This window comes from Brevibacillus laterosporus (assembly GCF_030489605.1).
GTDB classification, from domain to species: Bacteria; Bacillota; Bacilli; order Brevibacillales; family Brevibacillaceae; genus Brevibacillus_B; species Brevibacillus_B laterosporus_E.
The window spans coordinates 57672-173014 of record NZ_JAUKFY010000001.1; the positions used below are offsets into that span (position 1 = coordinate 57672).

Here is a 115343-nt window from a genome sequence, read left to right on the forward strand (position 1 = left end):
TCTGCTTCCAATACGGAAGTCAGCCGTTTTTTTATATTTTTATTGCCTAATACGGCAAAAACAGCAGCGGCATCTGTAGAACCAACAATTGCTCCAAATAATAAGCCTTCATTCCAAGACAAGCCCAAAATAAATTTGGCACATGCACCAATTAGAAAAGTGGTAAGAACAACACCAATGGTTGCTAAGGAGAGAGAGGGTTTGGCCACAGCGCGAATGTCAGTCCATTTTGTCTGCATGCCACCATCGAACAAAATAATGATAAGGGCGAGAATACCGAAGAGTTGTGTTAACGAGGCATTATCATAATAAATGAATTTGCTCAGGATCATTCCAACCCCCACGAAAAAAACAAGGGAAGGAAGACCGATGCGTGATGAAAATTTGGCTGTAACAACGCCAGTAACCAAGAGAACAGCGAGGAGCAAAATGATATTATCCGTTGTGAAAATCAACCATACACCAACTCCTTTAAGTAAAATAAAAGGTAAGAAATTAACTCTGTGATATTTGTTACCCGGTAGCTCTTTCTTTTAAATGTACACGAAACTGAGGGAGATGCAATATTCTAGGTGCATTTTTATGCTTTTTTGGGATAAATCTCACAAAAAAGTACGTTTATACTTTTAAATTTAATGTTTTGTTCTATGTAAACGTAACATATGGACCTGTTTTCAATAAAAACATAATATTTATGAAAAAATATTTCATTATTATAAAGATAATGGAGCGAGCATAGAAAAATACCCTTCCTATCAGGAAGGGCTGAATAAAAGTCAGGCTCTTTCACTTGCTCATGTGTTGTGAATAAAAAATAATGTTGCGCAGTGAAGCACGGCGGATATCTGGTTCATCGAATTTTTCCGGTTTAGAATTTGCTTCAAAAAACCAGATATCACCATCAGTCGTTATTCCTAAGTCCATAGACATTTCAGCAAGATCTTTCATATTCTGCTGAAGGGCTTTAGCTATTACAAGTACAGTTTTCCTGATGTTCTGCAGAATGAAAATGGACCACTCTTCTCCAAAAACTTTGGGAAGGACTTTATCAGGTGAAAGAATAGAACCCCCGCGTGGGACATGAGTGGTAATGCTTCGGGCCCCTGCTTGTCGAATTCCTATCCCCGTTATATCCCACTGTCCTTTACCATTTTTTTGTGTAAGGACACGCACATCAAATGGGCGATCATTATAGGTAGCAAGCATAATGCCCTGCTGAACGATGTAGGGCTTCTGATGAAGGATCGGCCAAAGATATGTCCAGAGTTCATCGAGAGTACAAAATGATCTAGATAACGATTTTTGTTGATGAACACGGCGTAAAATCCAGATACTATCGTGTTTTTCAAGACGCATGATTCCTCGCCCAGCTTTTCCACGTATAGGCTTTAGATAAAGAACATCATGTTTTCTAGCAAAGGACTTCAGTCGCTCAAAAGAATCTAATTTGTAAGTATCGGGCAAGAAAGGAGCGACTTCCTTTTTGGCTTGTAGGGTGGCAAATAGGCTTTCCTTATCGAAAAATTGACGGTTGAACAATGTCACGTTCTTCAGTTTTGAGATGCGCTTGAGAGTTTCTTGCATATGCTCTTTTTCCTCTACTGTGCGTGTTGGAATCCGATTATATATTACATGAGGAAAGGGAGTTTCGAACCTTTGCCAGTATCCATTACGTTTATCGTATAGATAACCTCGTATTTTATAAGTTTCCCAGTCTATGCCGTCTGGTGTAAATACGAATACGAGTGCTCCTAGCTTTTGTCCTGTTTTGCTTATCTCTTGAAAGTTTTCCCTATTTCCTTTAAATGATTCGCCTTTGCCAGAAGTAAGAATGCCAATAAGAGGAGCAATTTGCAGCATATTGTTATACATGCTCCATCTGATGCGGGTACGATAGCGACCTGTTACAGTAGGAGCCAATCCTAGGTTTAATGTTTGTTCAACATGGAGGGGACCCAATGGCACGGTGATATGATGTGCGGAAGTAAGCGGGATGGGAAAGTGGATACCCTCTACATACCATTGTCCTGAGGGGAGTATGGTCAGCCAACCGGATTGCCAGTGGGACATTAGAAACTCCTCCTTCCTTCAGCCCGTGTTAAAAATTAGCTAAATAGCGACCGTAGTCGACGAGTAAACTACGCGACATTTCATCAGCTTGTTTTAGGCGTGCATGTTTAAAAATGGAGCGTCCTGGTTTGGAGTTAGCCTCAAACATCCAAATATTACCTTTTTTATCGATGCCTATATCTAGACCGAGTTCACCTAGATGTGTACCGTAGGCAAACTCAATTGCATTTGCTAAACGAATAGAAGCTTCACGAACACGCTTTTCTACAGTGTGATGCTGTTCTGGGAATAGAGTTTCCAGTAGTTCTTTACCTGGAATAACCATTCCTCCAGTTCGAACATGTGTAGTAACACTTCCAGCACCGGCTATTTTGGCAGCTAGACAGGATACGACCCAGCTATTTTCCACGTTTTTGTGCAAGTGAACACGGAAATCGAGTGGACGACCTGAATAAGTGCATAAATCAATGCCCTGCTGAATCAGGTAATTACTTGCACGGCGCGTTTGAAACACATGCTGATATAACTTAGACAATTTCTGAAAGCGTCGGGTGACATTACCTGCTCCGCTATGGTATGAGAGCTGATATCCTTTTGCAAGCTGCTTTATTTTTAGAATTCCATAGCCAAGACTGCCATCTTTTGGTTTTAAATAAACCATAGAGTATCTGTCAAGCATGCTTTTTAGCATGGAGAGTGTAGGAGCTACCTGGGTTTCTGGAATGAACTCATTTATTTCCGGCATGGGATACAAGCGTTGGTGAACACCCCATTTATCAAAAAATCCAATATTAAACATGGGTACATACTGTTCATTGGCTATACGAAATTTAAAGTCCTTGACAGACTCTTGGCGCTCCGCTGCACGAGAGGGAACGCGATCATACAACACGTCTGGCATGGCAGTCCAAAATCTTTTCCATACGTACTGCCCCTTATTGGTAGAGCGCAAGAACCAGCCGTATACTCGATTAGATGACCAATCTACATCATTTGGTGAAAAGATAAAGTAATAAACCCCTTTTCCTTTCTGAGCTGACAATAATTTTTGAAAAAAGCCTGATCTAGGGCCAATCGGGGCTCTACCTCCATCGCGTAGTCCTGTGGTGACTATACCAATGGAGGGACCAACCCGAATTGTTCCATCTTCGTTTTTTAAATGGATCGTACCGGGATGAGGGATGGCTAAGGCTTCTTTTAGTGGTGATGTTACTTTTACTAGATTACCGGTTTTTTGTTTTTTTTCTTCAATAATGATTCCATGTACCGTTATTTGCCCGTGCGAGATAGCAACTCGTTGTCGATTCTTAAATCCCCAGTCCCGGCATAGATGGGAAGGGAGCACGATGCCTTTGATACGGGAGTAGGTAAGAAATCGTAACCGTACTGAGATGGTTTCCATGTACTCCTAACCTCCTATACGCTTATTCAAGAGATATTCAGCGTATTTTACTGGCTGTGCGACCGAATGTAATCTGGCATTCCCATCTTGAATTTGGCGGAATACCGTCCGGCCTGGTCGTGAATTTACTTCAATAATCCATACATGCCCTTGCGTATCGACCCCTACATCTATTCCCAGCTCTACCAAACGACCATGATGTTTTTCTAAAAAAGGGGGAAGGAGTTGAGCAAGCATACCCACTTCTTCTATGATTTGATGACATAAGTCATGTGGATAATGTTTAATTAGGAAATCTTCTAATGGTACGGCGATTCCCCCTCCGTGCAGATTAGAGGTAATGCTTTCTTTCTTCCCTACTCGTACGGCCTTCCCGGTTGTTGTCCATTTGCCTCTCCCGTTTTTCTGGACTAAAATACGTATGTCAAAGGGATATCCATCTGAGGTGTGCAGCTTCAAATAAGGTTGCAAGATGTACTTACGCCCCTTTGTTAGCTTTTGAATACAGGAGAAAAGATTTTTTTTAGTTGTTAAGGTACGTGTAAAGGGTTTATTCTCCCTTGTTCTACCTGTAAGTTCATACCCTTTTTTTACAGAGGAGATACGAATTACTCCGCTTCCATGGGTTCCGGCCATGGGTTTTATAATGACAGCCCCTTGTTCAGCCAGATTTGTTTCAAGAAGAGTAGGGCTAAAGAGTTTGGTCTGCGGCAACCACTTTTGTAAATCCTTTGATTTCATAAGGATGTTATACACTTGCCATTTTCCCGATAATCCACGGCCTAAGAAGGTGATTTTGGGATCTTTTTGCAGTCGTTCGATAATCGGTCTATATTTAGCGATATGAGGTCCCATAAAATACCTATCATAGATTAATGGTGGAAAGGGAGCTTCTATGCGCACCCAAGTATGTTTAATAAATTCAAAGCCCACTATGGTACGTGAGATAAAATCAACCTGACGAGGAGAAAAGACGACTATGCGTATACCTAGCTTGCTTCCAATACGTGTTAAAGTGGTATAATAAGACTTTTCCCGGAAGGTTGGCTGGTTTGGCGATCCTTTGAAAATGGCCATAATTCCTAATGTTTTTTCTTGTTTTCTCATTTTGATCACCTACGCTGTCTTATCTATTCTTCTTTTTCTGAGGGGTTTGATAGATTGGTTGGATAAAGCCATTTAAAAAAGCGGTGTAGCTTACTAATTGTCGAACGGAAGGCCTTGCTTGTCGGGGAGCAATTTCATCTTCGCGTAAGCGCAAGCTGGTAATGCTTTTGGAGGGTTTGCTGTTAACCTCTAACAGCCAGACCCTTCCGTTAGTATCGATACCTAGATCAATACCAAACTCTGCGAATTCTCCTTGTAAAGCGTATTCTAACCGTTCAGCGATGAGCAGAGCGACCCTCTTGAGCTTGCGAATAGATGGCTTTTTATTACGTTTCCATGGACCGCATCTTCGTAGGGCCTGTTTAGCAGTCATAATCCTGCCACCACGTGCTACATTTGATACAATAGAATTTTGACCTGTTCGAGCAACGATGGAGGTGGTTGCCCAAATGCCTCGATTGTTCTTTTGTACCAACACACGAAAATCGGTTGGATTGGAGTCGATGCCAATAAGGTTCAAGCCTTGTTGCAGAACATAAGATTTTCCTTTACAACGCTTGCGCAGGAATTTTTGCAAAGAGTACAGACTTTTTGGCTTTAATGAGATGACCTTGTCTTTTGATACAAATTGAACACCATATTCACCATTTGCTTTTATCAGGCGAAAAATACCCTTTCCCAAACTGCCATTCGCGGGTTTGGCGTACACGAGGCGGTGGGTTTGTAGCATGGTTGATAGCTCACCGTTTGGGCCAAATAGCATGGTTTTGGGCAAATAAGTGGAGACAGCTACATCATTGCGAAGAGCTTTATGAACCTGCCATTTGTTTAAGAAACGCTCATTAAAAAAGGGGATCTTCAATAATTTACAGCGCTCCACAAAATCCACTACCTTTTCACTCTGCTCTCGTTGTCGAGAAGATAGTCGATTATAGATTGAATGGGGGAGAGGGAGCGTGGTTTTTTTCCAAATATTTTTCAGCCTAACGAATGCGGAAACCGTTTTATTCTCCCAATCAACGTCATCTATGGAAAAGATACAAGCGAAGCCACCTTTCTGTTTGAACGTATCAACCACTTCATTAATAAACGAAGAGAGGGAACCAAAAGGCTCTTGCTTATGACCCTGTTGATAGCTGGTGAGCAAAATCCCCACATAGGGGCCGAAATAAAGTGTTTGCTGTTGTGAATCATAGCGCATGAGAAATTTGGTCCCGGTAGGAATATGGAGAGCACGAACAAGGGAAGGACACATAGTGACATAGGAATCCTGATCTACTCCTGAAATCTTTGCTCGTGCTTTTGATGCACCAAAGCAAACGGTGATAAAGATATCTGAGGGAATGTCTAAACTCTTCATGATATGAAGGGGAAGCTGTAGATCAGACCGCTCTTCTATGGGTATAGATGCCTGAATGATAGTGCGAACATATGACATGATGATCCCCTTTCCATAGGCGTTAGGTTAGTCTATCTTATGAGTTCTAAAAATAATTGGTTCCAGATAGGAGTAGAAACATGAATGCTTGGATAACATTACTTCTCAATGTAGGGATTGGCTCAGCTATTGGTGGCATTACGAATGATCTGGCTATCCGTATGCTGTTTCGCCCCCATCGTGAGATAAAAATAGGCGGATTTCGAGTTCCTTTTACCCCAGGTCTTATCCCAAGACGACATAAGCAAATCTCAATTGAAATGGGGAGATTGGTGGAGAATCACCTGCTGACAAAGGAAGGGGTTAGACAGGGATTACAAGCAGCAGGAGTAGAACAAAAGCTTATACACATAGCAAAGGGGCTCCTGCAAAAATGGGTAGCCAGCGATGTAACCTTTCGCGAGCTAATCGAAAAAGCTATGCCAAATGCATTAGTAGATGGAGACAGGCTAGCTCCGCAAATAAGAAAAAACGTTTATTCGCTCTACGATGAGCGTGTGACGAATTGGCTAAAAGGTGTAGAGGATAAGACGGTAGAGTCATTGCTTTCGCCAGAAATCCTGAGCAAAGTGGAGATACTTGTAGATCAATTTGGGGAAATGCTCATTAGCCGATTAAAGGACTATCTGCATGGGCCAGAAGGTCAAGCTCAGGTTCAAGCCCTGATCCGTCAACTTGTAGGGGGAAGCAAAGGCATGCTTGGCGGTTTGGTAGGTATGTTCTTAGGGGATGAAAAGCTGGTTGCCAAGATTATGCCCCACTTAAAATCAATCCTAAGCAACCCACAGCTTATCGATAAACTGAAATCGACACTTCACGTAGAAATGAATAAGCAATTGGAGCGCCCAATAAGTGATTTTCTGGGGATGATAAGCCAAGAAGAATGGAGCAGATGGAAAGAGAAGCTGTTCGCTAAAGGCGAAGAAGTAGGAATTGGGTTATTGGACAAGCGTGTGGGAGAGGTCCTTCTTACATTTGAGGAACAACTATCTACATCCTGGTTACCAAGAGTTGCCCAGTGGTTTACAGCAAGATTAGAGGAAAATGTAGATAGACTGTTCGATTCTCTTCAGATTAAGGAAATTGTTACGAAACAAGTAGAGGGATTTCCATTAGAGCGATTGGAGGAAATGATCATCGGCATTTCGGGAAGGGAATTCCGCATGATTACAGTACTTGGCTTTGTACTGGGAGCAATTATAGGACTTGTGCAAGGCTTACTTAACTTTTTAACATAAAACAATTAAAAATGGAAAGTTGTAAAAAGGGACAAGTTGATGAAGAGAGAGCCTGCCAATGGAAGGAAGAAAACATTGGTTGGGCCTCTCCATCTGGCCCCTTCTTCCTCTATTATTGTGATGTGTCGTGAATTTGCCTCTGATAAATGGAACACTGTTACATCTTGTGAATTTAGACTAAATGTTGCTAGAGAAAGTAACCTTCCCTGCTCATGTTAAAACAAAAGCGATTTGCCACATGAATGACAAACCGCATTTCCTTTGATATTATATTCCACTATTTACATTTCCGATTGTTCTTTTGTCTTGGGTACAGATACTTCATTTGGAACTCCAATTCCCGTAAAGCCCAAAAAGACAGTAATAACTGGACACAGTAGACAGAAGAAGGCATAAGGCAGATATTCCAGAGTTCCTACTCCCAGCACCCCAGTTAAGAATACACCGCATACGCTCCAAGGAACCAGTGGATTAACAACTGTCCCCGCATCCTCTAGCACACGCGACAAATTTTTACGGGCTAGCCCTAGCTTTTCAAAGCTTGGTAGAAAGGCTCTCCCTGGCAAAATAATGGACAGATATTGCTCCCCAACCAGCACATTAATACTAAGGCTTGACATGGCGGTAGAAAAAATCAGTCGTCCACGAGTTTTTACAAACCGCTGAATACAGGAAACCAGATTAGAAATCACACCGATTTCATATAAGATTCCTCCTAAACCTAACGCTAATAGAATCAGTGCGACGGATGAGAGCATACTTTGAAGACCCCCGCGTGATAGAAGAGAATCCACTTCAGCTTGCCCAGTTGTTGAAACAAAGCCATTTTGCATGATGGTTAATAAAGAAACCAATGATTGATTCGGTTGAGTAATTAAAATCAACAGTAAGGAGGAGACAATTCCTACAAATAGAGCAGGAATGGCTGGAATACGTTTGTAAGCCATAAAGAATAAAAGCAATGGTGGCAGGAATGTACTCCAGTGAATAAACGAGCTCATTTCCAAGCCCTTACGGATGGTTTCAAAATTTAGCGGAACCTGATCAGTAACAGAGTTCCCCAAGTAAAAGTAGAGCACTAAAGAAATGATAAAAGCAGGAATAGTGGTCCACATCAAATGACGAATGTGTTCGAATAAATCTACTTTTGCAACCCCGGGAGCCAGATTGGTTGTATCTGATAACGGCGACATTTTATCTCCGAAGAATGCTCCAGAAATAATCGCCCCTGAAATCAATGCCAAATCAATTCCCAGCATTTTACCCATACCAAGAAAGGCAACACCGATAGTAGCTACTGTTGTAAAGGCACTTCCAATACTAGTTCCAACGAGCGCGCACATCACAAAAACGGTAACCAGAAAGTAGTCAGCGGAAATAAGAGAGAATCCGTATAAAATCATGGTTGGAATCGTACCGCAGGCAATCCAAACCGCAATTAATACCCCGATCAGCAAAAAAATTACTATAGAAGGAATGCCAGAAATAATTCCTTCTCGAATTCCTTTATCCATTACCTTCCATGGTATTCTTTTACAAAATCCAAAGGCAACGGAGATCATGATGCACAATAAGATAGCGATTTGCGGAGGGGCCTGCAGATTGAGCACTAGATAACCAATCACCACCAATAAAATGAGAATAAGAGCTAGTGAATCTGAAATTTTTGTCCAATTAGATGATGGTTGCTGCTGCATCTGAGTGACCTCCTTTTTCTGTTATTGGTAAAATTTGTTTAGTATTACTTTAACGCTTATACGCTTTCAAGTACTAAAGCTAACTTTTTATAATATTAGTGTACATGAAAAACAGAAAGTTTACAATTAGGCTAAAAAAATTTTGTTTTCTGTAATCAAAAAGGAGTGTAACCTTTTCTTCATTTTGTACGACTACTGGGGCGAAAAAGCTATAAGTAATTAGGAGTAATGAATGGTAAAAATAAAAATTGCCTTCCTAACCACGGTCGATAGAAACAGGCTCTTGGGTCCAATTAATGCCATACTGTTAATCTGTTTTTAAACTGCGTAAAGAGATTTGATGAATTACAATTTTGTTATCAGAAACAAAAAACATCGGTTAAAAAGAAGACTCCCTAACATTTCCTGTATGGTTGAATTAAGAGTTTTTTTTGAGTCGTTCTGTTGTATATAATGAAAGTAATGGAGGAAATCGAGAGTTTGACAGTTGTCTCATCGTTTGGTTTTGGTCATAATACTACAATGTATAATACAGAGGAAAGGTGATGAATATGTGGAAAGAATTTCGTGAATTCGCGATGAAGGGCAACGTCGTAGATTTGGCGATCGGTGTTGTGATAGGAGGAGCATTTGGTAAAATTGTTACTTCTCTCGTTAATGATTTAATTATGCCATTGGTTGGTTTACTCTTGGGGCGTATTGATTTTTCTAATCTCTTTATAAATTTGTCCGGAACTCATTATAATACGATAGCAGAGGCAAAAAAAGCAGGTGCAGCAACACTAAACTACGGTCTGTTCCTGAATTCTGTGTTGGATTTTCTTATTGTAGCCTTTAGTATCTTTATCGTGATTAGACAGTTAAATAAACTACGCAAGAAAAAGGAAGAGATCAAGCAAGAAGAAGCAGTTACAAACAAGGAGTGCCCATATTGTATTTCCAGCATTCCGATACAGGCAAAGCGTTGCCCAGCATGTACCTCTCAATTAGTGGATGGACAGCCTTCAGCCTAATAGCTAAAGGAGAAGATAAGTAACCAAAGATTGTCAGTTTAAAAGCAAATCTGTTACACTACTTACAATACATCCTATTATAAAAGTGAGGGAATACTGTGAATTACGATAAAGCGCATGAATTGGCACGTGCCATTAAAGATAGCGACGAGTACAAAGCATTTCTTGCAGCTCAACAAAACGTGAGTGCAGACCCAGATGCTAGCCGCATGCTAGCTGATTTTCGTCAAAAACAATTTGAATTGCAGATGAAGCAAATGAGCGGACAAGAAGTAGGCCAAGCTGATATTGAGCAAATCCAAAAATTGTATGAAACAGTTCAGCTTCATCAAGAAATCCGTAAGGTGCTGGAAGCAGAGCGTGTTCTTGGGCAGATTATGGAGGATGTTAATCGCATCATAGCTGAGCCTCTGCAGGTTCTGTACGGTATTGAAAAGTAATTTTTGGTTGTAAACGAAGAACGAATAAAATGAAATGCATTTGTAATTCGTTTGTAACATTCCTGTAATATTAAGGGGATAAGATAAAAACATGATGAAAACCCCCTTAAATTATATACGTGATTTGGTGTAACGGGCGCCGTTACACCCTTTTTTTTTGTCTAGGCATGGGGTAAAATTGTTGCAAGGAGCCTTTTTAAGTAAATGAAGCACATACATGATTCGTATGATAACTATATAATATCCTTCATTTGTAAAAACGGTAAAAAAAGGGCAGGTGGCTAACTTGGCAACAAAGCACGAACAAATCATACAACATATTGATCGCCTTCCCATCGGAACCAAGATTTCTGTCCGGCAGATCGCCAAGGATCTCGAAGTAAGCGAAGGAACGGCTTACCGCGCGATCAAAGAGGCGGAAGTACAAGGGTATGTTAGTACCATTGAACGGGTAGGAACTGTCCGGATCGAGAAAAAGCATAAGGAAAACTTTGATCGTTTAACTTTTGCCGAGGTAGTAAATATTGTGGATGGCAGTGTGTTGGGTGGTAAAGAGGGTTTACATAAGACTTTACATAAATTTTTGATAGGTGCCATGAAGCTAGAAAACATGGTCAAATATATCCAGCCAGGCAGCTTGTTAATTGTTGGAAACCGGGAGCAGGCCCATCGTCTTTCTTTACAGAATGGTGCCGCTGTATTAATTACCGGTGGATTTGACACAAGTGAGGAAGTTAAAGCGCTGGCAGATGAGCTGGAATTACCGATTATTTCTACGACGTACGATACATTCAGTGTGGCTTCTTTATTAAATCGTGCCATTTATGACCGTCTTATCAAAAAAGAGATTGTCATGGTAGAGGATATAGTAAAACCATTAGATGAGGTTCCCGTTTTATTGCCTACAGATCAAGTGAAGAAATGGCATTTGTACACAGAAAAATATAAAGAGACACGCTTTGCTGTAGTCGATGAATTTCGCCGGCTAGTCGGTATTCTGACATCCAAGGATATCATAGGCAATGAAGATGATGTCACTGTTGATAAAGTGATGACACGCAGCCCGATTACGACGTCACCAAGGGTCTCTGTCGCTTCTGCGGCTCATTTGATGGCATGGGAAGGAATCGAATTGTTACCGGTTGTGGATAATTTCAAAAAGCTACTGGGAGTCATTACACGTCAGGAAGTTCTGAAAGCGTTGCAATACATGCAGAAACAACCGCAATTAAGCGAAACCTTTCCAAATATGATCATGAGTCAGTTCCGAGAAGAAAAGGAACGGGATGAAGTCGCCTACATTGGTGATGTAACTCCTCAGATGACCAATCATTTGGGAACGATTGCAAGTGGCGTATTGACGACCGTCATGACAGAAGTAGCCTGTAATGAATTACGCCGACACCGACGCGGTGATATGGTGCCGGAGAACATTACCGTCTATTTCTTAAAGCCAGTTCAGATTGAAAGCCAATTAAAGATAAAACCGCGCTTGTTAGATGTTAGCCGCCGCTTCGGCAAAGTGGAGGTAGAAGTGTTCCACCGCGATCAAATGGTAGGAAAAGCAATGGTTACAGCGCAGGTTTTGGAAAGATAATGCAGACGATAAAACCGGGGCAAGGAATGGATTTCCTGCTCCGGTTTTTGCGTTGTGGAAATGTGAAATTTTTGAGTTGTGAGTAGCAAGAAATATCGTACTTTGCAAATCATAATATCAACAACTTCTTACATACGAAAACCCATATAGGTTACACCTGCTATGAATAACATAAAGATTACGACAAGGAATTGACAAAAACCTGTGCCGGAAAAGAAAAAACTACCTAGTTTCCATTTCCGCTGATGCGTAATATAGTTGGGCGGAGCGGAAGGCTCCGGCTTTGGTAGCTGGTCCATATAAGCTGAGACATCCAGTTTTAAAACGCTAGCGTAACTTTTTACAAATCCCTGGACATACACCTGATGAGGAATTTTAGAAAATTCCTCTTGTTCGATTGCCTCCAAATAAGACAACGGGATATTTGTTTTTTGATGAATATCTGTTAGGCTAATCCCTTTTGAAATCCGTGCTTCTTTCATAACGAACCCAATTCTCTCCATACAAATTGCTCCTAAACAAAATTCTTGCATGCTTGCTTACATACTAATGAACAGACCTGAATTTATTACTCATTATATGACGAGTAAATCAAACCTCCTGTTACATTTGTCCAAAAAATTTTCAAACATTCTCCATTATATTGTGTTTTGAGAAAAAGAGATAGCTGGTCTTTATATTTATGATAAGTATATTACTTGTAAAGATCAATATACGAAAACCCATTTATTTTCGTTACCACAATAGTAAAAAACCCGTCATCCTTCTTCCGTTCTGGAAGGATGGCAGGTTTTCGTTACTTTATAGATCATTTTATTTTAGTGTTTCCGCTGTTCGTAACCATTCTCGTTTGTTGCGGATATAGTGTTTTGTACCAAGCACGAGATTAATAACACCCACCAACAGCATTACAAAAGCAACCCCAATCCGAATTCCATCTAAGTCCTGAAAGGAAAATTGATTGAGACCAAATAAGATAAGCAGGCAGCCTAAGGAGATATTCATTTTTCCAAGTGTCATACGGGACTGCAATGGATGAAGACCACGACGACGAGCGTTAATGCTATAGTAGACTCCCATGATCAGGGAGGCAATCATGCCGGTAAAATAAATAGCAAACCACATCATGCAACACCTAGCCTTCCTTTTTAAAGTAACATATCATGACATTTGTATTATAGCATACTTGTTGACGGAAAAATTCGTATGTTCTTACAAGTTCTATCTTTCTGTTACACGAATAAAGGTTCGCCTCAATTGCTCCTTCGGGTATAATAGGGTTATACGAAGATTTAGTAGGGAAGGAGCAAGATGATGACAGCATCCTTCGTTCATTTACATGTGCATAGCGAATTTAGTTTATTAGATGGGGCCGCACGGATTGAGCAATTGGTGCAAAAGGCCGCTGAGCTTAAGATGCCGGCCTTAGCAATTACGGACCATGCGAATCTATACGGAGTCATTCCTTTTTATAAAGCATGTCTTGAGAAAGGAATTAAGCCTATTATAGGCATGGAAATTTACCTAATTGATGGAGATTTGCGTGATCGGGTGACACGGCATACCAAGGCCCCTTATCATTTGACATTACTTGCAGAGAATGAGCAAGGCTATAAAAATTTAATTCAGTTATCTACAATTGCTCATACAGAGGGCTATCAAGTGTTGCCGCGAATCAATCGGGAAAGGCTGAAGCGATATGCAAACGGCCTGATTGCGCTGAGTGGTTGTACAGAAGGAGAGATTAACCAGCTTTTATTAGAAGGCGATACAGATGCCGCAAAACAAGCGGTTAGCTGGTATGCTGATATTTTTGGCCCGCAGCGTTTTTATCTGGAGCTTCAGGATCATGGGAAAGAAAAAGAGCGTCGCCTGAATCAACGTATATTGAGATTGCATGAAGCGACACATATTCCGCTAGTAGTCACCAATAACGTGCATTACGTGGAAAAACAGGAAGCAGAGCTACATGACGTTCTTCTGGCCATTGGCCAAGGTGTAACCATTACAGATGCTAACCGATCTCGCTACGAGACGGAAGAATATTATCTTAAATCGGCAGAAGAGATGGCTAGTCTGTTTGTTTACGCCAAAGAGGGACTACAAAACACCCTGCGTATAGCAGAACGCTGTCAGGTGGAAATTCAGTTAGACCAGCACATTTTGCCACGGTTTCCGTTACCTGAGGGGGTAGAGGCGGAGCAATATTTGCGACAAATATGTGAAGAAGGCTGCATCAAACGTTACGGTTCTCTGCATGCCGAGGTGCGGGAACGCTTAGATTATGAACTATCTGTCATAACAGGAACAGGCTTTACAGATTACTTTTTAATCGTTTGGGATTTTATGAAATATGCTCATGAGCAAAAAATAGCAACTGGTCCGGGGCGAGGATCAGCGGCAGGCAGCTTGGTCGCCTACGCGCTCTCCATTACCAATGTAGATCCGCTTGCTCATGATCTGCTGTTTGAGCGCTTTCTGAATCCAGAGCGCATTACTATGCCTGATATCGATATTGACTTTGCAGTGGAGCGTCGTGACGAGGTTATTCATTATGTAGCTGACAGATACGGTCATGATCGGGTGGCGCAGATTATTACCTTTGGTACACTTGCTGCACGGGCGGCTGTGCGTGATGTTGGGCGGGCCCTGGGCTTATCACTAGCTTTGGTAGATCGCGTAGCGAAAATGATTCCACAATCTCCATCTATGACTTTTGATAAGGCCTTCAAGCTTAATCCTGACTTAGAGCGTTTAACGGAGGAGAATCGAGACGTAGCCAAGCTGATCCGGTTAGGCCGGGGATTGGAAGGATTGCCGCGCCATGCTTCTACGCATGCAGCCGGGGTAGTTATTTCACGTGAACCCTTAACAGAATACGTACCCCTGCAAGAGGGCAGCGAGGGGCTATTACTTACTCAATTCCCAATGGATATTTTAGAACAGGTCGGTTTGCTAAAGATGGATTTTTTAGGTCTGCGCAATCTGACTATTATTCAGGAAACATTAAAGGAAATTAACCGTCAGGGCATCCCTTTGTCATTAGACTCATTGCCAATGGAGGATGCAAAAAGCTTTGCGATGCTAACACGCGGTGAAACAACAGGTGTGTTTCAGCTAGAATCAGCGGGAATCCGTAATGTGCTTCGAGATTTAAAGCCGACCTGTCTTGGGGATATCGTGGCAGTTCTTGCTTTATATCGTCCAGGGCCTATGGAGATTATCCCAGATTATATCAAAGCCAAGCATGGGAAAACTCCCGTGCACTACGCTCATCCCGATTTAGAAGCAATATTGCAAGAGACGCACGGTTTTATTATTTATCAGGAGCAAATCATGCAAATTTCTTCTAAAATGGCGGGCTTTACTCTAGGTGAGGCTGATATTTTACGGCGGGCCGTAGGGAAGAAGAAACGTGAGCTATTGATGGAACAACGTGAGAAATTTGTGGCAGGCAGCATTGCCCAAGGATATGAGGAGCAGCTTGCCAACGAGGTTTATGATTTGATTGTTAAATTTGCTGATTACGGTTTTAATAAAGCGCATTCTGTAGCGTATGCGATTATTGCCTATCAAATGGCGTATTTAAAAGCGAATTATTCACTAGCTTTTATGGCCTCATTACTATCGATGTCGATTGGCAGCCAAGGGAGAATTGCAGAATATGTAGAAGAAGCAAAGCGCTTGCGTCTAACCGTGCTTCCTCCTTGCGTAAATGCAAGTGAAGCATTTTTTAGCGTTGAGCCAGATAAGCAGGCAATTCGCTTTGGACTGGCTGCTGTCAAGAATGTAGGATATGGTGCTATCGAGTCAATTGTTAAAGAACGGATAAAGGCTCCGTTTTCAGATCTGGTTGATTTTTGTTCAAGAGTAGACAGTCGATTGGTCAACCGCCGTGTGATTGAGTCTTTGATTATTTGCGGCGCACTGGATTCATTGCCAGGTCATAGAGCTCAGCTTTTATTGATGCTTGACGAAGCCATGGAGAAGGGTGGTACACGTCGAAAAGAAAAAGAAGCTGCTCAGTTAAATTTGTTTGCATTTACAAGTGAAGCCGGCTCTGATGATAAAGGGAGTCAACCGGAACCAGAAAAGATAGAATATCCAGAGGTTCCTCCCTTCTCGCATATACAGAGCTTAAAAGAGGAAAAAGAGCTGTTAGGTGTCTATCTGTCCGGTCATCCACTCGATCCCTATTCTTATTTAACACAGCATAAAGAAGTAACCATGATCCCCAGTATGGATGACTTACCGCATCAGCACGTAGTAAAAATTGTAGGGATGGTAACAGAGGCTAAGCGGATTCAAACAAAAAAAGGCGATCCGATGGCATTTCTACAGGTAGAAGATAAAATGGCTCAAGTAGAGGTGGTTGTTTTTCCGAAAATATTTCAAACGGCCCAAACCTTTTTATATAAGGAGGCGATCGTTGTGATCGAAGGACGCATAGATCGTCAGGGAGATACGCCTAAATTGATCGCTAACAGGATCTGGGACGGAAAAGCATTGCCTAAGCCACAGATGGAAAGCGTATTATTTATTAAAATCTCTCCAGAGCATGAAAGAGGCGACACACTGGTCCGGTTAAAAGAATTGTTTACCAAGCACAGTGGAATGACCCCTGTTCTGCTTTATTACGAGCAGAAAAAACAAATTTTACGCCTGCCAAACGAATATCGAGTAGAAGCAAATAGCGAAATACTGGAGAAAATGAAAGAAATAGTGGGAGATGAGTGTGTAATTCAGAAAGAATTGCCCATAAACGGGGGAGGATGAACGAAGTCCTCCCTTTTTTGCACTTTATAGCAGGTTTACAGTTGGAAATGATTTGATATAATGAACAGTAACGGCGTTTGAGTGGTCTGACCACTTCGACATACAACAATATGGGTAATTTACTCAGGCGAGAATGGAGTGATTTAGGTGTCGAATTTAAGAGAAGAAGCTCTTGAACTTCACAGAGTACATCAAGGAAAGCTAGAAGCAGTTACGAAGGTGCCAGTGCGCGGTGCACATGATTTAAGCCTAGCATACTCGCCTGGTGTAGCCGAACCTTGCAAAGAGATTTTTAATGATCCTAGCAAAGTGTACGAATATACCATGAAAGGTAATTTGGTAGCTGTAGTTAGTGACGGAACGGCCGTGCTAGGACTTGGCAATATCGGTCCAGAAGCTGCAATGCCTGTTATGGAAGGAAAAGCCGTATTATTTAAATCGTTTGCTGGAGTAGATGCATTCCCGATCTGCTTAAATACAACGGACAAAGAGAAGATTATTGAAACAGTAAAGCTTCTGGAGCCGACTTTTGGAGGCGTAAACCTAGAAGATATCGCAGCACCTGCATGCTTTGAAATCGAGGAACGTCTCAAAAAAGAAACCAACATTCCAATTTTCCACGATGACCAGCACGGAACAGCCATTGTAACTGCTGCGGGTCTCATCAATGCTTTAAAATTAGTGAATAAAAAAATAGAAGATATCCGTGTAGTTGCCAACGGTGCTGGTGCCGCTGGTATTGCAATTATTAAACTTTTACTTAGCATGGGTGTAAAAGAAGTAATTATGTGCGATACAAAAGGAATTGTGTATGAAGGTCGCCAATTTGGCATGAATCCAGTAAAAGAAGAAATCGCTTTGCTAACGAACCGTGAAAAAATCGAAGGCGAGTTAGCAGATGCAATGGTTGGAGCTGACGTATTCATTGGTGTTTCCGCAGCAGGGGCTGTTACCCCTGAGATGGTTAAATCTATGAATCGCGATGCGATTATTTTTGCAATGGCTAATCCTACACCTGAGATTATGCCGGATGAGGCTAAAAAGGCAGGAGCGGCAGTAGTAGGAACAGGACGCTCCGATTTCCCGAATCAGGTTAATAATGTACTAGCATTCCCAGGCATTTTCCGCGGTGCGTTGGATACAAGAGCGACTCAAATCAATGAGGAAATGAAATTAGCGGCGGTGCATGCAATCGCTGATCTGATTGAGAAAGATCAGCTGCATGCTGATTTTGTTATCCCAGCCCCGTTTGATCCTCGTGTTGCTGCGAATGTAGCGGCCGCGGTTGCTAAAGCCGCGATGGATAGCGGTGTAGCTCGTATTAATGTCGATTTAGAAGAAATAAAAGCTAAAACCGTAAAACTTTCTGCTTTCTCAGATCAATAATAGGAAGTAGCCGTATAAGAGAAGGCGATTAGCAATCGCCTTCTCCTGATTTTTAGCCGAAGGAGTGGAGTACGATGACAGACTCCTCCACCAATCGGAAAGTGTATGAAGGAATTCTCATGCAATTGAACGAAATCATTGCAGAAGAGAATTTACGTCCTGGGGATAAGCTCCCCTCAGAGCGAGAGCTTTCCGAGCGATTAAGTGTTGGGCGTTCCTCTGTGCGTGAGGCGCTACGAGCTTTAGAGCTGTTGGGTCTAATAGAGACAAGACGCGGGGAAGGCACTTTTTTAAAGCATTATCGACACAACCGGTTGATCGATTTATTAGGTTCTTACATTCTACGTGATGCAAAAACCAAAAAAGATCTCGTAGAAATGCGTAAGATTCTAGAACTGGATGCCGTACGTCTTGCGTGCACCCGGGCAGGGACTAGGCACTTTGAGGAAATGGAGCGCATTTTGGATTCTGCTTGGGATAAGTTGGAGCGAGGAGAGATTCCTTGGGAGGAAGATTACTTATTTCATCGGGTCATATGCAGATCGAGCCGCAATTCTGTCTTACACCGGATATGGGCTCCGCTCGTGGAATATAGTGGTGGGATTCGCAAAGACTCATTAGCACGTGAGGGAAGAGCGCGTATTGCTCATCAGGAACATGTGCAAGTTATGGAGGCAATTCGCGAAGGTAACGCTGCAAAGGCGATGGAATATATGAAGGTACATCTTGACAACAGCATGTTATAAATTGCAGGTGCTGTGGGGGCTGTGATATGATGAGGCACAGATTGTCAGATTTACAGCAGTAAGGAGGATTATCATGTGGACCGTCATCTACATCGCTCCTAGCGCCAAGATTGCCGAACGTATTCAACACCGTTTAACAAGTGAAGGATTTCTGGTGAAGGTTCGTGAGGCTAAAGTATCCAAGCAATTTGAGATACTGGTGCCAGAAGGCGAACTGTCCGAAGTGCAAGAGGTTCTCGGCACGGTTCTTCACTGAAACAAATGTGAGGTGATAGTGTGCTCAAAGATCTTTTTGGGAAAAAGCGCAAATTTGCGACTGTACCAAGCGTGTCAATGACGCAAGAAGTCCCGACTGTTGAACCTAAAGAGGTTCCAGAAGGTCTTATGCATAAATGTTCCCATTGCGGAACAATTCATTACTCCAAGGATTTGGAGAAGAATCTAAGAGTCTGCAAAGGCTGTCAGCATCATTTTCCATTATCTTCTCCAGAACGTGTACAATCGTTGCTGGATAATGGGAGCTTTACAGAAGAATTTGATGCTAATTTAATTTCAGATAACCCTCTTAATTTTCCGGGTTATGAAGATAAATTAGAACAAGATCGTACCAAAACAAATTTGAACGAAGCGGTAATTACTGGCGAGGGTCTGCTTCAGGGGATGCCTGTTGTGTTAGGTGTCATGGACTCGCGCTTTCGGATGGGCAGCATGGGCGCAGTTGTTGGTGAAAAAATTACACGGGCAATTGAACGCGCTATTGAACGCAAGCTGCCGTTTATCCTGTTCTCTGCTTCTGGTGGAGCACGTATGCAGGAAGGAATGATCAGCTTGATGCAGATGGCAAAAACCAGCGCTGCATTGGCTCAAATGGCAAATGAACGCTTGTTGTTTATCTCCGTGTTAACTCATCCGACTACCGGCGGTGTATCTGCCAGCTTTGCCTCGCTTGGTGATATTAATATTGCCGAACCAGGCGCTCAGATTGGGTTTGCTGGCCGTCGTATCATTGAACAAACGATTCGTCAGGAGCTTCCTAAGGATTTCCAAACTGCGGAGTTTCTATTAAAGCATGGGCAGCTTGATATGGTAGTGCATCGCAAAGATATGCGAGATACTTTAGGTACATTGGTCGCTTTGCACACACATAGGGAGGGAGAATAATGGCAACAGATCTCTCATTTGAAAAACCATTAGTAGAGCTGCACGATAAAATTAAAGAACTACGTAAGTTTACAGAAGAAAAAGGGATTGATTTTACAGATGAAGTAAAGCGTCTGGAGGAAAAAGCGAAAGATTTGGCCGAGCAAATCTACGGGAATTTAACTCCGTGGCAACGCGTGCAGATTTCTCGTCATCCAGAGCGTCCCACTACGTTTGATTACATCAAGCATATCTTTACTGATTTTATGGAATTACATGGGGATCGTTCCTATGGAGATGATTTGGCGATTGTTGGTGGGATTGCGCGCCTAGAAGGCCGACCTGTCACTGTTATCGGTCATCAAAAAGGGAAGGATACCAAGGAGAATATTAGCCGCAATTTTGGTATGGCTCATCCAGAGGGGTATCGTAAAGCGTTGCGGTTAATGAAGCAGGCTGAGAAATTTGGTCGACCGATCATTACGTTTATTAATACGCAAGGGGCTTATCCAGGTAAAGCAGCAGAGGAGCGCGGACAGAGCGAAGCGATTGCTCGAAATTTGCTTGAGATGGCCAATTTCACGGTGCCCATTATTTGCGTGGTCATCGGGGAAGGTGGTAGTGGAGGAGCTTTAGGCATTAGTGTCGGTAACCATATCTATATGCTTGAGAACTCCGTTTATTCGGTTATCTCTCCAGAGGGAGCTGCGGCTCTTTTATGGAAAGATTCTAGTCTCGCTATGCGGGCAGCCGAAACCATGAAAATTTCTGCCCCAGATTTATTAGAATTAGGTATCATCGATCAAATCATTCCAGAACCATTTGGTGGGGCACATCGTGATTTAATCCAACAAGCAGGTTTTATTAAACAGTCGTTGCTTAATGGTTTGGCTGAGCTGGAAAAACTGTCCCCTAAAGAATTAGTACAGCATCGTTATAACAAATTTAAACAAATTGGCACATTTACTTCCCTTTCATAAAAAAGGGGAGTTTTTTGCTTTTTTAGACGCTAAAAATCTGTTAGAATCAGTATTCGGAAGACGATCTTGGCAAAAAAAGAAAAAGTAACAAAAAGTATGTCACAAATTCCAGAATGGAGTGGCTAAAACCGGAAGTTTGTTGTATAACAGCCTATCAATATACGCCATTTATACATACTGCGTGACTAATTTACCGAATTGGTATAACACCATCTTGTTTTCCTAATTATTGGGTAAATATTTGTGGTTTCGATTGTATGAATTTGGTGTGTGTTGACTGTTGGCAAGCATTTTGTTAACAAAATTTTCCCCAGGTTTCTCATTTTCGTTACCAATAGAAAATGATGCAGAGAGCCATCCTAAGGAAAGGAGAAAATGAAGAGGTGAGTACGATGAAAAAAATTGCTGTTTTAACTAGTGGTGGCGATGCTCCAGGTATGAACGCGGCTGTCCGTGCTGCGGTACGTCGAGCTATTTACAAGGGCGTTCAGATTTTTGGAGTTTACAATGGATATAATGGTCTTATTAGCGGTAACATCAAGGAATTAACCCTTGGTTCTGTAGGTGACATTATTCATCGTGGCGGAACTATGCTTTTCACAGCTCGCAGCGACGAGTTCAGAACGGAAGAAGGACGAGCAAAAGCGGTTGAGCAATTAAAGAAACACGGAATTGAAGGTCTAATTGTTGTCGGCGGTGACGGTTCGTTCCGCGGTGCGCAAAAACTAACGCAGCTTGGCTTCCCAACAATTGGCGTTCCGGGTACTATTGATAATGACATTCCATGCACTGACTTTACAATTGGCTTTGACACAGCATTAAACACTGTAGTAGAATGCATTGACAAAATCCGCGATACAGCTACTTCGCATGAGCGTACGTACATTGTTGAGGTTATGGGGCGCGATGCAGGCGACTTGGCTCTGTGGGCTGGCTTAGCTGCTGGAGCAGAATCCATCATCATCCCTGAGGCAGACACGGATATGAAGGATATTCTGGAGCGACTACGTTCAGGTCATCGCCGCGGTAAAAAGCATTCCATCATTATTGTTGCAGAAGGGGTAGGCCAAGCTTCTCAGTTCGCAGATGTCATCAAGGCAGAAACAGGCTGGGAGACTCGTGTCACTGTTCTGGGACATATTCAACGTGGTGGTTCTCCAACTGCTTTCGACCGTATGTTAGCAAGTCGTTTAGGCGCAGCTGCTGTAGATTTGCTGCTTGAGGGCAAGGCGGATCGCATGGTTGGAATTAAGAACAATAACATCGTAGACGTTGACATTGATGAAGCGCTTGATCAAAAACATCAACTAGACTTGTCAATTTACCAATTAGCGCGCTCTCTATCCATTTAATTGGTAACTTTTCAAGAAGCATAACAATTTCAGTGGCGTTCTCATGCATATAGTTTAGTTAATGAACGTCCTGTTCTTTTGTAAAACAAGAATTACTAAGCAATTTTTGGAGGGATTATTTTGTTACGCAAGGCAAAAATCGTATGTACTATTGGACCGGCATCCGAATCGGTGGAAACACTAAAAAAACTAATTAACGCGGGAATGAATGTAGCCCGTTTAAACTTTTCCCACGGTGATTTTGAAGAGCATGGCGCTCGTATTAGAAATATTCGTCAGGCAGCAAAAGAAACAGGTAAATTGGTAGCTATCCTACTGGATACGAAAGGACCTGAAATCCGTACAGGAAACATGTCTGTAGACGCTGTAGAGCTAGTAGAGGGCAACACCTTCACTTTAACAACTCAAGAGATAGCTGGAACAGCTGAGCGTGTATCAATCACATATCCTGACCTTCCTAACGATGTAAAAGTAGGTAGCCAAATTCTGATCGATGATGGTCTAATCGGCTTGGAAGTTACAAAAATTGAAGGTACTGAAATCGTTTGTGTTATCAAAAACGGCGGTACACTAAAAAGTAAAAAAGGTGTAAATGTTCCTGGAGTTTCTATCAACCTGCCGGGTATCACTGAGAAGGATGCTGCAGATATCAAGTTTGGTATCGAGCAAGGTGTTGACTTTATCGCGGCTTCCTTTGTGCGCAAGGGTTCAGACGTATTGGAAATCCGTGAAATCCTAGATAAGCATGGAGCAAAAATTGACATCATCTCCAAGATTGAAAACCAAGAGGGCGTTGACAACATCGATGAAATTTTGGCAGTATCCGACGGTTTAATGGTAGCTCGTGGAGACCTTGGTGTAGAAATTCCTGTTGAGGAAGTTCCTGTTTGCCAAAAAATGATGATCCAAAAATGTAACCTGCTGGGCAAACCAGTTATTACAGCAACACAAATGTTGGATTCTATGCAACGCAACCCACGTCCAACTCGTGCAGAAGCAAGTGACGTAGCGAACGCGATTTATGATGGCACTGACGCTATCATGCTTTCCGGTGAAACAGCAGCAGGTAAATACCCGGTAGAATCTGTTCAAACCATGAACAGCATCGCTCTACGTGCAGAGCAAAGCTTGAACTATCGTGAAGTAATGAAAGCTCATGCAACTTGCAACCGTGTAACAGTAACAGACGCAATTTCTCAAGCAGTAGTAAAATCCGCTCTTGATCTAAATGCAGCAGCAGTTATCTCCTCTACAGAAAGTGGACATACAGCTCGTCTTGTTTCTAAATACCGTCCAAAAGCACCAATTATCGCAGTAACTCCACATCAAGGTGTTGCTCGCCGTCTTTCCTTAATGTATGGAGTGTACCCAGTTGTAACGAAGCAAGCAGAAACAACAGATGAAATGTTTGACATCGCTGTACGTGAGGCTTTGACAACAGGTATGGTTAAATATGGTGATTTGGTTGTAATTACAGCAGGCGTTCCTGTTCGTGAAACAGGTACAACCAACCTATTGAAAATCCATGTAATTGGCGATGTGCTTGCTAAAGGACAAGGGATCGGGCAAGCAGTAGTGACTGGTAATGTTGTTGTTGCTCGCACAGCGGAAGAGGCAATGAATAAAGTACAAGAAGGCTCCATCTTGGTATGTCTAGGTACTGATTCTGATATGATTCCTGCATTTGAACGTGCGGCAGCAGTTATCACTGAAGAAGGCGGACTTACTTCTCATGCAGCTATTGTCGGCTTGAACCTAAATACACCTGTTGTAATCGGTGTAAACAATGCTACAGCTATCTTTAAGGATGGCATGGAAGTAACTGTTGATTCAGAACGTGGTAAAATCTTTACTGGTATGGCTCCTGTGCTATAAGAGACATTCGTTTCTAGAAAGAAAAGGACTATCGAGATTATTCGATGGTCCTTTTTGTGCTACTATATGAGAGAAGGCTTTACGAAGTTAGGAGGCTATAATGAAATGAATCCAGCTTTTTATCATACCTATCGGCTTCGGGTTCGCTACAGCGAAACAGATCAAATGCAAATTGTATATCATGCAAACTATCTAACATGGTTTGAACTTGGACGAACTGAATATATTAGAGAAGTAGCTGGAATATCATATAAAGGGATAGAGGAGAAAGGCGTACTATTGCCAGTAACCAATGCAACCTTATCTTTTCATTCACCAGCACGCTATGATGATGAGATTGAAATTCGCACGTTTATTGAGCATGTAACGCCCATCCGTATGAACTTTGGTTATGAGATATACCGAGTCAATGACAATCAATTATTAGTGTCAGGGAAGACAGAGCATGTTTTCACGAATCCACAAATAAAACCAATCCGTCTTCCTAAAGTGATTCCAGAGCTGTATTCCTGTTTACAAGCTGAGTATGAAAAATATCTCGGGTAAAGAATTGGTTTGATTAACCGGCAGAGGAAGTGATATGCCCATGTGGTTACGAATATTGTTTGTGTTTTTTTTAATCATACCGATTTTGGAAATTTGGGGAGTTATTGCAGTAGGAAAAGTGATTGGAGGACCTTGGACGATCCTGTTGGTCATTTTAACATCAGTGGTAGGGGCATATCTTGCTAAAAATCAAGGAACTCAGACCTTAAAATTATTACAGCTACAGCTATCTAGAGGGCAAATGCCGACTAATGCATTATTGGATGGATTGTTTATCCTATTTGGCGGTTTTTTACTTGTGTTTCCTGGATTTTTCACTGATATCATTGGTATTATCTTTTTAATACCATATACGAGAATGATCTTGCGTTATTTCTTAAAAGCATGGATTATGTCGATGATTGCTTCTGGGAAAATGATCAAGTTTATTCATTTTAGAAGATAATAAAAGAGGGGCTAGCGACCTGTGAGAGCTGGCCTCTTTTTTGTTGAACAGGAGATATTGCGTGGGATAACCAGGATTATCTGAAAAGCTAGGAGGCTGCTTATTGTATCGTTGAACATATGAAAAAGGCGCCAAGTCCAAATACTATGGCGCCTTCAACTAAGGGAAGCTGGAATACAATCGGATTACGAATTACGCTAGTTACAATTTCCCCTTTACAATATACATCCATAAATCTTCAAAGATTTTCGCCTTAACTAAAGCGTTGACAATCACTAAACTGACTGGTCCAATAATCAAACCCAGCACACCAAACAATTCTAATCCCGCAAATAGGGCTACTAATGTGAGCAAGGGGTCTAGTCCTACATTTTCAGCAACAATCTTTGGCTCGATAATCTGACGGAAGATCACAACGATGCCATACAGGACGGAAAGACCTACTACAAGCGCGTATTGCCCCTTAAAGAACAAGAAAATGATCCATGGTACAAAGACTGTACCTGTGCCCAAATATGGCAGTAAATCGACCAGACCGGTTAATAACCCTATCGTAATCGCATACTCCACTCGTAAAAGCAAAAGACCGATAATGACAATGGCTGCGGTAATTGAAATAAGAGTAAGCTGCGCTTTTAAAAACCCTACCAATGCGGAACGCAAGTCTAAAACGATTTGATCCATTCGATGATTAACACCAGTGGGTAAAATCTTGTGCATGCGTGATTTCCACAGGTAAAAATCCTTACTTAAGAAAAATGCTCCTAACAAGGAGATGACAAATACCGTACCTAGGCTTGGCAGTGACAAAAGGAAGGCATTGATGCCAGACAAAGCCCCAACGATAATAGTTTGAAAGCTATTACTAATGGTATGAAGTGCTTCTTTTACGTTAGAATCGATAGTAGTCTGAGAGTTTAAATCCAGTTGTGTATAGAAAAACTGGAACCGATGATATAAATTAGCGATAAAATCATGGGCTAGAAAATTTTGGATATATCCAGTGAACTCTACGGAAAGTCTAGGTAATAACTTGACCAAATTTCCGATTTCATTTACGGTCGTATTGATCACCAATGTAATGACCCCAGTGACTATAAGCAGCAAAAGCAGCAAAACTACTGTTACGGACAGCCAGCGGGGAAATCGAAGCCGTTCCGTTAAATTAGTGACTGGGCGGTTTACAATAATCGCAATGATTAAAGAGATAATAAATGGGTAAATAAGAGGAGTGATCTTGATGACTGCAAAATACAAGGCCACGATGCAAAGAATCACCCATAAAAAACGAATGCCTTGAAAAAGGCGCGTTAGCCAAGTTTCCGGGGTCAGTGTAGTTCCCTCCTGATCTATCAATTCATTAAACTTTCGCTTTTTCTGTCACGTATTATTATGCAGGAAGAGGTACATTTTACGCAAGTTTTAAGACATTTTGAGCCTAAAGTATAACTGTTTGAATTTTTATCATTCACAAAATCGTCAATATCTTTTATAATTGGTGTCGAAATCATGTTTTGTTGTTTTACTCTTTCTTTTCTAGTTTACCCGTTATATATCTTATGTCTTACTTTCCTGCCTTTTACTTTATGCAAAAAGAAAATTCTTTTTTTTCGATTTTTTCGCAAAAGAATAGGGGGAGAAGATTTATCAAGAAAAATAGCATTTAAACCTATACAGAAAAGGAGAGACGCATATGACAGCTACTAAAGGTTTAGAAGGTGTTGTTGCTGCTCAATCGGCAGTCTGTTCAATCATTGATGGCGTATTGTGCTATAGAGGTATTAATGTTGATGAATTAGCTGAAAACGCTACCTTTGAAGAAGTGGTATATCTACTTTGGCATGGAGCCCTACCGAAGCGCGATCAGCTGGAAGCCTTCCAGAAGGAATTAGGAGCAAACGCCCAAATCCCTCAAGAGCTTATTGAAAGCATTCGTAATTTTCCCGAAGGCGTTCACTCTATGGCGGCATTGCGCACAGCTGTCTCTTCGCTAGCGCTCTACGACAAAGAGGCACAGGAAATGTCAAAGGAAGCAAATTATCGCAAGTCAATCCGACTAACCGCTCAGACGCCCACTATCGTTGCGGCATATGACCGTCTTCGTAAGGGATTGGAACCAATTGCACCGAGAGAGGAGTATTCCATTGCCAAGAATTTCCTGTACATGCTAAGCGGAGAAGAACCATCTGATACGGCAGTAAAAGCATTTGATACGGCACTAATTCTACATGCCGACCATGAATTTAATGCTTCTACATTTTCAGCACGCGTGACAGTTGCTACCCTGACAGACATTTATTCTGGTGTGGTATCAGCGATTGGAACCTTGAAAGGCCCGTTGCATGGAGGAGCTAATGAAGCTGTTGCCACTATGCTAGAAAAAATCGGATCTGTAGACAAAGTCGTTCCTTATATTCGTCAGGCTTTAGATAATAAGGAAAAAATCATGGGCTTTGGTCATCGTGTTTATAAAGATGGCGATCCGCGTGCAAAGTGGTTGCGTCGTATGTCTAAAGAATTAACTGAACAACAAGGCAAAACAGAATTGTACGAAATGTCAGTGAAGATTGAAGAGCTGGTTACAGGTGAAAAAGGATTAAAGCCTAACGTAGACTTCTATTCTGCTTCGGTTTACGTATCACTTGGTTTAGCTATTGACTTGTTTACTCCTATTTTTGCGATCAGCCGGATGTCTGGCTGGACAGCTCACATCATGGAGCAATATGAAAATAATCGCTTAATTCGCCCGCGTGCAGACTATATTGGGCCAGTAAATCAGCACTTTATACCGATTGACCTAAGATAGTTCGCTTGCAATGAAAATTCTGGAACTGCCAATCGTGTGAGATTTGGTGGTTCTAGGCATGTCCTTTGGCAGGATTTTCATGTATTATAAAAAGAGATCAGATTATAAAAACATGGAGGGGTTCCTTTGTTTAAAAATCTTTCTGCACCAACACATGGAGAAAAAATCACCGTAGATAATGGCAAAATGGTTGTACCTAACAATCCAATCATTCCTTTTATTGAAGGGGACGGAACTGGACCTGATATTTGGAATGCATCTGTTCGCGTTTTAGATGCAGTCGTAGAAAAAGCATATAAAGGCGAGAAAAAAATCGCGTGGTTTGAAGTATTTGCTGGTGAAAAAGCATTTAATCAATATGGTGAGTGGCTGCCTGAAGATACATTAACAGCAATTCGTGAATATCTGATCGCAATTAAAGGACCTTTAACAACTCCGGTTGGAGGTGGAATTCGATCTATCAACGTGGCATTGCGTCAAGAGCTTGATTTGTATGCTTGCGTACGCCCTGTTCAATACTTCGATGGAGTACCATCTCCTGTTAAACACCCAGAACTTACTGACATGGTGATCTTCCGTGAAAATACTGAAGACATTTATGCTGGTGTCGAATGGGCTGAGGGGTCCGATGAAGTTAAAAAAGTTATTCAATTCTTACAAAGCGAAATGGGCGTTAAGAAAATTCGCTTCCCAGAATCTTCTGGTATCGGTATTAAGCCTGTTTCCAAAGATGGTACAGAACGTTTAGTTCGCGCTGCAATTGAGTATGCTTTAGAAAACAACCGTAAATCTGTAACACTTGTTCACAAAGGTAATATTATGAAATTTACCGAAGGCGCCTTTAAAAACTGGGGTTATGAAGTTGCTGAAGCTGAATATGGTGATAAAGTATTTACATGGGCACAGTACGACCGTTTAAAAGCGGAAGGAAAAGATGCCGATCAAGCTCAAAAAGAAGCAGAAGCAGCAGGCAAGCTAATCGTAAAAGACGTGATTGCAGACGCTTTCTTGCAACAAATCTTGACTCGTCCAGCAGAATATGATGTAGTAGCTACATTGAACTTAAATGGTGACTACATTTCCGATGCGCTGGCTGCACAAGTTGGAGGTATTGGTATCGCCCCTGGTGCCAACATCAACTATTTGACAGGTCATGCTATTTTTGAAGCAACCCATGGTACAGCTCCAAAATATGCTGGTCTTGATAAAGTAAATCCATCTTCTGTAATCCTGTCTGGTGAAATGATGCTTCGTCATTTAGGTTGGAATGAAGCAGCTGATCTGTTGATAGCAGCAATGGAAAAAACAATTTCATCTAAAGAAGTTACTTATGATTTTGCCCGTCTGATGGATGGTGCAAAAGAACTGAAAACATCTGAATTTGCAGATGCCTTAATCAAAAATCTTTAGGAATCGAAAACTTGAGGAGGTCTATTACATGTCTTTTCAACGCAAAAAAATCGCAGTCATCGGTAGTGGTTTCACAGGTGCAACAACAGCTTTTATCCTAGCTCAAAAGGAATTGGGTGATGTTGTTCTTGTTGATATCCCTCAATTAGAGAATCCTACAAAAGGAAAAGCATTAGACATGATGGAATCTTCCCCTGTACTAGGCTTTGATTCAAAAATCACAGGTACTGCTAACTATGCGGATATCCAAGGTGCTGATATGGTTATCATTACTGCTGGTATCGCTCGCAAACCTGGTATGTCCCGTGATGACTTGGTAAATACCAATGCTGGTATCATGAAATCAGTGGCAGAAAACGTAAAAATCTATGCTCCAAACTCAACTGTTATTATTTTGTCTAACCCAGTTGATGCAATGACTTACACATTCTACAAAGCATCCGGTTTTCCTAAAGAGCGTGTTATTGGTCAATCAGGTGTGCTAGATACAGCTCGTTTCCGCACATTCGTTGCTGAAGAATTGAATGTATCTGTAGAAGACGTAACAGGCTTCGTACTAGGTGGACACGGTGACGACATGGTTCCGCTTGTTCGTTATTCCTATGCTGGTGGTATCCCACTAGAAACATTAATTCCAAAAGATCGTCTTGATGCAATCGTGGAACGCACTCGCAAAGGTGGCGGTGAAATTGTTAGCTTGTTAGGCAATGGTTCCGCTTACTATGCACCGGCTGCTTCTTTAGTACAAATGGCAGAAGCAATCCTAAAAGACAAAAAACGCATTCTTCCATCTATCGCTTTATTGCAGGGTGAATATGGTTACCAAGACCTATACCTAGGTGTACCAACCTTGCTTGGTAAAGATGGTATCGAAAAAATCTATGAACTGGAATTGACAGAAGACGAAAAAGTAGCTTTGGATAAATCCGCTGACGCTGTTCGCAATGTCTTGAAAGTTCTTCAATAGAAAAAAATATAACTAAAAAGGAGAGCCATCGTTGCTCTCCTTTTTGTTTGTAACCGCTATCTATCCCGCCACTACGCCATCCATAAATCCTTACAGGAAGAAAACCAAATCTTTACAAGAAAATTACTTGCACCGCTAAATGTCATCTGTCAGACTGAGATTACAAGCCTAGAATACAAAGCATAAAGGTAATACTATAGAAGAGGTAAGTTGAGAATTACATGTAGGGGGAAGCATAAGTGACGAAGATTTTGGTAGTAGAAGATGAGGTATCTATTTCTAAATTGATTCAATTTAATTTGGAAAAGGCGGGCTATGAGGTAATTACCGCTTTTGACGGCAAACAGGCGTTAACAATGGCGCGTGAAGAGAAGCCAGATTTTATCATCTTAGACCTAATGCTTCCATATATGGATGGTCTAGATGTCTGCAAAACACTTCGTCAGGAACGAATCAATACTCCCATCCTTATCTTGACGGCAAAAGAGGATGAGCTGGACAAAATTTTGGGGCTCGAATTGGGAGCGGATGATTATATTACAAAGCCCTTTAGCCCTAGAGAAGTTGTCGCACGAGTCAAAGCTATTCTGCGCCGTTTTAATGCGAAGCCAGAACCAGATCCGGAAAAAGAAGAAGAACGTCAGTACTCATTTGGAGAAATCGTTATCTATCCGGAAAAATATGAGGTCTTCCTCCGTGACGAGAAGGTGGAGCTGACTCCGAAAGAATTTGAGTTGCTACTATACCTTGCAAGTAATGTTGGACGTGTTTTAACACGTGACCAATTGCTCAATGCAGTATGGAATTATGATTTTGTAGGTGATTCTCGAATTGTAGATGTACATGTCAGCCATTTGCGAGAAAAATTAGAGCAGGATACCAAAAACCCACGCTATATTAAAACGGTGCGTGGTCTCGGCTATAAATTAGAAGGCTAGGCCAGGGAGGGTACAGTGAATCGATTTCGCCTGAAGCTTACCTTTACAATACTAAGCTTAATTTCGCTTGTTCTTATTGTGATCGGGATATTTATTGGGAAAGTTATGGAACGATCCTATCTGCAGATGCAATATGATCTTTTAAGAAAAGAAGCCTTATTTATCTCTGAAACGATCATTGATCCAAAAATATTAGCTCAGCAGGAGCGTTTAGAAGCTCAAATTCAGCACTTTACTGAATCTATGGAGGTGCGTATTACTGTTGTTGATCCTTTGGGGATAGTAATGGCTGATACCTCAGGTGTAGATCAAAAGCTGAGAAATCATGCTCATCGGCCAGAGATAGAAGCGGCCCTCAGGGGACAGATAGGAATCGCCCATCGGGAAAGTGATACTCTACATCAGCAGATGATCTATGTGGCTGTGCCACTGAAGGATAATAGAACAGGACAAGTCGTTGGGGCGGTTCGTTCCGCTATGTCCATGCAGACCATTACTCAATCTGTCCATCAGATGTGGTTTAGTTTGGTCATGGGACTTGTAATTACTTTGATTATCGGTAGCATTGTCAGTTCACGCATCTCTCATGGCATTACCAAGCCAATTGAAGAGATTATTCGGGTTGCAAGAAATATTACGCAGCGTCAGTACGAGAGCCGCGTCAAAATTAAGCCCCGCGATGAGCTAGGTCAATTGGCAACAGCGATTAATTTTATGGCGTCTAGTTTGGAACAGCAGATGTATCAAATATCGGAGAATCAGCAACGTTTAACAGGAGTGCTGGCGACGATGCCCAGTGGCGTGATTTTAATCGCCGAAAATGGGCGGATTGAGCTTATAAATAATGCGGTTGAAAAAATGTTGAATATATCCAGTTCTGAATTCGTAGGGAAATTACATTTTGAAGCAGGTCATAATTACGGCTTTAGTAAGCATATAGATGATGTCATGCGCACGGGGGAACGGAAGCGGGATGAAATTCATATTTTTTATCCGACAGAGCGGATGATCTATGCTGACTTTTCTCCTTATGTGAACTACCGTGGTGAAATTAAAGGTGTTCTGGCAGTGTTAAATGACATTACAGATATTCGCCGATTAGAAAAGATGCGCAGTGATTTTGTTGCGAATGTTTCCCATGAGTTACGCACACCGATTACCTCTATTAAAGGCTTCACGGAAACCTTATTAGACGGAGCGCTTAAGGATGAAGAGATTAGCAGGCACTTTTTGCAAATTATTTATGACGAGAGTGAACGTCTTTTTAGATTAATTAGTGATATTTTAGATTTATCTAAAATTGAGCAAAAACGAATAACACTGACTTACACTGAGGTTGAGATGCATCGGCTCATAGAAGAAACAGCGGTCCTGCTTCGGGAACAACTGCAACGAAAAGAGCTAAAGCTCATTTTGCCTGCCGATCAAGGAATTATGCTGCGCGCTGATAAGGATTGCTTGCAGCAGATTTTGCTTAACCTGCTGGCAAATGCGATAGCTTATACACCAGAGGGCGGGAACATCACGATTGAACTGAGAAGGGACGAAGATAATCTTTACCTGGATGTGGCGGATACGGGCATAGGGATTCCAGAGGATGATCTTGGACGGATTTTTGAGCGGTTCTATCGTGTTGATAAAGCACGATCACGTGATTCTGGTGGGACTGGTTTAGGCTTAGCTATTGTGAAGCACATATGTGAGTCTTTACATGGCTCCATTACTGTAAGAAGTACGGAGGGTGTTGGCTCTGTGTTTTCGGTTACCTTACCCTTGGACAATCCAATCTCATAATTGATGGAGTGAAAATAGAGTGCCAAACCGCCATTAGAGCTGTAGCACTCTATTTTTGACTGAAAAGATTTCCTGTACGGAAAAAGATTTCCTAAGCATTAGTCATCGAGTGAAACAACCACCTCTTGTTCATACTACAAAATGGAGGTGAAGGATTCTGTGATTAGTCTGATGGCAGGCTTGATGCTGGTTTTACAATTACAAGGAAATATACCAGTTGTTCAAAAGATGAAACAGGATGTCGTCTCAATAGACCGAAAAGCATTTACTCTTCCATTTACACATATTCCTATTCTGGATGTTTCTAAACTGGAAGCGTACATGTCAAGGCTTGAGAAGCAGGTATATCGTTCTCCAATAAATGCCAAATGGGATGAACGTGAGAAAATTATCCCGGAAAAACATGGCCAGCGTTTAAATCGTCAAGCCTTTATGGAATCATTTATTTCTTATTTTTATACCAATCAACAAACTCACTTACAAATTCCTACTCTTGCGGTTTTACCTAAAGTAGATGCTTCATTATTGAAAGAAGTTTCACAAAAACAGATTGGTGCTTATGTTACTTACTATAATCCTCGCAATAAGAATCGGGCCAGTAATATTGCCCTCTCTAGCAAATCCATCGACAATGCGGTGTTGTTTCCTGGAGAAACGTTTTCTTTTAATCAAACAGTGGGAGAAAGAACCACAAAAAAGGGATATTTACCTGCTCCAGTAATTGTTCGCGGAGAATTATCAGAAGGGATTGGCGGGGGAATTTGTCAGGTTTCTTCTACTTTATATAATGCCGTGGACAAGTCGGGTTTAAAAATTTTACAGCGTTATGCCCATAGCCGTAATGTTGCTTATGTACCTCCGGGCAGAGACGCGACGGTTAGCTGGTATGGTCCCGATTTTCGTTTTCAAAATCGCTATGCATACCCAATCCTGATTCGAGCAAGAGCTAGTAATGGCATGGTGGTTGTTCGGATATTTTCCTTCTCAGATTTAGATTATGATCCGCGTGAGGTACCTACCGTTCGTAAGCGATTGCCGGAAGAAACTGACCAGCCATTGGACAATGAAAGCAGTAAATCACAGCCAAAAAAACTGCCATTACACTAAGGAAATTTGCACTCCCCTATAAGGTATAAATTATAACCAAAGTATAATATATAAATGAAAAAAGTTGCAATCAACTATAAATATTTCTATCATTATTACTAGGTTTCTACTAGAGACGATACCACAAGAATGAGGGAGTGCGATGAAAACATATGGCTAAGCAACACAAAAAAACGACCCTATCTTCGTTTTTACTAAAGTTTATTTTTATTACCATTGGAGCCGTTATGATGGCTGTATCACTGGAGCTGTTCCTTGTTCCTAATAAAGTGATTGACGGAGGAATTGCTGGTATCTCCATTATGATGTCCTCCATTACCAATTTACCATTGGGATTATTTCTCTTCTTCTTCAACTTACCGTTTTTGATTATTGGCTTTAAGCAAATCGGTAAAACCTTTGCTATTTCTACTCTGTACGGAATCGCAATCATGTCGTTAACGACTTCCATGCTCCATCATGTACCCGCATTTACGAATGAAAAAATGCTCGCCGTTTTGTTTGGTGGTGTCATTCTTGGGGTGGGTGTAGGTCTAGTTATCCGTTTTGGGGGTACATTAGATGGAACAGAAATCGTTGCGATCCTGCTATCCAGAAAAACTAGAGTTCCTGTTGGGCAGCTTATCATGTTTATCAATTTCTTTATTTTTATCATGGCTGGCTTTGTCTTTGAATGGGATTCTGCTATGTATTCGATTTTTACTTATTATATAGCCTTTAAATTGATTGATATTGTCGTAGAGGGCTTAAATGAATCCAAATCAGTAACGATTATTTCGAAAGAATACGAAGAAATTTCTGAGGCAATTAATGCGCGTTTGGGACGCAGTACAACTTATGTCTACGCACGAGGCGGATACAGCAAGGAAGAAACACAAATGATCTATTGTGTTGTTACGCGCTTGGAAGTGGCTAAGCTGCGTGCTATTATACACGAGATTGACGATAATGCGTTCATCGCCATTGAGCATGTTTCAGATGTTTCTGGTGGAAATTTTGCCAAAAAAGATATTCATTAAACGAAAAAACAAAAATCCCTTGTCAAAAAGCAAGGGATTTTTATTATTCCTACCATAAAAAATGAATCACTCGAGCGACCATATAACCAAGCACGATCGTCCAAATCACTTTTCCCCATCTGGGAAGGTTAGCTATATATTCACCCATTCCATTAAAAAAACTACGTCGTTTCATTTTGATTCAGTTCCTCCTTTGGCCTGTTAAAGCGGATAAAAAGGAAAATTCCGAACAGAATGATGAAGCCGCCAATCCATTGTGGCAACGTAACGATATCGCCAAAAATCAGATAGGCAAGAATGCAGGTGCCAATCGGTTCAAACAGAATCCCTACGGAAACCGTAGTAGTATTTAGCCATTTAATGACCCAATTCAATATAGAATGGCCAAGTAAAGTAGGGAAGAAAGCTAAACAGATAAACCAACCCCAGTCCGCAAGCGGATACCCTGTCAGTGCATGACCATAAAATAAACTATGTCCAAGCAAAAAGACGGAACTGATGAGATAGACAACGAAGCTATATGCTGTCGATGATATACCACGACGAAGATACTGTCCAATTAACCAGTATAATGTCACAACAAAGGCTGCAAGCAGGGCTAGTAAATCTCCGTATAGAGCCATTCCTCCTACACGAAAATCTCCCCAGCCAATAACGAAGCTGCCCATGATCGCAAAAATACCGCCACCCATAGCTAATTTACTCAGGCGTTCCTTAAAGAGAAAATAGCCACCGACAAAGGCATACAAAGGCTGGAGCGTTACGAGCACCGTAGAACTAGCGATGGAAGTATAACGAAGTGATTCAAACCAGAGCAGGAAATGAGCGGCTAGGAAGCCTCCAGATAGAATACTTAATAGCCATTGCTTTCTGCTAAATTGAACGATTTCACGCCAAGTACCTTTATTTATGAACAAAAAGGGTATGGTCAGTATAACGGAAAACACCAGGCGATAGGTGGCAATGACTGGTGCTGGCGCCGACGATAGCTTAACAAAGATAGCAGAAGTTGAAATGGCTAAAACAGCTAAAAATAAGGCAAAATAAGGCGGTATGATGGGTCTCTCCATGATTGTAATATCCTCTCAGTCACAACAGTTATCGTTATTGAAAAAATGAAAAAACCAGCTAGAATCACCGGCAGACCATATGCAGTCTGCCCTTATTTTACAAGAGGAAAGTCCAACTCACAACCGTGATGAAATGCTGATATGAAACGGACTCTTCGCGGTTAAGCGATTGCCCAGTTTCCTTTTTTCTTTTAGGTCTACCTGTGGTAAGATGAAAGGTAATGAATTAACAGAAAGGGGTCGGACGCACATGAACCATTTTGTGCTGATTGATGGGAATAGTATCGCTAACCGTGCCTTTTATGCGTTGCCGCTACTGTCCACCTCACAAGGACTTCACACGAATGCAGTGCTTGGTTTTACGACCATGCTGCTAAAAGTAATAGATGAAATGAAACCGACTCATATTCTAGTTGCTTTTGATGCAGGTAAAGTGGTATTTCGCCACTCTGAATATACAGAGTACAAGGGAGGACGCGCTAAGACGCCCTCAGAGTTATCCGAGCAATTTCCATTAATTCGCGAGCTATTAGACGCATTTTCAATAAAAAGATTTGAATTAGAAGGCTATGAAGCTGACGATATCATCGGAACGTTAACATTACGAGCTGAAGAGGAACAGGTCAAAACGACCGTAATCACCGGGGATAAAGATATGCTGCAACTAGTGTCCCCGTATGTATCTACAGCAATTACGCGAAAAGGGATAAGTGAAATCGAGTTGTATTCGACAGAGGAAATATTTGGAAAATATGGCTTGAAGCCTGAACAGATCATTGACCTGAAAGGGTTAATGGGGGATAGCTCCGATAATATTCCAGGTGTTCCAGGGGTAGGAGAGAAAACGGCCCTTAAATTATTGCACCAATTCGGTTCTGTTGAAGAGGTGCTAGCTAATATCGAGCAGGTGTCTGGCAAAAAGCTGCAGGAAAATCTACGCAACAATGTAGAGCAAGCAAAAATGAGCAAATCGCTTGCAACCATTATGCGTGATACACCAGTTGACATCAGTATTGCTGATTCTCAATATACGGGATACGAGCCTGATAAGCTAATTGAGTTCTTTAAAAAAATGGAATTTAAATCATTGCTATCAAAGGTAAAGGGTGGTAACAGCATTGCAGATAGCTATGGTCAAGGTAGTGCAGAAGCGGCTGAAGGCTCTTCAGCGAACACTTCATTACCAGGCAAGCCTTTTACTTATACGGTTGTCGAAGAAGGTAAATTGGCTGATTATGAGCCTCTATTGACCTCTCCCATGAGCTTGGTGGTAGAGATGGATGGAGAGAACTATCATTATGCGCCAATTATCGGATTTGGTTTAGCTACAGAAGAACAAGCTTTTTTCATTCCTTATGAAACGGCTAAAAGCTGGACAGCCTTTACAGATTGGCTACAGGATGCCTCTAAACAAAAGTGGGTCTTCGATGGCAAACGTGAAACGGTTGGTCTTTGCTGGCATGAAATGGACCTAAAGGGAATTGGTTTTGACTTATTCCTTGCATCCTATTTGATTAATGCTAGCGAGAGCAACCCTACTTTGTCTGATGCTACTGCCAAATTCTCGTCTGTCAAAGTGGCGTCTGATGAGGATATCTATGGCAAAGGGGCAAAGCGAAGTCTGCCGGCGATGGAGCTCATTAGTGAACATGTAGCGCGTAAGGCGCAGGCTTTGTGGCAGAGTGTTCTTCAAGCCAAAGAAGAGCTTGCGTCTAACCAATTAACAGAGCTTTACACAAAGATTGAACAGCCTCTTAGTCTGGTGCTTGCCGATATGGAAGAGATAGGTGTTCTGATTAATCAGGAGCAGCTTCATCAGATGGGCGAGGAGCTGGACAAGCAATTAGAGGCGTTGACTGAGAAAATTTATGAGCAGGCAGGTACTACGTTTAACATAAATTCTCCGAAGCAATTAGGGGAGATTCTGTTTGAACGCATGGGAATTCCGCCTGAAAAGAAAACGAAGACAGGCTATTCTACCAGCGCAGATGTGCTAGAGAAGCTGGCTCAAAAATATCCGATCGTGATAGATATTCTTACGTACCGTCAATTAGGTAAGCTACGTTCTACTTATATTGAAGGACTTTTAAAAGAGATTCATGGCAAAACAGGCAGAGTGCATACGCGTTTCAACCAAGCCACAACTGCTACCGGACGGCTTAGCAGCACGGAACCTAATCTGCAAAATATCCCGATCCGTTTGGAAGAGGGGCGCAAAATCAGAAAAGCATTTGTTCCGACAAATGACAACTGCTACATCCTCGCTGCTGATTATTCGCAGATCGAGCTGAGAATATTAGCGCATATTTCAAAGGACCCCAATCTCATTGACGCTTTCGTAAATAATATGGACATTCATACACGCACAGCGATGGACGTATTCGGAGTAAGCGAAGACGAGGTAACTTCCAATATGCGCCGTCAAGCGAAGGCTGTTAACTTTGGAATTGTCTACGGAATCAGCGATTTTGGTTTATCTCAGAATTTAAATATACCGCGTAAGGAAGCGGCTGAATTTATAGCCCGCTATTTTGATGTATTTTCAGGTGTTCAGAATTACATGGAAGAGATTAAACATCAGGCAAAGAAGGACGGCTATGTGACGACACTACTGCACCGCCGTCGTTATCTACCGGATATTGCAAGCAAAAACTTTAATCTACGTTCTTTTGCAGAGCGTACCGCTATGAACACTCCTATTCAAGGAACGGCTGCCGATATTATTAAATTGGCCATGATCCAGATGCAAGAGGCCCTCGTTGAGAATCAGCTAAAAAGTCGAATGCTTCTTCAGGTACACGATGAATTGGTGTTTGAGGTTCCAGAGGATGAATTAGAAACGATGCAAAAGCTGGTAGCTAACGTGATGGAGAACGCACTGAAACTGGACGTTCCGCTTAAAGTAGATGTAAATTATGGGAAAACCTGGTATGACGCCAAGTAGGAGGGACATCTAATGCCAGAACTACCAGAGGTAGAAACCGTTGTTCGCACACTGAGAACACTAGTGCTGAACAAGAAGATTGAACGGGTAAGCGTATTTTTGCCGCGGATTATTCGCCGTCCTGCCGATGTGGAACAATTTAAATCCATTTTAGTTGGACAAACCATTCGTGCTGTTGAACGGCGAGCAAAATTTATTAAATTTATCCTCGATCAGGATGTATTAATTTCACATTTGCGTATGGAAGGAAGATATGGAGTTTACCAATCCTCTGAAGAGATAGAAAAGCATACGCATGTGATTTTTCATTTCACGGATGGAACGGAGCTTCGCTATCGGGATGTGCGTCAATTTGGAACGATGGACGTTATTCCATTAGGGAAGGAACAAGAGGTGGAGCCGCTGAAAAAGCTGGGACCTGAGCCTTTAGACGAAGCTTTTACACCTGACTTGCTCTCAAGCATGTTAAAACGTAAAACCACTAAAATCAAACCATTGCTATTAAATCAGGAATTTATGGTGGGCTTGGGGAATATTTATGTGGACGAGGCTCTTTTCCGAGCAAATATACATCCAGAACGGGTAGCTAATACATTGACGAATGAGCAAATAGAGATTTTGCATACGAGTATTGTACAGACCCTGCAAGAAGCGATTGAAGCTGGGGGAAGCTCTATTAAATCCTATGTTAATGGACAAGGTGAAATGGGGATGTTCCAACAAGTATTAAAGGTGTACGGGAGAAAAGGAGAACTGTGTCCAAGTTGCTCCACAGAGATTGTGAAAATTGTTGTAGGAGGACGCGGAACGCACTTTTGCCCATCCTGTCAAAAATAGACCGCTAATCGGGAAGGAGGAGATAGCGTGATTTTGGGTCTAACAGGAGGAATTGCGAGCGGAAAAAGCACTGTTGCAGCTATGCTGCGTGAACGGGGAGTCACCGTTATCGACGCGGATCTTATTGCCCGAGAAGTGGTAGAGGTGGGCAAGCCGGCCTACAAAGGGATTGTCAAATACTTTGGTACGAGTGTTTTGGATGAGACAGGCGCCTTAAATCGTGCCGTGCTAGGGGAAATTATCTTTAGTGATAGAGAAAAGCGAATGGTTTTAAATGAAATCGTTCATCCAGAAGTACGCAAGGAAATGCGTCTGCAAGCTACTCTAGCACAGGAACGCGGGGAGCGGCTTGTCTTTATGGACATTCCGTTATTATATGAAAGCAAGCTTACCTATATGGTAGACAGAGTTGTGGTTGTTTACGTACCGGAATCCGTACAGTTTATACGGTTAATGGAGCGGGATGAATTTGATGAGGAGCAGGCGAAAAAGCGTTTGCGAGCCCAAATGAGTATTGAAGAAAAGCGTAAATTAGCTAATTATGTAATCGATAACCAAGGTAGCCGCTCAGACACTCAGAAGCAGGTGGATGAATTGGTGACTAGCTTGCTTGCGGAGATCATTTCATGAAAACGCTACGCTCTGCTATTCTCTTGTTTTCCGTTTTTATTATCATCTATCTGCTACTAAACTCCTCTTTTGTTTGGAAACTAATGTACCCGATCAAATATGAGGAACAAATTCGGTTAGTGAGTAAGAAATACGAAGTAAATCCATACCTTGTGCTTGCTGTCATTCGATCCGAATCTAAATTTAAGCCGGATTTGGTTTCGAAAAAGGGAGCAGTCGGTTTAATGCAATTGATGCCAAACACAGCAGAATGGATACAGTCTCAGGGGAAGCTAGAGATGCTGTATCCTGCTGATTTAGAACATCCTGCAACTAACATTAATTTAGGTACCTGGTATCTATCTTATTTGTTACAAATGTTTAAAGGCAATGAAGTGCTTGCATTGGCTGCTTATAATGCAGGGCAAGGTAATGTGAAAAATTGGTTGCATAATAAGCAATGGGAAGGGACTCGTGAAACGATCTCCGATATCCCGTTTGGGGAGACCCGTCATTATGTCCAACGTGTTTTGTATTATGAAGATCGTTATAAAGAAGTATACGAGAATAGCTTTCCTAATCTTGCTCCCTGATGGTAATCTGTCAGGGAGCCTTCTTTTATTCCTCAAACAGTAGATTAATAGGCTCCTCAGGCAATTCAGGCGAGATCTCTAGGTGCGTTACTGGCGTTTTTAGATCTACTTCCTCAAAACGAAGGCTGTCCACCCAAATCTGACCGCCGCCCTGTAGGAATGCGCCAAATGCAATCGCCTCGCTATGAGAAGGGACATCCAATACGATGCGATACATATTCCATTCCGTTGTCCCTTGAATAGGACGATTACTCATATTATCAAACTGTAATATCTTTTCTTCACTTCCATCCACTCTCATCCAAAAGCCTCCCGAGCCTGTCACAGACTTTGTTTGAATAAATCCTGTTAATTGCATGCGCTTACCTAGGTATTTATGTGCCTGAAACATTTGCATCATCGTGCCAAATCCTTCTGGGTGAGGTTGTTTTGAACGAAGATAGCCTGAACATGTACCGTGGTGAATGATATGATAATCCACCCCCATCTCATAGGCTCCAGGATTGGTACCTTGAAGCATCCAGCCAGTGGGTTTTAGATCAGTAGAGATTGAATTCATAGAAAGCTCCTCCTGTTTGAATAAAAGTGTTTGCATATAGCGGCGATAGATGGCAGGTGGCATAAGATATTCCTTTTTGAAGGCGCGAGTAAATGATTCCTGTGATTCAAAGCCTAGTGTAACTGCAATATCTAAAATGCCTAGAGTAGAGGAACAAAGCAGAGAGACTGCTTTTGCTAAACGCCGTTTTTTTATGTACTCGTAGGGGGGAAATCCTACGTGTTTAAGAAATAAAGCATGAAAATGAGCGACTGAATAGCCAGCTTGTCGAGCCAAATCGGAAACAGTGATTTCTTCAAATAATTGTTTCTCTATACAGTGAAGAGATTGAATGATTGACCGTTCTTGTTCATTCATCTGTAAAGCTTCTCCTCTCCAAGTTTTCTGTTTGATATGTAAAGCTTACCAAAACATAGCAGCAGGTCTTTTGATCAAATCTCTGGATATTGCTTTGCCTGAACAGGGACACCAATCTTTTTGGAGTATCTAATTATCACTGCTTGTGCAGATATGTAGCAAACTGCCCAAATTTACAGTTTTTAAGTAAAACACATTGTCAAATATGACATACTTAATATATTATTAATAGTGATTAGAGTAACTTATTTCAGGGAGGGGCAACATAAAATGACAATTAAAATCGGGATAAATGGGTTTGGACGTATTGGGCGCATGGTTTTTCGCAAAGCGATCCAAGATCCATCCATCGAGGTTGTGGCTATTAACGCTAGCTATCCTCCTGAAACCCTAGCTCATTTATTAAAATATGATTCCGTTCATGGGACCTTAGCCCATGACGTTACTGTAGATGGTAATTGCATTGTAATTAATGGAAAAAATACACAGGTGTTATCCGATCGCGATCCTTTGAACCTACCATGGGGAAAGCTTGGGGTAGAAGTGGTTGTGGAAGCGACTGGGAAATTCACAGATCGTAGTGGTGCCGGGAAGCATATAAAAAGCGGTGCTAAAAAAGTAGTTATTACTGCACCTGGTAAAGACGAGGACGCGACTATTGTAATGGGTGTCAATGAAGATCAATACGATCATGAGCATCACCATATTGTTTCGAATGCTTCCTGCACGACCAACTGTCTTGCGCCTGTAGCTAAAGTGCTGCATGAAGCTTTTCAGATTCAATCCGGGCTTATGACTACTATTCATTCCTACACGAACGATCAGGTGAATCTGGATAACCCGCATAAGGATTTACGCCGCGCGCGTGCTTGTGCCCAATCGATTATTCCAACGACAACAGGAGCAGCCAGAGCGGTAGGCAAGGTATTGCCGGAATTAAATGGCAAACTGAATGGTTTTGCTTTACGTGTGCCTACTCCAAATGTTTCTGTGGTCGATTTGGTTGTACAAATCGCTAAAAATGTCACTGCACAAGAGGTCAATCGGGTGCTGCGCGCAGCAAGCGAAGGAGCTTTAAAAGGCTATTTAGGCTATACAGATGCACCTCTTGTTTCAACTGATTTTAATGGTAATGAAAATTCCTCAATCGTGGATGGTTTGTCCACTATGGTGATGAGTGATAAGCATGTAAAGGTCATTGCTTGGTACGATAATGAGTGGGGATATTCCTGCCGTGTTCTTGATTTGGTAAAGCATGTGTCAGAGCATGTAAATCAATCGAAACGGATTTTAACAGGCAGTACACACAGATAAAAGATTCATTTGGCATTTTAATTCTGAAAAATGATTGTTATTTGAATTTATCAAAAAGAGGCTGATTTCATAAGTAATGAAATCGGCTTTTTTATTTTTTAACCCAAAAATCTTGCATAATCATTCCAGTATTGGATTTTATATCATTTATTTATCTGGTTTCATGTAAAATATTGCTATGATTAATATGGTTGGAAAGGCAGTGCACAAGAAGAGGAGGAATGAAATGAACAGGTTATCATTGCGTAAGTGGATAGCCGCCGGTAGCGGATGTGTGCTGGCTGCTGGTATGTTATTAGCTCCATTTGAGATGTCAGGAAGCGCTTCTGTATTGTATGCACAGGAAAAGAAAGAAGCTTACGGCAAGCTATTAACGCAAAAAGAAGTGGAAGAACGTGTGAAGCAATGGATTACCATTCCTGCGGATTATAAACTTAGAAATTCCCGATTGGAAATAGATGACGAACAAGCAGGCTCTCCATACTGGTCGATAAGCTGGGAGACAAGTGATAAAAACAACAAATTTATTAATGCATCAGTTAATGCTCAAACAGGAGAATTGATTGGTCTTTTTAAATATACACGCAACAATAAAACGGTGAAAAAGGCGGTTAATGAGAAAGAAGCGGAAAAAACAGCATGGGCTTTTATTGAAAAGGTAGCTAAATCAAAAAAAGATTCTTTGAGTAAAGCAAATGAAATTGTCCCATTGACGAATAACAATCATTTTACATTTGTCTATACCCGCATGTCTGACGAAATTCCATTCCTTGAAAACGGAGTAACGATTGAGGTTGATGCTGATGGTGAAATTACGTCCTATAATCTTACGTGGGATGAGGGAAAAATTCCTTCTCCTAAGGCTGCCATTTCCCTAGAACAAGCGGAGAAAACACTAAAGGGACTACTAGATCCACAGGTACAATACATGAGATCTGACAGGCATAAAAACAGGAACAGCGGGGACGTAACGTATACCCCTGTTTATATATACGGTAACAATAATGCTAAGTTTTTGGATGCAAATAGTGGTGAGGCGATCAGTTCAAATGGCCGCAAAGCGGAAACTAGCAAAAAAATCACCCCATTAGGCGATAAAATTACATTTACAAAAAATCAAACGCTTGAAAAAATCGGCAAAGACCAAGCAGAACAAATCGCAATGAAATGGGCTGAAAGGCTAGGGAAGGGCTGGGTTTATAATGGGACAGGCGGGACAGGCTCCAGTGTAGACTCCACAGGTATCAAAACATTGAATTGGTCATTTAGATTTATTTCAAATAATCAAAGCTCCCCATCCAATGAAGAAGAAATAAGAATTAAGATAAATGACAAGGGCCAATTCCAGTCCTTTTCAAAACGTAACGATAAAGCATCGGAAGATACGAAAGGGAAAAAAGCGATTGATAAGAAAGAAGCGGAAAAGGTAGCCATTGAGATGATCAAAAGCCTCTACCCTGATCATACGGGGCAGATGTATCTTAAAACAGGAGACGATCCTTCCATTAGAGGCGATAAGGGACGATCTTACATTTTTACATTTGGATACTTATATAAAGATACTCCTATTGATGGTAGAGACATCGAAGTTGAAGTAAATAAATTTAATAATGAAGTCACTGATATTTGGCTCTATCAAAGGGAAGATGGCTCCCCTTTGCGAAGTAATAATGTTTTTGAAACGATTCAGGTATCAAAGAAAGAAGCGATAGAAAAGGAGATAAAAGAGAAAAAAGCAATGCTTACTTATTATAAAGCTCCTTTCTATATTGCAAGGGCAGATGAGTCTGTGAAGGAGTCATCTCAAGAGATTCCGATACAGCTCGTCTATCGTTATGTAGGGAATGAAAAATATGTAAACGCGGCTACTGGTGAATTAATAGAACCATGGGGATTTAGCGATGCTCAATCCGCTACTGATATTGAGGGACACAAAAGTGAGGAAGCCCTAGGCAATATGCTAAATAGGGGGCTGTTCTTCCTAGAGGATGGAAAGCTGGAGCCAGATAAAGAGATATCCAGGGCTCAATTTGTGGCATTGATGGTTAAAATATCAAACGAGCTGGATCTCGATTATCGATCCTATGATGATGAAAATGATGAGAAGCCTTATACGTTCTCAGATGTACCTACGAATCATCCGTATTATGCTGCCATATCTCAGGCCTCTCAATTCAAAATCATCCCATCTTCAGCTCGCTTTGAGCCTGATCGTGCCATTACACGTTATGAAGCAATAGAAATGTTTATGCAGACATTACAATTTGGATCTCTACTGTCCAAGTCCGATATCTTTCAATCCCCTTATCCAGATGTAGAAAGAGAACAAGTACCTGCATATACACTAGCGTATGCATTAGGTTATATGAGCACACCGAAGGGAACTAAGATAGAGCCAAATAAAAACGTAACACGCGCAGAAGCGGCAGATCTGATTTACCAATTTTATCAGCAATACAGACACTGATAAATCGGTGCAAAGCAAAACTCCCTCTCATCATTTTGTAAGAGGGAGTTTTGCTGGTTGTAAATGAAATAAACTAGATGATTAAAAGTCCGGTGCAATATGTTTAGATTCCATAAAAGTAAATAATGTCTCGTCTTCAAATTGTGTAATAAATAATTTTAAATTATATTTCAAATTAACTTCGTACGGGGTAAGCAAGTCATTGCCGCGCCCGTCTCGCAAAATGCGTATCGTTGGACGATGACAGCATTCTGGATCTACCTTACAGACTACGCCGCTTTCTCCATTATTGAGTACGACTCCGCTCCCAAGTGGAAAGACAGCGATATGCTTACGAAAGGCATCTACTAAATGATGATGGAACAAATAGCCGCCTGACCCAAGCAGGTATTCAAGCGCATCCTGCGGCATATAGCGTTTTCTCCAAGGTCTTGGGGTAGTTAGAGAATCATACACATCACAAATAGCTACAATTTGCGCATACTCATGGAATTTGTCCCCTTGCAGCTGTTGCGGATAACCGCTTCCATCCATTCGTTCATGATGCTGGAAAGCTACGTGAGCGGATAATAATGAAATATCGTGTTGTTTCCGAATGATATCAAAGCCAAGGCGTGTATGCTCTTTGGCCTGCTCCATTTCAGCCTCGTTCCAACGCTCGGTCTTTTCAAGCAATTCTTTTGGTAGCGCTGTTTTTCCAATGTCATGTAACAGTGCCCCGATTCCCAAGTCACGTAATTGCGTCGTGTTGTAGCCAAGCGACATCCCAACGGCTGTAGCCATGACAGCAACGTTAACGCTGTGATGATACATTGCTCCCGAGTGAGAGGAGATGTTAGCGAGATGAATCATGATATCTTTTGCACCAGATAGATCATTTAAAATCTTATGAAAGACCTGCTGGAAATGCATGCCCATGTCTTTGACAGAGACCCTGCGAGCAACTTTATTCGTATTCCGCAGTTGTTGCACGGTTTTATGTATGACTTCCAAAGCATCTTGCCTTGTCTCTGGACGTATAACATCCTCTACCTCAATATCTGATGTGTGCGGGTCATCAATATAGACGGAATCAATTCCCATGCGTTGTAGACCACTTACCAATCTTTCACTTAACTCCATACCTGCCCCAAGCAGGACTTTCCCATCATCTGTAAAAACGGTCCTTCCCAATTTCATTCCAGGTTGAACATGTCGCAATGAGACTAGGCGCATGCAAGAACCCTCCCTTGCTGTTAGATACTATCTCATTTTAAAAAAATTATGGACAAATGGGAATAGGATATTAGCTTTTCCCTTGACTAACCTTACTGGATATGGGACTCTAAAGAAAAACTTCAATAATTTACACGCAAATTTATTGAATAAAATCAAGTCTTTCTTTTTTGGAATGATGTTGATCTAACTGAGTAATCATTTTGGAGATGATGGCTAATGCGTTGCCCATTTTGTGAATTTAATGGGACAAGGGTATTGGATTCCCGCCCATTTAATAACAACAAATCAATCAGACGCCGTCGAGAGTGCGAGGACTGCGGCAGAAGATTCACTACATTTGAAATGGTGGAAGAAACACCACTATTAATTATTAAAAAGGACGGAACAAGAGAAGAGTACAGCCGCGATAAAATTTTACGAGGGTTGATTCGTGCTTGCGAAAAGCGTCCTGTAACACTGGAGATATTAGAGAATATTGTAAATGAGATTGAACGAGAACTACGTAGTCAAGGGAAGGCTGAGGTCCCTAGCAAAGAGGTAGGGGAAATGGTCATGGAGCGCCTGTATCATGTGGATGAGGTAGCTTATGTTCGTTTTGCCTCGGTTTATCGTCAGTTTAAAGATATTAATGTATTTATGCGAGAATTGGAAGAGCTTTTAGAACAAGCGCGGAATCAGCCGCCTAAAATGAATAAATCAGAATAAGAAGCATTTTTTCTCGAAGCTTCCAAACCTCTCCTACGTAACATGACAGAAGAAATGATATAATAGAGAAACTATGAACGTAAGGAAGGATTTTGGTCGATGCGTGTCATGTGGAACGAACTTGCGCCCAACGATCGCTATTTAGTGAGATTCATAAGGCCGCTGAGTATGATGGAGATGGGATTCGTAACCCATCTTTATTTGCCCTTACTGGGGGTGTCATCCTATTCGTTGTATCAGTTATTAATGCACGAGGTGGATGAAAAGAGTGGAGCAGCAAGCGAAGGAACGCACCGGAGTCTGATGATGATGACATCCTTGCCGTTGGATCGCTTATTGCAAGCCAGAGAACGTTTAGAAGCGATGGATTTATTAAAGGTCCGTCGTCGTGAGAATCGCGAACATGACTTTTTTTATGAGTACATTGTCTTGCCACCGCTAACTCCAGCTCAATTTTTTCAGGAAGATATTCTTCCCGTTATGCTGCTAAATCAAGTAGGCAAAGTCAAATACGAGCAGCTTCGCCGTACCTATGCTGATCAGCTATGGAGTAATCTGGCGGAGGAGTATCCGTACGAAGAAGATGTAACCAAGCGTTTCTATGAGGTATATCATAATTTGTCAGCTTCTGAGCTGGAAATTCGTCCAGGATCGGAAACGGATCGTTTTTTTGCTCACATGCAAGAAAAACATCCTACAGCCTCCCTAGCTAATCATTATCAAGCGGAGCCAGACAAACAGTTGGATTTATCCTTTTTGCGAGCTAGCCTGCCTAGTCATGTACAACCCTCTAAGGTCGTAACGCAGGAAACCATTCCGTTTTTTTATCAGTTGCTCGCTTTTTATCAAGTGGACAGCTACTTATTAAGCCAAGAGCTGCGGGATTGGAATCTTTATGATTCACAAGGGACTCTGAGCACAGAACTATTGCGTAAACGACTGCGCGAGCGATATGTAAATAACCAGCTCACGCGTGAGCGCCGCTCTTTAGCCGATGCCTATTTGGAACATCTTGGCCCTGGGAAAATACCAGCTCCCGGAACGGAGGTTTTTCTGCGAATCTGTCGAGAACTTTCACCGCTGATTCTCTTAGAGCAAGCGGTGGGAGGCAGAATTTCACGTGCGTTTTTAGAACGGGCGGAGAGCTTGGTCTTCACAGATTCAATGCCGTCAGAGGTAGTAAATGCTTTACTCTTATATGCCATGCGTGAAACGAAAATGGAATTGCCAAAAGCTTACGTGGAAACCATTCGAGATAGCTGGAAAGCCAAAGCAATTTCTACCGTAGAAGAAACAGTGAGGGTTATTTTGGAACGGGCAGAAGCTAAGAATCAGGCGATGGAAAATCAAACGGCTCAATCTCAGGCAGGCCCGCAAAAAGGTGGATTATCCTCGAACAGAGGCAGGCGCAGTAATTCACGAGTATTGCTGCAGGATAAACTGCCTGCTGCTGTACAGCGACAGCTTGATCGTGAGGAAGCAGAGGCAGTTGATACTGACCGAAAAAAACGCGTAAAGCAAGTGAAAAAAACCATTATGGATGATCCAGAGCTAAAAGAATTATACGAATCACTACGACAGCCGATGAAGGGAGGCGAACATTAGATGGAACCTTTGCGTCAATTCATGGAGGAGTTAGCTAAGCGAACTCCGCGGCATATTTTAAGTCCGGATGAACAATTGGATAAAATGATGCGCTCGTCTCTCTATCTAAAAGCCTTTCTGCAGAAGCATCCCGAATTAACCAGGGAGGATTTGTTTCGCTCCCTTTCGGCAGTGTATGAATCGGTGAAGGAGCACTATTATTGCGAGAATTGCCCTGGACTGTCAGAATGTCCTAATTTGGTACAGGGACATACGAATAAGCTACAGGTGCAAAATAAGCATATTGTATCCGCACTAAGCCCCTGTGATAAGCAATTAGCCTATGAAGAAACACTTCGTACTCGTAAAATGATGCGAAGCTACTATGTGTCTGAAGAAACACTTCAAGCTAGCTTTCATCATATGGATATGGATGATTCCAATAAAGAAGCGATTCGTCTGGCGATGCGTTTTTGCCGAGGAATGAGAGACAACAAGAAGCAGGCTACACGAGGGCTATATGTTCACGGAGGCTTTGGGGTTGGCAAGAGCTATCTGATGGCTGCTGTCGCACGCGAGCTATCGGAGAACAACATTTCTTCCTTAATGGTATACGTCCCAGATTTCATTAGAGAGTTGAAAGAATCCCTCTCCGATCAATCCTATGTAGGCAAACTTGAGCTATTAAAGGAGATTCCTGTTTTGATCCTAGATGATCTAGGAGCGGAGAATGTCACCCCTTGGATTCGAGATGAAGTGATTGGCGTTATTTTAAATCAGCGAATTAACAATCATCTACCAACTTTATTTACTTCAAACTATTCTCTTGAGGAATTGGAAGAACATTTTGCCATGAGTAATGGCTCACGTATCGAAGTAACAAAAGCACGACGGATTTTAGAAAGAATTCGTCATTATGTAGATGAAGTCGTGATTGAAGGAATAAATCGTCGAAAAAGATAGCATGTATAAAGGTATGTATATATCAGCATTTCGTTTGACCGATCACCCAAGTATTGGACAAGCAATTGAGTCCTTTACTTGGGCTTTTTGCCGATCAGAGTTCGTTTTTTAGAAATATTGAGGAGTCGGTAGCCCAGCTGTCTTGCTGAGAGTGTCCTTTGGAAAAAGACATCCAAAGCTTATATGGAACCTTGACGGCAATATACAAAAAAAGACAGATGTACTTCCTAGAAAAACATGGCAAGATAGTTGATTGATTATTCAGACAAATTATTTTTGAGTTAAAAGCTTGGTATTAAAGGGTTCTTAATGACTGATTACTATGAATTAACAGATGATATTGAAAAATGCTGTGTTTGTTGTGTGGACATTATGTGGCACATGTGGTACTTTTAAAACTAGAATAGGAAGATGGTTTTGCGGCTGATATAACATTGTTGTGTACATATAGAGAGGACATTTGTTTTCTCTGGAGGGAGTGAACCATCCGTCTTCCTTCCAAAATGTAATGATAGCATCTCATTTATGAAAAGATAAAATAACCAAGATACCTATGGAGGGATAAAGGATGTCCAGCAGAGGATTGCAGGAGTTTTTACAAGAAAATTTAGCGGAGCTTAAAAGCAAAGGTCTTTATAACGTTATTGATCCTTTGGAGAGTGCCAATGGGCCTGTGATTACCATTAAAGGCAAAAAACTGGTTAACCTTTCTTCCAACAACTATCTGGGTTTAGCAACAGATCAGCGCTTGAAAGATGCAGCATACCAAGCGATCGAAAAATATGGTGTTGGGGCAGGGGCCGTTCGTACCATTAACGGGACATTGGATATCCATATTACTTTAGAAAAAACACTAGCAGAATTTAAACATACCGAGGCGGCTATTGCTTATCAGTCTGGTTTCAACTGTAATATGGCAGCAATTTCTGCTGTGATGGATAAAAATGATGCAATTCTATCGGATGAATTAAACCATGCATCCATTATTGACGGTTGCCGTCTATCTAAAGCCAAAATCATCCGTTTCAACCACTCTGACATGGATGATCTTCGTGAAAAAGCAAAAGAGGCGAGAGAATCTGGCCTGTACAATAAAATCATGGTAATTACAGATGGCGTTTTCTCGATGGATGGAGATATTGCCAAACTGCCAGAAATTGTAGAGATTGCTGAGGAATTCGATTTAATCACGTATGTGGATGATGCCCATGGTTCTGGTGTTCTCGGTAAGGGAGCAGGGACAGTTAAGCATTTTGGCTTATCTGACAAAGTAGACTTCCAGATCGGAACGCTGTCCAAAGCGATTGGAGTAGTAGGTGGCTATGTAGCTGGTAAACAAGAATTGATTGATTGGCTTAAAGTACGCAGCAGACCCTTCTTATTCTCCACTGCACTTACACCAGGAGATGTAGGAGCTATTACCAAAGCCATCAATATTTTGACAGAAAGCACCGAATTACATGATCGCCTTTGGGAGAATGGTAATTACCTGAAGAAGGGCTTGAAGGAGCTTGGCTTTGATATCGGAGACAGTGAGACTCCAATCACGCCTTGCATTATTGGTGATGAAATAAAAACACAGGAATTCAGTAAACGATTGTATGAAGAAGGCGTTTATGCAAAAGCTATTGTATTCCCAACGGTTGCTAAAGGAACCGGACGTGTCCGCAATATGCCAACTGCGGCGCATACGAAAGAGATGCTAGATCAAGCGTTGGCCACCTACAAAAAAATAGGAAAAGAAATGGGAATTATTTAACCCTACTGATCAAAAGGAACAACAGGAAGAAAGGGGTCAACCCACATGAAAAGAATAATGGTAACAGGAGCGCTTGGACAAATTGGCTCCGAATTGGTCACGAAGCTACGAAGTGTATACGGAACAGAATCCGTAATTGCCACTGATATTCGTCAGGGCGAGGGGCAAGAGGGACCATTTGAGATTTTAGATGTAACTGATGCAAAGGCTATGCGCGACATTGCTGCAAAGTACAAAGTGGATACCATTATGCATTTGGCCGCTCTGTTGTCTGCGACGGCGGAAGCAAAGCCACTGCTCGCTTGGAATTTAAATATGGGCGGATTGGTAAATGCACTTGAAGTAGCAAGAGAACTTAATTGTCAATTTTTTACACCAAGTTCAATCGGTGCATTCGGCCCAACAACACCAAAAGATAATACACCTCAGGACACAATTCAACGTCCTGTTACCATGTATGGGGTAAATAAGGTTTCTGGGGAATTATTGTGTGATTACTACTATCAAAAATTTGGAGTAGATACGCGCGGTGTACGTTTTCCAGGGCTGATTTCCTATGTAACGCCTCCAGGTGGTGGAACAACCGACTATGCAGTGGAAATTTATTACAAGGCAATTAAAAATGGCCGTTATACCTCATACATCCAAAAAGGTACGTATATGGATATGATGTATATGCCGGATGCGCTTAACGCTATCATCAATTTGATGGAAGCAGATGCATCTAAATTACAACACCGTAATGCCTTTAACGTGACAGCAATGAGCTTTGAGCCAGAGCAAATTGCACAGGAGATCAAGAAGCATATTCCGACATTTGAGATGGATTACCAAGTAGACCCAATCAGACAAGGAATTGCAGACAGTTGGCCAAACTCAATTGATGCCACAGCCGCTAAAGCGGAGTGGGGTTTTAAAGCAGAATATGACTTGGAAAAAATGACAACAGATATGCTTGCCAAGCTTCGAGATAAATTGCAAGTGGTAGCTGGTACCTAGACGATAGCAGATAATAGTCATGATAGAGCAGCTATGCAGTTGTGTAGTTGTGCTACAGTCTTTAATGATGTGAATAAAAAAGCAGGGGAGTAATTCCTCTGCTTTTTTTATGTAAAAAGTGAGTAAAAAATCGTTTGTTAAGCCCATAAGAGAAATTCACAAGTGTCTGGGGAGTCTTCAATTTATATGACCATGCTGAAAATAACACCGCCAGTACGTGTACAGCAAAAAGGTGCAGAACCGAGGCAAGCATTTATATATTTCAGAGGCGTCCTTCTCAGACTAGAAGAGTTTTGGTGCTGTGATGGTCTTTTACTGGAAAGACAGTTAGTGAAACAAGTCAATTTGTTGGTTTCAGGAAACGAATTTAACATTGATCCATATCCAATTGATAACTTTTTGAAATAGACGGCTTTACATATAATTGTTATGATGAGCATGATTGATAATGATTATCAAACATCTTCTATAAGCATAAACAATCGTTTTTCAAAAAGGAGAAGAAAAAAGATGAGGATGGTAAGTAGAAAGCTGTGGATTGGGGCCATGCTTGCTTTGCTTATGATCGTATTGAGCGCTTGCAATAGCGCGGGGCGAGAAACGAACCTGAGTGAAGCACAGTCTCAACCGGCAGCAAATGAAAGTGGACAACAAAAGCAAACCACGAGGGTGATTAAAACCATTAAAGGGGATATCACAATACCAGCGGAGCCAAAACGGGTGATAGCCCAAGGATATTTGGGCACCTTTCTTGCACTTCATGTAAAACCAGTTGGCGCTCCCAAGTGGGATATCGATTCTCCACACATTAAGCATCTTACTGCTGGAATTGCAGATATTGGGCAGATCGAGATGGGAAGTGTGGAGAAAATACTATCACTAAATCCCGATCTAATCGTCACCTTATCGGATGATCCGGCTATGTATGAGCAGTTAAGTAAAATAGCACCCACAGTCGTTTACCCGTATAATACCTTTAATGATGCACGTGACGAAATAAAAGTGTTTGGAGAACTTCTGGGAAAGCAAAAGGAAGCAGAAGCATGGATTGCAGATTTTAATAAAACAGTACAGGCGGCCAAGGAAAAAATAAAAGGGATTGTTGCAAAGAACGAGACCGTTTCTGTTATGGGAGAGTTTAACAAAGAGATATATGTCTATTCCTTTGGGATATGGCGCGGGGTTCAAGCGATATATAAACACCTGGAATTAAATCCTCCTCCGCGTGTTCAGAAGCTGATTGATGCAAAAGAGGATCTTAAAGTAATTTCCTACGAAATGATTCCTGAATTTGCTGGGGATTATATGTTTTTAGAATTGGGAACAAGCGGACAATTCCAGAGGCATGGGGCATTTTGGAACTCGTTAGAAGCAGTAAAGAACAATCGTGTCTTTGAATTAGATACAGATTTCTTTTGGCCGTATGATCCGATTGCAATTAAAGCCCAAGTTGAAAAAATTGCAGAGATGCTTGAGAAATCTCACAAAAAATAATCTGGGCAAAGATAAAGAATGTATGAAGGAAAACCCTAGGCGTATACGTGTAGGGTTTTTTTGTGTGTTAGAGAAAAACGATTTATTGACAAAATAATAAAGTGTTTACTTTAGGTAATATTTTCCTTATTATGAAATAAAGCCTATTGTTTTTTTGCATTTTTCTTGCAAATACGCCAATTGATATTTACGTTAAAAAAGTAAATGTTTTACAAGTTCTGCCATATCAATAAAAAAAGGAGAGATTTGTATGAAACAAAGAAAACGCTTGTCCTTGATTAGTGCAGGTATTTGCAGTTTACTCGCATTGCTTCCAATTTCGGCGTCAGGCTCTATGACGTCAAATGAGTTGGTGACCGACACCCCAAGACTACAGGAAAGCAAAGAGACATTGCTTGTCAATGTAGCCAGACCGTTCCCTCAACATACCGATTATGTATCGGGCGCGATTAAACCTAATCATGTGAGCCAGACTCAGTTGGATAATGACGTACGGCGTATATACGACGAGTGGAAAGAACGGTATATCAAGAAGCATCCAAAGGCAAGCAATCAATATTATGTATTTTACAATTTAGAAAAGACAGTTGAACCAGACAATGCCGTTTCTTCTTCAGAGGGTCATGGCTATGGGATGCTGGCAACAGTTCTGATGGCAGGACACGATGCTGAGGCAAAAACGTATTTTGACGGTTTATACCGTTATTATAAAGCTCATCCTAGTGTCATTAATTCAGCTTTGATGGCTTGGCAACAAGTGAAAGATAGCAAAGGAAACATCATTGACAACCCAGATGGCGGAAATGATGCAGCCACAGATGGAGATATGGACATCGCCTATGCTTTGTTATTAGCGGACAAGCAATGGGGGAGCTCTGGAGAAATCGATTATCTTTCCCAAGCCAAAAACGTAATCAATGCGATCATGAAGAACGAAGTTAATTATTCGGAAGGGATTCTGAAGCTGGGAGATTGGGCAGATGATAGCGATAGTAAATACGGTAAAGCTACGCGTACATCAGATTTCATGCTGAGTCATTTAAAGGCATTTGAAAAAGCGACCGGAAATAGTAAGTGGAGCAAGGTCATTGATAAAACATATAGCATTCAGAATACACTCTATACCAAAAATAGCCCCAAAGCTGGACTATTGCCAGATTTCGCCGTGAAAAAATCTACCTCCTATGTACCCGCCCCTCCCCATTTATTAGAAGATAAGAACGATGGCAGCTACTATTATAATGCTTGTCGGGTTCCTTGGCGTTTACCTGTCGATTATCTCTTGAGCGGAGATAGCAGAGCAGTACCCCAGTTGGAAACGTTAAATTCATGGATTCAGAAAACCACATCAAAAAATCCTAAAAAAGTAATGTCAGGCTATAGCCTAGATGGCAAAGTATTGCCTAAGGCTGATTTTAACTCTATGGCCTTTACCGCTCCTTTTGCTGTTAGTGCTATGATTGATTCCAAGAATCAGGAGTGGTTAAACAAATTATGGGCGCATATGGCTAGCTCTCCAACAAAATCAAATGAGTATTTTGACAATAGCATCCGCTTATTGACCATGATCACAGCTTCAGGAAACTGGTGGTTACCAGAATAATTAGTCAAATTGCAGTTTCATATATAGCAAAAAATAATCCATGGCGTCTGAACTGTAAAAAACAGTTTAATAAGTTCTAAATAATGACTCCCATTTTTATAATATTACTAATGTTATAAATGGAGGTGAGTATTGCGGTCTTGTCAGAACTTTGCTTTACCACATCATGGGAGGTCATTAAATGGCAGAACAGAGCGTCATGAGCAAGATGGCAATCAAGGTATGTGTTGCTTTTGGGATGCTAGTAGTAATGATAGCAGGGGCTATGTTTATTGCTGAACGTGTATCAGCTCACGGCTATGTGGAATCGCCTACAAGCCGGGCTTTTATGTGTAAACAAGGCAAAAACATGAATTGCGGTCCCATTCAGTATGAGCCTCAGAGTGTAGAAGGAGAAGGGTCCTTTCCACAATCTGGCCCACCGGATGGACAAATCACAGGAGCAGGGCGCTATCCCGATCTGTATACACAAACCGCTGATCGTTGGAAAAAAGTAACGATGCATAGTGGGGAAAATACGTTTAAGTGGAGATTGACAGCATCGCATAGCACAAGGGAATGGAAGTATTACATTACGAAAAATGGCTGGAATCCCAATAAACCACTTGCTCGTTCCGACTTAGACCTAGTTCCGTTTTGCTACTATTACGATGGTGGAAACAGACCTGGTACGACGGTGACTCATACTTGCAATGTACCAACTGATCACAGTGGTTATCATCTTATTCTGGCTGTGTGGGAGATTGCGGATACCACGAATGCTTTTTATCAAGTGATAGACGTTAATCTGGTCAAAAGCGCTGCTACTGAGCAAGTCTCGACTGATGTAAGCAAGACTGCTATAGCACCACAAGCTCCTCAAATGGAAAAGGTAAGCCCTATCTTTTCTACAATACAACAAATGAAACAGGGAAGTATTCTGCCGCGTGCCCGCTGGTTTGCCGGTGATCACCGCGCACTATACTGAGTAGTTATAGACCGAATAATAGGTGTCACTAAAACGCCTATTATTCGGCTTTTTTGAGTCAAAAAACCTATGCAAAAAAAATAATGTAATACTAACATAAATCTAGTTCTTTGATCCTAAAAAAGGATACATCAAAAATACATAAAGGAAAGAATTGCCGTTTCCATCATTTTGCTTGGATTTTATCAAAATCAAATCTCTTACTTTTAAAAATTAGTAGATTTAAAAATATGACTATTGTAATGTAATAATTCAGTCGTAAAGAATCTATCTAATCTGCTACCAATTTTAATAAAATAACAAGTGTTACAAAGTATTTGGTATAACCTAGAACATTACATACTAGGAGGTAGACAGAATGGCTTTGCAATGGAAAACAGTTTTTGGAAAGAGCTCAGTAGCATTTGGAATAACGCTGGCAGCTATGGCTGGTACGATGGTATTTGCAAGCAGCGCGTCAGCACATGGTTACATTGAATCACCTGCAAGCAGGACTTTACTTTGTAAGCAAGGACAAAACGTTGGCTGCGGTCAAATTCAATATGAACCGCAAAGCGTAGAGGGAGTAGGTAATTTCCCACAATCCGGACCTAAAGATGGGGAGATTACAGGAGCAGGAAAATATAAGGAACTCTTTGTCCAAACCGATAGCAGATGGAAAAAAGTAGACATGAAAGGTGGAAAAAATACTTTTACGTGGTATTTAACCGCTCCGCATTCTACTGGTGACTGGAAATATTATATAACGAAAAAAGATTGGAATCCTAACAACCCACTAGGGCGCGACGATCTTGAGCTTATTGCTAAGTTTAACGATGGTGGCAAGGTTCCTCCTAAATCAGTGTCTCACATTGTTAATGTTCCAACCGATCGCAGCGGCTACCATATCATCCTTGGTGTGTGGGAAATCGCTGATACAGGGAATGCTTTTTACCAAGCAATCGACGTTAATTTGAAAAACGATGGTAACCCAACAGAACCAGAGGTACAATTGCCGACAATTCCTAGTAACCTGACCTCTCCAGGACAGACAACAACAAGTATTGAATTGCGCTGGTCAGCCTCGACAGCTTCTGAAGGTATCAAGGAATATGAAGTATATCGCAATGGTCATTTAGCAGGTAAGACTAGCCAGGCATATTTTGAAGATAAGGAATTGACTATCGATACGGCTTACACATATACGGTTCGAGCCATTGATTTTGCTGGAAATAAATCAGAAATGTCCAAGCCATTCACAGTTAGAACTAGCAAAGAAGACGAACAAGTAGAATTGCCAACTGTACCAGGCAATCTAGTTTCCCCAGCAAAAACTGCATCTACAATTGAGTTGAGTTGGACAGCCTCTACAGCTCCTCATGGAATCCACGCTTATGAAGTGTATCGTGACGGCCGACATGTAGGGACGACTAGAGAAACAACCTTTACAGACAAGGATTTGGAGGCTGACACAACCTATTCTTATATGGTAGTAGCTGTCGACCATGCAGGTAATAAATCTGGTTTTTCCCAAAAAGTAACGGTACGTACCGAAAAAGAGCAGACTGAAAACACCGGTGACACATGGAACAAAGACAACGTTTATAATAATGGTGATCGAGTGATATATGAGGGCGTAGAATATGAAGCTCAATGGTGGACTCGCGGCGACCGTCCCGACAGCACTGATGTATGGAAGCAGGTGGGCGATGTTATACAAAAATGGAACAGCGAGAAAGCCTACCAAGGTGGGGCAAAGGTATCCTACGAGGGTAAAACCTACCAAGCAAATTGGTGGACAAAAGGTGAAAAGCCTAGTACGTCATCCGTATGGACACTCGTACAGTAAGTAGCCGGAGCAGTAACAGCTAGGATTAGAAAAAAGGGACCATTCAGCAGCATTTTCGAATGGTCCTTTTTTGTATGTCCTAATGTTTTAAGGCTTGCTAGGAGAGAATGCATACACGGGTTCCTTGATCTGCACTTTGTCTGCTGGCATCTAGTATACGCTGTACTTGATAGCCCTCCTCGAAGGTAGCCAGAGTCTTTGGTTTCCTGTCTTTGTGTAAAAGCACATCAGCTAGCTCGTCTAGCATGTGGGTAAATGGTGTGTAAAAAAATGCAGCAGAAGCAGGAAGCGTGGCAGGCATTTGCAAAGAAGCCTTTAGATCGACCAAGGTAAGCGGCCTTGCTTCTATACCAAGATGTATTTGGTTATCATCCGTCATAAATAGCGTTCCTTCTGTTCCATAAATCTCAAGCGACCAATTATGCTTGCAATGACGACCGCGTATGAGAAAGCTTAGCTCAAAGGTGGAGCCACTTTGGGAAGCTCCTACAAGCTGGAATGAATCGTCTGAGGTACGAGTATGCTTTTTCCCTGAGAGATCCTCTAATTCAGGAAAGTGGATAGGCGTTTGTCCAGAAACGGAGGTTATTGGTTCTTGAAGCCACCACTGTATGGAGTCAATCATATGGGAACCGATTGAGTTAAGTGTGCCGCCGCCTAACGATTTGTCTTCTTTCCAGCTTTTATGGCCTGAATGGTGGGAAAGATAATTTAGTGCATTTCCTTGGTAACGAATATGTATAATTCGGCCTAATTGTCCGCTTTTGATGATCTCTTTTACCTTTGATCGAGCAGGTAGATATCTGAATTCAAAATTAATGGCTCCGAATCGATTTGCGTGATCACGTGCGGCAATCATATCTTCCGCCTCGTTGAGATTGAGTGCCATTGGTTTTTCACATAGGACATGATACCCGTGAGAAAAGGCTTCACAAACCATCTCTTTATGCTGATACTGTGCTGATGTAACAGAAACAAGATCGAGAGGTTCTGAGATTAACATCGTTTTCCAATCGGAGTAAATATTCGTGATGCCTGTTGCTTGTCTAACTTGCTCGGTGTTTCTTCCTGATACACTCGTAATTGCAACTGCCTCAAACTGTGGATGAGCCTGAAAAAGCGGAGCATGGACTGAGGCACCAAAGCCTGTTCCAATAATCCCCACTTTTAATGTAGATGTTGACATAGCACGTCCTCTCCTTTTCTTTCTGTTTCATACATTATAAAGAAAATACAGATATTTTTCTATTCTTGAAAAATATCTATCATCCTAGTAACAAAGATCATTTTCAGTAGCCGATTTTCTCATTTACGTCCTATTTCTTTTTCATCCCTAACAACTTCTGGTAGTATGGAATAGAGAATATAGAAAGATAAAGCATTGACAGGGCTATTGATACACGGAGGAAACGGATAATGAACAGAAGATATCTTGCTATTTATGAAGAAATTAGACAGGGAATTATTGAAGGAGTGTATCCACCAGGGGAAAAATTACCTTCTGAAAATGATTTTTGCAAAAAGTTTGAGACTAGCAGGGGCACGATTCGCCGTGCTTTAGATATGCTGGCTGAAGAAGGACTTGTAAACAGCATGCATGGGAAGGGCGTCTTTGTTTTAGATCAAAATACGATTAGCTTTTCCTTTGGTGGATTAGTCAGCTTTAAAGAAGCTAATGAAAATAGCGGATTGGTCTTTTCGACAACTGTGCCATTTTTTACAGAGCTGGTTATTGATGAAAAACTGGAACAAAAAACTCATCTTCCAAATGGTATAAACGTTTATCATTTATATCGGGTAAGAAAGCTGGATGGAGAAAGGGTCATATTGGATATCAACTATTTTAGCAAAGATAAGTGTGCAGGCTTGACTCCTGAAATTGCTGAAAAATCTATTTACGAGTATATAGAGAATGATTTGGAATTAAAAATTGGGTTTGCGCAAAGAGTCATTCAAGTAGAGCAAGCAACAGGAAAAGACCGAGAATATCTGGATATGAAAGCATTTGGGTTTGTTGTTGTGGTTCGCAACTATGTGCATTTGTATGACGGTACGATATTTGAGTATACAGAGTCGCGGCATCGTCCAGATCGATTTGTGTTTACTGATTTTGCACGTAGGCGATGAAATAATCGTTTGCGTGAAGCAACAGCTAGATAATGTAGGAACAATGAATGTCCCTATCAGGTAGCCCTGCTATATAAAACATGGACTATGACGGCCTCTGCTCATTGGGTGTTTAGGGGTTCAAAAAACGTAATGATGTTATTGTCCGGGTCTAGTACGCTGAAACCACGATCACCCCAAGGCTGCTCTTTTATATGACCGTTGGAATGCAGGATATTCAGCGGTTGAATACGCTGATAAAGCTCATCAATATTTTCCACTCTGATTCGGCAGCCGGCTGTACCTGCAATAAATGATTCTGCACCTGAAACGATCGGCGAGAGATCGTTTCGATTACGCCAGCTTTCATCACTGGCTACCCAAAGATGAATCTCCACATAATGACATTTCAAGATAGCGAATCCCTCTTCGTGATAAATGAGGGTAAAACCTAGTTTATCACGATAAAAATCCTCGCTTTTCCTTATATCTGTTACAGGCAATGCCGGAATGGCTTCCATCATTTGCATGAGTAAACCTCCTATTCATATGCTACATATGTCTTCTTTTCAAACAATCCCGATTGCAAGACTTATAGATTTCGCGAATCAACATAGTCACTCCTGTTTTTTTAAAAGATAAAAATAAAAACGCTTTAGCATTACTTTCAGAGCAGGATCAGCGCAATAGAAATGGTGAGATTTTTTGTGCCTAATCAGGTAGCAGGTTTTTTACCAGGTTAAAGCGGAGCAGGGTGTTTTTGAGTCTGCATGCTAGATGCATTGCTGTTTCGGTAAAGCGGGAAGGGGCATTTCCTTTCGGTGCTTTAGAATAATTTGTCTAGTATAACTTGTATAAACAAGTGTTTACAAACTTGTCTATACAAGTTATACTAAGACCAACAAATAATGATGAAAGCGATTCCAAGAGGAGGTACATCTATGAGTGTTAGCAAAAAGTCCGTGGAGGAGATCGTTGAAGCACTAGGCGGTAAAGAAAATATTGTAACCGCTTCACATTGTGTAACGCGCTTACGCCTTGCTTTGCTTGATGAGGGGAAGGTCCAGAAGGAAGAGCTAGATAGTAATGATCTAGTAAAAGGCTCCTTTTCAGCGAATGGACAGTTTCAGGTTGTGATTGGTCCTGGTCTTGTTGAAAAAGCTTATGCTCATTTATTAGAGCTGACTAGTTTAGAAAAGGCTTCCAAGCAGGAGCTTAAGGATGCTACGGAAAAAAAATTAAATCCGATACAACGAGCAATTAAAACATTAGCTGATATTTTCATCCCAATTCTACCCGCAATTGTGACTGCTGGTTTGCTAATGGGGATCAATAATGTTTTGACAGGTAAAGGGATATTTTTCCCAGACCAATCACTTATTCAGGTATACGGTCAATGGAAGGACCTAGCAGATATCATTAATCTCATTGCCAATACATCTTTCGTATTCTTGCCTGCATTAATCGGTTGGTCTGCTGCTAAACGCTTTGGCGGCAGTGAGCTTCTTGGAATGGTACTTGGGCTAATGCTGATCCACCCAGATTTATTAAATGCTTGGGGATATGGAGATGCGGTTGCAAAAGGAACGGTGCCATACTGGAATTTATTTGGCTTAAGCATTGAAAAAATTGGGTATCAAGGTCAAGTATTGCCTGTTCTTGTCTCAGCGTTTTGTTTAGCGAAGATAGAACAATTCATGAATAAGCGCGTACCAGACGCTTTCAAGCTATTATTAGTAGCTCCTGTAACATTGTTAGTGACAGGATTCCTATCATTTATCGTGATTGGGCCATTAACCTTCTCAGTCGGAACTGTAATTACGAATGCCTTTGTGAGCATTTTTGATAATTTTGCAGCAGTTGGCGGTTTCATTTATGGTGGTTTCTATGCCTTGCTGGTTGTAACTGGCATGCATCATACCTTCCTGGCAGTAGATTTACAATTGATCGCAAGTGTAGGCGGAACCTTCTTATGGCCGATTTTAGTGCTTTCTAATATTGCTCAGGGCTCTGCTTCCTTAGCTACGATGTTTTTGATTCGCGATGAAAAAGGCAAGGGCTTATCACTTACATCAGCGATTTCCGCTTTCTTAGGAATTACAGAACCAGCTATGTTCGGGGTAAATCTGCGGATGCGTTATCCATTTATCGCCGCGATGATTGGATCTGCGCTCGGTGCTGTATTTATTACGATAAATAAAGTGAAAGCCGCTTCGATTGGTGTGGGTGGTTTACCAGGCTTCTTGTCCATCTTCCCGCAAAATTGGTTACCGTTCTTTGTCGGAATGGCAATCGCTTTAGTTATACCTTTTGTCCTTACTATTATATTTGGCAAAATGCGCAGCAAAAAGGCAGAAGAGCAAGGGACAAAGTCTGTAGCATAACAACTAACATATATGACACGTAAGTTATGCACATACAACTAGATTAAGTCTTTACAAAAAATGGTGGTGTAAGCAATGCAGAAAACATGGTGGAAGAAAGCTGTCGTGTATCAGATTTATCCGAAAAGCTTTCTTGATACAACAGGGAATGGCATCGGAGATTTGGCAGGTATCACTCGCCAATTAGACTATTTACAGCAATTAGGTGTGGATGTAATCTGGTTAACTCCTATTTATGCGTCTCCACAAAAGGATAATGGCTACGATATCAGTGATTACTATACGATCAATCCGGAGTACGGAACTATGGAGTCCTTTGAAGATTTGTTGCATGAGGCTCATCAGCGCAATATCAAGCTGATTATGGATATCGTTGTGAACCATACATCGATTGAGCATGAATGGTTTAAACAAGCAAGGTCTTCCAAAGATAATCCGTATCGCGACTATTATATTTGGAAAGATGGTGTGGATGGCAATCCCCCTACGAACTGGCAGTCTAAATTTGGAGGAAATGCTTGGGAATGGGATGAGCAGACAGGACAATATTACTTGCATTTGTACGATGTGACGCAAGCTGATTTGAACTGGGAGAACCCGACTTTGCGGCGCGAAATTTATGATATGATGCATTTTTGGCTGAAAAAAGGCGTTGATGGTTTCCGCTTAGATGTTATTAATGTAATTTCCAAGGATCAGAGCTTCCAAAACGATACGCTACAAAGCCCAATGGAGGACGGACGACGTTTTTATACGGATGGTCCGCGCATTCATGAATATTTAAAAGAAATGAACGAGCAGGTGTTTTCACATTATCCTCAGATATTGACTGTAGGAGAAATGTCGTCTACAACGATTGATAATTGTATTCGCTATACCAATCCAGACGAAAAAGAGCTAAGCATGGTCTTTAATTTTCATCATTTGAAGGTCGACTATCCGAACGGCCAGAAGTGGGCTGCAGGTGAGTTTGATTTTGTCAAATTAAAGAGCATTCTCAATGAATGGCAGGTTGGAATGCAAGCAGGTGAAGGCTGGAATGCTTTGTTCTGGTGCAATCACGATCAACCGCGTGTAGTTACTCGCTTTGGAGATGATCAGAAATATCATAAGGAATCTGCGAAAATGCTGGGTACGGCTCTTCATTTTATGCAAGGTACTCCCTACGTTTATCAGGGGGAAGAGTTTGGTATGACTGATCCTGGTTTTTCTCGTATTGAGGAATATCGCGATGTAGAAACGATTAATGCCTACCATTTGCTTCAAGAGACAGGCCTCTCTGAGCAGGAGATCATGAAGGCGATCAAACAAAAATCCAGGGATAATTCACGTACACCAATGCAATGGATGGACGCTCCTAACGGTGGATTCACGGCAGGTACTCCTTGGATTCAGGTAGCTAATAATTATCCATTTATCAATGCGCAGCGAGCGCAAGAAGATCAGGATTCCATCTGGTATCACTATCAAAAATTGATCCAGTTACGCAAAAAGCATGATGTTATTGCATATGGCGATTTTACAATGCTGTATCCAGAGCATCCTCACATTTATGCCTATGTACGCCAATATGGTGCTGAGCAGTTAGTCGTAGTTAATAATTTTTACGCAGAGCCGACAAAATTTGTACTGCCGAAGGAGATAACTCAAAAAGCACATACGGAGGTTATTCTGACCAACTATCCTGATGTGCCGGCAACATTGGGCGAATTTACATTGCGTCCATACGAGTCGCTTGCTATTTTAATCAAATAACAGCTTGGTAAACAGAATGCTCATCTCCCAGCATCGGATTGGGAAATGGGCATTTTGTTTTTTTGTTTCTATTTGTACTCACAGCCATACAGCGGTATCATAAGAAGGAGAGTGGTTGACATAATAAGATCGTCATGTTCAACCGATAGAATCCGGTTTTGAGAGGATGACAACATGAGTAAAAAGATTGTTTTAGCAGAGAAACCCTCAGTGGGTAAAGATATCGCCAGAGTCTTGAAATGCACCAAGCAGGGGAATGGGTACCTTGAAGGCGACAAATATGTGGTTACCTGGGCATTTGGACATCTGGTTACGTTGGCTGATCCTGAAGCTTATGGCCAGACATATAAAGCTTGGAAGCTGGAGGATTTACCGCTGTTGCCGTCTCGCCTGCAATTAACTGTCATCAGACAGAGCTCCAAGCAATATCAGATTGTAAAAAAAATATTAGGGCGTCAGGATATTACAGAAGTGATTATTGCTACAGATGCTGGTCGTGAAGGTGAGCTCGTGGCACGATGGATTTTAGAAAAGGCACATGTGAAAAAGCCTATTAAGCGCTTATGGATTTCCTCAGTGACTGATAAAGCAATCAGCGATGGCTTCAGAAAGCTGCGAGACGGCAAGGAATACGAGAATCTCTATGCTTCTGCTGTAGCTCGTGCTGAAGCTGACTGGTTTGTCGGGATCAATGCCACTCGTGCTCTTACAACGAAGCATAATGCCCAGCTCTCCTGCGGACGTGTGCAAACTCCTACTGTGGCAATGATTGCCAAACGCGAGGAGGAGATTCAAAGGTTCGTTCCTCGTCCATATTATGGTGTTCAAGCGGTCACAGGGAATGGATTAAAGCTTACGTGGCAGGATCAGCAAACAAAAGATATGAAGACGTTTACCAAGGAGAAGGCTGAGAAAATTGTCGAAAGCAGTAAAAACAAACAAGCTGAAATTATTGACATAAAGAAGGTTGACAAGAAAAGCTTCGCCCCGGCTTTATATGATCTAACCGAGTTACAACGCGATGCGAATAAGCGGTTTGGTTTTTCTGCAAAGGAAACCCTCTCCATTATGCAAGGGCTGTACGAAACACATAAGGTACTCACATACCCCCGGACAGATTCTCGCTATTTGACGTCAGATATTATCGAAACATTGCCTGATCGATTGAGAGCGATTTCCGTTAAGCCATACACTCCGTTTGCAGCTAAGCTGTTAAAGCAACCGATTCGAGCGGGTAAACATGTAGTGGATAATAGCAAGGTATCCGATCACCATGCGATTATTCCAACTGAACAAACCGTACTGATGAATAAGCTTAGCGATAAGGAACGTAAAATTTATGACCTTGTGGTAAAACGCTTTCTGGCTGTGCTATATCAGCCCTTTGAATATGAACAAATTAGTATTCGTGCCCGAATTGGCAACGAGGAATTTCTAGCAAAAGGGAAGACGATCACGAGTCAGGGCTGGAAGGAAATATACGATAACCACTATGATGAAGAGGATCAAGGAGATGGATTAAAAGAACAGCTCTTACCAAAGCTTGCGCAAGGTGAGCAACTATCTGTACAAACCATTTCTCTTACAAAAGGGGAAACAAAACCTCCAGAGCCATTTACGGAGGCTACACTCCTTTCTGCTATGGAGAATCCTGTCCGTTATATGGGACAGGTTGATAAGCAGCTAGCCAAAACATTAGGTGAGACAGGTGGATTAGGAACTGTTGCTACTCGCGCCGATATTATTGAAAAATTGTTTAATAGTTTCCTCATTGAAAAGCGCGGCAAGCATATTCATATTACTTCTAAAGGAAAGCAATTACTTGAGCTTGTGCCAGAAGAACTTCGCTCCCCGGCTCTTACTGCTGAATGGGAAGTGAAGCTTGGAGCGATCTCTAAAGGAAGCTTAGCGAAAAACAGCTTCATACAGGAAATGAAGAAGTATGCCGAGCAAATCGTCCAACAGATTAAATGTAGTGAGCAAAAATTTCGTCATGACAATCTGACTCGCTCTAAATGCCCGGATTGCGGAAAGCTGATGCTTGAGGTAAATGGCAAAAAAGGAAAAATGTTAGTTTGTCAAGATCGTGAGTGCGGCCATCGTAAGGCAGTATCCAAGGTTACAAATGCTAGATGCCCGCAATGTCGAAAGAAGATGGAGATGCGTGGGGAAGGAGAAGGAAAGATATTCGTATGCAAATGCGGACATCGTGAAAAATTGTCAACGTTTAACGACAGACGCAGCAAGGAGAAACAGACGAATGTTTCGAAACGAGATGTAGCGCAGTATATGAAAAAACAGCAACGAGACCAAGAAAGCTTAGGCAATCCAGCCTTAATGGAGGCATTAAAGAAATTTAAGCTAGATCAATAAGTCATTTTATGAGAAATGATATGCTCGAAAATAAGGCGCCCTCTCTCTTTATTAGGCAAGAGAAAGGGCGCCTATTTCGGCTTCTTTTTCATATATGGAAAAAGGAATTACCAAAATATGATGTAAATTTCAGATTTTATTATTTTTATGTTAAGAGACCTTGAAAGAAGTACATGTATTTACTTTATTCATAAACTAAATCGAAAATGAGATCATAATATCCCATAAAATGTTAACGTTTTTATATCTTGGAAAACGTAGAGTCGAGAACACTGTTCACTATACAAGAAGGCTATGGATACGAGCTTTTACGGCTATTTTTGCTATTTAAAAACGCCTTCTTTTTTTAGTCTGATAAAAAACAGTAATGAACTGAAAAAATAACAATAATTTGATTGATAAATAACATTGTTACTAATTCATCGGAAACAACATCATTATTTTTACATAATAAAAACATAATAATAAAATGTGATAGAAAAATATTGAAGAAAATGTCCATTATTGGTAGTATTGAAAAATAAACCTGTAATTTTATGTATTATAATGCAATTTTTTGTCGCATGATTGCTAGCGTAAATGTTAGCGATGATGTGAGCAAATCGGTATCTGTTACAACCAAATTTGATTCAAAATGTTTCGTTTTTTATTTTAAAAGACAAAGAGGTGGTCCTGATGGATTTATCTACATTAAATTTTTTGGGTGAAACAGAAAAGCATAAGTTATTGAATCAATTCAATGATACGGACGCTAATTTTCCTCAGGAGATGACCATTCATGGGCTGTTTGAAAAGCAAGTCCAAGAAAGACCGAATCAAACTGCAGTAATTTTTAATGAACAAAGTATGACGTATAAAGAAATTAATGAACGAGCCAATCAAGTAGCACATAGCTTACGGAAGCATGGAGTTGCTCCAGATGAGATTGTTGGAATTCTAGCAGATCGCAACATGGACATGCTTATTTCCATTCTCGGTGTATTGAAGGCTGGAGCTGCTTATATGCCTATTGATCCTACATACCCTACAGAACGTATTCTTTATATGATCAATGATAGCCAGACCAAAATTGTCTTAGCTGAACATAGAGAGATGGTTCCGGAAGGCTGTAATGCAGAGCTGATCCTCTTGCACGACAGCGCCCTTTTAAACGAGGAGACGTCTGATCTAGAGCATGTAAATAAGCCTGAGGATTTGGCCTATATTATCTATACATCAGGTTCTACTGGTAAACCAAAAGGGGTTATGATTGAACATCGCAATGTCATTCGCTTGCTCTTTAATGACAGAAATTTATTTGATTTTACCAGTGATGATGTCTGGACCGTTTTTCATTCGTTCTGTTTTGACTTCTCTGTTTGGGAGATGTATGGGGCTTTACTGTATGGAGGAAAAATCGTTCTCGTTTCTTTTGAGATAGCCAGAGATCCTCATGCCTTCCGAAATTTACTTCAGGAGCAAAAGGTTACGATTTTAAATCAAACTCCTACAGCTTTTTATCAGCTCTCGTCTGAAGAAATGCAGCGCTCAGACAGCAGTTTATCCATTCGTAAAGTCATTTTTGGTGGAGAAGCGTTGACACCATCGCAGTTGAAAGCATGGAAACAAAAATATCCAAATACAGCCTTGATTAATATGTACGGTATTACAGAAACAACTGTTCATGTGACTTATAAGGAGTTCCAATTACATGATACGGACAGCACTGTCAGCAATATCGGAAAGCCTATTCCAACGCTTAGAACCTACGTTTTAGATTCCAAGAGAAACCTAGCTCCAATTGGGGTGAAAGGTGAACTGTATGTGAGCGGCAAGGGAGTAGCTCGTGGTTATTTAAACAAACCCGAATTAACTGAAGAACGGTTTATGGATAACCCGTTTGTCCCCGGAGAAAGAATGTATCGCACAGGAGATCTAGCTAGATGGCTACCTGAAGGAGAGCTAGAATACCTGGGCAGGATTGACCATCAGGTAAAAATCAGGGGCTATCGCATTGAACTCGGAGAAATAGAAGCCGAGCTATTAAAGCAAAAAGGTATTAAAGAAGCAATAGTTTTAGTTACAAATGATAAAGATGCACAACCACAATTACATGCCTATATAACATCTACGGAAGATTTGGCACCAGCAGATCTTCGTAAACAACTTACTGCAACATTACCCTCTTATATGATTCCGGCTCATTTCATTTTTGTGTCGCAAATGCCTATTACGCCAAATGGAAAAATTGATAAAGAATCACTTCGTAAAATAGAACCACAACTTCAAGAAAGCTCTACAGGAACTTATGTAGCTCCACAAACACCTACAGAAAAGCAGTTAGTCCACATATGGGAAGAAAATATTGGAATGCAACCGATCAGCATAGACGATAATTATTTTGCTCTAGGTGGCGATTCCATCAAAGCGATTAAGCTATTGCATGCTATAAACAAAGAGTTTCAAATTAGTTTCCAAATTGGAGATTTGTATAAGCATGGAACCATTAGAGAAATGGGACAGCAAATCGGTGAAAAAGGCAAGCAATCTAGCAATCAAAAACTGTTGAAGCTTCAGGAATTGGATCGTTTAAAAGAGAAAATTTTGGGAAGTGAGAAATAGTCATGTCGGATAAGCTAAGCAATTCTAAAGACTTATTTCCAATGAGCGATATACAGCTAGGGATGGTCTACCATTCGTTAAAACATGTACACGAAGCTGTATATCATGATCAATTTGTTTATCAGATAGATGATGATTCATTTGATGTTCATGTGCTGGAGCAAGCGATGAGAATGATGGTTGATAAGCATGACATCTTAAAAACCAGCTTTCATATCGAAGAATTTTCCACCCCAGTTCAGGTAGTGCACCAAGAGGTTTCTGTTCGAATTGACGAGACAGACATTACCCATCTGGGAGAAAAACAAAAAGAACATATCCATCAATATTTGGCACAGGATCGTCAATCTCCTTTTGATGTAACAACGGCTCCTTTATGGAGAATGAGAGTTTTTAAACTTAATGCAAGCCAAGTTGCTCTAGTCTGGATCTTTCATCATGCTATCTTGGACGGATGGAGTGTTGCATCTTTTATTACGGAGTTAATTGATGTTTATTTCAAATTAAAGCAAAAAACTTGCACTTTGGAGCCCTTGCATACTACCTATAAGGATTATGTGATTGATCAGATGCTATTATCGGAGCAAAATGAGCTCCGTGAATATTGGATAGAAGAATTAAAAGATTACAAACGGCTGCAGCTCCCAGTGACAGTGGATGAAAATGGCGGTGCTCATGTTACCATTGTTGAGAAGCTGGACCCTCAAATCATAAATAAATGCAGAGAAATTGCACAAGCTCATCACATTCCATTAAAGACCCTATGCCTAACAGCCTTTCTTTCTATGATGCATATGATTTCTTATGAGAGAGACCTCACTGTGGGATTGATTGAGAACAATCGACCAATTATAGAAGATGCTGAAAAGGTGTTGGGATGTTTTCTTAACTCAGTTCCATTCCGTGCCATTATCAAAAAAGATATGAGCTACAGAGAGCTATTAGAGCAGACACAGCAAAAGCTTGTTGAGATAAAAACCTATGGAAGGCTATCCTTTGCAAAGATTATTGAAGCAATTGGCGATGCGGGAAGCGAACGTAATCCAGTTTTTGACTGTCTTTTTAACTTTGTCGATTTCCATGTATTTAAAGGGATAAAGGATCATAAAGTAAAGTTTTGGTTAGACGGATATGAAAAAACAAACACCATGTTTGATTTTTCTGTTTCGACCACAATGGATGACTATTTTGTTCGGGTTGTATCAGCACTGCCAGAAGAAGATACCGTAAAGCTAATTAAATATTATCAAAGAATTTTAGAAAAGATCACTCTTCACATAGATGAAAAAATAGATAAACGATCTATTCTTGATGAAAAAGAAAGCCGCTTGCTGCTAGAGGAATGGAATCAAACGTCAGTTGATTATCCGGACAAGCAAACATTGCATAAGCGGTTTGAAGAGCAGGTAGCCAAAAATGAAGATCAGGTGGCGCTTGAATACGAGGATAAAAAGCTTACCTATAAGGAATTGAACGCTAAAGCCAATCAATTGGCACGTGTCTTACAGAAGCATAATGCGCTGCCAACTCAGGTAGTTGGTCTGATTGCAGAGCGTTCTCTAGAGATGATAATAGGCATTCTGGGGATATTAAAAGCAGGTGGAGCTTATATGCCTATTGATCCTACGTATCCTGCGGAGCGTATCCAATATATGCTCGAAGATAGCCGATCCTATCTCTTGCTTGTACAAAAAGCGGAAATGATTCCGGCCCATTATCAGGGTGAAGTACTTATCCTGACAGAGGAACTTTGGGCAGATGAGACCACAGAGAACCTGGAATTAGTCAATCAGCCGCAGGATGTTGCCAATATCATGTATACATCTGGGACAACAGGAAAGCCAAAAGGCATCCTGATCACTCATCGAAACATTATGACTACCATAATCAACAATGGCTATATTGATATTTTTTCAACAGATCGAATATTGCAAATATCTAACTATGCTTTTGACGGTTCTACCTTTGATATATACAGTGCTTTGCTAAACGGAGCTACTCTCGTGCTGGTACCCAAGCAAACATTAATGAATACGACCGATCTGTTAGCAATCATAAAAGATAGCAACATCACGGTAGCATTAATGACAACTTCTCTATTTAACACGTTGGTTGATCTTGATGTAACCAGCTTCCAAAATACACGTAAGGTTTTATTCGGTGGGGAAAAGGCTTCATTTAAGCATGTAGAAAAAGTATTAGATTATTTGGGTGAAGGGCGCCTGATAAATGGATATGGTCCGACAGAAACAACGGTGTTCGCTACTACCTATACAGTCGATAACACGATTAAAAAGCTGGGAAGTGTCCCGATCGGTCGTCCTTTGAACAACACTTCGGCATATATTTTTGGATTAGATGACCAATTACAACCGCTTGGAGTACCAGGGGAGTTATGTGTAGCCGGAGAATGTATTTCGCCTGGATATCTTAATCGTTCCGACTTAACGGCAGACAAATTTGTTGATAATCCACTTAAACCAGGTGAGAGAATGTACCGTACAGGTGACCTGGTTCGTTGGCTGCCTGAAGGTGTCATGGAATACATGGGGCGGATTGATGAACAGGTCAAGATCCGTGGACATCGCATCGAGCTAGGGGAGATTGAGACAAAGCTGCTTGAGCATCCTTCGATTCGAGAAACAGTGCTGGTGGCTAAACAGGATGCAAATGGCCATTCTTTTTTAGGTGCGTATCTTGTTACAGATAACTTCTGCCCTGTAACGGAACTGCGGAATTATCTGATGGAAACCCTGCCAGAATATATGATTCCTTCTTATTTTATCGAATTGGATAGCTTGCCGCTTACTTCAAATGGAAAAGTGGACAAGCGAGCATTGCCTGAACCGGAATCTCAGGCATTACACGCATATACCATGCCGGAGAATGAGACGGAAGAAAAATTGGTTCAGCTGTTCCAGGAGGTTATGGATGTAGAGCGTGTTGGTACCCAAGACAGCTTTTATGAATTAGGCGGTCATTCTCTAAAAGCAATGCTTTTGGTTTCGCGAATTCATAAGGATTTTGGCATAAAGGTACCTTTGAAGGAAGTGTTCAGTCGTCCGACCGTGAAGGAATTGGCTGCCTATCTGACTGGGTCAGAAGAAGCAAACTATATTGAAATTGGAGCAGCAGAAGAGAAACCATACTATCCAGTTACTGCCGCCCAAAAACGGATGTATATCGCCCAGCAATGGGAGGATGAGGAAGCAACTAGCAGTTATCACATGCCGTTTATGATGGAAATCACAGGGCCTCTTCAAGTGGAAAGGCTGCAACAAACAGTAAAGAGTCTTGTGGCAAGGCATGAGTCGTTGCGGACATCATTTCATATGATCGATGAAGTACTGATGCAAAAGATACATGAGGATGTATTGTGGGATTTAGACATTGATATCGAGTCAGTTGTAGCTTCAGAGCAAGAAATTGATGAAAAAATGTTCCGCTTCCTCCGCAAATTTGATTTGAGTCAAGCTCCTCTCTTTAGAGCTAAGCTAATTCGTGTCAATGCCAGTCGGCATGTGCTGCTATTAGATATGCATCATATTATTTCGGATGGATTTTCATACCAGATATTTTTTGATGAGCTTACCAAGCTGTATCAGGGCGAGGAATTGCCACCTCTCCAAATACAATATAAGGATTATGCCGTTTGGCAGCATTCAAAGGAACAACAGAAGCGTTTGCAACAGCAAGAGGAATATTGGCTAGGTCAATTCCAAGGGGAAATTCCTGTTCTGGAGTTGCCTACGGATTATCAGCGACCGGTTGATAAACAGTTTGCTGGAGCATTATTCACCCACGGGTTATCTGTTGATCTAACAGAGAAGCTGAGAAAATTAGCGATTAAGGAAAAAACGACGTTATATACCGTACTGCTGACGGTCTATAACATTCTATTGACCAAATATACAAGTCAAGAGGATCTCATCGTAGGTACACCGATTGCTGGACGTCCACATGCTGATTTAGACAGAGTATTTGGGATGTTTGTAAACACGCTGGCGATCAGAACAGCCCCAAAAGCGGAGCATTCCTTCTTAGCGTATCTCTCTGCTGTCAAAGAAACCGTGCTAGGAGCTTATCAAAATCCTGACTATCCATTTGAGGAGCTGGTTGAAAAAACACTGGTTCAGCGTGATGTAAGCCGTAATCCTTTATTCGATGTTATGTTCTCCGTAGAGAAATTACCATCTGCTGTACAGTTCGATGATTTACGTTTCTGCCCGCGTTTATTTGATTGGAAAAAGGCAAAATTTGACTTGGATTGGACAGTGGTGGAAGGCGAATCATTGGAGGTTTTGGTTGAATATAGCACGAGCTTGTTCGAGCGGGCGAGCATTGAGCGCATGGCTAAGCATTTCGAGCATATTTTGGAGCAAATCCTAGATCAGCCAGATCTGTCGATTGCAGAGATTGAATTACTGACTGAGCCAGAAAAACAACAGATTTTGATTGAATTTAATCAATCAGATAAATCCTTTGACAGAGAAAAAACGATTCAGGAGCAATTTGAAGAATGGGCGGAAAAATCCCCGCATGGCATTGCCCTAGTCTTTAAAGACAAGCAAATGACCTATCAGGAATTAAATCAACGTGCTAACCAAGTCGCGCATTTATTACGTGCCAATGGGGTTTCAGCAAATGATTTTATCGGTTTAATGGTAGATCGATCGTTTGAGATGATCATTAGTATGCTAGGTATTTTGAAGGCGGGTGGAGCCTACCTACCTATTGACCCTGATTATCCTGAGGATCGTATCGATTATATGTTATCTGATAGCAAAGCTAAGATTCTCTTAAAGCAATTTGACCAAACAGCGCCAGCTTCCTTTGAAGGTAAAGTCATCTCTATTGATACTCCAGAATTGCTAGAGATGGATGTAAAAAATATTTCCAAGGTCAATTGCTCATCCGACTTGGCTTATATCATTTATACATCTGGATCAACTGGAAAACCAAAAGGAGTATTGATTAATCATCGATGCGTAATCAATATGCAGCTTACTGCTGAAACCTTTGGTATCTATCCTTCCAGTCGTGTTCTACAGTTTGCCTCCTTTAGTTTTGATTCATCTGTGGGCGAGATCTTTTATACATTATTAAACGGAGCATGCCTGTATTTGGTAGAAAAGGATTTGCTTTTATCCGGCAATGAATTTGTGGCATGGCTAAAGAAAAACAGGATTAGCTCGATTCCTTTTATTTCACCATCGGCTCTGCGGATGCTTCCTTATGAGGATTTACCTGATCTCGCTTATATAAGTACGGGTGGTGAGGCATTGCCGGCTGACCTAGTTAAAGCGTGGGGAAAAAATCGTGTCTTCCTGAATGCATATGGCCCGACGGAAACAACTGTAGATGCCACTGTAGGTATCTGTACACCAGAAGGGAAACCGCATATTGGAAGACCTGTTAAGAACAAAAAGGTCTACGTAGTAAATCGCAGCAATCAATTACAGCCGATTGGTGTTCCTGGCGAGCTTTGCATTGGCGGGGAAGGAGTTGCACTTGGCTATCTAAACAGACCTGATCTAACCCAAGAAAAATTCGTTTCCAATCCGTTTGCCCCGGGTGAGAGAATGTACCGCTCCGGAGACTTAGTCAGATGGCTGCCTGATGGAACAATTGAATATTTCGGAAGATTAGACGATCAAGTAAAAATTAGAGGACACCGTATTGAACTAGGAGAGATTGAAACAAGGCTACTCGAGCATCCATCCATTAAAGAAGCAATTGTCATTCCACGCTCTGATGAGTCAAAGGCTACATATTTATGCAGTTATTTGATTACAGAAGATTCATGGAATGCGGCTGATTTACGTAAGTATTTGAAGGCTTCTTTGCCGGAGTATATGATACCTTCGTATTTTGTGGAGCTGCAGGAGCTGCCGCTAACACCTAATGGAAAAGTTGATAAAAAAGCATTACCAAAACCAGAAAAGCAAATGAGAAGGGGGCAGGATTATGTAGCCCCTACTAACCACGTGCAATCCATTTTATCTCAGGTTTGGACTGAAGTGCTTGGCATTGAAAATATAGGAATTCATGATAATTTCTTTGAATTAGGTGGAGATTCAATTAAAGCCATCCAAATTTCAGCTCGACTTAATAAGCATAATCTCAAGGTTAAAATGCGGGAATTGTTTAAGAACCCGACGATTGCTGAGCTAAGTCTGCTTGTACAACAGATCGTTCAGGAGATAGATCAGGGTGCAGTAGAAGGAAATATTCCGCTTACACCGATCCAGCATTGGTTCTTTACCCAATCATTCCCGCAGGTCAACCATTACAATCAATCGGTTCTTCTCTTTAATGCTGAAGGCTGGGATCAGCAAAAAGTAGACAAAGCTTTTGAGATGCTAACCCAGCACCATGATGCATTGCGAATCGTGTATAGCCTGAACGAGCAAGAGGTTGTACAGCGTAACCGGGGATTGGGAGGCTCGAATTATCGTTTTGAAATCATTGATGTAAGACAAGATGGGGAAGATCAGTCGAACTGGAAAGCAGCGGCGGATCGGATGCAGGCAAGTATGGATATCACGCAAGGACCTTTAGTGCAGATCGGATTGTTCCGTGCTAATGAAGGAGATTATTTGTTAATTGCCATTCATCACTTAGTGGTAGATGGGGTGTCTTGGCGTATCCTGCTAGAAGACTTCTATCATTTGTATAACGGAAACGATTCTCTGCCATTAAAAACGACCTCATTCCAAGCATGGTCTCAAAAGCTCCAAGAGTACGCCCAGAGCAAGGAACTAGAAAAGGAGCTTCCATATTGGCGCCATCAGGATGAAGCTATCACGGACTATGCCTTACACAAAGATATAGAAGCCGCAACCTCAAGCAAAACAACCTATGAGGAATTTTTAACTGTATCGATGTCTTTATCAACAGAGGAAACCCAACAGCTAGTAACAGAGGCTCATAAGGCGTACCAAACTGAAATGAATGATCTGCTGCTTACGGCACTCGCTTTAGCTTTGAAGGAATGGACGAATAAAGAGCAATTGCTAGTTAGCATGGAGGGGCATGGACGTGAAGAAATTCTAGAAAACGTGGATATCTCCCGTACAGTTGGTTGGTTTACATCAGAGTATCCAGTTGCCATTCATCTTGCGAAAACAGACATTTCGTTTGCCATTAAACAAGTAAAGGAAACATTGCGTCGTGTACCTAACAAAGGGTTTGGCTATGGGATTCTTAAATATTTGGCAAAAGAGACGTTCAAGCTTAAGCCAGAAATTAGTTTTAACTATCTCGGCCAATTTACAGACAAAGAAGAGGGAAATTCCTCTTTAATGGGTGATCTGATCAGCCCGGCAAATACCAGTGAGCTGTCTCTGGATATCAATGGAAGTATAGAAGCTGACAGACTGCAAATGCACTTTAGTTATAACTCTCGCGCGTACTATCCAGAAACAATCGCAGCTCTTGTTCAAAACTTCAAATCCTATTTGCTTGAGATTATTAATCATTGCCGGACGAAAGAAGGAGTAGAGCATACACCAAGCGACTTTGACATCAATGATCTCACCATGGAAGAACTAGATGATATTTTTGATGACCTGGAAGAAGAGGTATACAAATAACTAGGCAAAAATATGGAGTGATTTAGATATGTTTAGCAGAAGTAATGTGCAAAATTTGTATCGCTTATCTCCTATGCAAAAAGGGATCTTATTTCATTCCTTAAAAGATAAAGAAAATCATGCCTATTTTGACCAACTGATCTTTGCTTTGGAAGGCAAGGTAGAGCTTGAATATTTGGAAGAAGCTTTTAACCAATTAATCAAAAAGCATGATATTTTACGAACTGTTTTTCGCTACAAAAAAGTAAAAGAACCTGTACAAATGGTATTAAAGGAAAGAAGCTCCACTATTTATTTTGAAGATATTTCTCATCTTGAGACAGAAGAAAAAGCGAATTACATCAAGCAGTTTAAAATGAGGGATCGGGAGAAGGGGTTTGACCTCTCCCGGGACCTTCTTATCCGAATGTCATTATTTAAGCTCGATCAGGAGCAGTATCAGTTAATAATGAGTAATCACCATATCATCATGGATGGTTGGTGCCTTGGCATTATACTTAATGATTTCTTGCGTATGTATAAAGGAATTGTGAATCATACCCCTGTTCCATTCGAGCATGTGACACCTTACAGTAAGCATATTCAATGGCTGGAAAAACAGGACCATCAGGAAGCGAAGGCTTTTTATCAACAGCTATTAGAGGGATACGACAAAGTAACAGGTGTTCCACAGCAATTGGTACGGGCGAATCACGAAGAATATGCTCACGGACAATGCATCGTGAAATTAAATCAGGAAACAGCCGGCCGGCTGATTGCCATAGCCAAAGCCTATCAGGTTACAGTCAATACCGTTTTCCAAACAATTTGGGGGATATTATTACAAAAATATAACAATACGGACGACGTAGTATTTGGATCAGTTGTCTCAGGCAGACCGGCAGAGATTCCTGATGTTGAAAAAATTGTTGGGCTGTTTATCAATACAATTCCTGTGCGAATCAAGGCTGATCAACAAGAACGATTTGATACGCTGGTAGCCAAAGTACAGGAAATGGCCTTGGCTTCAGAATCATATGATTATCTTTCGTTGGCAGATATTCACCCGGAAGCCGGCGATTTTATCAATCATATTATTGCGTTTGAAAATTTTTATATTGATATGGACAGCTTTAATCAGCTTGCCGATAAAAAAGAGCTTGGTTTCTCACTCGCATTCGCCACAGATCATCACGAGCAAACCAATTATGATCTAAGTGTGCAGGCGCAGATTGGTGATGAATCTTCCATTAAAATTTTATATAATGCCAAGCTTTATACCTCGGAATACATAGCAAATGTAATTGATCATTTTGTTACTGTGGCTGACACAGTGGCTGCTAATCCTAGCATCCCTGTAAAGGAAATCGATATTTTAACAAAAGATAAAAAAGATCAGATCCTTTATGGTTTTAACAATACCTATGCAGATTATCCAAGAGAGAAGACTATCCATCAGCTATTTGAAGAACAAGTAGATAAAAATCCTAATCAGATTGCGCTTGTGTTTAAAGAAGAGAAGCTGACTTACGGTGAGTTAAATGCGAAAGCAAATCAGCTGGCATACGTGTTAAGAAAGCAAGGTGTACAGCCTAACGATGTAATCGGCATAATTACCGAACGCTCACCAGAAATGATCATAGGCATTTTGGCGATTTTTAAAGCAGGCGGAGCTTATATGCCTATTGATCCTACTTATCCGGCTGAACGCATTCAATATATGCTACAGGATAATCAAACGAAGCTATTATTGGTGCAAAAGCAAGAAATGATACCAGCCAATTATCAAGGAGAGGTATTGTTCTTGACTCAGGAGAGCTGGATGCATGAAGAAACATCTAATCCGGCTCATACTACTCAAGCACAGGCTTTAGCATATGTGATGTATACCTCTGGTTCTACAGGAGAGCCTAAGGGCATTTTGACAACACATCAAAATATTATGAAGACAGTCATTCATAACGGTTATGTTGAGATTACACCGGGAGATTGCTTGTCGCAGCTCTCCAATTATGCCTTTGACGGCTCTACCTTTGAAATCTATGGGGCATTATTGCATGGAGCTACATTACTTTTAGTAACAAAAGAGGCTGTACTCAATATGAATGAGCTGGCACGTCTTATCAAGAAGGAGCAAGTGACGGTTTCCTTCATGACGACTGCTCTGTTTAATACACTGGTGGATTTGGACATTACATGCTTTCAATCGGTGCGAAAGGTGTTGTTCGGAGGAGAGCTTGCTTCGGTCAAGCATGTTCTGAAAGCCCTTGATTATTTAGGCGAGCACCGTGTTATCAATGTGTATGGGCCAACGGAAACTACCGTGTATGCTACCTATTACTCTGTAGATCACTCCATGCTGACGAGGGCATCTGTTCCTATCGGAAGACCAATTAATAACACGAAAGCGTACATTTTAAATACCGATGGACAGCCTCAGCCAATAGGAGTAGTCGGTGAGCTATGCATTGGCGGCGAGGGGGTAGCATGTGGTTATCTTAACCGTCCAGAGCTAACAAAGAAACATTTCGTGGATAATCCATTTGTCTTGGGTGAACGAATGTACCGTACCGGAGATTTAGCCCGCTTTTTACCAGACGGCAACATCGAATACATGGGGCGGATGGATGAACAGGTAAAGATTCGTGGTCACCGGATTGAGCTGGGCGAAATTGAAAAGGTTCTTTTACAGCACCCAGCTATCAGCGAGACAGTGCTTCTGGCAAAACGAGATGAGCAAGGTCATTCCTACCTGTGTGCTTATGTAGTAGGTCAGGCATTTTGGACTGTTACAGAGCTGCGTCAACACTTGATGGAATCCTTGCCAGAATACATGGTGCCCTCCTACTTTATCGAGATTGAGAAACTGCCGCTTACGGCAAACGGGAAGGTAGATAAGCGGGCGTTGCCTGAACCAGACAGAAAAATAGGCAGTGCTTACGTTGCTCCAGAGAATGAAACAGAGGAGAAGCTGGTTCAATTTTTCCAAGAGATTTTGGGTGTTGAGCGAGTTGGCACGCAGGATACATTTTTCGAGCTTGGCGGTCACTCCCTTAAGGCAATGATGCTTGTCCTGCAGATTCATAAAGAGATGGGAATTGAAGTTCCGTTAAAAGAGATATTCACACGCCCTACAATCAAAGAATTAGCGGCGTATATTCATAAGACGGATCGCTCTGCCTACAGCATGATTGAGCCAACCGCCAAACAAGAGTATTATCCAGTCTCCTTTGCCCAAAGACGAATGTTTGTGGTGCAGCAAATCAGAGATACGAATACAACCAGCTACAATATGCCGATTTTGCTAGAAATAGAAGGTGCTCTTGATAGGGAAAATGTGAGACAAACACTGAAGAAATTGATAGAGCGTCATGAATCAATGAGAACCTCTTTCCACATGATTGAGGAGACCTTGATGCAAAAGGTGCATGATGATGTGGCATGGGAAATGGAGGAGATGGAAGCGTCCGAGGAAGAGGTTTATGCTTTGACAAAATCCTTCATTCGTCCTTTTGATCTCGGTCAAGCTCCATTGTTTAGAGCAGGATTAATTCGTGTTAATTCGAAGCGTCATTTGCTGCTGCTGGATACGCATCACATTATCTCAGATGGTGTATCTACTAACATCCTCTTTCAAGATTTTACGCAATTATATCGTGGGCGAGAGCTGCCTGAGCTTCGCATTCAATACAAGGATTTCGCCGTCTGGCAACAAGGAGAGGCTCAGCTTGCTCGTCTGCAAGAACAAGAGCAATACTGGCTGAACCAATTTTCAGAGAGTGTCCCTGTACTGGAGCTTCCTGCTGATTTTCCACGTCCAGCCATGCAGCAGTTTGATGGTGACGTATTGGACTTTGAATTAAATCAGCAAGTATGGCAGGAATTACAACAGCTCATTGTTAAAGAGGGCTGCACGGCTTACATGCTATTGCTGGCGGCTTATCATGTCTTGCTTTCCAAGTATTCGTCGCAAAACGATATTGTGATAGGTTCTCCGATAGCAGGGCGGACAAATGCTGATTTGCAATCGATTGTTGGGATGTTTGTTAACACCCTGGCTATCCGCACCAAATCGGAGGAAACTCAGACATTCCGCGAGTTTCTGTCTACGATCAAACAACAGGTTCTTCAAGCTCAATCCAATGCAGATTATCCATTTGAAGAGTTGGTTGATCATGTAAATCCAAGTCGCGATCTAAGTCGCCATCCTTTATTTGACACAATCTTTGTCATGCAAAACATGGATATAACAGAGGTTGCGATACAAGGTCTTTCCATCGTAACGAAAGACATGGAATGGAAGCATTCAAAATTTGATCTTACATGGGCGGCTATAGAGAAAGATTCCTTACATTTTTCAGTTGAATATAGTACCCGTTTATTTAAGAAAGAAACAATCGAGCGGATGGCGAAGCATTTTGCCCATTTGCTAAATCAAGTGGCGGAAAATCCCGACTTGAAACTTACAGATATGGAACTGGCAACGGATGCAGAAGTGAACCAGCTTTTGGAGGAGTTTAATAATACGGAAGCAGATTATCCGTATGATAAAACGATTCACCAGCAGTTTGAGCAGAAGGCAGAGGAAAACCCTGATCAGATAGCGTTGTTATTCAAGGATAAGGAAATTTCTTACGGACAGTTGAATGCAAAAGCCAATCAATTTGCTCGCGTCTTAAGAAAGCATGGGGTGCAGCCGGATCAAGCGGTTGGATTAATCACTGATCGTTCCATTGAGATGATGATAGGAATTTTGGCAATTTTAAAAGCTGGCGGAGCCTATTTGCCAATTGACCCTTCTTATCCGTTAGAACGGATTACCTACATGCTAGAAGATAGTCAGGCACAGCTTTTGATTGTGCAGGATACTGCTATGATTCCGGAGGGGTATCAGGGCGAAGTATTGCCTCTAGTGGAAGAGTGCTGGATGGGAGAGGAAGCGTCCAACTTAGAGCTGATAAATGATGCCCATGATTTGGCGTATGTGATGTATACCTCAGGCTCTACTGGTAAACCGAAGGGCAACTTGACGACTCACCAAAACATTCTGGCTACCATCATCAACAATGGCTATATCGAGATCGCGCCAGCAGACCGCCTATTACAGCTATCTAACTACGCTTTTGACGGTTCCACCTTTGATATCTACAGCGCGCTATTAAATGGAGCCACTCTTGTACTGGTGCCAAAAGAGGTCATGTTAAATCCAATGGAGCTGGCGAAGATCATCCGCGAGCAGGATATTACGGTTTCGTTTATGACCACATCCCTGTTCCATACTCTAGTGGAGCTTGACGTGACTAGCATGAAATCCATGCGCAAGGTTGTATTTGGCGGGGAAAAGGCTTCATACAAGCATGTAGAAAAGGCACTGGATTATCTCGGAGAAGGGCGTTTGGTAAACGGATACGGTCCTACAGAAACAACCGTTTTCGCTACCACATACACAGTGGATTCTAGCATCAAGGAAACAGGAATTGTACCGATTGGCCGTCCACTAAACAATACGAGTGTCTATATTTTGAATGAGAATAATCAACCGCAGCCGATTGGAGTGCCAGGGGAATTGTGCGTTGGCGGAGCAGGAATTGCACGTGGTTATCTAAACCGTCCAGAGCTCACGGCAGAGCGCTTTGTGGATAACCCGTTTATTGTCGGAGATAGAATGTATCGGACGGGAGACATGGCTAGATTCTTACCAGATGGCAACATTGAGTACATCGGACGAATGGATGAACAGGTGAAGATTCGCGGACATCGAATTGAACTGGGCGAAATTGAAAAAAATCTTCTGGAGTACCCTGCTATCAGTGAAGCGGTACTTGTCGCAAAACGTGATGAACAAGGCCATTCCTATCTGTGCGCTTATGTCGTAAGCACGGATCAGTGGACGGTGGCTGAGGTACGTCAACACCTAATGGAGGCTTTACCAGAATACATGGTACCATCCTATTTCGTTGAGCTTGAAAAGCTGCCTCTTACTTCCAATGGCAAGGTAGACAAGCGTGCATTGCCTGAACCGGACCGAGTGATTACCAATGAATACGTTGCGGCAGTCAATGAGACAGAGGAGAAGCTCGTTCAGTTTTTCCAAGAGATTTTAGCTTTAGAACGAGTGGGAACGCAGGATACATTCTTTGAATTGGGTGGTCATTCCCTAAAAGCAATGATGCTGGTTTCAAGAATACACAAGGAATTAAAAATAGAGGTTCCGTTAAAAGAAGTATTCGCCAGACAAACCGTTAAAGAATTAGCAGCCTATATCAGACAGGCTGAACAGTCTGATTACAGCGAAATCCAACCGGCCATGGAGCAAGAATACTACCCAGTATCTAATGCGCAGCGACGGATGTATGTTGTTCAACAAATGAGAGATGTGGAAACAACAGGCTACAATATGCCGTTTTATTTAGAAATGGAGGGTGCTCTAGAGGTAGAAAAGCTATCTCTAGCTTTAAAACAACTAATTGAGCGTCATGAATCATTACGAACCTCCTTTCATATGGCTGATGATGAATTGATGCAAAAGGTACATGCAGAAGTCGCATGGGAGATGGAAATGATTCATGCCGCAGAGGAAGAGGTTCAACAGCTTACCGATTCCTTTATGCGTCCTTTCGATCTTGCCAAGGCGCCGTTATTCCGTGCGGGACTCATTCAAATCAATCCGAAACGACATTTATTGATGCTGGATATGCATCATATCATCTCAGATGGGGTATCGATGAATGTATTGTTCCAGGATATAACGCAGTTGTATCAAGGGATAGAGCTGAGTCCTCTCAAGATTCAATACAAGGATTTTGCGGTATGGCAACAGGGAATGGCTCAGGTTGTCCGTTTTCAGGAGCAGGAAAGGTATTGGTTAAACCAATTTTCTGGTGACCTACCAATTTTGGAAATGGTAACTGATTATCCACGTCCAGCCATACAGCAGTTTGACGGAGATTCCTGGTCCTTTGAAATCGATGCCAAAGCATTGGACAGCATAAAGCAATTGTCAGCTAAGCAAGGAACTACGTTGTATATGACTCTGTTGGCGATTTATCAAATCCTGTTGGCTAAGTATACCCGTCAAGATGACATCATTGTCGGAACTCCGATTGCAGGAAGGCCGCATGCAGACACAGAGAGCATTGTGGGGATGTTTGTCAATACGCTAGCCTTGCGCGGTCAACCAAAAGAAGAGCAGTCTTTCATCTCCTATTTATCAGAAGTGAAAGAAAATGTACTGCAGGCCTATGCCAATGCTGATTATCCATTTGAAGAGTTGGTGGAGAAGCTGCATTTACAAAGAGATATGAGTCGTCATCCATTGTTTGATACGATGTTTGTCTTACAAAACATGGATATGTCCGATATAAATATTTCTGGTCTAAAGCTTCATTCACGTGATTTAAACTGGAAAAATGCAAAATTTGATATGACCTGGATGATAGCCGAACAAAATAATCTATTGATTTCGGTTGAGTACAGCACCAGCTTGTTTAAACGTGAAACCATCCAAAGGCTGGAAAAGCATTTCACTTATTTAGTAGAACAAGTGGCTAAGCATCCGGATTGCTTACTCAGAGATTTAGAACTCACAACAGACGAAGAAAAACAGCAAATACTGACGGTATTTAACGACACTGCTACTGATTATTTGTCAGATTTATCCATTTGTCATCTGTTCGAACAACAAGTACAGCGTTTTCCAGATCGGCCGGCACTTGTGTTTAAAGACAAGCAGCTCACATACAGTGAGTTCCATGCAAAAGTAAATCAATTAGCTCGGGTACTCAGAAAGAAAGGTGTACAGCCTGATCAAGCAATTGGCATTCTTACGGATCGATCGCTTGAGATGATGATAGGGATTTTCGCCATCCTAAAAGCAGGCGGAGCTTATATGCCAATTGATCCTTCCTATCCAATCGAACGGATCGAGCACATGCTAGAGGACAGTCAGACTAAGTTGTTATTGGTGCAAAAAACGGAAATGATCCCTACTAGCTATCAGGGGGAGGTATTACTCCTAGCAGAAGAGTGCTGGATGCATGAAGATTCGTCGAATTTGGAGCTGATCAATAAAACACAGGATTTGGCGTATGTGATGTATACCTCAGGCTCTACTGGTAAACCGAAGGGCAACCTGACGACTCACCAAAACATTTTGGCCACCATCGTCAACAATGGCTATATCGAGATCGCGCCAGCAGACCGTCTATTACAGCTATCTAACTACGCTTTTGACGGTTCCACCTTTGATATCTACAGCGCGCTATTAAATGGAGCCACTCTTGTACTGGTGCCAAAAGAGGTCATGCTAAATCCAATGGAGCTGGCGAAGATCATCCGCGAGCAGGATATTACGGTTTCGTTTATGACCACATCCCTGTTCCATACTCTAGTGGAGCTTGACGTGACCAGCATGAAATCCATGCGCAAGGTTGTATTTGGCGGGGAAAAGGCTTCATACAAGCATGTAGAAAAGGCACTGGATTATCTCGGAGAAGGGCGTTTGGTAAACGGATACGGCCCTACAGAAACAACCGTTTTCGCTACCACATACACAGTGGATTCTAGCATCAAGGAAACAGGAATTGTACCGATTGGACGTCCACTAAACAATACGAGTGTCTATGTCTTAAATGAAAACAATCAGCTTCAGCCGGTTGGAGTACCAGGGGAATTGTGCGTTGGCGGAGCAGGAATTGCACGGGGATATTTAAACCGTCCAGATCTGACAGCAGAGCGTTTTGTGAAAAATCCTTTCGTGTCAGGAGATAGAATGTATCGCACCGGTGATTTAGCACGTTGGTTGCCGGATGGAAACATTGAGTATTTAGGACGGATGGATGAGCAGGTTAAGGTGCGCGGTTATCGAATTGAACTGGGTGAAATAGAGACAAGATTATTGGAGCATCCTTCTATAAGCGCAGCGGTTTTACTAGCAAAGCAAGATGAGCAAGGGCATTCGTACCTATGTGCTTACATCGTTGCAAATGGGGTATGGACGGTTGCGGAACTACGCAAGCATCTAAGCGAGGCTTTGCCAGAATACATGGTGCCTACTTATTTCGTGGAATTAGAGCAGATCCCGTTCACTTCTAATGGAAAGGTGAACAAACGCGCTTTACCAGAACCGGAAGGACAAATGACCAGTGTATATGTGGCCCCAGAAACGGAGACAGAAGCAAAAGTAGCGGAGTTGTTCCAAGAGATTTTGGGTGTCGAGAGAGTTGGTACACAGGACATGTTCTTTGAGCTGGGGGGGCATTCGCTAAAAGCGATGATGCTAGTTTTACGAATGAACAAAGAACTGGGAATCGAGGTGCCTTTGAAAGAGGTATTCACACATCCTACTGTCAAGGAATTGGCAGCAACGATCGACCTTCTTGATCGATCAGGCCACAGAGAGATTGAACCTGCTCCAAAGCAGGAGTTCTATCCTGTATCCTCCGCGCAAAGACGGATGTACGTGGTGCAGCATTTAGGAAATGTCCAAACAACAAGCTACAATATGCCGCTTTTCCTCGAAGTGGAGGGAGCTTTAGAAATTAATAAGCTTCATCTAGCACTTGGGAAACTGGTCGAAAGACACGAGTCGCTGCGAACCTCATTTCATATGATTGACGAAGAGCTGATGCAGCAGGTGCATGAAGAAGTGGCATGGGATTTAGAGATCATGGATGGAACGGAAGAGGACCTTGCAAGCATCACAGCAGGCTTTATACGCCCGTTTGATCTCAGTCAGGCTCCATTGTTCCGTGCAGGCATAGTGCGGATTAGCCCTGAGAGATTCCTTTTCATGCTAGATATGCACCATATCATCTCAGACGGAGTTTCTACCAATGTATTGTTCCGGGATATAACGCAGCTTTATCAAGGAAAGGAACTCCCTCCTCTTACGATACAGTACAAAGACTATGCTGTGTGGCAACAAACTGATGCTCAAGTGGCCCGCTTACAAGATCAGGAAAGCTACTGGTTACATCAATATGCCGGGGAAGCTCCTGTCTTAGAAATGCCGACAGATTTCCCGCGTCCTGCAGTCCAGCAGTTCGAAGGGGATGTATGGACCTTTGAGATAAATGCTGACATTCTCAGCCAGTTGAAAAAATTATCAGTGAGTCAGGGTTCTACTTTATACATGACTCTATTGGCGGCTTATCAGGTGTTGCTGGCTAAGTATACCGGTCAAGACGATATTGTTGTCGGTTCACCAATTGCTGGACGAGCTCATGCGGATGTAGAAAGCATCGTCGGTATGTTCGTCAACACGCTAGCTTTACGTGGACAGCCTGCAGGAGAGCAGACTTTTATTTCCTATCTGGCACAAGTTAAGGAACAGGTTTTACAAGCTTATGCCAATGCAGAGTATCCATTTGAGAAATTGGTTGAGAAGCTCGATCTACAAAGAGATATGAGTCGCCATCCACTCTTCGATACGATGTTTACTTTGCAAAACATGGAGATGTCTGATATTGATTTGGCAGGCTTGACCTTCAAGCCATTTGATTTTGAATGGAAAAATGCCAAGTTTGACATGGATTGGACAATGCTTGAGGAAGAAACACTAAAGGTAGCTATTGAATACAGTACAAGCCTGTATACAAAAGAAACCATTAGCAGAATGGCTCAGCATTTCACCTCTGTTTTACAACAAATTATTGAGCATCCAGCCATTCGTTTGGCTGAAATCAAAATTGCTACTCTGCCAGAAATTGAACAGATTTTAACGCAATTTAATGATACTAGGGCCAATTACCCTGATAACCAAACCGTTCATAGCCTATTCGAGCAACAAGTGGAGCGTACGCCAGAACAGATAGCTGTTGTCTATCAGGATCAATCCATCACGTATCGCGAGCTTAATGAACGTGCAAATAGATTGGCGCGTTGCTTGATCGACAAAGGAATACAGAGAAATCAATTTGTTGCAATCATGGCGGATCGTTCTATAGAAACCGTTATTGGAATGATGGGAATTCTGAAAGCAGGAGGAGCTTATGTTCCAATTGATCCCGATTATCCCTTAGATCGAAAGCTGTATATTCTTGAAGACAGTCATGCATCACTATTATTGTTCCAGCAAAAGCATGAGGTCCCATCAGAATTCACAGGTGATCGGATATTGATTGAGCAGATGCAGTGGTACCAAGCGGGTGATACGAATGTGGGGATCGTCAATACAGCTCAAGATTTGGCGTATATGATCTATACCTCAGGTTCTACAGGTCAACCAAAAGGGGTAATGATTGATCATCAAGCAGTATGTAACCTATGCTTAATGGCCCAAACCTATGGAATCTTTGCTAATAGTCGCGTTCTGCAGTTTGCCTCCTTTAGCTTTGACGCTTCTGTAGGAGAGGTTTTCCATACCCTTACAAATGGAGCCACTCTTTACCTGATGGATCGCAACCTGCTTATGGATGGCGTTGAATTTGTTGAATGGTTACGAGTAAACGAGATAACTTCCATTCCGTTTATCTCGCCTTCTGCATTGCGTGCATTGCCGTATGAGGATTTACCAGCATTGAAATATATCAGTACAGGTGGGGAAGCATTACCTGTAGATTTAGTCAGATTATGGGGAACTGGCCGAATCTTCTTAAATGCATATGGTCCGACTGAAACAACAGTAGATGCAACGATTGGCTTATGTACTCCAGAGGATAAGCCGCATATTGGTAAGCCTGTGCTGAATAAAAAAGCCTACATTATTAATCCGGATTATCAACTTCAGCCAATTGGGGTACCGGGTGAGCTATGCATCGGTGGAGTAGGGATTGCTCCTGGATATTGGAACCGCCCTGAATTAACTAGAGAGAAATTTGTGGATAATCCATTTGCCCCAGGCGAAAGAATGTATAAGACGGGGGACTTAGTACGTTGGCTTCCGGATGGAAATATTGAGTTTTTAGGGCGAATTGATGATCAGGTGAAAATTCGTGGACATCGAATTGAATTGGGTGAAATTGAGACGCGACTTCTTGAACATGAGCAGGTAGTAGAGGCGGTTGTGCTGGCTCGTGAAGATGAACATGGACAAGCTTATCTGTGCGCTTATCTGGTAGCAGCAGAGGAATGGACGGTAGCAGAACTGCGCAAACATCTAGGAAAAACACTACCTGATTATATGATTCCTGCTTATTTTATCGAGCTTGAGGAGTTTCCGTTGACACCAAGCGGGAAGGTGAATAAAAAGGCTTTGCCAGAGCCTGATGGACAAATACAAACGGGAGTGGAGTACGTAGAGGCTACTACCGAAAGCCAGAAGATCCTTGTTGAGATTTGGCAAGAGGTGTTACGCGTTGAGCGGATCGGTATTTACGATAACTTCTTTGAGCTGGGCGGTGACTCCATCAAGGCAATTCAAATCACAGCAAGATTGCGTCGTCACCACCGCAAGCTGGAAATCAGCCATCTGTTTAAGCACCCAACGATTGCAGAGCTTGCTCCATGGATGCAAACCAGTCAGGCATTAATTGAACAAGGAACTGTTGAAGGCGAAGTTATGCTCACGCCAATTCAAAAAGCATTCTTTGAAGAAAATCAAAAACAGCCGCATCATTTTAATCAGGATTCGTTACTGTACAGCTCGAAAGGCTGGAACAAAGATGCGATCGAGAAGGTATTTGAAAAACTAACGGAGCATCACGATGCCCTGCGCATGGTGTATCCGCATACCGAGGGCAAGGTGACTCAGATCAACAGGGGACTTGAGGAAAAGGCGTTCACATTGCAGGTGTTCGACTTTACCCAGGAACCAACTGATACGCAGGAAACGAAAATCGAGCAAATCGCCGATCAATTGCAAGCGAGCTTTGATTTAGAAAAGGGACCTCTGGTGCGACTTGGCTTATTTACCACCAAGGCTGGGGATTATTTACTGATCGTGATCCATCACCTGGTGATTGACGGCGTCTCTTGGCGTATTTTGCTTGAGGATTTTCATACTGCTTATCAGCAAGTTATTCAAGGTCAAGCAATTGCACTTCCTGAAAAAACGACCTCCTTTAAAACATGGAGTAAGCGCTTGAATGAATATGCAAATAGTCAAGCTCTTTTGCACGAGATTCCATATTGGAAGCAGATTGAAGAAATATCTATTGCCCCTCTTCCTAAAAAAGGAAATGATGACGGTAGATACTATGTGAAGGATAGCGAATATGTCACGATGAGTCTATCAGAAGAAGAAACCCAAAATCTTCTTACTCGTGTACATCGAGCTTATCGCACGGAGATTAATGATCTGTTGCTTGCTGCATTAGGATTAGCCAATAAGGAATGGACAAAAGAGAATCGAGTGGCTATCCACTTAGAAGGTCATGGGCGTGAGGAAATAGGGGAAGAGGTGGACGTGAATCGCACTGTTGGATGGTTTACCTCGCTGTTCCCAGTCGTTATTGATGTAGAAAATGACGAATTGCCTCTCATCATTAAATCGGTAAAAGAAACCCTGCGCCGAGTTCCTAATAAGGGCATGGGCTACGGCATACTCAAGCATCTGACAAGCGATGCGAACAAACAGGATATTACCTTCTCTCTTCGCCCGGAGATCAGCTTTAACTATCTGGGGGTATTTGATCAACAAGAGGAGGAGAGCGAATCTGCTGGAATTCCTACTGGTCAGCCGATCAGCCCGCTATATTATGACACGCACCTGTTGGAGTTTAATGGAGCGGTCTCGAATAACCAGTTGCATGTAAATTGCCGGTTTGCTCCTGCAGCCGTTGATCGAGCGATTGTTGAAATCCTGATGGAGCGCTTCAAGCACAATTTACTTCTCATTACTCAGCATTGCTTGGAAAAGGATACTGTAGAATTTACGCCTACTGATTTTACAGAAAAGGAATTAAGCCAAGAACAGCTAGACGATCTATTAGATGATTTATTTGAAGACATAGATGATCTGTAATCGCAATGAGACAGGTGGTGCCATACATCGTGCAAAAAAAAGACAAGATCAAAGATATCTATTCACTTTCTCCGTTACAAAAGGGCATGCTATTTCATTCTATGAAAGACCCCCAAAGCGATGCCTATTTCGAGCAGGTTACCCTTTTGCTGGAGGGGGTTGTAAACCCAACCTATTTGGCTGAAAGTATTCAGGGACTCGTACAAAAATACGACATGTTCCGAAGTGTGTTCCGCTATAAAAAAGTAGACCCTGTTCAGGTTGTGCTTAGTGAACGCAAAATAGATTTACAGATTGAGGACCTTACTCAAATCAATGAAGAAGAGCAACGGAAGTTCATCGAGGAATATAGAAAAAAAGACCGGGAAAGAGGCTTTGATCTTTCCCGGGATATCCTGCTACGTTTTACATTGTTTCAAACAGCCGCCAATCGGTATGAATTACTGTGGAGTCATCATCATATCCTGATGGATGGCTGGTGCACAGGTATCGTTTTTCAGGATTTATTTCAAATGTACCAACGTCGCTTGTCAGGACAGGCCTTGCTTCCGGAGGTGGCCCCTCAATATAGCGAATATATACGTTGGTTAAAGAAACAAGATGACCAACAAGCATTGGCATTTTGGAAGGAGTATCTACAGGGATTTGAAAACCTTACGGGTATCCCGCGTCTAAGGTCTGGCAATCATCCCTACAAGCAAGAGGAATTCATTTTCTCCTTGGGAGAGGAAGCTACACAAAAACTAACGCAAACGGCTCAAAAGTATCAGGTAACCTTAAATACAGTTGTGCAAACAATTTGGGGAGCGTTATTGCAAAAATACAATAACACGAATGACGCGGCTTACGGCGTGGTTGTCTCCGGACGACCCGCCGAGGTGCCCAATGTTGAACAAATGGTGGGGTTATTCAGTAATACGATTCCAATCCGCATTAAAAAGGAAGCGGGAAAAACGTTTGGGGAAGTGCTGAAAAACGTACAGCAAACAGCGCTGGAGGCAGAAAAATACGGATATCTTTCTTTAGCCGATATTCAGGCGAATGCAGCTTATACGCATCAATTGCTTGATCATATTTTAGCGTTTGAAAATTTCCCGATGGATCAAGAAACATTCAATCAGGAAAACGTACTCGGGTTTGCTGTGAAGGATGCCCACACGTTTGAGCAGACGCACTATGATCTGACCGTGCTAGTTATTCCCGGCAAGGAATTAATCTTTAAGTTTATGTATAACGAAAGTGTTTATTCAAAAGAGTATCTCAATCTTTTAGAGCTGAATATGAAAAAGCTGGTTTCTTTGGTTATTGCGCAACAAGATATCTTTGACCCAGCTACCGAGTTTGTATCCGATCTGGAAAAAGATAAGCTTTTAACCATTTTTAATCGTACTGATGCAAAGTATCCAAGAGAGAAAACGATTCATGAGCTGTTTCAAGAGCAGGTTGACAAAAACCCTGATCAAGTGGCACTCGTATTTGGCGAGGCTCAACTAACATACGGCGAGCTGAACGAAAAGGCGAATCAAATGGCCCGCGGTTTACGCAAACAAGGGGTTTTACCTGATCAGGTGATAGGGTTACTTACGGATCGTTCCTTAGAAATGATCATAGCCATTCTAGCCATCTTTAAAGCTGGTGGCGCTTATATGCCTATCGATCCATCTTATCCGAGTGAACGCATTCAATACATGCTAGCAGATAGTCGCACCCATTTGTTATTGGTGCAAAAAGCTGAAATGATCCCAGCCAATTATCAGGGTGAGGTACTGCTGTTAACAGAAGATAGCTGGATGGATGAGAATACAGACAATTTAGATTTGGTCAACCAAGCGCAAGACCTGGCCTATGTCATGTACACCTCAGGTTCAACAGGTAAACCAAAGGGGAATCTGACAACACATCAAAATATCGTCAAGACCATCATTAACAATGGCTACATAGAGATTACGCCCAATGATCGTCTTCTACAGTTGTCCAACTACGCGTTTGATGGCTCTACCTTTGATATATACAGCGCATTGTTAAACGGAGCTTCCCTTGTTTTAGTACCAACGCATGTACTGATGAATCCGAATGATTTGGCATCAGTCATTCAAGACCAGCATATTACCGTGTCCTTTATGACAACATCTCTGTTTAACACTCTGGTTGAGCTGGATGTGACAAGTCTCAAACAAATGCGCAAGGTGGTGTTTGGAGGAGAAAAGGCTTCGATCAAGCACGTAGAAAAAGCGCTGGATTACTTGGGAGATGGACGTTTGGTCAACGGGTATGGACCAACAGAAACTACTGTTTTTGCCACTACCTATACGGTTGACCATACGATCAAGGAGACGGGGATTATGCCGATAGGTCGCCCGTTAAACAATACAAAGGTCTTTATTTTGGGAGCAGACAATCAATTACAGCCGATAGGTGCATTAGGCGAGCTATGTGTGAGCGGGGAAGGTCTTGCCCGCGGGTATCTCAATCTTCCAGAGCTGACTGCCGATCGTTTCGTTGAGAATCCTTTTGTGCAGGGAGAGAGAATGTATCGCACAGGGGATTTAGCTCGTTGGTTACCGGATGGAAGCATTGAGTACGTAGGCAGAATAGATGAACAAGTAAAGATTCGGGGAAATCGGATCGAATTAGGTGAAATTGAAGCTAGATTACTGGAGCATCCTGCTATTAGCGAGACTGTTTTGCTGGCGAAGCAGGATAAGCAGGGGCATTCCTTCTTATGTGCCTATCTGGTGACAAATGGTGCTTGGTCAGTCGCAGAGCTTCGCAAGCATATTAAAGAAACATTGCCGGATTCTATGGTGCCATCTTATTTTATCGAGATAGAAAAAATGCCGCTTACTTCAAATGGCAAGGCAGACAAGCGTGCATTGCCAGAGCCAGATGTTCAACAAGTAAGCTCCAATATGGCTCCTGAGACGGAAACAGAGGAAAAGCTGGTTCAACTATTCCAAGAAATCCTAAGTGTCGAACAAGTCGGTACACAGGATAATTTCTTCGAGCTGGGCGGTCATTCCTTAAAAGCGATGATGCTGGTTTCACGAATGCACAAGGAATTAGATATAGAAGTGCCGCTCAAGGACGTGTTTGCTCGACCTACAGTTAAAGAATTGGCCGCATTTCTTACAAACACAGAAGTGTCGGATTATATAGCGATTGAACCGGCCGCAAAGCAGGAATTTTATCCGGTTTCTTCCGCACAGCGCCGAATGTACGTAGTGGAGCAAATCGGCAGCAGTAATACAACCAGCTACAATATGCCTTTTTTGCTTGAAATAGGAGGAGCCCTCGATGTAGTAGGATTACAAAAAGCATTAAAGAAACTGGTCATGAGACATGAATCGTTAAGAACATCCTTTCACATGGTTGATGAGGTATTAATGCAAAAGGTTCATCCTGAAGTGGATTGGGATTTAATGGTCATGGAAGCAAAAGACGAGGACCTTCAGCAAATCATTGATGGTTTTATACAGCCGTTTGATTTAAGGGACGCTTCTTTATTTAGAGCGGGACTCGTACGAATTGAAGCTGATCGACATTTGCTGATGCTTGATATGCACCATATTATTTCAGATGGGGTATCCACTAATGTATTATTCCAAGACCTGATGCAAATCTATCAGGGCAAGGAGCTCCCTTCCCTTAGAATTCAATACAAGGATTATGCTGTTTGGCAGCAGACAGAAGCCCAGGTTAATCGTTTACGTGAACAGGAGCAGTATTGGCTCAACCAATTTTCGGGAGAGTTACCTGTACTGGAAATGCCTACCGATTACACCCGTCCATCCATTCAGCAGTCAGAAGGGGATATATGGTCATTTGAAATTAGTGCTGAGATCATAAACAAATTAAAAAAACTATCTTCTTCGCAGGGTACAACCTTGTATATGACATTGCTGGCCGCCTACCAAGTATTATTGTCAAAATATACGGGGCAAGAGGACGTTATTGTGGGTTCTCCTATTGCCGGCCGACCTCATGCGGATGTAGAAAAGATTGTTGGTATGTTCGTTAACACGTTAGCCTTCAGAGGGCAGCCGAAATCAAATCAAACCTTTAGTGCATATCTGTCCGAGGTTAAAGAGCAAGTATTGCAAGCATATGACAATGCAGAATATCCGTTTGAGGAGTTACTTGAAAAGCTTGATTTAGAAAGAGATTTAAGTCGTCATCCGCTGTTTGATACGATGTTTGCTTTGCAGAATATGGAAATGGCTGAAATCAATATCATGGATCTTTCCTTTCAGCCGCGGGATTTAAAATGGAAAAATGCAAAATTCGATCTGACGTGGATGATGGCCGAAGCGGAAAATTTGTATGTCACCATTGAGTATAGTACCTCGCTCTTTAAGCCAGAAACAATTGAGCGATTAGGGAAACGTTTCACCCATTTACTAAAACAGATCGGGGATGCTCCGGAACATTTGATTGCTGACTTAGAATTAGCGACAGAGGATGAAAAACATCAGATTTTATCGGTATTTAATTTGACTCAATCAGATTATCCAGCAAATAAAACAGTTCATCAGCTCTTTGAGGAGCAAGTGAAAAATATGCCTGATCAGAAGGCAGTCGTATTTGGCGAAGAGCAAGTAACTTACAAAGAATTAAACGCCAAAGCTAACCATCTGGCTACTCTCTTAAAACAAAAAGGCATAACAAACGAACAACTTGTGGCTGTTATGATTGAGCCTTCCGTCGAGTTTTTTGTAGGCATTCTAGCTGTTCTGAAAGCAGGAGGGGCTTATCTGCCAATTGACCCTACTTATCCGGAGGAACGAATTGCCTATATTTTGGAGGATAGTCAATCGAAGGTTCTGCTAGTGAGGGGTCATGAACAGGTACAGATACAATTTACTGGGGAAATCTTGGCAATTGATAGCAAGAAGTTGTCTACCGAAGACCTGGAAGACCTACCTGTAAATAACAAAGTAACCGATTTGGCTTATGTCATTTATACATCTGGTTCCACTGGACAACCAAAAGGCGTTATGGTGGAGCATAGATCGTTGATGAATCTTTCAGCTTGGCACGTTCAATATTTTGGCATCACAAAAGATGATCGAAGCACCAAATACGCAGGGGTTGGATTTGATGCATCTGTATGGGAGGTCTTCCCTTACTTAATAGCTGGTGCAACGATTTACGTTATCGATCAAGAAACAAGATATGATGTAGAAAAACTGAATCAGTACGTAACAGATCAAGGAATTACGATCAGCTTTTTACCAACGCAATTTGCTGAACAGTTTATGCAGACAGATCATACTAGTCATTCTGCCCTGCGCTGGTTGCTTATCGGCGGTGATAAAGCCCAGCAAGCAGTTCAGCAGAAGAAGTATCAGATTGTTAATAACTATGGGCCTACTGAGAACACGGTTGTAACAACAAGCTATATAGTGAGTCCTGAGGATAAAAAAATCCCGATAGGCCGTCCAATAGCTAATAATCAGGTATTTATCTTAAATAAAGAGAATCAATTACAGCCAGTAGGGATTCCGGGTGAACTATGCGTTAGCGGCGACAGCCTAGCGCGCGGCTATCTGCATCGTCCAAAGTTAACGAATGAGCGATTTGTAGCTAATCCGTTTGTCCCGGGCGAACGCATGTACAAAACCGGAGATATCGCCCGCTGGTTACCAGATGGAAATATTGAGTATCTAGGCAGATTGGATGATCAAATTAAGATCAGAGGATACCGGGTTGAATTAGGTGAGATCGAATCGGCTATTTTGGAGCATGAAGCAATTCAGGAGACAGTAGTGCTCGCAAGACAAGACGATCAGAATCAGACATATCTATGTGCTTATGTTGTACCGAAAAAGTCGTGTGATATGGCCGAGCTTCGTCAATATCTAGGCAGAAAGCTTCCCCATTTTATGATTCCGGCCTTCTTTACGGAAATGACGGAGTTCCCAATTACATCGAATGGGAAAGTGGATAAAAAAGCACTTCCGCTACCAGATTTGTCCAAGCAATCAGAGACTGATTATGTTGCCCCAACCACCACATTAGAAGAAACACTGGCGGAACTATGGAAAGAAGTGCTAGGAGTCTCCCAAGTGGGAATCCATGATAACTTCTTTAAACTGGGTGGGGATTCGATCAAGGCTATTCAGATCGCAGCCAGATTAAATACGAAGCAATTAAAATTGGAAGTTAAGGATTTATTCCAGGCACAAACGATTGCTCAGGTCATCCCATACATCAAAACCAAGGACAGTAAAGCGGAGCAAGGAATTGTTCAAGGCAAGGTAGAGCTAACCCCTATACAGGAATGGTTTTTCCAGCAATCCTTCGATATTCCACATCATTGGAATCAGTCCATGATGTTTTACCGAAAGGAAGGATGGGATCAGCATGTTGTACAACGGGTGTTCCAAAAAATTGTAGAACACCATGATGCCTTGCGAATGGCCTATCAGCAGGAAAATGGTAAAACGATTCAGATCAATCGCGGAGTGGAAGGAAAGCTGTTTGAGCTAAGCGTTTTTGACTTTAGACAACAGGCGAATGTGCCAGAGCTGATCGAACAAGCAGCTAATCGCCTACAATCCGCAATGAATTTACAGGACGGTCCATTGGTTCAACTGGGACTCTTTCAGACATCTGAGGGGGATCATCTTTTGATAGCAATTCATCACTTAGTAGTCGATGCCGTTTCATGGCGAATCATTACCGAAGATTTCATGAATGGCTATCAACAAGATTTACAGGGAGAGCCGATTGCATTTACGAGCAAAACAGACTCCTACCAAAAGTGGGCCAAGAGCCTGCTAGAGTACGCTAATAGTGAAGAAATTCAATCAGAGATGAAATACTGGCAAAGCATTATTGCAAAAGAGATACCTGCCTTGCCAAGAGATTCGAAAGCAGGCGCCCCTTATCTACTCAAGGATATACAAGAAGTCGCTATCCAATTGACAAAAGAGCAAACGAATCAATTATTAACGGATGCCCATAACGCCTACAACACACAGATTAACGATCTGTTGTTGACGGCACTGGCTCTAGCCATTCAGGAATGGGCACAAACCAATCTAATCGCAATTACACTAGAAGGCCACGGACGCGAGGATATTGGGGTGGATATTGACATTAACCGTACAGTTGGTTGGTTTACGTCTATGTATCCAGTGGTATTTGATTTGCAGAAGCAAGGTATTTCAAATGCGGTTAAGCAAGTAAAAGAAGAACTGCGACAGATACCTAATAAAGGGATTGGCTATGGAGTTGTTAGATACCTATCGAGTCAAGGAAGAACAGAGCTGGATCTAAGCTCCCATGCGATAAATCCAGAGATTAGTTTCAATTACCTTGGGCAAATGGATCAATCTGGACAGGAAGAGGAGTACCAATTGTCCCCATTGTCTTCCGGTCAACAGATTAGTCAGATGAATCAAGGCTTGTTCCCGATAAATGTGAGTGGAATTGTAGTGGAAAATCAGTTGTCCATTCAAATATCTTATGATAGCCAAGCTTATCATGATTCTACTATGGAAAAGCTGATTCAACGTTATCAATATCACTTGTTGGAGATTATTAATCATTGTGTTCAGCAGACAGAAACAGAATTGACCCCGAGTGATTTTTCCACCAAAGAGCTTTCGATGGAGGATTTAGAATCAGTATTTGAGTTACTAGATGAATAAACTTTGGTTATGTCATTAGGAGGCTTTATATGTTAAGTAAAGCAAATATTAAAGACATCTATACATTATCTCCGCTACAAAAAGGCATGTTATTTCAGCATTTAAAAGAAGAAAGCACGGCTTATTTTGAGCAATTGCACTTTACGATTAAGGGACAGCTATATGTAGATAGCTTCGAAGCAAGCTTTCAGCATCTCATAAACAAATATGATGTGCTACGAACCGTTTTTCTGTATAAAAATATGACCCAGCCCATGCAAATGGTTTTAAAAGAAAGAAAAACAAGTGTGCATTTTGAAGATATCTCTCACCTAGATTCGAAAGCTGCGAGTCAATATGTTGAAGAGTTTAAAAATCAGGATCGGGAAAAGGGATTTGAACTCTCGAAGGATATTCTCATGCGTTTCGCTATTTTGAAGGCTGGTGCTGAGTCCTACCATTTGATTTGGAGCTTCCATCATATTTTAATGGACGGCTGGTGCATGGGCATTGTGTTACAGGATTTGTTCAGAATGTATCAGCAGCATCGTCAAAATATGCCGATTACCGTGGAGAGCGTTCCTGCATACAGCGAGTATATCCGTTGGCTTGAGAAGCAGAATGTAACAAAGGCGAGGGATTACTGGAAAAATTACTTAGAGGGCTATGAGGAATTAACAGGTATCATTCGTCTCGATACGAAGCATGCAAGTCACAATAACGAGGTGCAGGAATGCGCGTTTACACTGGATAAAGACATAACGGCAGGACTTACTCAGCTCGCACGTCATTATTCAGTAACAGTAAATACGCTATTTCAAACGATTTGGGGCATGCTGCTGCAAAAGTATAACAATAAGGATGATGTTGTGTTTGGTGCGGTCGTATCTGGCCGCCCCTCTGAAATCCATGGCGTAGAAAACATGGTTGGCTTGTTTATCAACACTGTCCCTATTCGTATTCAAAAACAAGCGAATGATACCTTTAGCCGTTTATTAATAAGAGTTCACGAATCTACGCTATTGTCTAAACAGTATGAGTTTGTATCCTTAGCAGATATTCAAACTGATGCAGGATTTTCTGGTCAATTGCTAGATCACATCTTAGTTTTTGAAAACTATCCGATAAGTGAAGGTTCTTTTGAGGAAGAAGAATTTACGATGGATAGTATAAAAACCTATGAGAAAACAAGCTATGACCTAAACGTGATGATTCGGCCTAATGAGGATCAGCTTGATATTGCCTTCCAATTCAACGATGACGTGTACTCAAGCGACAATGTAAAAAGACTGTTCCAACATATGAAGCAACTGGCCCTGGCTGTAATCAAGAATCCGGATGAGCGCCTTGAAGCAATTGCAATGATAACAGAAGAGGAACGCCAGCAAATCCTGAATGATTTCCAAGGGGAGATAGTTGATTTTGGTAAAGAAAAAACGCTCCCTGAGCTGTTTGAAGAACAGGTGAAACGAACTCCAGAAGCAATTGCACTTCGATTTGAAGATCAGCAATTGACCTATCGGGAGCTAAATCAGCGAGTGAATCAAGTAGCCTGGACACTTAGAATGAAGGGCCTTCAGCGGGAAGAGCTCGTTGGAATTATGGTGCAGCGCTCATTGGAAATGATCGTTGGTGTGCTAGCCGTTATAAAAGCAGGCGGTGCATACGTGCCGATTGATCCGGAATATCCGCTCGACCGAATCCAATATATGCTGGAAGACAGTGCAACCAATTGGCTGTTAACCATTAAACAGAGCGAAATCCCTTCTATCTATCAAGGGCATGTCCTGGATCTTGAGGAAGATACGGTGTATCACGAGCGGACTTCAGATCTAGAGATTGTGAATCAATCCAGCGACTTAGCTTATATTATCTACACATCCGGTTCTACTGGTCAGCCTAAAGGCGTCATGATTGATCATCGTGCTGTTCATAATTTGCATTTGTCAGCAGGCATCTATGGAATAGCACAGGGAAGCCAGGTTTTGCAGTTTGCCTCTTTAAGCTTTGATGCTTCGGTTGGTGATATCTTCCATAGCCTATTAACGGGAGCCACCTTGCATCTTGTAAAAAAAGAGCAATTACTATCCGGACACGCCTTTATGGAGTGGTTAGACGAAGCTGGCATTACGACTATTCCGTTTATTCCACCAAGCGTTCTGAAAGAATTGCCACATGCGAAACTGCCTAAGCTTAAAACTATCAGTACTGGCGGGGAAGAATTACCGGCCGATTTAGTAAGGATTTGGGGAGCCAACCGCACATTTTTAAATGCGTACGGTCCTACAGAAACGACGGTTGATGCTACGATTGGTGATTGTGTAGAAATGACGGATAAGCCTTCGATTGGTACGCCAACCGTTAATAAGCGAGCATATATTTTAGATCAATCTGGTCAGATTCAGCCAATCGGTGTTCCTGGGGAGTTATGCGTAGGTGGAGAAGGCGTAGCTCGTGGATACTTACATAGACCTGAGCTTACAGATGAAAAGTTCGTGGACGACCCTTATGTACCAAACGGAAGAATGTATAAAACGGGAGACTTAGCTAGATGGTTGCCGGATGGGACAATCGAATTTTTAGGCCGTATGGATGGCCAAGTAAAAATTCGTGGATTTAGGATTGAGCTTGGAGAAATTGAAGCTCGGCTAAACCAAGTCCCATCTGTAAAGCAGGCTGTGGTTCTAGCTCGTTCAGGAGAACAAAAGCAGGTATACCTTTGCGCATATTTGGTGACGGACAACGATTTGCAGGTTTCAGCCTTGCGTAAGGAATTAAGTCAAACGTTACCGGACTATATGATTCCATCGTTTTTTATAAAAGTCGATAAGATTCCAGTCACAGTAAACGGCAAGATAGACAAGAAAGCCTTGCCAGAACCAGAAAAAGAAGTAGAGCTGCAAACCGAATATGTTGCTCCAACGAACCCAACTGAGGAGATTCTTGCACAGATTTGGCAAAAGGTGCTGGGCATGGAGCGAGTAGGGATAGAGGATAACTTCTTTGAGCTGGGTGGTCACTCTATCAAGGCGATGATGCTTGCTTCCAACATTTATAAGGAATTAAAGATTGACCTTCCTTTGCGTGAGATTTTTAAGCATACGACAGTAAAAGAAATGGCGCGATTTATCGACGGTCGGGATGAAGAAGAATACGTCGGAATTCAGCCCGCAGCAAAACAGGAATACTACCCTGTCTCTTCTGCACAAAAAAGGATGTATGTCATTCAATCATTGGAAGATAAGGCTCAGGGTACGAGCTACAATATGCCGTCTTTCTATAAAATAAAAGGCTCTGTAGATGCTGAGAAATTAGAGAAGGTCTTCCAAACATTAATTGATCGGCACGAATCATTACGAACCTCCTTTCATATGATCGAGGAGCAGCTAGTTCAAAAGGTTCACGAACAGGTTTCATGGAAAATGGACATGAAAACCGTCAGCGCCAATGATGTTTCAAGAGTAAAGGATTCGTTTGTCCAACCGTTTGACATCAGTACAGCTCCTTTGTTCCGAGCGAGTCTTCTTACGATTAATAAAGATGAGCACATTCTTATGATGGATGTACACCATATTGTAGGAGACGGCGTTTCGACTACGATCCTGTTCCAGGAGCTTATCCAGTTGTATCAAGGGCAAGCGTTACCTGAAGTGAAGATACACTATAAAGATTACGCCGTGTGGCAATTGTCCCAGGAGGATCGTTTAAAAGAAAGTGAAAATTTCTGGATGCAGCAATTTTCTGGAGAATTGCCGGTGTTGGAGCTACCTACTGATTATTCTCGTCCACCAATTCGCCGATTGGAAGGAGATTATGTAAGCCAAAGCCTACGCGGTGATCTCCATGCAAGCGTAAAAGCCTTCATGAAAAATCACGAAGTAACGCTATATATGGTACTGCTTGCGGCATACAACGTTTTTCTGCACAAATACACGAATCAGCGCGACATTATTGTTGGTACGCCTGTTTCAGACCGACCGCATCCAGATGTCATGTCCACTGTCGGTATGTTTGTAAATACGCTGGCAGTCCGAAATCAGTTGGAGTCTGAGCAAACCTTCGAAGAGTTTTTAGCAAATGTGAAAAATAAAATGCTAGAGGTCTATGGTCATCAGGAGTATCCGTTTGAAGATGTAATTGAAAAAGTAAAGGTTCAAAGGGATACAAGCAGACATCCGCTATTTGACACAATGTTTGGTGTGCAAAATCTGGAGACATCTCACGCGGAGCTACCCGATTGGGGTATAGAACCATTGGATATCGACTGGACTAACTCCAAGTTTGATATGAGCTGGATGGTATTTGAAGCAGACGGTCTAGAAATTGGCGTGGAGTATAGCACAAGCCTATTTGAGCGCAACACGATTCAGCGAATGATCGGACACTTTGAACATATCATCGAGCAGATTATGGAAAATCCCCAAATTCGTTTAGCAGATATTCAGTTGACGACAGAAGATGAGAGAATCCAAATCTTAGAGGAATTCAATCATCAACCAACAAAAATAACCTACGATCAGGCAATCCAAAACAGATTTGAAGAACAGGCTATGAAGACGCCTGATGCAGTGGCGCTTGTATATAAAGGTCAGGAGTTAACCTATCGTGAGCTTAACCAAAGATCAAATCAGATGGCTCGTACATTAAGAGAGCATGGGGTCGGGCGTGATCAAATAATTGCGGTCATGATTAATCGATCACATGAGCTGATCATTAGTATCCTAGCCGTATTAAAGGCAGGAGGAGCATACCTGCCAATAGATCCAACGTACCCGCTTGATCGTATTGAACACATGCTAGAGGATAGCCAGACTGCAATGCTGTTAACTCAAAAAGAAATCCAAATACCTACAGGATATTCGGGGGAAGTTCTCTTCATTGATCAAGCTGATATTTATCATGAGGATGTTACGGATTTATCTAGTATGAATCAGCCTGCTGATTTGGCCTATATTATTTACACATCAGGCTCTACTGGAAAGTCCAAGGGAGTAATGATCGAGCATCGTTCATTACATAATCTGATTCATATTTCTGACCCCTATAAAATGGGAGCAGGAAGCAGAGTCCTTCAATTTGCCTCTAGCAGCTTTGATGCTTCGGTAGCAGAGATCTTTCCAGCTCTTTTAACTGGATCAACTTTGTATATTGAAGAGAAAGAGGAGCTATTAACCAATTTAATTCCTTACTTGCTAGAGAATCAAATAACAACAGTAGCATTGCCGCCATCCTTATTAAGGTCCGTACCTTATACGGAACTACCAGCATTAGAGTGCATAGTTAGTGTCGGAGAAGCTTGCACATTTGATATTGTGCAAACTTGGGGGCAAAACCGCACCTTCATAAACGGATACGGCCCTACAGAATCAACTGTTTGCAGTACCTTTGGTGTCATTACAGCAGAGGACAAGCGCATCACGATTGGTAAACCGTTCCCTAATCAAAAGGCCTATATCATCAATGAAAATCAACAGCTGCAGCCAATCGGGGTTCCAGGTGAGCTTTGCATAGCAGGGGCCGGGTTAAGCCGCGGGTACCTGAATCGTCCTGAGCTGACACAAGAAAAATTTGTAAACAACCCCTTTGCACCTGGTGAGCGTATGTACAAAACAGGAGACGTAGCTCGCTGGCTGCCTGATGGCAATATCGAATATGTAGGTCGTATGGATGATCAGGTTAAAGTACGCGGTAACCGGGTCGAGCTTGGGGAGGTTACCAGCCAATTGCTTACCCACCCTTCGATTACAGAAGCTGTTGTTGTACCAATAGTCGATACACATGGAGCAACGACACTATGCGCCTATTTCATCGAGGATAAAGAAGTGAAACTCAACGATTTGCGCCATCATTTGGCTAAAACTCTGCCTGAGTTTATGATTCCTGCTTACTTTATTAAAGTAGATCATATTCCATTGACAGGAAACGGAAAGGTAAATAAACGAGCATTGCCTGACCCTTCCGAATTCATTTCGGCACAAGCAGGCCATGAAATCGTTGCCCCTTCTTCTCAGGATGAGGAAATACTGGTTCAGGTATGGGAAGAAGTCCTGCAGATCAAACCGATTGGGGTAGAGGACAACTTCTTTGAACGAGGCGGAGACTCTATTAAGGCATTGCAAATCGCAGCTAGACTTAGCAAATTTAATCGGAAATTGGATAGTAGACATATTTTTAAAAATCCAACGATTTCCATGCTGGCTCCTTACCTTGAGAAAAGAGGCGCTTTGATTGAACAAGATTCAATTGAAGGCGAAGTGCCGATTACACCGATTCAATCCTGGTTCTTTGAACAGCCTTTTGAGCATCCACACCACTTTAATCAATCTATGCTTCTGCCAAATCAACAAGGCTGGGATCGTCAACGAATAGAACAAGCATTTACAACCATTGTAAAACACCATGATGCCTTAAGAATGAAGTACCAGTTTAGAGAGAAGATCATTCAAGAAAATCAGGGTATCGAGGGAGAATTTTTTACCCTGCATGAGGTGGATGCAACCAAGGAAAGAGACTGGCAAAGCCGCATTGAACAAGAAGCGAATCAACTCCAAGCAAGCTTTGATTTGACAACAGGCCCTCTTGTAAAGCTTGGCTTATACCATACGGCATATGGCGATTATCTTCTGATTGTCGTACATCATCTCTTAATTGATGGTGTCTCATGGCGCATTCTGCTGGAGGATTTCCAGACGCTTTATGAGCAAAAGGGTGAGCTGCCGGCGAAAACCACTTCCTTTAAGACGTGGGCTGTGCAACTGGAGGATTATGCTCGCAGCAAAAAGCTACAAGACGAGGCAAGCTACTGGAAAGGGTTGTTGAACAGATCGGTAAGAGAGCTGCCTGCGGATAAGGAATCAAGCGATACATTCCTTTTTGGAGATACAAAGGAAGTGCAGCTTACCTTTGATATAAATGAAACCCAAGACTTGCTTGCGAATGCCCACCATGCTTACAAGACAAAAGCGGATGATTTATTGCTGGCAGCGTTGGTTCTTACCATAAATGAGTGGACTCAGCAAAGCGATATCATAGTGAATTTGGAAGGTCACGGCCGTGAGACGATTGTGGAAGGCATTGATTTGAGCCGTACAATTGGCTGGTTTACGACCATTTATCCAGTCCTGTTTGAAGTAAGGGACCATCAACTCTCCAGTGTGATTAAACATGTAAAAGAAACGCTGCGCAATGTGCCGAATAATGGTATTGGGTTTGGAATCTTACAATACATGACTCAGTCTGATGTAAGCCAGAGCCAATTAAGTTCTCATCACATAAGCTTTAACTACCTAGGTCAGATGGGAGAAGATTCCGCTAGTCAGTCTGAGACGGATAATGGAGTCCTTATCAATACAGGAGACCAGATAAGCCCAATGAACGCAAATCCGAGCTCGCTTAATATGACTTGCCTTGTAATGAATAATACGTTGCTTGTTACTTTTGATTATAATCCGCAACGTTACGAACAGGAGACAATTCAACGTCTGGCAGATCGTTATAAGGGCAATTTACAAGCAGTTCTCGATCATTGTGTTCAACGAGAGCAGACAGAGCGAACACCTAGTGATTTTAGTACGAAGAAGCTTTCTTTAGAGGACTTAGACGACGTGTTTGCAACACTTAAAAATCTATAAAGGTATCCTGAGGAGGAGAAGATTAACTTGATTAATACCTCAGACGTCAAAGACATTTATAGTTTATCCCCGATGCAACGAGGCATGTTATTTCATACATTAAAAGACAAAGAAAACCTTGCCTATTTTGATCAAACAACCTTTCAATTGGAAGGTGACATATGTGTCGAATCCCTTGAGAAAAGTTTTAACGAGCTGATTCGCAAGTATGATGTCCTGCGTACGATCTTTTTATATCAAAAATTAAAAGAGCCGATGCAGGTTGTGTTAAAGGAACGTACAGCAAGTATTCATTATGAGGATTTCTCTATGAAGAGCGAGTCGGATAAAGCAAAGGCTCTTCGTGCAGCAAAACAGAGGGACCGGGACGAGGGCTTTGACCTCTCCCGGGACATCCTCATGCGGTTATCTTTATTGAAAGTCGCATCTAAGCAATATGAATTAGTGATCAGTAGCCACCATATTATCATTGATGGATGGTGCACGGATATTTTGTACCAAGAGCTGTTTTATTTTTATCAATGCTTCGTGGCAAATCAACCTATCCCTGCTGAGAAATCGATTCCGTACAGCAGATATATTCGTTGGCTGGAAGAACAGGATGAAGAGGAAGCAAAAGCTTATTGGAGTGATTATCTGCAAGATTTCGACGGGGCATCTGTAATCCCTAAGCAAAATATTAAGGGAGAGAAGGAAGTATGCACCATTGATAAGGTAACCTTCCGCTTTGATAAAAAGCTGTCGGAGGAACTGGTGCAGGTAGCAAAAGCTTGCCAAGTAACAATAAGTACCTTGTTTCAAACAATGTGGGGCATCCTGCTACAAAAGTATAATAATTCTCAGGAAGCTATATTTGGATCTGTTATTTCAGGAAGATCACCAGAGATTCCCGATGTGGAGAAAATAGTTGGAATTTTTATTAATACCATTCCTGTTCGCATTCGGACATTGGACAAGCAAACCTTCAAGGAATTGTTGACTCAGGTTCAGGAGGCATCTGTCAACTCTGAAAAATATAATTATCTAACATTGGCTGATATTCAAGCAGTTACCGGATCGAATCATGCACTTATCCATCATATTGTGGCATTTGAAAATTTCCCGATTGCCTCGGACAGCTTCGTTGATTCGAGCGAATCCGATTCAGAAGAATTGAAAGTTGTGAACGTCTTAGACGATCATGAGAAGACCAACTTTGATTTTAATGTCCAAGTTCAGCTTGATACAGAGTTACTAGTAAAAATCTCTTATAATCAAAATCTTTATAATAGAAGCTTTATTGATAATATCTTTAATCACCTGCAACAGATTGCCGAGTCTATCATTCATAACCTAGATGTTCAAATAGATGAGATAGCTATTGTTTCTAAGGAGGAAAAGAATCAGCTATTAAGCTATTCCACTCCAGCCAAGTCAGATTTTCCGATGGATAAAACCATTCACCAGCTATTTGAGGAGCAGGTATCACGGACACCGGAGCAGATAGCGGTCGTCTGTAAAGGGGAGTCCTTAACCTATCGCCAGTTAAATGAGAAGGCCAATCAATTGGCATGGGTGCTAAGAAAACGAAAGGTAAGACCTAACGAGATCGTAGCGATCATGGCAGAGCACTCCCTAGAGATGTTGGTTGGGGTGATTGGGATTTTAAAGGCAGGTGCGGCCTATCTTCCTATTGACCCATCCTACCCAGAAAAAAGAATCGCCCATATGCTACAAGATAGCAAAGCGGAGCAATTACTTATCCAGCCCCATTTAAATATGCCGCAGGACTTTAAGGGAAGTGCATTATGGTTAACAGAGGAGAGCTGGGCGAAGGAGAGTACGACCGATCTGCCCCTTGCTACGAGCGCAAATGATCTAGCATACGTTATTTATACCTCAGGCTCAACGGGACTGCCTAAGGGAGTCATGGTTGAACATCAAGCCTTGGTTAATTTAGTCATGTGGCATAACGAGGCATTTGGCGTAACGATGACTGATCAATGCACCAAATTGGCAGGCTTTGGATTCGATGCATCGGTGTGGGAAACCTTCCCTCCGCTTATACAGGGAGCTACGCTTCATGTGTTAGAGGAATCAAGACGCGGGGATATTTATGCTCTGCATGAATACTTTGAAAAGAATTCGATCACCATTAGCTTCTTACCTACTCAATTAGCCGAACAATTCATGGAGCTTACAAGCAGTACATTACGTGTGTTACTCATTGGCGGTGACCGAGCCCAAAAGGTTAAAGAGACACCGTATCAAATCATAAACAATTACGGTCCAACCGAAAATACAGTAGTAACGACGAGCGGCCAACTGCATTCTGAGCAGGATGTTTTCCCGATTGGAAAGCCGATTACCAATCACAGCGTTTATATTTTGGATCAGAACAGACATCTTCAGCCGATCGGAGTACCTGGCGAGCTATGCGTCAGCGGTGCCGGACTTGCAAGAGGCTACCTCAATCAGCCTGAACTCACCGTAGAACGCTTTGTTGATAATCCCTTTGTACCTGAAGAGAGAATGTATCGCACAGGGGACTTAGTTCGGTGGAGAACCGATGGCAGCATCGAATATCTGGGAAGGATAGACGAGCAAGTCAAGATTCGAGGATACAGAATTGAGCTAGGTGAGATCGAAACAAAGCTTCTTGAGCATCCTTCCATTAGTGAGGCGCTCGTCGTGGCTCGCAATGATGAGCAAGGTTATACCTATCTCTGCGCTTATGTGGTAGCGACCGGGGCCTGGAGCGTATCTTCATTACGAGAGCATTTAATCGAAACATTGCCCGAATATATGATTCCAGCTTACATGATGGAAGTTGAAAAAATGCCGCTTACTGCAAACGGAAAGGTAGATAAGCGAGCGTTGCCGATACCTGATAGGCAAAGAATGAACGAATATGTGGCACCTGCAACAGAGACGGAGGAAAAGCTAGTTCAACTGTTCCAAGAAATTTTGGGACTTGAGCGTATTGGTACTACAGATCACTTCTTTGAATTAGGCGGACATTCGCTGAAGGCGATGATGCTTGTGTCTCGTATGCACAAGGAGCTAGGTGTGGATGTGCAGTTAAAAGAGATGTTTGCTCGCCCAACGGTTAAAGACCTGTCTGCCTACATAGATCAGATGAACGGTTCTGCTTACACAGCGATTCAGCCAGCGGAGGAACAGCCTTATTATCCTGTTTCTTTTGCACAAAGAAGAATGTATGTTGTACAGCAAATGAGAGATAGTGAAACGACGAGCTATAACATGCCGTTTACGTTTGAGCTAAAAGGAAAGCTGCATCTGGACAAGCTGAGAGAAGCGTTACAGATTCTCGTCCTACGACATGAAAGTCTCCGTACATCGTTTCATATGATTGATGAAAATCTAGTTCAAAAAGTAAATAAAGATATTTCATGGGATTTAGAAGTAATAGAAGCTACGGAGTCAGAGGTTCAAGTAAAACTGGAGGAATTTATCAGACCTTTCAATTTAAGTGAGGCTCCGCTTTTCAGAGCTCGTTTAATTTCCTTGAATCCACAGCATCATCTTTTGAGCTTGGACATGCATCATATTATTTCAGATGGGGTATCTATGAACCTGTTCCTGCAGGAATTCATGACACTCTATCAGGGAGAAGCATTGCCAGCGCTCGCTATCCAATACAAGGACTTCGCCGTATGGCAACAATCAGACGAGCAGCGAGCTAGATTAAAAGAGCAGGAAAAATATTGGTTACATCATTTTTCTGACGAGCTGCCTACCTTAGAATTGCCAACAGATTTTCAGCGCCCTGCTATACAGCAATTTGACGGAGATGAATGGACGTTTGAAATTAATGCTGATCTTCTAGCAAAGGTCAAACAAATCTGCTCTAGCCAAGGCACGACGTTATATATGACTCTTCTCGCTGCTTATCAGGTGTTCTTGGCTAGATATACCGGGCAGGAGGATATCATTGTAGGTTCTCCAATTGCTGGACGCTCTCATGCTGATTTGGAAAACATTGTAGGTATGTTTGTAAATACATTAGCTTTGCGCGGGAAGCCAAAGGCAGATCAATCCTTTCTCTCCTATCTAAAACAGGTAAAAGAGACCGTATTCCAAGCATACGCGAACGCAGAATATCCATTTGAAGAGTTGATTGAAAAACTCGATTTAGAACGGGATCTGAGTCGTCATCCGCTATTTGATACCTTGTTCTCTTTGCAAAATATGGAAATGTCTGAGTTCCACATGAGTAATCTGGAAATTTTTCCTTATGAAACGGGACAAAAGAATGCAAAATTCTCTCTTAGCTGGTTAATAGCAGAAGGAGAATCGCTTTATGTAACAATCGAATACAGCACCAAATGCTTTAAGCAAGAAACCATTAAGCGCATGGCCAGTCATTTTGAACAACTGCTAGCGCAAATTGTTGAGCAACCGGAAGCGCGCATTGGCCATCTGGAGTTAGTAGCAGATGCCGAAAGAAAGATGTTACTGGAAGACTTTAATCTGACAAAAGTCGACTATCCAAGAGAAAAAACAATTCAAGAATTATTTGAAGAGCAGGTGGGCAAAAACCCTGATCAAATCGCGCTTATATGCGGAGAGGAACAGTTTACCTACGAACAATTAAATGTGAAATTTAACCAATTAGCTCACGTATTAAGAAGAGAAGGCGTTCAACCCAATCAGGTAATAGGGCTAATTACGGATCGATCGCTGTCGATGATTGTGGGTATTTTTGGAATTTTAAAAGCAGGTGGGGGCTATTTGCCAATCGATCCGACCTATCCGACCGAGAGAATTCAATACATGCTTGAAGACAGTCAAACTCACCTATTGTTGGTACAACACAGAGACATGGTTCCAGCTGGTTATCAGGGAGAGGTTTTGATAATAGAGGATGAGATAAGCCGAGATGAACAAGTACCTAACATAGATTTGATCAATCAGCCGCAAGACTTGGCTTATGTCATGTACACATCTGGCTCTACAGGTAAACCAAAGGGGAACCTGACTACTCATCGAAACATTATCAAAACGGTATGCAATAACGGATATATTGAGATAACGACTGAGGATCGTCTTTTGCAGTTATCTAATTATGCATTTGACGGCTCTACCTTTGATATATTCAGCTCGTTATTACACGGAGCAACGCTGGTACTGGTACCAAAAGAAGTGATCTTGAACCCAACAGACTTGGTTACATTGATACGCGAACAGCAGATTACTGTATCGTTTATGACTACTTCATTGTTTAATGCATTAGTGGAACTGGATGTAAGCAGTCTCCAAAACATGCGCAAGATAGCTTTTGGAGGAGAAAAGGCTTCATTCAAGCATGTGGAAAAAGCATGGGATTTTCTCGGAAATGGACGATTGGTGAATGGATATGGTCCCACAGAAACAACAGTTTTTGCTACAACCTACACTGTGGATGAGCGCATTAAGGAATGGGGGATTATACCGATTGGTCGACCGCTACATAATACTACGATCCACATTTTAAGCGCTGAAGACAAGCTACAGCCAATTGGGGTCATTGGAGAGCTGTGCGTTAGCGGTGAAGGATTGGCACGCGGTTACCTTAATCTACCAGAGTTAACGATGGAACGATTTGTTGAAAATCCATTTAGACCTGGAGAAAGAATGTACCGCACAGGGGACTTGGCTCGTTGGTTACCGGATGGGGTTCTTGAATATGTAGGACGCAAGGATGAACAAGTGAAAATTCGCGGACACCGAATTGAGCTTAGTGAAATTGAAACAAGGATATTGGAGCATCCTGCTATCAGCGAAACGGTTCTTCTAGCCAAGCGAAATGAGCAAGGCAGCTCATACCTGTGCGCTTATATTGTTGCCCATGGCCAATGGAATGTCAAAGAAATGCGCAAGCATGTAAGAGATGCTTTGCCAGAACACATGGTGCCTTCTTATTTTATTGGCTTAGACAAACTTCCCCTTACCTCCAACGGTAAAGTCGACAAACGAGCATTGCCAGAGCCAGAGGGCAGCTTGCAACTGACTAGAGAAATTGTTGCTCCACGTAATGAATCTGAAAAACAGTTAGTTGAAATTGTTGCTGAGGTTCTGGGACTAGAAGCTAGTGAAATAAGTATTACCGATAATCTTTTTGAACTGGGTGGACATTCCCTGACTATCTTAAGGATCCTTGCTAAGGTTCACACATTTAACTGGAAGCTTGAAATGAAAGACTTCTATAATTGCAAGAACCTTGAGGAAATAGCAAGCAAGGCAACTGATATGCTGGAAAATCAAAATCTGTCTGGCAGTGGCTCGGTCTTTAAAAAGGGTGAGAAGAAATCAATCCCGGCAGTACCCGTCCACGATAGGCAAAAAGAGATGGAGCATGTTTTATTACTCGGCTCCACTGGCTTCTTAGGCATTCATTTGTTACATGAGCTGCTACAAAAAACAGAAGCGACGATTCTTTGCGTCATTCGTGCAAAAGATGATGAAGCTGCTAAACAACGTCTGCGTCAAAAAATCGATTTTTACTTTGCCTCACAGTACAGCAGCTCCCAAATTGATGAGTGGTTTACCCGCATCCAAATCATTCACGGTGATATTACGCAAGCCAACTTTGGATTAGAGGCAAACCATTACGAGTCGCTAGGAGCTATCGTTGACACTGTCATTCATACGGCTGCATTGGTGAAGCATTACGGGTACTATGAAGAGTTTGAAAGAGCAAATGTACATGGAACTCAGCAAGTAGTTACCTTTTGCTTGAACAATAAATTACCAATGCACTATGTTTCAACCCTGAGCGTTTCGGGAACCACCGTTGAAGGAGCAACAGAGCTTGTAGAATTTACTGAGAAGGACTTTTATGTTGGTCAAAACTATGAGTCAAATGTATATCTGAGAAGTAAATTTGAAGCCGAGGCCGTGATTGTAGGCGGAATGGAAACCGGACTCGACGCACGTATCTACCGGGTTGGTAATTTAACAGGACGTTTTCAGGATGGATGGTTCCAGGAAAACATTAATGAAAATATGTTCTATCTTCTATCGAAAGCCTTCCTTGAGCTTGGAGGTTTTGATCAGGAGATTATGCAGGGTATGGTTGATTTAACCCCTATTGATACATGTGCACAAGCTATTATACACATCATCAACAGCAAAGGAATTCAGGAAAGAGTCTTCCATTTACAAAATCCGCACTTGGTAACATACGATGATATGTATCGTGTATTTGAAGAGCTTGGCTTTTCAAGACGGGTACAAAGTCGAGAAGATGTTACACGTGAACTAGATGTAATGATGTCTCAGGGTGATGAAAAGGAATTTTTGGCTGGGATTCTGACCACAATGCTGGGTGATGTAGAGCGTGCCGAACAATTTAATGTTGCAGTTGATTCGAGTAGGACATTGCAGCTATTAGAGGATACCTCGTTTACCTATCCTGTTCCTGATGATGAGTATTTGCGCAAGCTGGCTATGCATATGATCAAAGTTGGGTTTGTTGCTCCTAATCATACTGTTACTGAAAAAATAGGAACTGGTCGTTAGCGCTATGCTAGCGACTGGTTCCCCACCTAAATGAATAGCTAAAGGAAGGAGAGGGAACCCATGGCAGTCATTGAACTAAAAAACCTTACGAAAAAGTATAATGAGGTCTATGCTGTTGATCATCTAAATATAGAAGTACCTCAAGGGCATATTTATGCGTTTTTAGGTAGCAATGGAGCGGGAAAGACAACCACAATTAAAATGATGACGGGCCAATTGAACCCTTCAGAGGGAGAGGTTCTATTTCTGGGGCGCAATATTTGGCAGGATCGTGAAGCAAGAAGAATTGCGGGCTATGCTCCAGACGTTCCACTTCTTCATGAAGGATTGACAGCCAGAGAGATGATACGCTTTGTGGGGGCTCTTTATGACAGTGACGAGGATATGAATAAACGTGTTGACACGTTGTTAGAACATTTTGAGCTGGCAGATAAAGCGGACCAGCTTATTAAAGAATACTCATTAGGAATGAAACGAAAGGTTTCGATTGCTTGCGCATTGATTCATCGCCCCAAAATCCTGCTATTAGACGAAGTTACGAATGGATTGGACCCAAAGGCGACCCGTGAAGTGAAAAATTATATTCGACATTTTGCCAAAGAAGAGGGTGGTACTGTTTTTATCACAACTCATATTTTGGATATTGTTGAAGAATTAGCCGATACAATTTCTATCCTGCATAAAGGAAAAATCAAAGTGACGGGAAGCATGGAAGAATTG

General features: G+C 41.9%; 63 protein-coding genes (2 of these 63 cut by a window edge). 48 read left to right on the forward strand and 15 right to left on the reverse strand.

Going from position 1 to position 115343, the window contains the following annotated elements:
• The 5 genes from QZ995_RS00255 to QZ995_RS00275 form a co-directional block, all read right to left on the reverse strand.
• On the reverse strand, nucleotides 1-455 hold the 5' end (the start) of the coding sequence (locus QZ995_RS00255; protein ID WP_301801639.1) for a potassium/proton antiporter. It extends 1060 nt beyond the left edge of the window; the window shows 455 of its 1515 coding nt (coding positions 1-455); its start codon is at nucleotides 453-455; its stop codon lies off the left edge, out of view.
• Between the two features lie 331 nt (nucleotides 456-786).
• Nucleotides 787-2070, reverse strand: coding sequence for a YheC/YheD family protein (locus QZ995_RS00260; protein WP_301801641.1), 1284 nt, complete (start codon nucleotides 2068-2070; stop codon nucleotides 787-789).
• Nucleotides 2071-2098: 28 nt separating this feature from the next.
• Complete coding sequence (locus QZ995_RS00265; RefSeq protein WP_301801643.1) at nucleotides 2099-3472, reverse strand: YheC/YheD family protein; 1374 nt, start codon at nucleotides 3470-3472, stop codon at nucleotides 2099-2101.
• A 6-nt stretch (nucleotides 3473-3478) separates the two neighbouring features.
• Complete coding sequence (locus QZ995_RS00270; protein WP_301801644.1) at nucleotides 3479-4579, reverse strand: YheC/YheD family protein; 1101 nt, start codon at nucleotides 4577-4579, stop codon at nucleotides 3479-3481.
• A gap of 19 nt (nucleotides 4580-4598) precedes the next feature.
• On the reverse strand, nucleotides 4599-6017 hold the full coding sequence (locus tag QZ995_RS00275) for a YheC/YheD family protein (protein WP_301801645.1): 1419 nt from the start codon (nucleotides 6015-6017) through the stop codon (nucleotides 4599-4601).
• An 80-nt stretch (nucleotides 6018-6097) separates the two neighbouring features.
• On the opposite strand from QZ995_RS00275, the gene QZ995_RS00280 reads away from it, so the two are divergent.
• A complete protein-coding gene (locus QZ995_RS00280) occupies nucleotides 6098-7255 on the forward strand; it encodes a DUF445 domain-containing protein (protein WP_301801647.1) in 1158 nt (385 codons plus the stop codon).
• Nucleotides 7256-7536: 281 nt separating this feature from the next.
• On the opposite strand, the gene nhaC is transcribed toward QZ995_RS00280, so the two are convergent.
• The gene (nhaC, locus tag QZ995_RS00285) at nucleotides 7537-8952 is read right to left on the reverse strand and encodes a Na+/H+ antiporter NhaC (protein ID WP_301801648.1); all 1416 of its coding nucleotides are present in this window, start codon (nucleotides 8950-8952) and stop codon (nucleotides 7537-7539) included.
• A 551-nt stretch (nucleotides 8953-9503) separates the two neighbouring features.
• Between nhaC and mscL the strand changes: the two genes are divergently transcribed.
• The 3 genes from mscL (at nucleotide 9504) to QZ995_RS00300 (ending at nucleotide 12002) form a co-directional block, all read left to right on the forward strand.
• Entirely contained in the window at nucleotides 9504-9965 is a 462-nt protein-coding gene (gene mscL / locus QZ995_RS00290; protein WP_301801650.1) for a large conductance mechanosensitive channel protein MscL, read from the forward strand.
• Nucleotides 9966-10063: 98 nt separating this feature from the next.
• Nucleotides 10064-10405: a YlbF family regulator gene (locus tag QZ995_RS00295; RefSeq protein WP_301801652.1), complete on the forward strand. Its 342-nt coding sequence runs from the start codon at nucleotides 10064-10066 to the stop codon at nucleotides 10403-10405.
• A 286-nt stretch (nucleotides 10406-10691) separates the two neighbouring features.
• On the forward strand, nucleotides 10692-12002 hold the full coding sequence (locus QZ995_RS00300) for a DRTGG domain-containing protein (RefSeq protein ID WP_301801654.1): 1311 nt from the start codon (nucleotides 10692-10694) through the stop codon (nucleotides 12000-12002).
• A 128-nt stretch (nucleotides 12003-12130) separates the two neighbouring features.
• On the opposite strand, the gene QZ995_RS00305 is transcribed toward QZ995_RS00300, so the two are convergent.
• Together QZ995_RS00305 and QZ995_RS00310 are read right to left on the reverse strand one after the other, a co-directional pair.
• Nucleotides 12131-12505, reverse strand: coding sequence for a helix-turn-helix domain-containing protein (locus QZ995_RS00305; RefSeq protein WP_301801657.1), 375 nt, complete (start codon nucleotides 12503-12505; stop codon nucleotides 12131-12133).
• 310 nt (nucleotides 12506-12815) lie between these two features.
• Nucleotides 12816-13127 (reverse strand): YtpI family protein, encoded by a 312-nt coding sequence (locus tag QZ995_RS00310; protein ID WP_301802245.1) that lies wholly within the window; start codon nucleotides 13125-13127, stop codon nucleotides 12816-12818.
• Between the two features lie 186 nt (nucleotides 13128-13313).
• On the opposite strand from QZ995_RS00310, the gene QZ995_RS00315 reads away from it, so the two are divergent.
• The 10 genes from QZ995_RS00315 to QZ995_RS00360 all read left to right on the forward strand — a co-directional run bounded on the left by QZ995_RS00315 (nucleotide 13314) and on the right by QZ995_RS00360 (nucleotide 25248).
• Nucleotides 13314-16778 (forward strand): DNA polymerase III subunit alpha, encoded by a 3465-nt coding sequence (locus tag QZ995_RS00315; RefSeq protein WP_301801658.1) that lies wholly within the window; start codon nucleotides 13314-13316, stop codon nucleotides 16776-16778.
• A gap of 147 nt (nucleotides 16779-16925) precedes the next feature.
• Nucleotides 16926-18164 carry an NAD(P)-dependent malic enzyme gene (locus QZ995_RS00320; RefSeq protein WP_301801660.1) on the forward strand — a complete coding sequence of 413 codons (1239 nt, stop codon included), beginning with the start codon at nucleotides 16926-16928 and terminating at the stop codon, nucleotides 18162-18164.
• 74 nt (nucleotides 18165-18238) lie between these two features.
• The gene (locus QZ995_RS00325; RefSeq protein ID WP_301801662.1) at nucleotides 18239-18910 is read left to right on the forward strand and encodes a FadR/GntR family transcriptional regulator; all 672 of its coding nucleotides are present in this window, start codon (nucleotides 18239-18241) and stop codon (nucleotides 18908-18910) included.
• A gap of 73 nt (nucleotides 18911-18983) precedes the next feature.
• A complete protein-coding gene (locus QZ995_RS00330; RefSeq protein ID WP_301801663.1) occupies nucleotides 18984-19166 on the forward strand; it encodes a glutamate decarboxylase in 183 nt (60 codons plus the stop codon).
• A 20-nt stretch (nucleotides 19167-19186) separates the two neighbouring features.
• Nucleotides 19187-20071 carry an acetyl-CoA carboxylase, carboxyltransferase subunit beta gene (gene accD, locus QZ995_RS00335; RefSeq protein ID WP_212931685.1) on the forward strand — a complete coding sequence of 295 codons (885 nt, stop codon included), beginning with the start codon at nucleotides 19187-19189 and terminating at the stop codon, nucleotides 20069-20071.
• Nucleotides 20071-21030 carry an acetyl-CoA carboxylase carboxyl transferase subunit alpha gene (gene accA, locus QZ995_RS00340; protein ID WP_003339135.1) on the forward strand — a complete coding sequence of 320 codons (960 nt, stop codon included), beginning with the start codon at nucleotides 20071-20073 and terminating at the stop codon, nucleotides 21028-21030. The genes accD and accA overlap by 1 nt, the downstream gene beginning before the upstream one ends.
• Nucleotides 21031-21422: 392 nt before the next feature.
• Complete coding sequence (pfkA, locus tag QZ995_RS00345) at nucleotides 21423-22382, forward strand: 6-phosphofructokinase (RefSeq protein WP_031411127.1); 960 nt, start codon at nucleotides 21423-21425, stop codon at nucleotides 22380-22382.
• A gap of 120 nt (nucleotides 22383-22502) precedes the next feature.
• Nucleotides 22503-24257 (forward strand): pyruvate kinase, encoded by a 1755-nt coding sequence (pyk, locus tag QZ995_RS00350; RefSeq protein WP_301801672.1) that lies wholly within the window; start codon nucleotides 22503-22505, stop codon nucleotides 24255-24257.
• Nucleotides 24258-24362: 105 nt separating this feature from the next.
• The gene (locus QZ995_RS00355; protein WP_301801674.1) at nucleotides 24363-24803 is read left to right on the forward strand and encodes an acyl-CoA thioesterase; all 441 of its coding nucleotides are present in this window, start codon (nucleotides 24363-24365) and stop codon (nucleotides 24801-24803) included.
• Nucleotides 24804-24843: 40 nt separating this feature from the next.
• A complete protein-coding gene (locus tag QZ995_RS00360; protein WP_301801676.1) occupies nucleotides 24844-25248 on the forward strand; it encodes an FxsA family protein in 405 nt (134 codons plus the stop codon).
• 201 nt (nucleotides 25249-25449) lie between these two features.
• Here the strand turns inward: QZ995_RS00360 and ytvI are convergent, their stop codons facing one another.
• Nucleotides 25450-26604 carry a sporulation integral membrane protein YtvI gene (gene ytvI / locus QZ995_RS00365; RefSeq protein WP_301801678.1) on the reverse strand — a complete coding sequence of 385 codons (1155 nt, stop codon included), beginning with the start codon at nucleotides 26602-26604 and terminating at the stop codon, nucleotides 25450-25452.
• A gap of 337 nt (nucleotides 26605-26941) precedes the next feature.
• Here ytvI and citZ point away from each other — a divergent pair, with 337 nt between their 5' ends.
• From citZ to QZ995_RS00400, 7 genes are all read left to right on the forward strand, one after another.
• Nucleotides 26942-28054 carry a citrate synthase gene (citZ, locus tag QZ995_RS00370; RefSeq protein ID WP_301801680.1) on the forward strand — a complete coding sequence of 371 codons (1113 nt, stop codon included), beginning with the start codon at nucleotides 26942-26944 and terminating at the stop codon, nucleotides 28052-28054.
• Nucleotides 28055-28180: 126 nt separating this feature from the next.
• The gene (icd, locus tag QZ995_RS00375; protein ID WP_031411122.1) at nucleotides 28181-29464 is read left to right on the forward strand and encodes an NADP-dependent isocitrate dehydrogenase; all 1284 of its coding nucleotides are present in this window, start codon (nucleotides 28181-28183) and stop codon (nucleotides 29462-29464) included.
• 28 nt (nucleotides 29465-29492) lie between these two features.
• Nucleotides 29493-30431, forward strand: coding sequence for a malate dehydrogenase (gene mdh / locus QZ995_RS00380; RefSeq protein ID WP_301801687.1), 939 nt, complete (start codon nucleotides 29493-29495; stop codon nucleotides 30429-30431).
• A gap of 239 nt (nucleotides 30432-30670) precedes the next feature.
• Entirely contained in the window at nucleotides 30671-31369 is a 699-nt protein-coding gene (locus QZ995_RS00385; RefSeq protein ID WP_301801690.1) for a response regulator transcription factor, read from the forward strand.
• A 15-nt stretch (nucleotides 31370-31384) separates the two neighbouring features.
• Nucleotides 31385-33163, forward strand: coding sequence for a two-component system histidine kinase PnpS (gene pnpS, locus QZ995_RS00390; RefSeq protein WP_301801691.1), 1779 nt, complete (start codon nucleotides 31385-31387; stop codon nucleotides 33161-33163).
• Between the two features lie 159 nt (nucleotides 33164-33322).
• Complete coding sequence (locus tag QZ995_RS00395; RefSeq protein WP_301801693.1) at nucleotides 33323-34270, forward strand: VanW family protein; 948 nt, start codon at nucleotides 33323-33325, stop codon at nucleotides 34268-34270.
• 152 nt (nucleotides 34271-34422) lie between these two features.
• Nucleotides 34423-35289 (forward strand): YitT family protein, encoded by an 867-nt coding sequence (locus QZ995_RS00400; protein WP_301801695.1) that lies wholly within the window; start codon nucleotides 34423-34425, stop codon nucleotides 35287-35289.
• Nucleotides 35290-35338: 49 nt separating this feature from the next.
• On the opposite strand, the gene QZ995_RS00405 is transcribed toward QZ995_RS00400, so the two are convergent.
• A complete protein-coding gene (locus QZ995_RS00405) occupies nucleotides 35339-35464 on the reverse strand; it encodes a hypothetical protein (RefSeq protein WP_301801696.1) in 126 nt (41 codons plus the stop codon).
• A complete protein-coding gene (locus tag QZ995_RS00410; protein WP_301801697.1) occupies nucleotides 35451-36359 on the reverse strand; it encodes a DMT family transporter in 909 nt (302 codons plus the stop codon). Before QZ995_RS00410 ends, QZ995_RS00405 begins: the two co-directional genes overlap by 14 nt.
• 250 nt (nucleotides 36360-36609) lie before the next feature.
• On the opposite strand from QZ995_RS00410, the gene polA reads away from it, so the two are divergent.
• The 4 genes from polA to QZ995_RS00430 are packed head-to-tail and all read left to right on the forward strand — an operon-like array spanning nucleotide 36610 to nucleotide 41342.
• Nucleotides 36610-39303, forward strand: a complete 2694-nt coding sequence (gene polA, locus QZ995_RS00415) for a DNA polymerase I (RefSeq protein WP_301801699.1) — start codon at nucleotides 36610-36612, stop codon at nucleotides 39301-39303.
• 12 nt (nucleotides 39304-39315) lie between these two features.
• On the forward strand, nucleotides 39316-40140 hold the full coding sequence (mutM, locus tag QZ995_RS00420) for a DNA-formamidopyrimidine glycosylase (protein ID WP_301801701.1): 825 nt from the start codon (nucleotides 39316-39318) through the stop codon (nucleotides 40138-40140).
• Between the two features lie 27 nt (nucleotides 40141-40167).
• Nucleotides 40168-40770, forward strand: a complete 603-nt coding sequence (gene coaE / locus QZ995_RS00425; protein WP_301801702.1) for a dephospho-CoA kinase — start codon at nucleotides 40168-40170, stop codon at nucleotides 40768-40770.
• Complete coding sequence (locus QZ995_RS00430) at nucleotides 40767-41342, forward strand: lytic transglycosylase domain-containing protein (RefSeq protein ID WP_301801704.1); 576 nt, start codon at nucleotides 40767-40769, stop codon at nucleotides 41340-41342. The genes coaE and QZ995_RS00430 overlap by 4 nt, the downstream gene beginning before the upstream one ends.
• A gap of 25 nt (nucleotides 41343-41367) precedes the next feature.
• Here the strand turns inward: QZ995_RS00430 and QZ995_RS00435 are convergent, their stop codons facing one another.
• Nucleotides 41368-42258: a helix-turn-helix domain-containing protein gene (locus QZ995_RS00435; protein ID WP_301801706.1), complete on the reverse strand. Its 891-nt coding sequence runs from the start codon at nucleotides 42256-42258 to the stop codon at nucleotides 41368-41370.
• A 270-nt stretch (nucleotides 42259-42528) separates the two neighbouring features.
• Here QZ995_RS00435 and QZ995_RS00440 point away from each other — a divergent pair, with 270 nt between their 5' ends.
• Both QZ995_RS00440 and QZ995_RS00445 read left to right on the forward strand, forming a co-directional pair.
• Nucleotides 42529-43572: a glyceraldehyde-3-phosphate dehydrogenase gene (locus QZ995_RS00440; protein WP_301801708.1), complete on the forward strand. Its 1044-nt coding sequence runs from the start codon at nucleotides 42529-42531 to the stop codon at nucleotides 43570-43572.
• Nucleotides 43573-43798: 226 nt separating this feature from the next.
• On the forward strand, nucleotides 43799-46039 hold the full coding sequence (locus QZ995_RS00445; RefSeq protein WP_301801709.1) for a YcdB/YcdC domain-containing protein: 2241 nt from the start codon (nucleotides 43799-43801) through the stop codon (nucleotides 46037-46039).
• Nucleotides 46040-46120: 81 nt separating this feature from the next.
• On the opposite strand, the gene QZ995_RS00450 is transcribed toward QZ995_RS00445, so the two are convergent.
• Nucleotides 46121-47254 (reverse strand): HD-GYP domain-containing protein, encoded by a 1134-nt coding sequence (locus QZ995_RS00450; protein ID WP_301801711.1) that lies wholly within the window; start codon nucleotides 47252-47254, stop codon nucleotides 46121-46123.
• Between the two features lie 219 nt (nucleotides 47255-47473).
• On the opposite strand from QZ995_RS00450, the gene nrdR reads away from it, so the two are divergent.
• The 10 genes from nrdR (at nucleotide 47474) to QZ995_RS00500 (ending at nucleotide 59159) form a co-directional block, all read left to right on the forward strand.
• A complete protein-coding gene (nrdR, locus tag QZ995_RS00455) occupies nucleotides 47474-47962 on the forward strand; it encodes a transcriptional regulator NrdR (protein WP_031411106.1) in 489 nt (162 codons plus the stop codon).
• A gap of 99 nt (nucleotides 47963-48061) precedes the next feature.
• Nucleotides 48062-49567 (forward strand): DnaD domain protein, encoded by a 1506-nt coding sequence (locus QZ995_RS00460; protein WP_301801713.1) that lies wholly within the window; start codon nucleotides 48062-48064, stop codon nucleotides 49565-49567.
• A complete protein-coding gene (dnaI, locus tag QZ995_RS00465) occupies nucleotides 49568-50509 on the forward strand; it encodes a primosomal protein DnaI (RefSeq protein ID WP_301801715.1) in 942 nt (313 codons plus the stop codon).
• A gap of 568 nt (nucleotides 50510-51077) precedes the next feature.
• The gene (locus QZ995_RS00470; protein ID WP_301801718.1) at nucleotides 51078-52268 is read left to right on the forward strand and encodes a glycine C-acetyltransferase; all 1191 of its coding nucleotides are present in this window, start codon (nucleotides 51078-51080) and stop codon (nucleotides 52266-52268) included.
• Nucleotides 52269-52313: 45 nt separating this feature from the next.
• Nucleotides 52314-53267 carry an L-threonine 3-dehydrogenase gene (locus tag QZ995_RS00475; protein WP_301801720.1) on the forward strand — a complete coding sequence of 318 codons (954 nt, stop codon included), beginning with the start codon at nucleotides 52314-52316 and terminating at the stop codon, nucleotides 53265-53267.
• A gap of 186 nt (nucleotides 53268-53453) precedes the next feature.
• A complete protein-coding gene (locus QZ995_RS00480; RefSeq protein ID WP_301801722.1) occupies nucleotides 53454-53675 on the forward strand; it encodes a hypothetical protein in 222 nt (73 codons plus the stop codon).
• Between the two features lie 102 nt (nucleotides 53676-53777).
• The gene (locus QZ995_RS00485; RefSeq protein ID WP_301801723.1) at nucleotides 53778-54761 is read left to right on the forward strand and encodes an iron-hydroxamate ABC transporter substrate-binding protein; all 984 of its coding nucleotides are present in this window, start codon (nucleotides 53778-53780) and stop codon (nucleotides 54759-54761) included.
• Nucleotides 54762-55011: 250 nt separating this feature from the next.
• Nucleotides 55012-56364 (forward strand): glycosyl hydrolase family 8, encoded by a 1353-nt coding sequence (locus QZ995_RS00490; protein WP_301801725.1) that lies wholly within the window; start codon nucleotides 55012-55014, stop codon nucleotides 56362-56364.
• A gap of 238 nt (nucleotides 56365-56602) precedes the next feature.
• Nucleotides 56603-57331, forward strand: coding sequence for a lytic polysaccharide monooxygenase (locus QZ995_RS00495; protein ID WP_437124704.1), 729 nt, complete (start codon nucleotides 56603-56605; stop codon nucleotides 57329-57331).
• 358 nt (nucleotides 57332-57689) lie between these two features.
• The gene (locus QZ995_RS00500) at nucleotides 57690-59159 is read left to right on the forward strand and encodes a lytic polysaccharide monooxygenase (protein ID WP_301801730.1); all 1470 of its coding nucleotides are present in this window, start codon (nucleotides 57690-57692) and stop codon (nucleotides 59157-59159) included.
• Between the two features lie 97 nt (nucleotides 59160-59256).
• Here the strand turns inward: QZ995_RS00500 and QZ995_RS00505 are convergent, their stop codons facing one another.
• Nucleotides 59257-60345 (reverse strand): Gfo/Idh/MocA family protein, encoded by a 1089-nt coding sequence (locus QZ995_RS00505; protein WP_301801731.1) that lies wholly within the window; start codon nucleotides 60343-60345, stop codon nucleotides 59257-59259.
• A gap of 230 nt (nucleotides 60346-60575) precedes the next feature.
• Here QZ995_RS00505 and treR point away from each other — a divergent pair, with 230 nt between their 5' ends.
• Nucleotides 60576-61286, forward strand: coding sequence for a trehalose operon repressor (treR, locus tag QZ995_RS00510; protein WP_301801733.1), 711 nt, complete (start codon nucleotides 60576-60578; stop codon nucleotides 61284-61286).
• A 101-nt stretch (nucleotides 61287-61387) separates the two neighbouring features.
• On the opposite strand, the gene QZ995_RS00515 is transcribed toward treR, so the two are convergent.
• The gene (locus tag QZ995_RS00515) at nucleotides 61388-61795 is read right to left on the reverse strand and encodes a bleomycin resistance protein (RefSeq protein ID WP_301801736.1); all 408 of its coding nucleotides are present in this window, start codon (nucleotides 61793-61795) and stop codon (nucleotides 61388-61390) included.
• A 411-nt stretch (nucleotides 61796-62206) separates the two neighbouring features.
• On the opposite strand from QZ995_RS00515, the gene treP reads away from it, so the two are divergent.
• The 10 genes from treP to QZ995_RS00565 all read left to right on the forward strand — a co-directional run.
• Nucleotides 62207-63649, forward strand: coding sequence for a PTS system trehalose-specific EIIBC component (treP, locus tag QZ995_RS00520; protein WP_301801737.1), 1443 nt, complete (start codon nucleotides 62207-62209; stop codon nucleotides 63647-63649).
• A 75-nt stretch (nucleotides 63650-63724) separates the two neighbouring features.
• Complete coding sequence (gene treC, locus QZ995_RS00525) at nucleotides 63725-65404, forward strand: alpha,alpha-phosphotrehalase (RefSeq protein ID WP_301801740.1); 1680 nt, start codon at nucleotides 63725-63727, stop codon at nucleotides 65402-65404.
• Between the two features lie 174 nt (nucleotides 65405-65578).
• Complete coding sequence (locus QZ995_RS00530) at nucleotides 65579-67777, forward strand: DNA topoisomerase III (RefSeq protein WP_301801741.1); 2199 nt, start codon at nucleotides 65579-65581, stop codon at nucleotides 67775-67777.
• Between the two features lie 675 nt (nucleotides 67778-68452).
• Entirely contained in the window at nucleotides 68453-70378 is a 1926-nt protein-coding gene (locus tag QZ995_RS00535) for a non-ribosomal peptide synthetase (protein WP_301801743.1), read from the forward strand.
• 2 nt (nucleotides 70379-70380) lie between these two features.
• Nucleotides 70381-77973 (forward strand): non-ribosomal peptide synthetase, encoded by a 7593-nt coding sequence (locus QZ995_RS00540; RefSeq protein ID WP_301801744.1) that lies wholly within the window; start codon nucleotides 70381-70383, stop codon nucleotides 77971-77973.
• A 28-nt stretch (nucleotides 77974-78001) separates the two neighbouring features.
• Nucleotides 78002-91855 carry a non-ribosomal peptide synthetase gene (locus tag QZ995_RS00545; RefSeq protein WP_301801745.1) on the forward strand — a complete coding sequence of 4618 codons (13854 nt, stop codon included), beginning with the start codon at nucleotides 78002-78004 and terminating at the stop codon, nucleotides 91853-91855.
• Nucleotides 91856-91884: 29 nt separating this feature from the next.
• The gene (locus tag QZ995_RS00550; RefSeq protein WP_301801747.1) at nucleotides 91885-99510 is read left to right on the forward strand and encodes a non-ribosomal peptide synthetase; all 7626 of its coding nucleotides are present in this window, start codon (nucleotides 91885-91887) and stop codon (nucleotides 99508-99510) included.
• 29 nt (nucleotides 99511-99539) lie between these two features.
• The gene (locus tag QZ995_RS00555) at nucleotides 99540-107120 is read left to right on the forward strand and encodes a non-ribosomal peptide synthetase (RefSeq protein ID WP_301801749.1); all 7581 of its coding nucleotides are present in this window, start codon (nucleotides 99540-99542) and stop codon (nucleotides 107118-107120) included.
• 27 nt (nucleotides 107121-107147) lie between these two features.
• Nucleotides 107148-114623 (forward strand): non-ribosomal peptide synthetase, encoded by a 7476-nt coding sequence (locus tag QZ995_RS00560; RefSeq protein ID WP_301801751.1) that lies wholly within the window; start codon nucleotides 107148-107150, stop codon nucleotides 114621-114623.
• 60 nt (nucleotides 114624-114683) lie between these two features.
• On the forward strand, nucleotides 114684-115343 hold the 5' portion of the coding sequence (locus QZ995_RS00565) for an ABC transporter ATP-binding protein (protein ID WP_301801752.1). It continues 63 nt past the right edge of the window; the window shows 660 of its 723 coding nt (coding positions 1-660); it begins with the start codon at nucleotides 114684-114686; its stop codon lies off the right edge, out of view.

Coding starts and splice junctions, on each gene's coding strand:
- QZ995_RS00260 (WP_301801641.1), bottom strand. CDS start 2,070: ATGTCCCACTGGCAATCCGGTTGGCTGACCATACTCCCCTCAGGACAA.
- QZ995_RS00265 (WP_301801643.1), bottom strand. CDS start 3,472: ATGGAAACCATCTCAGTACGGTTACGATTTCTTACCTACTCCCGTATC.
- QZ995_RS00270 (WP_301801644.1), bottom strand. CDS start 4,579: ATGAGAAAACAAGAAAAAACATTAGGAATTATGGCCATTTTCAAAGGA.
- QZ995_RS00275 (WP_301801645.1), bottom strand. CDS start 6,017: ATGTCATATGTTCGCACTATCATTCAGGCATCTATACCCATAGAAGAG.
- QZ995_RS00280 (WP_301801647.1), top strand. CDS start 6,098: ATGAATGCTTGGATAACATTACTTCTCAATGTAGGGATTGGCTCAGCT.
- nhaC (WP_301801648.1), bottom strand. CDS start 8,952: ATGCAGCAGCAACCATCATCTAATTGGACAAAAATTTCAGATTCACTA.
- mscL (WP_301801650.1), top strand. CDS start 9,504: ATGTGGAAAGAATTTCGTGAATTCGCGATGAAGGGCAACGTCGTAGAT.
- QZ995_RS00305 (WP_301801657.1), bottom strand. CDS start 12,505: ATGGAGAGAATTGGGTTCGTTATGAAAGAAGCACGGATTTCAAAAGGG.
- QZ995_RS00310 (WP_301802245.1), bottom strand. CDS start 13,127: ATGTGGTTTGCTATTTATTTTACCGGCATGATTGCCTCCCTGATCATG.
- QZ995_RS00315 (WP_301801658.1), top strand. CDS start 13,314: ATGATGACAGCATCCTTCGTTCATTTACATGTGCATAGCGAATTTAGT.
- QZ995_RS00325 (WP_301801662.1), top strand. CDS start 18,239: ATGACAGACTCCTCCACCAATCGGAAAGTGTATGAAGGAATTCTCATG.
- QZ995_RS00330 (WP_301801663.1), top strand. CDS start 18,984: ATGTGGACCGTCATCTACATCGCTCCTAGCGCCAAGATTGCCGAACGT.
- accA (WP_003339135.1), top strand. CDS start 20,071: ATGGCAACAGATCTCTCATTTGAAAAACCATTAGTAGAGCTGCACGAT.
- pfkA (WP_031411127.1), top strand. CDS start 21,423: ATGAAAAAAATTGCTGTTTTAACTAGTGGTGGCGATGCTCCAGGTATG.
- QZ995_RS00355 (WP_301801674.1), top strand. CDS start 24,363: ATGAATCCAGCTTTTTATCATACCTATCGGCTTCGGGTTCGCTACAGC.
- QZ995_RS00360 (WP_301801676.1), top strand. CDS start 24,844: ATGTGGTTACGAATATTGTTTGTGTTTTTTTTAATCATACCGATTTTG.
- citZ (WP_301801680.1), top strand. CDS start 26,942: ATGACAGCTACTAAAGGTTTAGAAGGTGTTGTTGCTGCTCAATCGGCA.
- mdh (WP_301801687.1), top strand. CDS start 29,493: ATGTCTTTTCAACGCAAAAAAATCGCAGTCATCGGTAGTGGTTTCACA.
- QZ995_RS00400 (WP_301801695.1), top strand. CDS start 34,423: ATGGCTAAGCAACACAAAAAAACGACCCTATCTTCGTTTTTACTAAAG.
- QZ995_RS00405 (WP_301801696.1), bottom strand. CDS start 35,464: ATGAAACGACGTAGTTTTTTTAATGGAATGGGTGAATATATAGCTAAC.
- QZ995_RS00410 (WP_301801697.1), bottom strand. CDS start 36,359: ATGGAGAGACCCATCATACCGCCTTATTTTGCCTTATTTTTAGCTGTT.
- polA (WP_301801699.1), top strand. CDS start 36,610: ATGAACCATTTTGTGCTGATTGATGGGAATAGTATCGCTAACCGTGCC.
- mutM (WP_301801701.1), top strand. CDS start 39,316: ATGCCAGAACTACCAGAGGTAGAAACCGTTGTTCGCACACTGAGAACA.
- QZ995_RS00430 (WP_301801704.1), top strand. CDS start 40,767: ATGAAAACGCTACGCTCTGCTATTCTCTTGTTTTCCGTTTTTATTATC.
- QZ995_RS00435 (WP_301801706.1), bottom strand. CDS start 42,258: ATGAATGAACAAGAACGGTCAATCATTCAATCTCTTCACTGTATAGAG.
- QZ995_RS00440 (WP_301801708.1), top strand. CDS start 42,529: ATGACAATTAAAATCGGGATAAATGGGTTTGGACGTATTGGGCGCATG.
- QZ995_RS00445 (WP_301801709.1), top strand. CDS start 43,799: ATGAACAGGTTATCATTGCGTAAGTGGATAGCCGCCGGTAGCGGATGT.
- QZ995_RS00450 (WP_301801711.1), bottom strand. CDS start 47,254: ATGCGCCTAGTCTCATTGCGACATGTTCAACCTGGAATGAAATTGGGA.
- nrdR (WP_031411106.1), top strand. CDS start 47,474: ATGCGTTGCCCATTTTGTGAATTTAATGGGACAAGGGTATTGGATTCC.
- QZ995_RS00460 (WP_301801713.1), top strand. CDS start 48,062: ATGCGTGTCATGTGGAACGAACTTGCGCCCAACGATCGCTATTTAGTG.
- dnaI (WP_301801715.1), top strand. CDS start 49,568: ATGGAACCTTTGCGTCAATTCATGGAGGAGTTAGCTAAGCGAACTCCG.
- QZ995_RS00470 (WP_301801718.1), top strand. CDS start 51,078: ATGTCCAGCAGAGGATTGCAGGAGTTTTTACAAGAAAATTTAGCGGAG.
- QZ995_RS00475 (WP_301801720.1), top strand. CDS start 52,314: ATGAAAAGAATAATGGTAACAGGAGCGCTTGGACAAATTGGCTCCGAA.
- QZ995_RS00480 (WP_301801722.1), top strand. CDS start 53,454: ATGACCATGCTGAAAATAACACCGCCAGTACGTGTACAGCAAAAAGGT.
- QZ995_RS00485 (WP_301801723.1), top strand. CDS start 53,778: ATGAGGATGGTAAGTAGAAAGCTGTGGATTGGGGCCATGCTTGCTTTG.
- QZ995_RS00490 (WP_301801725.1), top strand. CDS start 55,012: ATGAAACAAAGAAAACGCTTGTCCTTGATTAGTGCAGGTATTTGCAGT.
- QZ995_RS00495 (WP_437124704.1), top strand. CDS start 56,603: ATGCTAGTAGTAATGATAGCAGGGGCTATGTTTATTGCTGAACGTGTA.
- QZ995_RS00500 (WP_301801730.1), top strand. CDS start 57,690: ATGGCTTTGCAATGGAAAACAGTTTTTGGAAAGAGCTCAGTAGCATTT.
- QZ995_RS00505 (WP_301801731.1), bottom strand. CDS start 60,345: ATGTCAACATCTACATTAAAAGTGGGGATTATTGGAACAGGCTTTGGT.
- treR (WP_301801733.1), top strand. CDS start 60,576: ATGAACAGAAGATATCTTGCTATTTATGAAGAAATTAGACAGGGAATT.
- QZ995_RS00515 (WP_301801736.1), bottom strand. CDS start 61,795: ATGCAAATGATGGAAGCCATTCCGGCATTGCCTGTAACAGATATAAGG.
- treP (WP_301801737.1), top strand. CDS start 62,207: ATGAGTGTTAGCAAAAAGTCCGTGGAGGAGATCGTTGAAGCACTAGGC.
- treC (WP_301801740.1), top strand. CDS start 63,725: ATGCAGAAAACATGGTGGAAGAAAGCTGTCGTGTATCAGATTTATCCG.
- QZ995_RS00530 (WP_301801741.1), top strand. CDS start 65,579: ATGAGTAAAAAGATTGTTTTAGCAGAGAAACCCTCAGTGGGTAAAGAT.
- QZ995_RS00535 (WP_301801743.1), top strand. CDS start 68,453: ATGGATTTATCTACATTAAATTTTTTGGGTGAAACAGAAAAGCATAAG.
- QZ995_RS00540 (WP_301801744.1), top strand. CDS start 70,381: ATGTCGGATAAGCTAAGCAATTCTAAAGACTTATTTCCAATGAGCGAT.
- QZ995_RS00545 (WP_301801745.1), top strand. CDS start 78,002: ATGTTTAGCAGAAGTAATGTGCAAAATTTGTATCGCTTATCTCCTATG.
- QZ995_RS00555 (WP_301801749.1), top strand. CDS start 99,540: ATGTTAAGTAAAGCAAATATTAAAGACATCTATACATTATCTCCGCTA.